The 115343-nt window shown below is 45.8% G+C and carries 101 protein-coding genes; 39 read left to right on the plus strand and 62 right to left on the minus strand.

The features are described 5' to 3' along the window. Positions 1 to 344: 344 nt before the first annotated feature. The gene (locus tag ABJF92_RS00835; RefSeq protein ID WP_446813956.1) at positions 345 to 1220 is read right to left on the minus strand and encodes an urea carboxylase-associated family protein; all 876 of its coding nucleotides are present in this window, start codon (positions 1218 to 1220) and stop codon (positions 345 to 347) included. A 109-nt stretch (positions 1221 to 1329) separates the two neighbouring features. Between ABJF92_RS00835 and ABJF92_RS00840 the strand changes: the two genes are divergently transcribed. Further along, positions 1330 to 2226 carry a LysR family transcriptional regulator gene (locus ABJF92_RS00840; protein ID WP_446813957.1) on the plus strand — a complete coding sequence of 299 codons (897 nt, stop codon included), beginning with the start codon at positions 1330 to 1332 and terminating at the stop codon, positions 2224 to 2226. A gap of 10 nt (positions 2227 to 2236) precedes the next feature. Here ABJF92_RS00840 and purL read toward each other — a convergent pair whose 3' ends face one another. The 6 genes from purL to ABJF92_RS00870 all read right to left on the minus strand — a co-directional run bounded on the left by purL (position 2237) and on the right by ABJF92_RS00870 (position 12122). After that, positions 2237 to 6136 (minus strand): phosphoribosylformylglycinamidine synthase, encoded by a 3900-nt coding sequence (gene purL / locus ABJF92_RS00845; RefSeq protein WP_446813958.1) that lies wholly within the window; start codon positions 6134 to 6136, stop codon positions 2237 to 2239. Positions 6137 to 6253: 117 nt separating this feature from the next. Further along, positions 6254 to 6772 carry a tRNA adenosine(34) deaminase TadA gene (gene tadA, locus ABJF92_RS00850; protein ID WP_446813959.1) on the minus strand — a complete coding sequence of 173 codons (519 nt, stop codon included), beginning with the start codon at positions 6770 to 6772 and terminating at the stop codon, positions 6254 to 6256. 49 nt (positions 6773 to 6821) lie between these two features. Beyond that, a complete protein-coding gene (locus ABJF92_RS00855) occupies positions 6822 to 7082 on the minus strand; it encodes a cold-shock protein (RefSeq protein WP_446813960.1) in 261 nt (86 codons plus the stop codon). Between the two features lie 96 nt (positions 7083 to 7178). Then, positions 7179 to 9962: a valine--tRNA ligase gene (locus ABJF92_RS00860; RefSeq protein ID WP_446813961.1), complete on the minus strand. Its 2784-nt coding sequence runs from the start codon at positions 9960 to 9962 to the stop codon at positions 7179 to 7181. Positions 9963 to 10097: 135 nt separating this feature from the next. Beyond that, positions 10098 to 10451, minus strand: coding sequence for a hypothetical protein (locus ABJF92_RS00865; RefSeq protein WP_446813962.1), 354 nt, complete (start codon positions 10449 to 10451; stop codon positions 10098 to 10100). Between the two features lie 207 nt (positions 10452 to 10658). Next, positions 10659 to 12122, minus strand: coding sequence for a leucyl aminopeptidase (locus ABJF92_RS00870; protein ID WP_446813963.1), 1464 nt, complete (start codon positions 12120 to 12122; stop codon positions 10659 to 10661). A 122-nt stretch (positions 12123 to 12244) separates the two neighbouring features. Here ABJF92_RS00870 and lptF point away from each other — a divergent pair, with 122 nt between their 5' ends. Together lptF and lptG are read left to right on the plus strand one after the other, a co-directional pair. Continuing rightward, on the plus strand, positions 12245 to 13363 hold the full coding sequence (gene lptF, locus ABJF92_RS00875; protein WP_446813964.1) for an LPS export ABC transporter permease LptF: 1119 nt from the start codon (positions 12245 to 12247) through the stop codon (positions 13361 to 13363). After that, positions 13363 to 14424: an LPS export ABC transporter permease LptG gene (lptG, locus tag ABJF92_RS00880; protein WP_446813965.1), complete on the plus strand. Its 1062-nt coding sequence runs from the start codon at positions 13363 to 13365 to the stop codon at positions 14422 to 14424. Before lptF ends, lptG begins: the two co-directional genes overlap by 1 nt. Here the strand turns inward: lptG and ABJF92_RS00885 are convergent. Further along, positions 14421 to 15602, minus strand: a complete 1182-nt coding sequence (locus tag ABJF92_RS00885) for an aminotransferase class I/II-fold pyridoxal phosphate-dependent enzyme (RefSeq protein WP_446813966.1) — start codon at positions 15600 to 15602, stop codon at positions 14421 to 14423. The genes lptG and ABJF92_RS00885 overlap by 4 nt on opposite strands. 159 nt (positions 15603 to 15761) lie before the next feature. Between ABJF92_RS00885 and dksA the strand changes: the two genes are divergently transcribed. The 12 genes from dksA to ABJF92_RS00945 all read left to right on the plus strand — a co-directional run bounded on the left by dksA (position 15762) and on the right by ABJF92_RS00945 (position 26690). Beyond that, on the plus strand, positions 15762 to 16196 hold the full coding sequence (dksA, locus tag ABJF92_RS00890) for an RNA polymerase-binding protein DksA (RefSeq protein WP_446813967.1): 435 nt from the start codon (positions 15762 to 15764) through the stop codon (positions 16194 to 16196). Positions 16197 to 16199: 3 nt separating this feature from the next. Further along, the gene (gluQRS, locus tag ABJF92_RS00895; RefSeq protein WP_446813968.1) at positions 16200 to 17078 is read left to right on the plus strand and encodes a tRNA glutamyl-Q(34) synthetase GluQRS; all 879 of its coding nucleotides are present in this window, start codon (positions 16200 to 16202) and stop codon (positions 17076 to 17078) included. Between the two features lie 87 nt (positions 17079 to 17165). Next, positions 17166 to 18545, plus strand: coding sequence for a sigma-54-dependent transcriptional regulator (locus ABJF92_RS00900; RefSeq protein ID WP_446813969.1), 1380 nt, complete (start codon positions 17166 to 17168; stop codon positions 18543 to 18545). A gap of 556 nt (positions 18546 to 19101) precedes the next feature. Next, positions 19102 to 20535, plus strand: coding sequence for a polynucleotide adenylyltransferase PcnB (pcnB, locus tag ABJF92_RS00905; RefSeq protein WP_446813970.1), 1434 nt, complete (start codon positions 19102 to 19104; stop codon positions 20533 to 20535). A gap of 10 nt (positions 20536 to 20545) precedes the next feature. Then, complete coding sequence (gene folK, locus ABJF92_RS00910) at positions 20546 to 21031, plus strand: 2-amino-4-hydroxy-6-hydroxymethyldihydropteridine diphosphokinase (protein WP_446813971.1); 486 nt, start codon at positions 20546 to 20548, stop codon at positions 21029 to 21031. 4 nt (positions 21032 to 21035) lie between these two features. Next, the gene (panB, locus tag ABJF92_RS00915; RefSeq protein ID WP_446813972.1) at positions 21036 to 21863 is read left to right on the plus strand and encodes a 3-methyl-2-oxobutanoate hydroxymethyltransferase; all 828 of its coding nucleotides are present in this window, start codon (positions 21036 to 21038) and stop codon (positions 21861 to 21863) included. Beyond that, positions 21860 to 22729, plus strand: a complete 870-nt coding sequence (gene panC, locus ABJF92_RS00920) for a pantoate--beta-alanine ligase (protein WP_446813973.1) — start codon at positions 21860 to 21862, stop codon at positions 22727 to 22729. The genes panB and panC overlap by 4 nt, the downstream gene beginning before the upstream one ends. A 10-nt stretch (positions 22730 to 22739) precedes the next feature. After that, complete coding sequence (gene pgi, locus ABJF92_RS00925) at positions 22740 to 24386, plus strand: glucose-6-phosphate isomerase (protein WP_446813974.1); 1647 nt, start codon at positions 22740 to 22742, stop codon at positions 24384 to 24386. 112 nt (positions 24387 to 24498) lie between these two features. Next, the gene (locus ABJF92_RS00930; protein WP_446813975.1) at positions 24499 to 24648 is read left to right on the plus strand and encodes a hypothetical protein; all 150 of its coding nucleotides are present in this window, start codon (positions 24499 to 24501) and stop codon (positions 24646 to 24648) included. Between the two features lie 236 nt (positions 24649 to 24884). Beyond that, positions 24885 to 25241, plus strand: coding sequence for a 6-carboxytetrahydropterin synthase QueD (gene queD / locus ABJF92_RS00935; RefSeq protein ID WP_445977519.1), 357 nt, complete (start codon positions 24885 to 24887; stop codon positions 25239 to 25241). Next, positions 25238 to 25933, plus strand: coding sequence for a 7-carboxy-7-deazaguanine synthase QueE (gene queE / locus ABJF92_RS00940; RefSeq protein ID WP_446813976.1), 696 nt, complete (start codon positions 25238 to 25240; stop codon positions 25931 to 25933). The genes queD and queE overlap by 4 nt, the downstream gene beginning before the upstream one ends. A 121-nt stretch (positions 25934 to 26054) precedes the next feature. Further along, positions 26055 to 26690, plus strand: coding sequence for a LysE family translocator (locus tag ABJF92_RS00945; protein ID WP_446813977.1), 636 nt, complete (start codon positions 26055 to 26057; stop codon positions 26688 to 26690). A gap of 37 nt (positions 26691 to 26727) precedes the next feature. Here the strand turns inward: ABJF92_RS00945 and ABJF92_RS00950 are convergent, their stop codons facing one another. Both ABJF92_RS00950 and ABJF92_RS00955 read right to left on the minus strand, forming a co-directional pair. Next, a complete protein-coding gene (locus tag ABJF92_RS00950; protein ID WP_446813978.1) occupies positions 26728 to 27066 on the minus strand; it encodes a zinc ribbon domain-containing protein YjdM in 339 nt (112 codons plus the stop codon). Positions 27067 to 27178: 112 nt separating this feature from the next. Further along, positions 27179 to 27835 carry a nitroreductase family protein gene (locus ABJF92_RS00955; protein ID WP_446813979.1) on the minus strand — a complete coding sequence of 219 codons (657 nt, stop codon included), beginning with the start codon at positions 27833 to 27835 and terminating at the stop codon, positions 27179 to 27181. 472 nt (positions 27836 to 28307) lie between these two features. Between ABJF92_RS00955 and ABJF92_RS00960 the strand changes: the two genes are divergently transcribed. Beyond that, entirely contained in the window at positions 28308 to 29870 is a 1563-nt protein-coding gene (locus ABJF92_RS00960; RefSeq protein WP_446813980.1) for an FMN-binding glutamate synthase family protein, read from the plus strand. Positions 29871 to 30003: 133 nt separating this feature from the next. Here ABJF92_RS00960 and greA read toward each other — a convergent pair whose 3' ends face one another. The 6 genes from greA to ABJF92_RS00990 all read right to left on the minus strand — a co-directional run bounded on the left by greA (position 30004) and on the right by ABJF92_RS00990 (position 36986). After that, positions 30004 to 30480, minus strand: a complete 477-nt coding sequence (gene greA, locus ABJF92_RS00965) for a transcription elongation factor GreA (protein ID WP_446813981.1) — start codon at positions 30478 to 30480, stop codon at positions 30004 to 30006. Beyond that, positions 30480 to 33695, minus strand: a complete 3216-nt coding sequence (gene carB / locus ABJF92_RS00970) for a carbamoyl-phosphate synthase large subunit (protein ID WP_446813982.1) — start codon at positions 33693 to 33695, stop codon at positions 30480 to 30482. The genes greA and carB overlap by 1 nt, the downstream gene beginning before the upstream one ends. Before the next feature lie 23 nt (positions 33696 to 33718). Next, positions 33719 to 34849 (minus strand): glutamine-hydrolyzing carbamoyl-phosphate synthase small subunit, encoded by a 1131-nt coding sequence (carA, locus tag ABJF92_RS00975; protein ID WP_446813983.1) that lies wholly within the window; start codon positions 34847 to 34849, stop codon positions 33719 to 33721. 260 nt (positions 34850 to 35109) lie between these two features. Continuing rightward, positions 35110 to 35661, minus strand: a complete 552-nt coding sequence (locus ABJF92_RS00980; RefSeq protein WP_446813984.1) for a DJ-1 family glyoxalase III — start codon at positions 35659 to 35661, stop codon at positions 35110 to 35112. A gap of 2 nt (positions 35662 to 35663) precedes the next feature. Next, the gene (locus tag ABJF92_RS00985; protein WP_446813985.1) at positions 35664 to 36125 is read right to left on the minus strand and encodes a GNAT family N-acetyltransferase; all 462 of its coding nucleotides are present in this window, start codon (positions 36123 to 36125) and stop codon (positions 35664 to 35666) included. 27 nt (positions 36126 to 36152) lie between these two features. Then, positions 36153 to 36986, minus strand: a complete 834-nt coding sequence (locus tag ABJF92_RS00990) for a hypothetical protein (protein WP_446813986.1) — start codon at positions 36984 to 36986, stop codon at positions 36153 to 36155. Positions 36987 to 37182: 196 nt separating this feature from the next. Between ABJF92_RS00990 and ABJF92_RS00995 the strand changes: the two genes are divergently transcribed. Together ABJF92_RS00995 and ABJF92_RS01000 are read left to right on the plus strand one after the other, a co-directional pair. Next, on the plus strand, positions 37183 to 37971 hold the full coding sequence (locus ABJF92_RS00995) for a transporter substrate-binding domain-containing protein (protein ID WP_446813987.1): 789 nt from the start codon (positions 37183 to 37185) through the stop codon (positions 37969 to 37971). 71 nt (positions 37972 to 38042) lie between these two features. Continuing rightward, positions 38043 to 38852, plus strand: coding sequence for an amino acid ABC transporter permease (locus ABJF92_RS01000; protein WP_446813988.1), 810 nt, complete (start codon positions 38043 to 38045; stop codon positions 38850 to 38852). 25 nt (positions 38853 to 38877) lie between these two features. Here ABJF92_RS01000 and ABJF92_RS01005 read toward each other — a convergent pair whose 3' ends face one another. The 3 genes from ABJF92_RS01005 to ABJF92_RS01015 form a co-directional block, all read right to left on the minus strand. Continuing rightward, positions 38878 to 39975, minus strand: coding sequence for an alpha-hydroxy acid oxidase (locus tag ABJF92_RS01005; protein ID WP_446813989.1), 1098 nt, complete (start codon positions 39973 to 39975; stop codon positions 38878 to 38880). Position 39976: 1 nt separating this feature from the next. Further along, a complete protein-coding gene (locus ABJF92_RS01010) occupies positions 39977 to 40660 on the minus strand; it encodes a Fe2+-dependent dioxygenase (RefSeq protein ID WP_446813990.1) in 684 nt (227 codons plus the stop codon). A gap of 84 nt (positions 40661 to 40744) precedes the next feature. After that, positions 40745 to 42973: a TonB-dependent receptor gene (locus ABJF92_RS01015; RefSeq protein ID WP_446813991.1), complete on the minus strand. Its 2229-nt coding sequence runs from the start codon at positions 42971 to 42973 to the stop codon at positions 40745 to 40747. 297 nt (positions 42974 to 43270) lie between these two features. Between ABJF92_RS01015 and ABJF92_RS01020 the strand changes: the two genes are divergently transcribed. Next, entirely contained in the window at positions 43271 to 44311 is a 1041-nt protein-coding gene (locus ABJF92_RS01020; protein WP_446813992.1) for a Fe(3+) ABC transporter substrate-binding protein, read from the plus strand. 71 nt (positions 44312 to 44382) lie between these two features. On the opposite strand, the gene ABJF92_RS01025 is transcribed toward ABJF92_RS01020, so the two are convergent. From ABJF92_RS01025 to nrdR, 5 genes are all read right to left on the minus strand, one after another. Further along, a complete protein-coding gene (locus ABJF92_RS01025; protein WP_446813993.1) occupies positions 44383 to 44862 on the minus strand; it encodes a phosphatidylglycerophosphatase A family protein in 480 nt (159 codons plus the stop codon). Positions 44863 to 44937: 75 nt separating this feature from the next. After that, on the minus strand, positions 44938 to 45888 hold the full coding sequence (gene thiL, locus ABJF92_RS01030; RefSeq protein ID WP_446813994.1) for a thiamine-phosphate kinase: 951 nt from the start codon (positions 45886 to 45888) through the stop codon (positions 44938 to 44940). 149 nt (positions 45889 to 46037) lie between these two features. After that, positions 46038 to 46541 carry a transcription antitermination factor NusB gene (nusB, locus tag ABJF92_RS01035; protein WP_446813995.1) on the minus strand — a complete coding sequence of 168 codons (504 nt, stop codon included), beginning with the start codon at positions 46539 to 46541 and terminating at the stop codon, positions 46038 to 46040. Between the two features lie 227 nt (positions 46542 to 46768). Beyond that, positions 46769 to 47929, minus strand: coding sequence for a bifunctional diaminohydroxyphosphoribosylaminopyrimidine deaminase/5-amino-6-(5-phosphoribosylamino)uracil reductase RibD (ribD, locus tag ABJF92_RS01040; protein ID WP_446813996.1), 1161 nt, complete (start codon positions 47927 to 47929; stop codon positions 46769 to 46771). Continuing rightward, positions 47919 to 48425 carry a transcriptional regulator NrdR gene (nrdR, locus tag ABJF92_RS01045; RefSeq protein WP_446813997.1) on the minus strand — a complete coding sequence of 169 codons (507 nt, stop codon included), beginning with the start codon at positions 48423 to 48425 and terminating at the stop codon, positions 47919 to 47921. Before nrdR ends, ribD begins: the two co-directional genes overlap by 11 nt. 146 nt (positions 48426 to 48571) lie before the next feature. On the opposite strand from nrdR, the gene ABJF92_RS01050 reads away from it, so the two are divergent. Next, entirely contained in the window at positions 48572 to 49477 is a 906-nt protein-coding gene (locus ABJF92_RS01050) for a DMT family transporter (RefSeq protein ID WP_446813998.1), read from the plus strand. A 106-nt stretch (positions 49478 to 49583) separates the two neighbouring features. Further along, positions 49584 to 51245, plus strand: coding sequence for an energy-dependent translational throttle protein EttA (gene ettA / locus ABJF92_RS01055; protein ID WP_446813999.1), 1662 nt, complete (start codon positions 49584 to 49586; stop codon positions 51243 to 51245). Positions 51246 to 51333: 88 nt separating this feature from the next. Here ettA and ABJF92_RS01060 read toward each other — a convergent pair whose 3' ends face one another. The 3 genes from ABJF92_RS01060 to ABJF92_RS01070 form a co-directional block, all read right to left on the minus strand. Beyond that, entirely contained in the window at positions 51334 to 52947 is a 1614-nt protein-coding gene (locus tag ABJF92_RS01060; RefSeq protein ID WP_446814000.1) for a methyl-accepting chemotaxis protein, read from the minus strand. Positions 52948 to 53108: 161 nt separating this feature from the next. Then, positions 53109 to 54293, minus strand: a complete 1185-nt coding sequence (locus tag ABJF92_RS01065; RefSeq protein ID WP_446814001.1) for an amino acid aminotransferase — start codon at positions 54291 to 54293, stop codon at positions 53109 to 53111. Between the two features lie 27 nt (positions 54294 to 54320). Next, entirely contained in the window at positions 54321 to 55274 is a 954-nt protein-coding gene (locus ABJF92_RS01070; RefSeq protein WP_446814002.1) for a DMT family transporter, read from the minus strand. Between the two features lie 143 nt (positions 55275 to 55417). Here ABJF92_RS01070 and ABJF92_RS01075 point away from each other — a divergent pair, with 143 nt between their 5' ends. The 3 genes from ABJF92_RS01075 to ABJF92_RS01085 all read left to right on the plus strand — a co-directional run bounded on the left by ABJF92_RS01075 (position 55418) and on the right by ABJF92_RS01085 (position 58639). Then, positions 55418 to 55876, plus strand: coding sequence for an Lrp/AsnC family transcriptional regulator (locus ABJF92_RS01075; protein ID WP_446814003.1), 459 nt, complete (start codon positions 55418 to 55420; stop codon positions 55874 to 55876). 85 nt (positions 55877 to 55961) lie between these two features. Continuing rightward, entirely contained in the window at positions 55962 to 57278 is a 1317-nt protein-coding gene (locus tag ABJF92_RS01080) for a DUF2868 domain-containing protein (RefSeq protein ID WP_446814004.1), read from the plus strand. Next, complete coding sequence (locus ABJF92_RS01085; protein WP_446814005.1) at positions 57275 to 58639, plus strand: GTPase/DUF3482 domain-containing protein; 1365 nt, start codon at positions 57275 to 57277, stop codon at positions 58637 to 58639. Before ABJF92_RS01080 ends, ABJF92_RS01085 begins: the two co-directional genes overlap by 4 nt. A 14-nt stretch (positions 58640 to 58653) precedes the next feature. Here the strand turns inward: ABJF92_RS01085 and ABJF92_RS01090 are convergent, their stop codons facing one another. The 12 genes from ABJF92_RS01090 to ABJF92_RS01145 form a co-directional block, all read right to left on the minus strand. Further along, a complete protein-coding gene (locus ABJF92_RS01090) occupies positions 58654 to 59379 on the minus strand; it encodes a 1-acylglycerol-3-phosphate O-acyltransferase (protein ID WP_446814006.1) in 726 nt (241 codons plus the stop codon). A 38-nt stretch (positions 59380 to 59417) separates the two neighbouring features. Then, positions 59418 to 60398, minus strand: a complete 981-nt coding sequence (gene rlmF, locus ABJF92_RS01095) for a 23S rRNA (adenine(1618)-N(6))-methyltransferase RlmF (RefSeq protein WP_446814007.1) — start codon at positions 60396 to 60398, stop codon at positions 59418 to 59420. A gap of 130 nt (positions 60399 to 60528) precedes the next feature. Beyond that, a complete protein-coding gene (locus ABJF92_RS01100) occupies positions 60529 to 60879 on the minus strand; it encodes a DUF6164 family protein (protein WP_446814008.1) in 351 nt (116 codons plus the stop codon). A gap of 83 nt (positions 60880 to 60962) precedes the next feature. Continuing rightward, a complete protein-coding gene (locus ABJF92_RS01105; RefSeq protein WP_446814009.1) occupies positions 60963 to 62540 on the minus strand; it encodes an EAL domain-containing protein in 1578 nt (525 codons plus the stop codon). 217 nt (positions 62541 to 62757) lie between these two features. Beyond that, positions 62758 to 63288 (minus strand): DUF3833 domain-containing protein, encoded by a 531-nt coding sequence (locus tag ABJF92_RS01110; protein WP_446814010.1) that lies wholly within the window; start codon positions 63286 to 63288, stop codon positions 62758 to 62760. 18 nt (positions 63289 to 63306) lie between these two features. Beyond that, positions 63307 to 64020, minus strand: a complete 714-nt coding sequence (locus ABJF92_RS01115; RefSeq protein ID WP_446814011.1) for a hypothetical protein — start codon at positions 64018 to 64020, stop codon at positions 63307 to 63309. Next, on the minus strand, positions 64017 to 64541 hold the full coding sequence (locus tag ABJF92_RS01120; RefSeq protein ID WP_446814012.1) for a DUF2878 domain-containing protein: 525 nt from the start codon (positions 64539 to 64541) through the stop codon (positions 64017 to 64019). The genes ABJF92_RS01115 and ABJF92_RS01120 overlap by 4 nt, the downstream gene beginning before the upstream one ends. A gap of 8 nt (positions 64542 to 64549) precedes the next feature. Further along, a complete protein-coding gene (locus tag ABJF92_RS01125) occupies positions 64550 to 65812 on the minus strand; it encodes a class I SAM-dependent methyltransferase (RefSeq protein ID WP_446814013.1) in 1263 nt (420 codons plus the stop codon). A 29-nt stretch (positions 65813 to 65841) separates the two neighbouring features. Beyond that, complete coding sequence (locus tag ABJF92_RS01130) at positions 65842 to 66639, minus strand: DUF1365 domain-containing protein (RefSeq protein WP_446814014.1); 798 nt, start codon at positions 66637 to 66639, stop codon at positions 65842 to 65844. Beyond that, on the minus strand, positions 66633 to 67883 hold the full coding sequence (locus ABJF92_RS01135; protein WP_446814015.1) for an NAD(P)/FAD-dependent oxidoreductase: 1251 nt from the start codon (positions 67881 to 67883) through the stop codon (positions 66633 to 66635). Before ABJF92_RS01135 ends, ABJF92_RS01130 begins: the two co-directional genes overlap by 7 nt. A 53-nt stretch (positions 67884 to 67936) precedes the next feature. Continuing rightward, positions 67937 to 68701 carry an SDR family NAD(P)-dependent oxidoreductase gene (locus ABJF92_RS01140; protein ID WP_446814016.1) on the minus strand — a complete coding sequence of 255 codons (765 nt, stop codon included), beginning with the start codon at positions 68699 to 68701 and terminating at the stop codon, positions 67937 to 67939. An 11-nt stretch (positions 68702 to 68712) separates the two neighbouring features. Next, complete coding sequence (locus ABJF92_RS01145; protein WP_446814017.1) at positions 68713 to 69159, minus strand: nuclear transport factor 2 family protein; 447 nt, start codon at positions 69157 to 69159, stop codon at positions 68713 to 68715. A gap of 176 nt (positions 69160 to 69335) precedes the next feature. Between ABJF92_RS01145 and ABJF92_RS01150 the strand changes: the two genes are divergently transcribed. From ABJF92_RS01150 to ABJF92_RS01160, 3 genes are all read left to right on the plus strand, one after another. Continuing rightward, positions 69336 to 69911 (plus strand): sigma-70 family RNA polymerase sigma factor, encoded by a 576-nt coding sequence (locus ABJF92_RS01150; protein ID WP_446814018.1) that lies wholly within the window; start codon positions 69336 to 69338, stop codon positions 69909 to 69911. Between the two features lie 5 nt (positions 69912 to 69916). Further along, positions 69917 to 70624 carry a ChrR family anti-sigma-E factor gene (locus ABJF92_RS01155; RefSeq protein ID WP_446814019.1) on the plus strand — a complete coding sequence of 236 codons (708 nt, stop codon included), beginning with the start codon at positions 69917 to 69919 and terminating at the stop codon, positions 70622 to 70624. A gap of 137 nt (positions 70625 to 70761) precedes the next feature. Then, positions 70762 to 70944 (plus strand): hypothetical protein, encoded by a 183-nt coding sequence (locus ABJF92_RS01160; RefSeq protein WP_445977566.1) that lies wholly within the window; start codon positions 70762 to 70764, stop codon positions 70942 to 70944. A 46-nt stretch (positions 70945 to 70990) separates the two neighbouring features. Here ABJF92_RS01160 and ABJF92_RS01165 read toward each other — a convergent pair whose 3' ends face one another. Further along, positions 70991 to 71839, minus strand: a complete 849-nt coding sequence (locus tag ABJF92_RS01165; RefSeq protein WP_446814020.1) for a MurR/RpiR family transcriptional regulator — start codon at positions 71837 to 71839, stop codon at positions 70991 to 70993. 189 nt (positions 71840 to 72028) lie between these two features. Here ABJF92_RS01165 and ABJF92_RS01170 point away from each other — a divergent pair, with 189 nt between their 5' ends. From ABJF92_RS01170 to ABJF92_RS01180, 3 genes are all read left to right on the plus strand, one after another. Next, positions 72029 to 72229, plus strand: coding sequence for a hypothetical protein (locus tag ABJF92_RS01170; protein WP_446814021.1), 201 nt, complete (start codon positions 72029 to 72031; stop codon positions 72227 to 72229). A gap of 218 nt (positions 72230 to 72447) precedes the next feature. After that, positions 72448 to 74364, plus strand: coding sequence for a bifunctional 5-dehydro-2-deoxygluconokinase/5-dehydro-2-deoxyphosphogluconate aldolase (locus ABJF92_RS01175; RefSeq protein ID WP_446814022.1), 1917 nt, complete (start codon positions 72448 to 72450; stop codon positions 74362 to 74364). 50 nt (positions 74365 to 74414) lie between these two features. After that, entirely contained in the window at positions 74415 to 75917 is a 1503-nt protein-coding gene (locus ABJF92_RS01180) for a CoA-acylating methylmalonate-semialdehyde dehydrogenase (RefSeq protein WP_446814023.1), read from the plus strand. Positions 75918 to 76020: 103 nt separating this feature from the next. Here ABJF92_RS01180 and iolG read toward each other — a convergent pair whose 3' ends face one another. The 9 genes from iolG to ABJF92_RS01225 all read right to left on the minus strand — a co-directional run bounded on the left by iolG (position 76021) and on the right by ABJF92_RS01225 (position 86628). Continuing rightward, positions 76021 to 77022 (minus strand): inositol 2-dehydrogenase, encoded by a 1002-nt coding sequence (gene iolG / locus ABJF92_RS01185; protein ID WP_446814024.1) that lies wholly within the window; start codon positions 77020 to 77022, stop codon positions 76021 to 76023. A gap of 68 nt (positions 77023 to 77090) precedes the next feature. After that, the gene (locus ABJF92_RS01190; protein WP_446814025.1) at positions 77091 to 77921 is read right to left on the minus strand and encodes a class II fructose-bisphosphate aldolase; all 831 of its coding nucleotides are present in this window, start codon (positions 77919 to 77921) and stop codon (positions 77091 to 77093) included. A 12-nt stretch (positions 77922 to 77933) separates the two neighbouring features. Then, the gene (locus tag ABJF92_RS01195) at positions 77934 to 78779 is read right to left on the minus strand and encodes a 5-deoxy-glucuronate isomerase (protein ID WP_446814026.1); all 846 of its coding nucleotides are present in this window, start codon (positions 78777 to 78779) and stop codon (positions 77934 to 77936) included. An 85-nt stretch (positions 78780 to 78864) separates the two neighbouring features. Next, complete coding sequence (iolC, locus tag ABJF92_RS01200; protein WP_446814027.1) at positions 78865 to 79857, minus strand: 5-dehydro-2-deoxygluconokinase; 993 nt, start codon at positions 79855 to 79857, stop codon at positions 78865 to 78867. Further along, on the minus strand, positions 79850 to 81028 hold the full coding sequence (locus ABJF92_RS01205; protein WP_446814028.1) for a Gfo/Idh/MocA family protein: 1179 nt from the start codon (positions 81026 to 81028) through the stop codon (positions 79850 to 79852). The genes iolC and ABJF92_RS01205 overlap by 8 nt, the downstream gene beginning before the upstream one ends. A gap of 11 nt (positions 81029 to 81039) precedes the next feature. Further along, positions 81040 to 82890, minus strand: coding sequence for a 3D-(3,5/4)-trihydroxycyclohexane-1,2-dione acylhydrolase (decyclizing) (iolD, locus tag ABJF92_RS01210; protein WP_446814029.1), 1851 nt, complete (start codon positions 82888 to 82890; stop codon positions 81040 to 81042). A 50-nt stretch (positions 82891 to 82940) separates the two neighbouring features. After that, the gene (locus ABJF92_RS01215; protein WP_446814030.1) at positions 82941 to 83915 is read right to left on the minus strand and encodes an ABC transporter permease; all 975 of its coding nucleotides are present in this window, start codon (positions 83913 to 83915) and stop codon (positions 82941 to 82943) included. Beyond that, positions 83915 to 85474 carry a sugar ABC transporter ATP-binding protein gene (locus ABJF92_RS01220; protein ID WP_446814031.1) on the minus strand — a complete coding sequence of 520 codons (1560 nt, stop codon included), beginning with the start codon at positions 85472 to 85474 and terminating at the stop codon, positions 83915 to 83917. The genes ABJF92_RS01215 and ABJF92_RS01220 overlap by 1 nt, the downstream gene beginning before the upstream one ends. Before the next feature lie 224 nt (positions 85475 to 85698). Further along, positions 85699 to 86628, minus strand: coding sequence for a sugar ABC transporter substrate-binding protein (locus tag ABJF92_RS01225; RefSeq protein WP_446814032.1), 930 nt, complete (start codon positions 86626 to 86628; stop codon positions 85699 to 85701). A 193-nt stretch (positions 86629 to 86821) separates the two neighbouring features. On the opposite strand from ABJF92_RS01225, the gene ABJF92_RS01230 reads away from it, so the two are divergent. Then, positions 86822 to 87721, plus strand: a complete 900-nt coding sequence (locus ABJF92_RS01230; protein WP_446814033.1) for a TIM barrel protein — start codon at positions 86822 to 86824, stop codon at positions 87719 to 87721. Between the two features lie 116 nt (positions 87722 to 87837). Continuing rightward, positions 87838 to 88854 carry a LacI family DNA-binding transcriptional regulator gene (locus ABJF92_RS01235; RefSeq protein WP_446814034.1) on the plus strand — a complete coding sequence of 339 codons (1017 nt, stop codon included), beginning with the start codon at positions 87838 to 87840 and terminating at the stop codon, positions 88852 to 88854. 33 nt (positions 88855 to 88887) lie between these two features. Here the strand turns inward: ABJF92_RS01235 and ABJF92_RS01240 are convergent, their stop codons facing one another. Beyond that, a complete protein-coding gene (locus ABJF92_RS01240; RefSeq protein ID WP_446814035.1) occupies positions 88888 to 90054 on the minus strand; it encodes a Gfo/Idh/MocA family protein in 1167 nt (388 codons plus the stop codon). Positions 90055 to 90180: 126 nt separating this feature from the next. Then, positions 90181 to 91074 (minus strand): TIM barrel protein, encoded by an 894-nt coding sequence (locus ABJF92_RS01245; protein ID WP_446814036.1) that lies wholly within the window; start codon positions 91072 to 91074, stop codon positions 90181 to 90183. Positions 91075 to 91322: 248 nt separating this feature from the next. Here ABJF92_RS01245 and ABJF92_RS01250 point away from each other — a divergent pair, with 248 nt between their 5' ends. After that, positions 91323 to 93035 carry a GNAT family N-acyltransferase gene (locus tag ABJF92_RS01250; RefSeq protein WP_446814037.1) on the plus strand — a complete coding sequence of 571 codons (1713 nt, stop codon included), beginning with the start codon at positions 91323 to 91325 and terminating at the stop codon, positions 93033 to 93035. Here ABJF92_RS01250 and ABJF92_RS01255 read toward each other — a convergent pair. After that, complete coding sequence (locus tag ABJF92_RS01255) at positions 93032 to 93178, minus strand: hypothetical protein (protein ID WP_446814038.1); 147 nt, start codon at positions 93176 to 93178, stop codon at positions 93032 to 93034. The two genes, ABJF92_RS01250 and ABJF92_RS01255, sit on opposite strands and share 4 nt — an antisense overlap. Before the next feature lie 310 nt (positions 93179 to 93488). On the opposite strand from ABJF92_RS01255, the gene ABJF92_RS01260 reads away from it, so the two are divergent. The 3 genes from ABJF92_RS01260 (at position 93489) to betA (ending at position 97153) form a co-directional block, all read left to right on the plus strand. Continuing rightward, positions 93489 to 93794 carry an isoamylase early set domain-containing protein gene (locus tag ABJF92_RS01260; RefSeq protein WP_446814039.1) on the plus strand — a complete coding sequence of 102 codons (306 nt, stop codon included), beginning with the start codon at positions 93489 to 93491 and terminating at the stop codon, positions 93792 to 93794. Between the two features lie 220 nt (positions 93795 to 94014). Then, on the plus strand, positions 94015 to 95472 hold the full coding sequence (gene betB / locus ABJF92_RS01265) for a betaine-aldehyde dehydrogenase (protein WP_446814040.1): 1458 nt from the start codon (positions 94015 to 94017) through the stop codon (positions 95470 to 95472). 13 nt (positions 95473 to 95485) lie between these two features. Next, positions 95486 to 97153, plus strand: coding sequence for a choline dehydrogenase (gene betA / locus ABJF92_RS01270; RefSeq protein WP_446814041.1), 1668 nt, complete (start codon positions 95486 to 95488; stop codon positions 97151 to 97153). Between the two features lie 77 nt (positions 97154 to 97230). Here betA and ABJF92_RS01275 read toward each other — a convergent pair whose 3' ends face one another. Together ABJF92_RS01275 and ABJF92_RS01280 are read right to left on the minus strand one after the other, a co-directional pair. Further along, the gene (locus tag ABJF92_RS01275) at positions 97231 to 99168 is read right to left on the minus strand and encodes a bifunctional 2',3'-cyclic-nucleotide 2'-phosphodiesterase/3'-nucleotidase (RefSeq protein WP_446814042.1); all 1938 of its coding nucleotides are present in this window, start codon (positions 99166 to 99168) and stop codon (positions 97231 to 97233) included. A 153-nt stretch (positions 99169 to 99321) separates the two neighbouring features. Next, positions 99322 to 99999 carry a zinc metallopeptidase gene (locus tag ABJF92_RS01280; protein ID WP_446814043.1) on the minus strand — a complete coding sequence of 226 codons (678 nt, stop codon included), beginning with the start codon at positions 99997 to 99999 and terminating at the stop codon, positions 99322 to 99324. Between the two features lie 94 nt (positions 100000 to 100093). On the opposite strand from ABJF92_RS01280, the gene ABJF92_RS01285 reads away from it, so the two are divergent. Then, entirely contained in the window at positions 100094 to 100672 is a 579-nt protein-coding gene (locus ABJF92_RS01285; protein ID WP_446814044.1) for a DNA-J related domain-containing protein, read from the plus strand. 95 nt (positions 100673 to 100767) lie between these two features. Continuing rightward, positions 100768 to 101925, plus strand: a complete 1158-nt coding sequence (gene mltA / locus ABJF92_RS01290) for a murein transglycosylase A (RefSeq protein WP_446814045.1) — start codon at positions 100768 to 100770, stop codon at positions 101923 to 101925. Between the two features lie 38 nt (positions 101926 to 101963). On the opposite strand, the gene ABJF92_RS01295 is transcribed toward mltA, so the two are convergent. From ABJF92_RS01295 to ABJF92_RS01320, 6 genes are all read right to left on the minus strand, one after another. Next, positions 101964 to 102878 (minus strand): energy transducer TonB, encoded by a 915-nt coding sequence (locus tag ABJF92_RS01295; protein ID WP_446814046.1) that lies wholly within the window; start codon positions 102876 to 102878, stop codon positions 101964 to 101966. Further along, positions 102875 to 103306, minus strand: a complete 432-nt coding sequence (locus tag ABJF92_RS01300; RefSeq protein ID WP_446814047.1) for an ExbD/TolR family protein — start codon at positions 103304 to 103306, stop codon at positions 102875 to 102877. The genes ABJF92_RS01295 and ABJF92_RS01300 overlap by 4 nt, the downstream gene beginning before the upstream one ends. Continuing rightward, positions 103303 to 103728 (minus strand): ExbD/TolR family protein, encoded by a 426-nt coding sequence (locus tag ABJF92_RS01305; RefSeq protein WP_446814048.1) that lies wholly within the window; start codon positions 103726 to 103728, stop codon positions 103303 to 103305. The genes ABJF92_RS01300 and ABJF92_RS01305 overlap by 4 nt, the downstream gene beginning before the upstream one ends. Next, positions 103718 to 104395, minus strand: coding sequence for a MotA/TolQ/ExbB proton channel family protein (locus ABJF92_RS01310; RefSeq protein ID WP_446814049.1), 678 nt, complete (start codon positions 104393 to 104395; stop codon positions 103718 to 103720). Before ABJF92_RS01310 ends, ABJF92_RS01305 begins: the two co-directional genes overlap by 11 nt. Positions 104396 to 104527: 132 nt before the next feature. After that, positions 104528 to 105862 carry an MATE family efflux transporter gene (locus tag ABJF92_RS01315; protein WP_446814050.1) on the minus strand — a complete coding sequence of 445 codons (1335 nt, stop codon included), beginning with the start codon at positions 105860 to 105862 and terminating at the stop codon, positions 104528 to 104530. An 86-nt stretch (positions 105863 to 105948) separates the two neighbouring features. Beyond that, positions 105949 to 107196 carry a multidrug effflux MFS transporter gene (locus ABJF92_RS01320; protein WP_446814051.1) on the minus strand — a complete coding sequence of 416 codons (1248 nt, stop codon included), beginning with the start codon at positions 107194 to 107196 and terminating at the stop codon, positions 105949 to 105951. A 184-nt stretch (positions 107197 to 107380) separates the two neighbouring features. On the opposite strand from ABJF92_RS01320, the gene ABJF92_RS01325 reads away from it, so the two are divergent. After that, complete coding sequence (locus ABJF92_RS01325) at positions 107381 to 108961, plus strand: cation:proton antiporter domain-containing protein (protein WP_446814052.1); 1581 nt, start codon at positions 107381 to 107383, stop codon at positions 108959 to 108961. A gap of 74 nt (positions 108962 to 109035) precedes the next feature. Here the strand turns inward: ABJF92_RS01325 and ABJF92_RS01330 are convergent, their stop codons facing one another. Continuing rightward, positions 109036 to 110457, minus strand: coding sequence for an FAD-dependent oxidoreductase (locus ABJF92_RS01330; protein ID WP_446814053.1), 1422 nt, complete (start codon positions 110455 to 110457; stop codon positions 109036 to 109038). A 105-nt stretch (positions 110458 to 110562) separates the two neighbouring features. After that, positions 110563 to 115014, minus strand: a complete 4452-nt coding sequence (gene gltB, locus ABJF92_RS01335; protein ID WP_446814054.1) for a glutamate synthase large subunit — start codon at positions 115012 to 115014, stop codon at positions 110563 to 110565. Between the last annotated feature and the right edge of the window lie 329 nt (positions 115015 to 115343).

The raw sequence follows: 115343 nt of genomic DNA on the forward strand, positions 1-115343 counted from the left end.
AAGCGAATTGACGTGTTTGACGTCTCGTAAGACTTCAATTTTTTTGATCAACCACCAACCAAAGTTAGTAAGTCGATCTTCTGAAGTCTCCAGCGAGCGCCCACACAAATTATCTGATTATCTATTTTAAAGAGCGTTGCCGTACCACTTAAGCCACTTCGTCTCTGTGTCAGAGTGAAGCCCTGTCCGTGTCAGCGAGGGCGTATATTAAGGATATACAGATTTAGTGCAACCCTTTTCTTTAAAAAAGACCAATTAATTTTGAATTAAGTGAGGTTAGTTTAAATAATCTGTTTATTTGTTCACTAAACCATCAGATCTCGCCTTTTTTGTACAGTTATCGATCAATCACAACGAATTAACTTGGCTTTCTCTTCCTCCCAATTCACCGCAGGTGAACTCAAACCATGATTGCCCGCGTAGGCCGCTCGCTTCGGCTGCTCCCATCCTTCTAATGCAGCTGACTCTAATTTATAAATTTCTACCTCTAGTGGATGACAAGTTGATAGTGGGTCTTGGGCGTTTGGCCCCCAAAGGTCCACAGATAAATCACCACCCGGGCAACAAGACATAGCACAGAGCAAATCTATTTCGGCAAAGAACTCTAAATAATCACCTTTTTTTGCAGGGCAAGCTTTCATGAAGTATTTATCTTCTTCATTTAAACCTGTGCATTGAAAAACATTCAATACGTCATGCACATCAAACTCTGTCAGTCCGTAGGGCAATACTGCTCGCACAAGGTTCGAATGACAATGAAAGTCAAAGTCTTCGCCTGTCAGTAAATTATTTACATAAGGATCACAACGGGTACCGAGTAAATCATGTACTCGACCACCTTCATTATCTATTCCATAATCCGCTAGACTGTCATCAACAATTGTCACCATAGGACGCAAAAACGGCAAGGTAGACCACAATCTATCATGGGTGCTGACATGAGCGCGCTGCAATTGACGACTACGGGAAGCCCACATTCTTTCTCTCGGATCATGTTTATTCCACATATTAAAGTCACCCACTTGAGGACCTTCTGACACACGGATACGAAAAATATGTCCTGCTGGAACCTCCCATGCTTTGCCCGAGCGCATGGGGACTTTCACGGTTTCCACTAAGGTACGTTTAGTCTTACCTTCTTTTAGAGCATTATAAAAACTTTCATTGATCTCTAGTTTTGATCCCGCCCCGGCACGATAGGCCGCTTCCACTTTACTCATCTACCTTCCCCTTTATATGTTTGAGACTTTGCTTAAGACTAATAAAGCTGGAAAACCAAATAAAATGACAATATCTTTTAATACATGACAATTTGTACAGAGATGAAGAATGAATCACCCCTACGCGGCATTACATACATTGCATCTTGTGGTGCGCTTTAAAAGCCTTAAACGCACAGCAGAATATCTACACTTAACTGAGTCAGCGGTCAGTCATCAGATTAAACGCCTAGAAGCGCAACTGGGTTACACCTTGTTTTATAAACAAGGTAGGCAGTTAAAGGTAACACCAGAAGGGAAAAAGCTGGCGGACGAACTTGCCGCGCCTTTCGATCACATCAATCAAGTACTTGCCGAGCCAACACATAGGCCTAATAACACCATTACTATTTACTGCTTACCCTCTTTAATCGAGCCATGGCTACTGCCTAGACTGCTTGCATTCAAAGAGTCATTCCCGCAATACAAGCTCATTATTAATTACCACTCATCCGCTCCAGACTATCTTGACGAAAACAGCCTGCTGATTGGTAGTTATGACAAAGAATCCAATCATGGACAGTTACAGTCGAAGATCCTATCCGGGGAAACACTACCTGTTTGTAGCCCGATTTATTTCGAGCGACTTAAACAGCCTGTATCCAATGAGGATTTACTCAGCGCAGACTTACTACATGACCATTCCATCACGGGTTGGCAAAACTGGTTTTCAGACCGAGGGCTGTCACTCGTGCAACCGTCACAAATAATTTATGAAGATTTCCATTTACTAAAGATGGCCACTCTTGCCGCACAAGGTATCGCCCTATGCCCTTTCGCCTTAATAGAAGAAGATCTTAACAATGGGCAACTCGTGGCTCTTTCTGAACATAAAGGTAACATTGGTCGTTACTATGCAATTGAACGCAACAAGTTCTCTCATACTAAAATCGCCACCTTGATTGAAAATTTAGTCGAAAAAAAACCTCCTAATCTTGCGACTAGAAGGTCTTTACTATCATCTTAAAATATAGCGATTAGCCCAACCATTTTCTGGCATTTTGGAACAAACGCAACCAAGGCGCTTGCTCTTGCCAATCTGCTGGATGCCAGCTGTGCTGAACCGTACGATAAACACGCTCAGGGTGTGGCATCATAATCGTGACACGACCATCAGCAGAGGTTAAACCCGTGACACCTTCAGCTGAACCATTCGGGTTGAATGGGTAACGCTGAGTGGCCTGACCGTAGTTATCAACATAACGCAAGGCAATTTGCGAAGCTGAAGCCAGTGCTGCCATATCTTGCTCGTCACGGTATTCAGTTTGACCTTCACCATGAGCAACCGCAATTGGTAGGCGTGAGCCTTCCATACCAGCTAACAAGATAGAGTTAGACTTCTGCACTTCCACTTGCACTAGACGTGCTTCAAATTGCGCAGACTGGTTACGAACAAATTTCGGCCAGTGCTCAGCACCCGGAATCAGTTCGTGCAAGTTAGACAGCATCTGACAACCGTTACACACACCTAGGGCGAATGTATCTTCACGGTGGAAAAAGGATTCGAATTGATCGCGAGCAATCGGGTTAAACAAAATGGATTTCGCCCAACCTTCACCAGCGCCCAATACGTCCCCGTAAGAGAAACCGCCACAAGCCACAAGACCATTAAATGCGTCCAGTGTCACACGACCCGATAAGATATCACTCATGTGAACATCAACTGGTGTAAAGCCAGCCTTATGGAAAGCCGCTGCCATTTCCACTTGACCATTAACACCCTGCTCACGCAGTACCGCAATTTTCGGTTTCACACCAGAGGCAATAAGATCTGCTACTGGGTCGGCATTTTGATCAAAGCTCACTTGAGCAGACAAACCTGGGTCGTTAGCATCTAATAGATTATCAAATTCTTGCTGAGCAGAATCCGGATTATCACGTAGCGCTTGAATACGGTAACTGGTTTGTGACCAAACACGTTGCCAGTTGATACGTGTTTCTTCTAGCAACACTTCGCCTTGGTAACGTACACGGATCGAATCATCACCAGACAAGGTAGCAACTTCTTTCACTTGTACACCGACTGCTTGATAAGCAGCAATGATTTCTGCGACATCGGCATCATTGACCTGAACAACGGCACCTAGCTCTTCATTGAACAATGCTGGAGCAACTTGAGCAGCGTCTGCTACCAGTGCATCCATATCAATGTTTAGACCTAAGTGACTCGCGAAAGACATTTCGGTCAGGGTGGCAAACGCACCACCATCTGATCTGTCATGGTACGCCAGCAACTTGCCTGCCGCATTCAAGGCTTGAGTCGTGTCGAAGAAACCAGCAAGTGCTGCGGCATCATCAACGTCTGGCGCCTGCTGACCAAGCTTGTTGTAAACCTGAGCAATGACAGAACCCCCTAGACGGTTTTGGCCAGCACCTAGATCGATCAATAACAAGCGAGTATCAGTTTTGTTTTGCAATTCTGGTGTCAAGGTTTTGCGCACATCCGCCACAGGAGCAAAGGCCGTAATCACCAAAGACAGAGGTGAAGTAACAGCTTTTTCTTCGCCGTCTTCCTTCCATACTGTCTTCATAGACATAGAGTCTTTACCTACTGGGATGGCAATATCTAAAGCAGGACACAACTCCATACCAACCGCTTTAACAGTTTGGTAAAGTTTTTCATCTTCTCCTTCATGGCCAGCCGCCGCCATCCAGTTAGCAGACAATTTAATGTGATTACGCTTAGTAATTTGTGATGCGGCTAAGTTGGTTAGCGCCTCACCGACCGCCATACGACCAGAAGCTGGCGCATCCAATAGTGCTACAGGTGTACGCTCACCCATGGTCATGGCTTCACCTGTGTAGCTGTCCAGTGACGAAGTTGTCACCGCAACGTCTGCTACCGGCACTTGCCAAGGACCAACCAATTGATCCCGTGCAACCATACCCGTAATGGAGCGGTCACCAATGGTGATCAAAAAGTTCTTGCTGGCCACCGTTGGTAGGTTAAGAACTCGTTCCGCCGCTTCAGCAAGATCAAGATTCAGTGCAGTAAAGTCATCGCCAGCAATCTCTGCTTTGTTGGCTTCACGATGCATTTTAGGTGGCTTACCAAACAACACAGACATTGGCAGATCGACAGGTTTATTAGCAAAGTGTTCATCTGCAACGTCAAGGTGCAATTCTTCTTTGGCATCACCAACGATTGCAAATGGGCAACGCTCACGCTCACAAATCGCCGTAAATTCGTCAACACGATCTGGAGAAACCGCCATCACATAACGCTCTTGAGACTCGTTACACCAGATTTCTAGTGGTGACATGCCAGGCTCGTCGTTTAAGACTTTGCGAAGATCGAAACTACCACCACGTTCACCATCTTTTACTAGCTCAGGCAAGGCGTTAGACAAACCACCAGCGCCCACATCATGGATAAAGCTGATTGGGTTTTTATCGCCAAGCTGCCAACAACGGTCGATTACTTCCTGACAACGACGCTCCATTTCTGGGTTACCACGTTGTACTGAAGCGAAATCAAGATCTTCGTTACCATCCGCAGAGGCCATAGAAGACGCAGCGCCACCACCAAGACCGATCAGCATAGCTGGCCCGCCTAGCACGATAAGCTTAGCGCCGACTTTAATTTCGTCTTTTTCAACGTGCTCACGGCGAATATTACCTAGACCACCCGCCAGCATGATTGGCTTATGGTAACCACGCACTTCCGGTTGAGAAGGTCCTTGAATACTTTGCTCGTAAGTACGGAAATAACCTAACAAATTAGGGCGACCAAATTCATTGTTAAATGCTGCGCCACCGATAGGACCTTCAATCATAATGTCGAGAGGCGTCACGATGCGTGAAGGCTTGCCGTACTGACTTTCCCAAGGCTGTACATAACCTGGAATTTTCAGATCCGATACGGTGTAACCACTTAGACCTGCTTTGGGTTTCGCACCAATACCTGTCGCACCTTCGTCACGAATCTCACCACCAGAACCTGTTGCCGCCCCTGAGAAAGGTGAAATCGCGGTTGGGTGGTTGTGCGTTTCTACCTTCATCAAGATATCAATATTCTCTTGACTAAAGTCGTATTCGCGGGAATCAGGTGATGGGAAGAAGCGACCTGCTTTGTGGCCTTCCATCACCGCAGCATTATCTTTATACGCCGATAAAGTACCGTCTGGATTATGCTCATGGGTATTCTTGATCATTTTGAACAAAGAGCGTTCTTGCTCTTCGCCATCGATCGTCCAAGAAGCATTAAAGATTTTATGACGACAATGCTCTGAGTTTGCTTGCGCAAACATCATAAGCTCGACATCAATTGGGTTGCGCCCCAACTCTACGAAGGAATCAACAAGGTAATCGATTTCGTCTTCTGCTAATGCCAGACCGAGTGTTTGGTTAGCTTGCACCAAAGCTTCACGACCACCACCTAACACGTCCACACAGGTCATGGGAGCAGGTTCAGCATGAGAGAACATTTGGCTGGCATCAGCCAAGGCTGGCAGCACACTTTCTGTCATTCTGTCGTGTAGCATTTCAGACAACAGATCAAGCTCTTCTAGACTAAGAGGGCTCTCACTGTGAATAAAGTATTCCACACCGCGTTCAACACGCGACACAGCACTTAGGCCACAGTTGTGAAGAATATCCGTTGCTTTGGAAGACCAAGGTGAAATCGTGCCCAAACGAGGAACGACTAATACACTTTGCTCTGATGAACTTACTTGGGAGGATTTAGGACCGTAGGCTAGCGCACGTTGAAGAACAGCCTCTTGTGCGGATGAAAGTGTTTGACCATCAACTAGCTCCACAAAGTGGAGAAATTCTGCGTCAATATCTGTGACAGTAGACACAGCATCTTGCATATTGGCCAATAACTTTGCCTTACGAAACGCCGATAGCGCTGCGGAACCATGCAGGGTTAGCATGTTGAGTTTTGCCTCACTTGGTAGTTTTGGGGGAAATAATGCGCGTATTTTAAAACAATGAGGCAAATAGAGGCTAGAAAAGTATGCAATTTAAACTAAAAATCTGCAAAAAAACTGCTATTCAGAGAGTTTTGACGCCCGTCTGAGTTTCTTTTTTTGTTCACGGCGGTATTGGAAGAATTTTGTTAGCTGAGCTGAGGCTTTATCGGCCATGACGCCGCCTTTTGTTTGGACCGAACGGTTAATATAATCCACCTCAAAAAACCGTGTTTGACTCTCCACCACACCACTTTTGGGTTCCGTTGCAGCGTACACCACCCGAGCAATTCGCGAATGCACAATAGCGCCAGCACACATGCTGCAAGGTTCGAGAGTGACATATAAAGTGGCATCAGAAAGACGGTAATTATTGGTATTTTGGCAGGCTGCCCGAATCGCTTGAATTTCCGCGTGCGCCGTCGGATCGCAAAGTGAAATAGGAGAATTATAACCTTCTCCAATAATTTCACCCTGACTTACAACAATAGCCCCAACCGGGATCTCATGATGTGAAGCCGCCAAATCAGCCAATTCAAGCGCCTTAGCCATCCATTTAGCGTCATCAGTCTCTTGATCCACTATTGGCTGATCTGCCATAACCTAATTCAACCTATTCATAGAGATATGAGGGTGACGATCAATGAGCCTAGCCACCCATGACCTGTAGAGCATCTTGCCCAGCAGCAACCTTTGATTCTTTCTCATTGGGCATCACATCAACGGCCTGTATCCCAAAGTCAGTTTCCGCTAATTGGAAACTGACTGACTGGCCTTTTCGTAAGGTTTTATGGCCCTCTAGGGCAATCGATTTATAGTGCACAAAAACATCACTGTCGTCGGCACGCTCAATAAATCCCACGCCTTTGGCGTCATTAAACCACTTAACCTTACCTGTTAATTTTTGCATAGATAGCGCCTCTTTTTTATTTTTATTAAAGTAAGCGAACGCCAGATATCATCACGATATCTGGCGTTAATTTGTTGTATTTTTTTAACGTTCTTCTTAAAGCGTTTCGATTGACTGCTTTTGTTCTTCCAATTTGCTTACCGCTAATTGCAAGTCGTCACACTTAGCTCTTTCTTTTGCCACCACGGCTTCTGGGGCTTTTGCAACAAAGCTTTCGTTAGAAAGCTTGCCCTGAATACGCTGTAGGTCTTTAGAAGCTTTGTCGATCTCTTTTTGCAAACGCGCCAGCTCTGCTTCTTTATCGATCAAGCCAGCCATTGGTACCAAGACTTCCATATCCCCAACCAGAGCCGTAGCAGACATTGGCGCTTCGTCACCGGCATTTAACCAAGTCACAGCCTCTAGCTTGGCAAGAGTTTGCAAAAAAGTCACATTGGCATTCAAGCGTACTTTGTCTTGCTCTGCGCCATTACGCATTAGCACCGTCAAAGGCTTAGAAGGCGCAATATTCATTTCACCGCGGATATTACGGATACCTTCAATCACACCCTTCAACCATTCAACATCGGCTTCTGCTGCTGCATCTTTTCTATCTTCTTCCGCTTGTGGGTACTCAGCAAGCATAATGGTCTCACCTGTTACACCCGCCAATGGAGCAATGCGCTGCCAAATTTCTTCCGTTAGGAAAGGCATCATTGGGTGTGCAAGACGCAAGAAGGCCTCCAATACACGAACCAAGGTACGGCGAGTACCCGTTAGTTGAGCTTGGGTAGCGCTTTCATCCCACAATACTGGCTTAGAAAGCTCTAAGTACCAATCACAGTACTCGTGCCACATGAATTCATACAGCGCCTGTGAAGCCAGATCAAAACGATGAGTATCGAAAGCACGATTCACTGCTTCCTCGGCATTTTGTAGGCGAGAAATAATCCACTTATCAGCAAGCGATAGCTCTACCTCGGCCCCTTGCTGACCACAGTCTTGATCTTCTGTGTTCATCAGCACATAGCGGGTAGCATTCCAAATTTTGTTACAGAAGTTACGATAGCCTTCTAGACGATTTAGGTCGAACTTAATGTCTCGTCCACCTGACGCTAGAGAGCACAAAGTAAAGCGCAACGCATCTGTTCCGTAGGCTTGAATACCTTCTGGGTAGGTTTCGCGAGTGTTTTTCTCAACTTTTTCGGCAAGGCGCGGCTGCATCATTCCGTAGGTACGTTTCGCCACGAGTGATTCAATATCGATACCATTGATCAAATCCAGAGGGTCGATAACGTTCCCCTTGGATTTAGACATCTTGTCACCACGTTCATCACGGATAAGCCCTGTGATGTACACAGTTTTGAAAGGTACTTTGTCAGTGAACTTCAAGGTCATCATGATCATTCTGGCAACCCAGAAGAAAATGATATCAAAGCCCGTTACCAACACATCGGATTCACTGAATTCAGCAAAATCCTGAGTTTCTTCTGGCCAACCTTGCGTTGCAAAGGTCCACAGAGCAGAAGAGAACCAGGTATCGAGTACATCTTCATCTTGGCTCAGCTCTACCTCTGCCGCCAAACTATATTTCGCTCGCACTTCAGCTTCGTCTTTACCTACATAGACTTTGCCGTCCGCATCGTACCAAGCAGGAATCTGGTGCCCCCACCAAAGCTGACGAGAAATACACCAGTCTTGTAAGTCACGCATCCAAGAAAAATAGGTGTTTTCCCATTGCTTAGGAACGAATTGGATATCACCATTTTCAACGGCTTCAATAGCAGGTTTCGCCAAGGACTCCACCGCCACATACCATTGCTGAGTCAAATATGGCTCGATAACGGTGTTGCCACGCTCACCGCGAGGCACTTTTAATTTGTGGTCTTGTACTTTCTCAAGTAAACCTAGCGCATCGAAATCTGCAACAACCGCTTTACGAGCGTCGAAACGATCCATACCACGGTATTTCTCTGGCGCCACATCATTGATCGCTGCATCGTCTGTCATGATGTTGATTAAAGGCATATCGTGGCGCTTGCCCACTTCGTAGTCATTAAAGTCATGGGCTGGAGTGATTTTCACACAACCGGTACCAAACTCTTTATCAACATATTCATCAGCAACGATAGGAATGCGACGACCAACCAACGGCAATTCTACTTTTTTACCGACTAAGTCTGTGAAACGCTCATCATCTGGCGCCACCGCAACAGCGGCATCACCAAACATGGTTTCAGGGCGGGTCGTTGCTACGACGATATAATCTTTGCCTTCTGCTGTTTTCACACCATCTGCTAATGGGTATCGGAAATACCACATGAAGCCATTTTCTTCTTCCGACAAGACTTCTAAGTCCGAAATCGCAGTGTGCAGCACAGGGTCCCAGTTCACCAGTCTTTGACCGCGGTAAATAATGCCTTCGTCAAACAAGCGCACAAATACTTCTTGTACGGCTGCAGACATGCCGGGGTCCATAGTGAAGCGCTCTTTATCCCACGCAACGGAATCCCCTAGGACACGCATCTGATCAGAAATAGTACCGCCAGACTCTTCTTTCCATTGCCAAACTTTATCAAGGAATTTTTCGCGACCCAGCTCGTGGCGAGTAACATTTTGCGCCGCCAACTGACGCTCGACGACCATTTGAGTGGCAATACCCGCATGGTCACAACCTGGCTGCCATAAGGTGCGGCTGCCTTTCATACGCTCGCGACGAATCATGGCATCCATAAGGGTATGCTGAAAAGCATGCCCCATGTGCAAACTGCCCGTAACATTTGGTGGCGGTATCATGATAGAAAAAGGCGAACCGTTGCCTTGAGGTGTGAAATAGTCACCCTCTTCCCAACGTTGATAAATAGGTTGTTCGATACTTTGAGGTTGGTAGGTCTTTTCCATTATGGTGTCTTATAAGCTCGTTATTTGGCGATAAATAAAATTTTCAGGGATTATAGCGTGTTGTGGCGAGATAAAAAAACACAGCGGCTTCTTTTCGCCGACAAAAAGCGACAAACTTAGATTCTTCTAGAGAGATTATTTAGCAGACTGGCTATTCAGTGCTTGCAACACTTCCGAAATCAACTCCGGCAAACGTTTTTGCAACACACTCTCCACTGCTTGTGAAATCTGCGCAGCTGTGGGTTCATTGCCTGTCGCAGCATTTTCAACGGCCTCAACTTTCGCAGCGCTGGCAGTCACCTCTAGTTCAGCAGGGTGATCACTAAGAGTATGCTGTAGATGATCTGCTTGACTTAGGTTGACGCTTAATTGTTCTGTCACCACATCCATTAAAATAGGAATATCATCTTGATTACGCAGAGCGCTAATCAAGGTTTCTTCGTCTGGCTCGAAACCACTTTGTTCAGCTTGTGTGGCTAAATCTGACATAAATAAAACCGTGTAAATTATGAAGTTCAATGAATCGATCAACAAACGCGGAACGTTACACTCGATATGGTTGTGCTCCACTTTCTCATTGACGACCGAAAAAGTCTAGCCAACGCCAACGTTCGCAAGGATAAAAAAGCGTAAATTTTGACCAAAAAAAAGCAGCACTCGCAAAACAAGCACTGCTTCTTATTGAACTATTGTTAATTAGTTAGCTTTGTCTAACAAGTAACGAGTCAGTAACGCGACAGGACGGCCACTAGCACCTTTCGCGGCACCGCCAGTCCATGCAGAACCCGCAATATCAAGATGCGCCCAAGGGTAAGACTGAGTAAAGCGAGACAAGAAACACGCCGCCGTTACAGAACCCGCTTCTGGTCCACCGATATTACCGATGTCCGCAAAGTTACTGTCTAGTTGCTGCTGGTATTCTTCATCCAGTGGCATTTGCCAGATTTTGTCTGCAGAGGTTTGGCTTGCAGCTTTTAGATCGGCGGCCAAATCATCATTGTTCGCATACATACCAGAGTTGACGCTCCCCAAAGCAACAACACAAGCACCTGTTAGCGTGGCAATGTCGACAACAGATTTAGGCTGAAAACGCTCAATATAGGTCAATGCGTCACACAACACTAGGCGACCTTCCGCATCGGTGTTAAGGACTTCAACCGTTTTACCCGACATAGTTTTAACGATATCACCAGGCTTGGTAGCACGACCACTTGGCATGTTTTCTGCTGCGGCTACGACTGCGGTAAAGTTCAGCTTCGGTTTTAGCTCACAAATAGTTTTCATTGTACCGAAAACACTGGCGGCACCACACATGTCATATTTCATCTCATCCATTTTGGCACCCGGCTTCAACGAGATACCACCGGTATCAAAGGTGATACCTTTACCTAGCAACACATGAGGAGCATCGCCTTCTTCACCACCACGGTAATGCATCACGATCAAGTAACTAGGCTGATCACTACCACGACCAACAGACAGTAGACAATGCATGCCTAGCTCATCCATTTTCGTCTCGTCGAGTAATTCCACGTCGATGCCATACTCTTCTTCGAAGTGTTGCGCTTTCGAAGCTAAGTAACTTGGCGTACACACATTGCCCGGCAAATTACCTAATTGACGAGCAAATGCTGAACCGCTCGCGGTTGCCGCACCAATTTTCAAGGCACTTTCTTCACTACCTTCAAGCAACAGTGTCGTAACCTTAGTCGCTTTCTCAGCATCATCTTGCTTAAAGCCCAAGAAATTATAGAAACCTTCATTTAACCACTGAGCCACCAAAGCTGTCACTTCACTAGCAGTGCGATTTTTCACTTGTAGGGCCGAGCTAGCCAGTGCCACGTCAGCAAATGGCAAACCTTTCACTGCAGCTGCAACGGCTGCAACGACTTTGCGCGCCTGCATATCGGACAACGCTTCACCTTTGCCAAGACCCACTAATAAAACAGGCTGTGAAAAATCTTGTGTAACACTTGGCAACAATAGTGTTTGGCCTAGGCCCGCTTTAAAAACACCCGACTCACGCAACTGTAAAAGCTGGCCATCAGCATTTCCATCAACCCAAGCAGTTGACTCAGGCAACACCCCTTCACTTGGGACAAAAACAACAAGCAGATCTGCTTGAACATTAGATACGCGATCAAATAACGCCGTATTCATGGGAGCTCCCTTATACATAATACTTTTAAAAAAAACTGGATAATGTCCTTCTTACCACGAGATAATGGGGACTTAATATATGTAATCAACTCTACGCGCATTTACAGCACAATTCATTAGAGGTGAATTTGAAATTATTCAAATACTTGGCAAAAGAAGTACTGGTGTCAACGGCTGGCGTGACACTCATTCTACTTCTTGTCATTTTAAGCGGCCGCTTTGTCAGTTACTTAGGTCGAGCCACCGAAGGTAAAATGACCTTTGAGTTCCTTTTTATCATTCTCGGCTTTCATATACCAAGTTTTATACAGACTATCCTACCCCTAGCGTTCTTCTTATCCTTGCTGTTGGCCTTTGGACGACTCTACATTGAAAATGAAATGTCGGTACTTTTCTCAAGTGGCGTAAGTAAGATAAAGTTAGCTGGCTACACCTTGGGCATTGCCGCCATTATCGGTTGCGTCAGTGCCGCCATTAATTTTTGGGTAGCACCTACAGCGGAGTATCGAGCGGCAGAAGCCGCCCAAGAACAAAACCAATTATCAACTTTTGATTTTTTGCTACCAGGCCGTTTCCAAGGCAGTGGACAGCGCACAACCTATATAGACAGTTTTACGCCAGAAGGCTGGATGAATCAGATATTTCTGACGGGGGTGACCAAACAGCAAGGTAAAAATGTACTGACTCAAACTTTCGCAGATTATGCCGAACAGATTCGTATGGACTCACAAAATGGCGAAAACTATCTAGTCTTTAAAAACGGTACTCAATACGAAGGCAATCCAGGCACCGCCAATTATCGCATCACTAAATTCGACACCTACGCTGTGCGCATGGAAGACAAGCTTCCGAGCCCGATTACTGACCCCTACACCCAAAGCACTTGGCACCTTATCAACAGCGATAAGTTATTAGAAGAAATCGAGCTGCAGTGGCGCATATCCTTGGTCATCATGATTCCTATTTTAGCCATCATCGGACTTTCTTTGAGTCAGGTAAACCCTCGACAAGGACGCTTCTTCAAAATGCTACCCGCCATTTTATTGATGATTTTCTACATTGCTTTACTCATCTGGGGACGCACCGCGTTGGAAAAAGAAAAGATCCCTCTCCAATTAGGTTTGTGGTGGATTCACGGCCTGTTTTCGCTGATTGCTGGCGCACTCTTTTTGCAATATAACCAAGTATTTGAACGACGTGGAGCGCGCTTACCCAAGCAAACCATGGAGGGTCAGGTCTGATGAAAAAAATAGACAGATACGTTGCCAGCAGCGTGCTATGGGCTTTCTTCATTGTGATCCTGGTATTGCTCGGTCTTGACTATGCCTTAACCTTCATTGAACAAATCAAGAAGGTAAATGACAACTATACCGTTCAATCTTTGTTGCAAGTATTACTGTACCGCATGCCGGGCAAGTTCTCCGAGTATATTCCCATTGCCTCACTGATTGGCACATTAATGGGACTAGGAACCTTAGCTTCCACCTCAGAATTAACCGTTATGCGAGCCGCAGGCATGCCGATCTGGCGCATTGGTATGGCGGCATGCCAACCCATCCTCATGGTTTCCTTGCTTGGCATGGGCATTTCAGAGTTCGTCGCACCCGCGGCAGAACAAAAAGCCAACCTGATTGAAAAGCTGCAAGATCAAAACAGTGGTACTTTCTCATTAACCGGCGGAGTGTGGCTAAAAGCTGATGAAAACTTCATCTATATTGATGCCGCTGACGATCAGGGAAAGATTTACGGCATAAAAATCTTCTCGCCTAATGAACAGACACTAAAAAGTGCCACCAGCGCCAAATATGCTCAACACCAAGACGGTACATCATGGTTGCTCCATGACGTCACCGAAACGCTATTCTTTGATGACCATACTGAGGCGACCAAACAAGCCACCAAACAATGGCAAATGAGCATCAAGCCTGAACACCTATTCTTAGCTTCACAAGAAGCTGAGTCGCTTTCTTTAAGCCAATTACTTAGCTACCAAATGTATCTTAGCGACCAAAAACTCGACAGTTCCCCATACGAGCTTGAGTTCTGGAGCAAGACGCTACGCCCAGCGGCTTCATTAGCATTGGTACTCGTCGCCTTGTCTAGCGTATTTGGTCCACTACGATCGTCGACCATGGGGGGAAGGATTTTCTCGGGGGTAATGATAGGTCTCGCCTTCCAAAACGGCTTAAACCTTTTTGGAAGGATGAGCATAGCGGCTGACTTCCCCCCTTTTATTGGTGTTATCATCCCTATCTTAATCTGCCTACTGGCTGGGTTTTTGTTGATGCGACGCAGGGGTTAGCCTGCGTACTGACGATTGTGTATAAAGTGTTGTATTCGCGCCACAGCTTCGGTCAGTCGCGCTTCATCACAGGTGTAAGCAAAGCGTACATATTTATCCGCATCTTTAACACCAAAGTCTGCTCCAGGCGTTAAGGCCACCTTTTGCTCTTCTAACAAGTCGAGGCACCATTGCATCGCGTCATTCGCCACACTTGAGACATCTACATACAGATAGAATGCCCCTTGAGCTGGCGCGACAACAGGCAAGCCTAAAGTTTGAATACCCGCTAACAAAACATCACGACGCTTAGCTAAAGTTTGACGTCGTGCCTCACACTCTAACAAGACTTCATCATCAAACGCCTTAAGAGCAGCATGTTGGGAAATACTTGGTGCAGAAATAAAGAGGTTTTGTGCCAGTTTTGTTGCCCCTTCAACCGCCCACTCAGGCACCACAAGCCAACCTAAGCGCCAGCCCGTCATAGCAAAATATTTAGAGAAGCTATTGATCACAAATACCTCATCACTAACACTAAGCGCGGTGAAGTCTTCTCCGTCATATACCAAGCCTTGGTAGATTTCATCCACCAATAAATGACCACCCAAGTTTTGAATTTTTTGCCATGCCTGCTTAATATACTGTTGGCTTAATACTGCTCCAGTAGGATTAGAAGGAGATGCTAACCACATACCAGAAGTCGCATCGTCCCAGTGCCGCTCCAAGCTGGATAATTCAATTTCAAACCCGTTCGTCGCCTGAGTTTCGATTAACTTAGCCTCTGCCCCTACCTGCACTAAGAAATGACGATTACAGGGGTAGCAAGGATCAGGCATTAAGACATTATCGCCGGACTCAACCATTAGCGAAGACATGAGCAATAATGCACCAGACGCCCCCGGTGTCACAATAATACGAGCAGGGTCGACCTCTACTTGATAGCGCTTGGCGTAATGCTGACTAATTTTTTGCTTTAAGTCCGGTAAACCTGTCGCTGAGGTATAGCCAGTTTTCCCTTGCTCGGTTGCTTCAACCCCTGCTTGCGCTATGGCGGCTGGTGCAACAAAATCCGGCTCCCCCACCTCCAGATGGATAACATCTTCTCCTTGGGCCTGAAGCGCCTTGGCACGCTCCAAAACTGCCATAACCTGAAACGGCGCCACTTTGCCGACGCGGGACGCAAGTTTTTTGTTTTCCATCGAGTACTCTCTAGTTAATTCAATTTTCTTGACAAAAAAATATTAAATATCTGGTCTACTTGGGTATTATCTGGTAAGTTTCCGCCCGAAAAATAAACCACCTAACATTATTAGTTTACAGGTTACCACAAGGAATACCTGCGAAGTGAGGCAATGCGTATGCCAAAAATGAACCCCGATTCATTAATGAAAGACTTCACCCCTTATCAAGCTAAGGACGGCGAAGAATACATGAACGAAGACCAGTTGGCGCACTTTAAAAGCATCCTGCTCAACTGGAAACAGAACCTAATGGAAGAGGTTGATCGTACCGTTCACCACCTTCAAGAAGAAGCGGTTAACTATGCGGATCCGAACGATCGCGCCAGCCAAGAAGAAGAGTTTAGCCTTGAGCTGCGTGCACGTGACCGTGAACGTAAACTAGTTAAAAAGATCACTCAGACAATCGAGCACATCGATGAAGATGACTATGGCTTCTGTGAAGAGTGTGGCATCGAAATCGGTATTCGCCGTTTAGAAGCTCGCCCAACAGCGACCATGTGCATTGACTGTAAAACGCTTGCTGAGATCAAAGAGAAACAAATCGGCGGCTAGTCCATGTCGATACCTTATCGAGGCCGATTTGCACCTTCGCCAACCGGCCCACTCCATTTTGGCTCGCTAGTCAGTGCATTAGCGAGCTATCTGGACGCAAGGCAACACGATGGACAATGGATCATTCGCATCGAGGATGTGGATGGCACTCGTTGCACTCCTGCATACAGCCAACAAATTCTCACCACCCTTAGCAGTTACCATTTAGAATCTGACGAAGCGATTCGCTACCAGAGTCAGCACAGTGACCTTTACGAGCACCATCTTGAGCAACTCAAACAACGCGATTTGGTTTTTCCCTGCAACTGCACCCGTAAAGACTTAACAGAACACCAAGGTCTACACCCCAACATCTGCCCAAGCAAAATCTCGCAAGCGCATTCTTGGCGTTTAAAAACCAGCAACACCCTTTATCAATATAGAGACAGAATTCAAGGCTTGTTGTGCTTCACAGAAGACTTAAAACACAACTGCCCCGTCCTGAAACGAAAAGATGACTTTTTCTCCTACCAACTAGCAGTTGTTGTTGATGACCACTTACAAGGTATTAGTCATCTCGTGCGAGGGGCAGACCTTATCGAGACCACAGCCCAACAACTTTACCTGTACGATATTTTCGGCTGGCCTACCCCTAGCATCGGTCACATCCCACTAGTGATGACTCCGCAAGGGAATAAAATTAGCAAGCAGAATCATGCCAAAGCCATCATAGATGGCGATTTGAAAACACTACTGCGCGCATTGAGCTATTTAGGCATTCAGCTCGATAACGCCCAAAACATTAAGCACACCTTAAGCCAAGCCATCTCCTTATGGTCTCCTGCGCGACTATCAAACATCACCCAGATGCCTCTTGCACCACAAGACCAGATCTTCATCTAACCCTTTTAATTCACACATTCTGCGCACACTTCCCCCACAGAGAATCATGTGTGTATAATCGTTACACTAGTTACAAGAGGTTACGTTATGCACCACATACTGATTATTTGCCCTGATAACTCAGAGCTCAGCAGTGCCGAGAAGTGGTTGTCCAAATATGGCTTCCAAGTAAACACCAGCCTTACCCTAAAACAAGCAGAAAAGTACTACGAACTAAGTGAATTCCATCTCGCTCTGGTAGATCTCGAATGCCTTAACGCCCCCTCAGAAGCGACAGCCACATTACCCAAGGATTTTCCGCCACACATTGCACTAGATGCTCGACCAAGCTTAAGCAGTGCAGTAAATGCCATGGCTCAAGGCGCAGTCTATTACCTACCTCTACCCTCTGAACCTGACACACTACTCAAGCATGTGATTGACGCACTTGATGGCCAAGTGAGTAACAACCAGACGCTATCGAATGACAGCACAACCTTGTTTGAAGCAACGCCACCAGAGCTACAGCTAGGAACCGCTCAGAGCGGCATCATAGGTCAATGCCCTCCTATGCAGGAACTATTCAGCGACATGACCAAAGTTGCTCACACGGACGTCACTGTACTTATTCGTGGTGAGTCAGGTACAGGTAAAGAGCTGGTCGCCAAAGCACTGCATAATTTAAGCAATAGAAGTAAGCACGACATTGTCAGCGTAAACTGCGCAGCCATACCAGAAAACCTAATAGAATCAGAGCTTTTCGGCCATGAAAAAGGCGCTTTTACCGGTGCGGTATCCGCCCGAGACGGTCTCATTTTCGCCGCCGATAAGGGCACACTCTTTTTGGATGAAATAGGTGAGCTCCCTCTCGAAGCACAGGCTCGCTTATTACGAGTATTACAGGAAGGCGAGATTAGGCGAGTGGGGGCAATACAGTCGACCAAGGTGGATATACGCCTAGTGACAGCAACCCACAGAGACCTAATGAAAATGGTCCAACAAGGGCTATTTCGTGAAGATTTATACTATCGTTTATATGTCATGGAACTGCTATTACCGCCCTTACGTCAGCGCGGGGACGATATTTCTATGATTGCCAAAATTCTACTGGAGAAAGCTTGCACAAAACACCATAGGCCTTCATGCGATTACAGTAAAACCTTTGACCAAGCGATACGCTCACACCATTGGCCAGGTAATGTCCGAGAGTTAGAAAATGCGCTTGAACGTGCCGTCATTCTTAGCCCACCGGGCAAAATTGACCCTGCCAATTTAAAACTTGCCAACATATCAAAGGTATCTGAACCCGCCAAACAGGCCACGAGCCTTCTTGAAGGAATGAATGGCACATCACTCAACGATTACTTTAAACACTTCGTCATTACGCACCAACAACACATGAGTGAAACCGAGCTTGCACACTCTCTGGGCATTTCCAGAAAAAGTTTGTGGGAGAGAAGACAAAAGCTAAACATTGCAAAAAAGTAACATCAAAAAAGTAACAAGTGATACCAATATACACAAAACAAACATCAAATATTGCAGGAAAAGTGCACAAATAAAACAAAAACCTTAACTAAATCAGCATATTAAGAAAACTGGCACAACAAATGCCTTATAGAGACCATAACGATAACAAGATTGACCATAATAAAAATAAGTTGATCGTCGTAATATGTTCTTAAAAATAAAAATAATAGATAAGAACACCGTGACCTCTTAAAATAAAAATAAGATCTGAGGTCATGGATGGAAAATCGCTTTGGATAATTGATTTTTTTAGATATACCAAGCCTTCGGGCAATGAAAACAATGCAATAATAAAAATAAAATTGAGTAGAACTGCTGAAGCAGCACCCACTTTGTTTTCGGAACTAGTATCTTCATGTATCCAAAGCGATTCCTTTTATTTTCAATCGCTTCATTCCCTTTCTAATCGCTCTAAACTTCCTATTTACCCTAACAATCCTATTACTTAGCCATGTAAATCTCTGTCTTTCATGTGTAGAATAGCCTTTTTGTTAACTTTAAAATTTGTCGTCTAATGCTTACAGGATTAAAATCTCTGGTACGTAAAGCCACCTTATTTCTCGCCCCAACTCAGGCGCAGAACTACCCCATTATCATTCCACGCAGCGAACATACTCTGTCACGCCAAAATTTAAGCCCTAATGCAGTAAAAGTACTGTACCGCTTAAACAAAGCTGGATTTGATGCCTATTTAGTTGGCGGTTGCATACGAGACCACCTTATCGACATCGAGCCAAAAGATTTTGATGTTGTTACCAACGCGACCCCTGAAGAAGTTCATGACCTGTTCTCGAACTCTCGACTCATTGGCCGTCGTTTTCGACTCGTTCATGTCACCTTTGGACGAGAGATCATTGAAGTCTCCACTTTCCGAGCTAATACAGCGCAAGAAAGCCGACCACACAACAGTCAGAAAGAATCCTTAAAAGGCAAAGATTCCGCAAAATCAAGCCACGGCATTATTTTACGAGACAATGTTTACGGCAATATTGAAGAAGACGCGGAACGCCGTGACTTTACGTTCAACGCGCTCTACTACAATGTGCAAGACTTCAGCATCCACGACTACTGTGGCGGCTTAGCAGACATTGAAAATAAACAAATACGCATCATTGGGGACGCAGTACAGCGCTATCAAGAAGACCCTGTACGCATGCTTAGAGCCATTCGCTTTGCTGGCAAACTTGGCTTTGAGCTTGAGGCACAAACTGCCGCACCAATTAAAGAGATGGCACACCTGCTAGACCATATTCCTCCTGCGCGTTTATTCGACGAAGTGCTTAAACTTCTGGGCAGCGGCAATGGGGTTGAGACCTTTCATCTACTGCGCGAATACGGTCTGTTTAAATATCTTTTCCCTGATACTGAAGCCATTTTACAAAGCGGCTGGAAACGTGACGACATTGACCCTGAAGCGTTCATCCTACAAGGCTTAAAGAATACGGATGACCGTATTCAAAGTGGTCAAAGCACAGCGCCATACTTCTTATACGCGATCCTATTGTGGCCAAGTGTGACGTTAAGACACGAAGAGTTTGAGGCTCAAGGCATGCCAACCACACCAGCGCTACATCAAGCCGCTAGCATGGTGCTGGATAACCAAGTGGCGGCTACGGCGATTCCACGTCGTTTCTCTACGCCGATGCGTGAAATTTGGGACATGCAGTTCCGTTTACCAAAGCGCTATGGCAAGCGTGCATTTATTTTGTTACAGCATGCTCGTTTCCGTGCCTCATTCGACTTTTTGTTGATTCGCGAGTTAAGCGGCACTCAATTAGACGGCTTAGGAGCTTGGTGGCAAGAGTTTCAATATGCCAATGAAGACACTCAGCGAGAGCTAATCAAAAATATTGATAACCGTGCCAGTGAAAAAGACGCGCCGAAAAAGCGTCGTCCACGTCGCCGTAAAAAGAGCAACGCACCGCGTAAAGAAACGCCACAAGATTAGAGGGTAACGGGTGATCAGTGTATATATTGGTATGGGGAGTAACCTAGATGGGCCAGTCGCTCAACTAGAACAAGCCATTCTTACTCTTACAAATCATACTGAACTGCATAACATTGCAGTATCACCCATTTATTCAAGCAAGCCGGTTGGCCCACAAGACCAACCTGATTATGCCAATGCTGTAATGCGCCTAGATACTAAACTTAGCGCCATTGCACTACTCGACTTATTACAAAGTGTTGAGCAAGAACAACGTCGTGTCCGTGACCGTCATTGGGGCCCTCGCACTTTAGATTTAGACATACTCTTGTATGGGGATGAATTGATCGCCACCCCAAGACTTAGTGTTCCACACCCTTACATGCTGGAACGAGGCTTTGTCATCCAACCCCTTAACGACCTATCCCCAGATCTAACGCTGGCCAATGGTCGTTGCGTGCAAGAGCATTTAAGTCAACTCGATACCAGTGATCTGGTTATCATAAAAGAAGTATAACCTTATGTATTCAGACAAGTCCCAACAGAAAATCAGCAAGCCAGTTACGCTTTCGACCTTGAAAAAAATGAAAGCCGAGGGTGAAAAAATCACCTGTATAACCAGCTATGACGCCTCTTTCACCCATGCGATGAACGCAGCTGGTGTCGACACTATTTTAGTGGGCGATTCTTTGGGCATGGTCATTCAAGGCCAAGACAGTACTTTACCGGTTACTATTGAAGATATGTGCTATCACACCGCCGCTGTGAAACGAGGCAACACTAACGCCTTTATCCTAGCGGACATGCCTTTCATGAGTTACAGCAAACCAGAACAAGCCCTCGATAATGCCGCTAAGCTGATGCAGGCTGGCGCGAGTATGGTCAAGCTCGAAGGCGGAAGCTGGTTAGCAGAAACGGTTCAACTGCTTAGCCAACGCGGCATTCCAGTGTGTGCTCATTTAGGCCTTACGCCTCAATCTGTGCATAAACTCGGTGGCTATAAAGTACAAGGCAAAGGCGATACGGCGGCCGACTTATTGCTGCAAGAGTCTTTAGACTTGGTGGCTGCAGGGGCGGACATTCTTTTGTACGAATGCATTCCGACAGCACTAGGGCAATTACTGACTGAAGCGGTCTCGGTTCCAACTATTGGGATTGGCGCAGGCCACCACACCGACGGCCAAGTGCTTGTTATGCACGATATGCTAGGCATTAATTTGGGGCACAGACCACGTTTTGTTAAAAACTACCTATCTGAAGGCCGCAATGTGCAACAAGCCTTTGAAGCCTATATTAACGAAGTAAAAGATGGTTCTTTCCCAGGCCCTGAACACGGATTCAAATCATGAAGACTTTTCACACTATTCAAGAACTCCGTGCTGCCTTAAAGATTGAGCGCCTACAAGATAAAAGCATTGTTTTTGTGCCAACTATGGGCAACCTGCATGATGGCCATATGTCGTTAATACGCCAAGCCACAACGGAAGGCGATGTGGTCGTATCGTCCATTTTCGTTAACCCTATGCAGTTCTCTGCCAATGAAGACCTAGAGCGTTACCCAAAAACACTGACGGAAGATCAGCGTTTACTTGAAGAAAATGGCTGTCATTATTTATTCGCCCCAGATGCCTTAGAGATGTATCCGGATGGCAAACGCAGCCAGACTCAAATTGAAGTCATGGGCATATCCGATATTTTGTGTGGTGCATCCCGCCCAGGACACTTTGTCGGTGTTGCGACAGTGGTGACAAAATTATTTAACATCGTTCAGCCAGATAGTGCGATATTTGGTAACAAAGATTATCAACAATTAAAAGTCATTGAAGACATGGTGCGAGACTTAAGCTCTAGCATTAAAATCATTGGCATTGATACCGCCCGCAATGACGATGGCCTAGCCATGAGTTCACGGAACGGCTACCTTACCAAGGAAGAGCGAGGCATTGCTCCAGCGATGTATCAAACCCTGTTGTGGGCAAAAGACATGCTTACAGCAAACCGTGCGAGTCACGAGGACATTCGCGAACAAGCTCAACAGAAGCTTGAAGCGGCTGGATTCCGTCGTGATTATTTTGAAATACGCGCACAAGATAGTTTACAAATACCATCAGAGGAAGAGAAACGCCTAGTCATTTTGGCTGCGGCACACCTTGGCAATGCACGATTGATAGACAACTTACGTATCGAATTGCCTGATTCACTTTCAACAAACTAGGGAGATTGTAATGCGCTCACCCACAGAATTGACGACTTGGCAAAAACTTGCAGACCATCAGCAAGAGATGGCGAATATCGACATGAAGTCATTGTTTGCAGCCGATCCGAAACGCGCTCAAAACTACCAAGCTAATGCCGCGGGCTGGACATTGGACTACACAAAAAACCGCGCCGATGAAACCACCATGTCATTGCTAACGCAACTTGTAAAAGAAGCGGGCATGGAAGAAGCCATTAAAGGCATGTTCAGCGGTGCACATATCAATAATACAGAAGACCGCTCAGTGTTACACATTGCCCTACGCGCTAGCCAAGCTCAAGAATCTCTCATGGTCGATGGCGTGAACGTACTAACAGAAGTACGTGACACTCTAAAACAAATGGAAGCCTTTGTTCAGCAACTACATTCTGGTGAATGGCGCGGTCATACAGGCAAAACCATTACCGATGTTGTCTCTATCGGTATCGGTGGTTCTTACCTAGGACCAAAAGTCGTAGCAGAAGCCCTAACACCTTATGCCCAAGAGCAAATCAAGGTGCATTTTGTTGCTAACATCGATGGTTCTGATATTACAGGTAAACTTAAGCAAGTTGACCCTGAAACAACAGTCTTTGTTATCTCATCTAAGACTTTTGGCACTCTTGAAACGCTTTCCAACGCCAACGCTGCCCGAGACTGGTTCTTGAGCAATGGCGGTACACAAGAAGGCATCAGCAAGCATTTCGCAGCAGTAAGCTCTAATGTGGCAAAAGCTGTCGACTTCGGTATGGCAGAAGAAAATATCTTCCCTATGTGGGACTGGGTTGGTGGCCGTTACTCTCTATGGTCAGCCATTGGTCTTCCTGTGGCGATCGCCGTAGGCATGGATAACTTCTACGCCCTACTTGATGGTGCTCACCAAATGGACGAGCATTTTCGTACCGCACCACTGGAAGAAAACTTACCGGTTATCATGGGCGCACTAGGCGTGTGGTACATCAACTTCCATAATGCACAAACTCATGCCTTGATTCCTTACGACCATTACCTGCGTGCTATGCCTGCGCACATTCAGCAGCTGGACATGGAAAGTAATGGTAAAGCGAATCTGCTAAACGGTGATGGCGTAGAAACAGACACTGGCCCTATCATTTGGGGTGGTGCAGGCACTAACGGCCAACACGCTTACCATCAGTTGTTGCACCAAGGCACTCGCCTAGTACCTGTGGACTTTATTGCACCACTGAGCAGCCACAACCCAATTGGCGAGCACCACACACAGCTATTTGCTAACTGCCTAAGCCAATCACAAGCCCTAATGGTGGGCAAAACTTTGGCTCAAGCTGAGCAAGAGCTGAAAGATGCGGGCGCCACACCTGAGCAAGTAGCCGCTATCGCTCCGCACAAGGTAATCAAGGGTAATCGTCCTAGCAACACCTTGCTAACCGACAAAATGACACCAGCAACCGTTGGTGCTTTGATCGCCCTTTATGAGCACCGTACGTTTGTACAAGGCACTATCTGGGGAATCAACTCCTTCGACCAATGGGGTGTTGAGCTGGGTAAAGTATTGGGCACAGACATCTACAACCGCCTTGTTAGCGACAGCGACAACAGCGCACTAGATGCCTCAACCCAGGCTTTGATCGAAGCCTTCAAGAAAGCTCAGCCTTAAACCACTCGCTTTCTTGCATTGAACTAAAAACACCAGCCTCGGCTGGTGTTTTTTTATGTCACATCAAATGAGACTTGGTCTACTCCCTAACGCCCTTCGTAGGTCGGCATTCATGCCGACAACCTCTCTCTTAACTCTTTCAGGCGACATCAGCCAAGGGGCATTTCTCTTCGAAACTGCCGCCTACCTCATCGAAGCGCCCCTTGGCTTTTACAACCCGAACCCCTGTGCTATAGAGCAACTTTTTATCCAGATTATTTAATTGAGCCGATTAAATAAATTATTCGGCTCACAACAACATGGTTTTCTGAGCCGAATAAAGCCTTTATTCGGCTCAGCTTCTAATCCCTAAAATCCCCCTCCCTGTTGATGAGCCGCAAGTAGGTGTATACTACGCGCGCCTTTTGGCCCTGTCGTAGCACCAGGTTAAAAACACATACCTAAAAATTCTTTAGGGGATTAGTGCTGCATTGTTATTAACCGTTAGGACAATGCACTATGTTTCGTATTCGCAAGTCATTTCAATTTTCTGCCTCGCATCAGTTGCTAGGCTTACCCGACTCACATCCTTGTAGCCGTCTTCATGGTCATAACTATGAGGTGATTATTGAGCTGTCATCCAGCACGTTGAACAGCACTGGTTTTGTTCGAGATTATCGTGAGCTCGCTGATTTTAAACACTATATTGACGATCACTTAGATCATCGCCACCTTAATGATGTGCTGGGTGCAGACAACACCACTGCCGAGCGCTTGGCCGAACACTTATACCAATGGAGCAAGAAGCTCTGGCCTGAAGTGAGTGCCGTCAGTGTTTCAGAAACCCCCAAAACTTGGGCGGAGTACCGTCCATGATTGCCATTTCAGAAATTTTTGGCCCGACCATTCAAGGGGAAGGCTCGCTGATTGGTACCCCTACTGTTTTTGTTCGAACCGGCGGCTGTGATTATCGTTGCAGCTGGTGTGACACAATGCATGCCGTCGATAAAAAATACAAAGATGAATGGTTAGCAATGTCTGCAAGCGAAGTGTTTCAGCAAGTTGAAACACTCAGTGGCGGCAAACCTATTCTAATCACACTATCGGGTGGTAACCCTGCGATTCAAGATTTATCAGAGTTAATTAGATTAGGAAAAGCCAAAGGCTATCGTTTTGCCATGGAAACTCAGGGCAGTGTTAGCGCTCCTTGGTTTGCGGAACTGGATTACCTCACCTTAAGCCCTAAGCCACCGTCGAGCAAAATGAGGTTTGATCAAATCCGCTTTGATACTACCCTTCACAATGCACAGGACATTAATGTCAGTTTGAAGATAGTTGTTGCGGATGATGCTGATTTAGAATGGGCTGCCGAGATCAAACAACAATACCCTCAACTGCCTTTGTATTTACAGCCTTGCAACCTAGAACTTGAAGGTAACCCCAGCCTAGACTCGCTGACCACTAAAACTTTAAATTTGGTGGAAGAAGTCATGCAAAGAGGTTGGTTTGATGCCACGGTTTTACCCCAGCTGCATGTCTATCTGTGGGGTAACGAGAAAGGCGTGTAAGTTAACAGGCAGACAGAGAAGTCATCCTCTCTTTAGCCCGTTGATTATTTAGCCTTTCAATAAAATATTACTCTCGCTAACATACAGTCATAATCGTTAGACTAGGCTGCGGAGACTCCCCATGATTGATGTTATATCTTTAGCAACAATAGGCTTTACCTTCTTTGTGATTGCAGCTTCTCCGGGGCCAGCCACACTTTCGAATGCGACCATCGCCATGAGCAAGGGCCGCAAAGCCAGCCTCATATATGGCACAGGTCTTTCCTGCGGTTTATTGGTATGGGGGCTAGTCGCCATTAGCGGCATGGGCGTCATGTTACAAAGCTCAGTGTATTTGCTGAGCGCACTGAAAGTATTAGGCGGGCTTTATCTTATTTGGTTGGCTTACCAATCGTATAAAACATCATTGCAATCGAAAACCTTCGCGGATCAACAAGAGATCCAACAATTGAGTGCTAAAAAGTGGTTTTTAAGAGGTTTGGTACTCAACACCTCCAACCCTAAGACGGTAATTGCTTGGATGGCCGCTCTGTCGGTTGGCATGGGAGAAAGCAGTGACTTCGGAGCTCTTATTGCTGGCTTGATGGTTTGCATGCTGGCAGGATTTACCGTCAACGCACTATATTCCCTGCTGTTTTCTATTCCCCACATCATGCAACTGTATCGTAAGGTCAGCCATTGGGTCGATAGAATCGCAGCGGGGCTATTTGCCTTAGCAGGCATTGGCCTTATTCGGTCAGCCTTTCAACGCGGCTAACCTTACCGCTCTTCCCTCCCTGCCAAGCCTGATATGCTCAGGCTTTTTTGACGAATTTCGCCGTCACCATCATGTCTCCCGCACCGTCCAGTTTGCAATCTAGCTGATGATCTTTTTTATCATGTATACGCTTAATCACGCCTTTGGTGCCGATTTTTAACACCATAGAACTGCCTTTAACTTTCAAGTCTTTGGCGAGCGTGAGCTTATCGCCAGCAAGCAACAGGGTGCCATTAGCATCCTTAACTTGTACTTCGTCCGTTTGCTCAGACTCTTCATTTGGATTCCATTCAAAGGCACATTCAGGACAGACCAAGTTAAGCTGGTCTTGATAAACATATTCCGACTGACATTTAGGGCATTCCGGTAAAGCCATATAGATTACTTCTTATTGCGAAATTAGGTGGTACATTTTACCAAGCTGAGCCCACAAAAAAAGGCGAAGTAAGCTAATTACTTCGCCTTTTTAATCAACACCCTGTGTCGGATTATACTGTCGTGATAATGTCTTCTAGAGCTAAGCGAGCTTTAGGCAGATCACGGTTCCAGTCTTCGCCCTCTTTATGGTAGCCCATAGCAACAGCGACTTCACAAACGTGACCATTTAGCTCTTTTTCAAACTTCTCGCCGATCAATTCAGGATCTACCCCTTCCATAGGTGTTGAAGCGATACCCATGCGAGCTAAAGTATGCAATAAGTTACCTAACGCCAAATATAGCTGAGCCTTAGTCCAAGTTGCGTTATTGCCTTGCTCATCTGTATTCATTTCAGCGAAGGCATAAGCGCCCATGAAGGCATCATAATTTTCTGCCGGCAAATGCCCTGAGCTTACTTCTGCATCCACGCGTTTGCTAAATTTTTCTTTCGTGAACTTCGGATCGTACGCTAACAATATTGTGTGGGAGGCTTCTTTAATATGATGCTGATTAAACTGGTGCTTGTTGACAAAAGTGTCATGCAAACGCTGCTTGCCTTCATCACTTTCAACCAAGATAAAGTGCCAAGGCTGAGAGTTAATAGAAGAAGCAGATAAACGTAGCGCCTCTTTGATCACAGCAATATCGTCTGCAGAGATACGTTTGCTGGCATCGTATTGTTTTGCTGTGTAGCGGCTGTTCAGGTCATTAATAATTGGGTGAGACATACTGTGTTCCATTACCTTGTCAATGTTTAATCGAATATGACACCATTATAGAGACAAACAATAATTTGATAATAGATCAAAAGGTGCAAACACTTTCAAAAAATAATTGATAATGTAAATTTCAAATCCTGCATAGATTGCGACGGAATACTTTCGATATTCGTGGGCTCATTATGATGCTAACAAACCACCTTAAGAATAACGCTCGCTGATCTGCAGGCGTGATGCGCAAGACACACTCTTCAACCGCTGGCTTAAAATAAAGGTCAGTAGAATCAGAAAACAAAATACAGCAGACCATCATTCATCCCTACTATAAAAAACCAACGATAATACAACCTATTAGAAATGGTTATCATTTGATGTAAATTTAGGCGGGTTTCCGAATTTAATCCCTGATTAAAGCCTTACCAATCCACTGAATTAGTAGTTTAATGTTTAAAGAAACTTTCTTTCACCATAAGGGCACGTTATGGATTATTTAACTTCTATCGCAATGAGTGTTATTCAATGGGGCGCGGTGATATTTACCTTATTATTATTCGTCTCTGTGATAGCGCTGGCCGTCATGTATTGGCTCGATAAAAATCAAACCGCACACACTATTCGTCGTAACTACCCAGTGATTGGCCGGTTTCGCTACTTGTTTGAGCACATGGGGGAGTTCTTTCGCCAGTATTTTTTTGCCATGGACAGAGAAGAGCACCCATTTAACCGCGCGGAGCGCTCATGGGCCTATCGAGCAGCAAAAAAGGTGGACTCAACACTCGCTTTTGGCTCAACCCGGCCTTTAGAGTCCCAAGGTGATATTTTCTTTTCTAATGGCGTATTTCCTGTACTAGAGGAAGACGCACTACCACCAAAAGAAGTGTGTATTGGAGAGCACACCGCCAAGATCCCCTTTCGCACTAATGCCATTATCAATATCTCAGGCATGAGTTATGGCGCTCTGTCGAAACCTGCAATCCGAGCACTGTCTCTGGGTGCCGCAAAAGCAGGTATTTGGATGAATACAGGTGAAGGCGGGCTTTCGTCGTACCACCTTGAAGGAGGCGGTGATATTGTTTTTCAAATTGGCACCGCGAAATATGGCGTACGCAACGCTGAAGGTCTATTAGATGATGAAAGGCTTATAAAAATCGCTCAGCACGAAAATGTTCGCATGTTTGAAATCAAGATGAGCCAAGGCGCTAAACCCGGTAAAGGTGGTATGTTACCGGGAGAAAAGGTCACGGAAGAAATTGCTGAAATACGTGGCATTACTGCCCACCAAAGCTCGAATAGCCCCAATGGTCACCCAGATATTAAATCCATTGACGACTTACTCAACATGATCCATAGAGTGCGTCGAGTCACATCAAAGCCCGTAGGCTTTAAAATGGTGGTGGGCGACCTAAGTTTCTTCTCCCAATTATGCAAGTTGGTTCATAAAAAAGGCATTGAGTACTGCCCAGATTTCATCACCATAGACAGCTCAGATGGCGGTACAGGTGCCGCACCCCAACCACTCATGGACTATGTGGGAATGCATTTACGTGAGAGTCTACCAGGGGTCGTGAATATAGTGACTTCCTACGGTTTACGAGAGCACATAAAAATCATTGCATCAGGAAAGCTGATCGTACCTGGCAAAGCCGCTTGGGCATTAAGTGCCGGTGCAGATTTTATTGTCTCGGCGCGAGGATTCTTATTTTCGTTGGGATGCATCCAAGCATTACAATGCAATAAAAATACTTGCCCTACGGGTATCACCACTCATAATCTAGATCTGCAACGCGGTTTAGTAACGCAAGAAAAATCTGTTAGAGTCGCTAATTACGCTCAAGAGTTGCTCCATGGTATCGAAATGATTGCTCATGCTTGCGGCGTAAAAGAGCCAAGAGAACTTAACCGCTCACACGTTCGTATTATTGAGAACCAAAGTAAATCTCAATCTTTTTCAGAAGCCTTTCCTCTGCCAGAAGTACAAACTGAATACATCAATATTCTGGCACCTAAGAATACCTCAGCCCCTCAAGAGGAACGTTTACAATAACGCGTCTATTCATGACGTCTAAAATAGATCAAAGACATCACTCGATGTGAACAGAAAACAGACGAGTCATTGATAGGCATAAAAAAACCACCGAGTGCAAAACACTCGGTGGTTTTCTGAAAAAGCGAAACGCTTAAATGTATTCCACTTTTTCTATTTCATAAGTAGCTTCGCCACTTGGAATCTTAACCAGAACTTCATCGCCTTCCATTTTACCGATAATCGCTTTAGCAATCGGTGAAGCATAGGAAATCTTCTTCGCTTTCACATCGGACTCATCATCCCCTACAATCTTGTAGGTAACAGTGTCTTCAGTGTCCACGTTATACAAGGTCACCGTTGTACCAAAGATGACTTTGCTAGACGCTGGCATAGATTTCACATCAATCACTTGTGAATCGGCAAGCTTACCTTCGATCTCTTTAATTCGACCTTCAGCAAAACCCTGCTCTTCACGGGCGGCATGATATTCTGCATTTTCTTTTAAGTCGCCGTGCTCGCGCGCTGTTGCTATATCAGCGATAACGCGAGGACGAACTACTGTTTTCAGGTGATTCAGCTCTTCACGGAGCGTCGCTTCACCTTCAACTGTCATTGGTACCTTTTTCATTATTTCCCCAGGTGCAAGTCTTGTAGTCTTCTAACTTTGGTTTCACCAGTTAAACTTATCGCCAAACTGGTCGCTTCTGCGCCGGCCAATGTTGTAGTGTAACAAACCTTACGCTGTAATGCTGTACGACGAATCACAGAAGAGTCCGCAATGGCCTGAGTGCCTGAAGTGGTATTAACTATGTAGTCAATTTCACCATTTTTCAACATATCTACAATATGTGGACGACCTTCATTTACCTTATTAACCCTACGAACGTCTACACCGTTTTCGGTAAGGAATTTAGCAGTACCTTCCGTACCAACCAAGTCGAAGCCAAGACCCGCCAAACGTTGAGCAACGGCTACGGCACCTTCTTTGTCCACATCACGAACACTGATAAATGCACGACCGGATGTCGGTAGCTCAGTACCACCACCCAATACCGCTTTACCGAAGGCTTCTGCGAAGGTATCACCTACGCCCATAACTTCGCCGGTAGATTTCATTTCAGGGCCAAGAATTGGATCAACACCTTGGAACTTGTTGAACGGGAAGACCGCTTCTTTCACGCTGTAGTAAGAAGGGATAATCTCTTCATTAAAGCCAAGTTCCTGTAGCGTCTTACCCGCCATAACCAATGCAGCAACCTGTGCTAGAGAGCGGCCGATACACTTAGAAACGAATGGTACGGTACGTGACGCACGAGGGTTCACCTCGATCACGTAGATTTCGCCATCTTGTACCGCAAGCTGCGTATTCATCAGGCCAATAACCCCTAATTCTAGGGCCATGTTCTTGATCATCTCACGAATTTGATCCTGTACATCCGCACCCAAAGAGTAAGGCGGCAAAGAACAGGCTGAATCACCAGAGTGAACACCCGCTTGCTCGATATGCTGCATGATGCCGCCAATCACAACTTGCTGGCCGTCACTGATACAATCAATATCAATCTCGATGGCAGCGTTTAGGAAGTGATCAAGTAGTACTGGGCTGTCATTAGACACTTTCACCGCAGTCGTCATATAACGATTCAGTTCTTTCTCGTTATATACGATCTCCATGGCACGACCACCCAATACATAAGATGGACGAACCACCAGAGGGTAACCGATTTCAGCCGCTTTCATCGCCGCTTGCTCAACACTACGCACTGTAGCGTTATGAGGCTGTTTGTAACCAAGACGCTGGATCATGCTTTGGAAACGTTCACGGTCTTCCGCACGGTCAATGGCTTCTGGCGTTGTACCGATAATTGGCACACCTTCGTTCTGTAGAGCACGAGCGATTTTCAGTGGTGTTTGACCACCGAACTGCACAATAACGCCTTTTGGTTTTTCTTTACGGACGATTTCTAATACGTCTTCAAGAGTTACCGGCTCAAAGTACAAACGATCCGATGTGTCATAGTCTGTAGAAACGGTTTCTGGGTTACAGTTCACCATGATGGTTTCATAACCGTCTTCACGTAGGCCTAGGGCTGCGTGTACACAACAGTAATCAAACTCGATACCCTGACCAATACGGTTCGGGCCACCACCAAGGATGATCACTTTATCTTTATCCGTTGGCGCTGCTTCACACTCATCTTCGTAAGTGGAATACATGTAAGCCGTGTTCGTCGCAAACTCAGCCGCACACGTATCAACACGCTTGTAAACTGGGTGTACGTCCATCAAGTAACGACGCTCACGCAAAGATTTTTCCGTAACATCTAGCAAGTTTGCCAAACGCGCATCAGAGAAACCTTTACGTTTTAGACGACGAAGAACATCGTAGTCCATATCCACTAGGCCTTTGTCGGCCAACGCAATTTCTTCTTTGATCAAGTCTTCAATCTGCACTAGGAACCAGTGATCAACCCCTGTCACCGCGTAGATTTCATCAACAGACATACCTGCACGGAAAGCATCGCCAATGTACCAAATACGATCAGCACCCGGAGACTGTAGCTCGTAAGCAAGTTTCTCTTTGCTGTTCTCTTCCGCGAAGTCTAGCTGTGGGTTAAAGCCGTCTGAACCTACTTCTAGGCCACGTAGGGCTTTCTGTAAAGATTCTTGGAAAGTACGGCCAATCGCCATGACTTCACCCACAGACTTCATTTGCGTCGTTAAACGATCATTCGCTGTTGGGAATTTTTCAAATGTGAAGCGTGGAATCTTAGTAACCACATAGTCGATTGCAGGCTCAAAGCTCGCTGGTGTCTGGCCACCTGTGATGTCGTTTTGCAACTCATCTAGGGTGTAACCTATGGCCAATTTCGCAGCAATTTTAGCGATTGGGAAACCTGTCGCTTTAGACGCCAAAGCAGAAGAACGCGATACACGTGGGTTCATCTCGATAACAACAAGGCGACCAGTTTTCGGGTCCATACCAAACTGTACGTTAGAACCACCTGTTTCCACACCGATCTCACGCAATACCGCAAGGGAAGCGTTACGCATGATTTGGTATTCTTTATCCGTTAGCGTCTGAGCTGGGGCAACGGTGATCGAGTCACCCGTGTGCACACCCATGGCATCGAAGTTTTCGATCGCACAAACGATGATACAGTTGTCTTTTTTGTCACGGACAACTTCCATCTCGTATTCTTTCCAACCGATAAGAGATTCATCGATCAGTAATTCGTTGGTTGGCGACAAGTCCAAACCACGGTTACAGATTTCGTCAAACTCTTCCATGTTGTAAGCGATACCACCACCCGTACCACCCATGGTGAATGACGGACGAATGATACAAGGGAAGCCAACTTCAGCCTGAACTTTAAGAGCTTCTTCCATGTTGTGAGCGATACCCGCACGCGGACACTCAAGACCAATGGCTTTCATCGCTTGGTCGAAACGATTACGGTCTTCAGCTTTATCAATCGCGTCCGCTGTCGCACCAATCATTTCAACATTGTATTTCTCTAGAACGCCGTGGCGCTCAAGATCCAGCGCACAGTTCAATGCGGTTTGGCCACCCATGGTTGGCAATACGGCATCTGGACGCTCTTTCTCAATGATCTTTTCAACTGTTTTCCACTCGATCGGCTCGATGTAAGTCGCATCAGCCATCACAGGGTCAGTCATGATGGTAGCAGGGTTCGAGTTCACCAGAATAACGCGGAAACCTTCTTCACGAAGGGCCTTACACGCTTGTGCACCAGAGTAATCAAATTCACAAGCCTGACCGATAACGATCGGGCCGGCACCTAAAATTAAGACGCTTTTTATGTCAGTACGTTTTGGCATAATCTTTTCGTTCGCTCCCTTATTTAGGCTTTGGCGGCTTTAATGTTGTCAATAAACTGATCGAACAAAGGTGCAACATCATGTGGACCTGGGCTCGCTTCCGGATGACCTTGGAAGCTGAATGCACTCTTATCTGTGCGGGCAATCCCTTGTAGAGATTGGTCGAACAAAGACTTATGAGTCATCACAAGGTTACTCGGTAAGGTATCTTCATCAACAGCAAAGCCATGGTTTTGGCTGGTGATCATGACGGTGCCTTTCTCGATGGCTTGAACCGGGTGGTTGGCACCGTGATGACCAAATTTCATTTTCTTAGTTTTGGCACCAGACGCTAACGCGAGTAGCTGATGGCCAAGACAAATACCAAAAACCGGTATGTCTGTTTCCAAAATTTCTTTGATGGCGGCAATCGCATAATCACAAGGCTCTGGGTCACCAGGGCCATTGGAAAGGAAGACACCATCAGGATTCAAAGCTAGCACATCGCTCGCTGGTGTTTGCGCCGGCACAACAGTCAAACGGCAACCACGTTCAACCAGCATGCGTAGAATATTGCGTTTTACACCGAAGTCATAAGCCACTACGTGGAACTCAGAGCTGTCTGGCGTCGTATGACCTTTGACAAGATCCCAAGTAGATTCTGTCCACTGGTAAGACTCTTTGACAGTCACTTCTTTGGCAAGGTCCATGCCTTTTAGGCCTGGGAAAGCTTTTGCGGCTGCAACGGCAGCAGCTTCGTCTAGGTTATCGCCAGCCATGATGCAGCCAGCTTGAGCACCTTTTTCACGCAAGATACGCGTTAGTTTACGTGTATCAATGTCAGCAATGCCCACAACACCTTTGCGTTTTAGGTAAGCATCTAATGCTTCTTCACTACGCCAGCTACTGGCAACAAGTGGTAGGTCGCGAATAATTAGGCCTTCACACCAAACTTGATTAGACTCTTCGTCTTCAGAGTTAACGCCGGTATTCCCGATATGAGGGTAAGTCAAAGTGACCATTTGTCGTGCATAGGAAGGATCTGTAAGAATTTCTTGATAGCCAGTCATTGAAGTGTTGAATACTACTTCCGCTGTTGAAGTGCCATCTGCTCCGATTGACACGCCTTTAAATATCGTGCCATCTTCCAAAGCTAGAATCGCTGTTGTCGCCAAAGGAACCTCCCATTTAGAGCTAGTTAGGTTGCAAAAAAGCGAGACAAACCGGTGGCTTATCTCGCTTTTTAAAAATTGCGCTTGTGCCGCGTATTTATCGATTCACCACCAATAAATCTTGCGTTTAAAAATCTGAACAATTCTACTATTTTGCACCCTTAGCGTCCACCGAGAATAGCAAGTAAATCCATAAAAATACCTGCTTTACGGTGGTTTTTTGCTAACCAAATAGTCAGCATTAAATCAAACCTTCTATTGTTCTAGCACAGTAAGTCCGACGCGACTTTTTGAGCCGCCTCATAGCCTTTAAGATTTGCCAAAACAGCTAATGAAAACGCCATCGCCACAGCAGGGCCCTGAGCAGTAATAATATTACCGTCCATCACTACCGGTTGATCTGCCATATATTCAGCCCCTTGCAAGTGTGATTCGAACCCTGGGTAACAAGTCGCTTGTTTATCCACGACAAAGCCATGGGTACCAAACACTAAAGCTGGAGCCGCACAAATAGCGGCCAACAGCGCGTCTTGTATGTCATGTTTTTCAAGGATGCTCACTAACAGCTCGCAGTCTTTTAGGTGCTCCGCCCCCGGCATACCTCCGGGTAAAACCACCGCGTCATACAGGCTTTCTACCATGTCACTCAGCAACACATCCGCTTCAAACCGACAACCATGGGCCAAGGTTACTTGACGGGAATCATGCACGCTGGCGACACAGACGTCTAAGCCGCCGCGACGCAACACATCAATAATGGTGAGCGCTTCAATTTCTTCGCTACCATTGGCAATGGGCACGAGTACTTTGGACATTTTTAGTCTCCTTGGGGAATTTCATTCAAAGATAGGGTATACAGACAGGCAGCTTCTCGACCTTTAGGTGTTTTGTAATAGTTTTTACGATGCCCGACTTGAGTAAAACCGAGGCTTTCATATAAGCCCATGGCACCCGTATTAGTCTCACGCACTTCTAACAAACACTCAGCAATCTGCTGGGCCTGCAGTGCCTGTAGCCAAGCATCCATCAATTGTCGAGCAACGCCTTGTCGTCGGACTGATTGAGCGACCAATATCAATTCCAGTTCGGCCTGATCGTAGAGTTGGGATGCACACAACCAAGCGACAAGCTCACCGGAGTCAGGAGCCTGAACCACCCAACCTTGTCGACTTTCGAAAGCGTTCATGATCAATTTCTCACCCCATGGATAAGGGTTTTCTTGACGATCAAGAACCACCACAGCAGGGGCGTCATCGGCCCTAGCTAGACGTATTAACATAATGAAATCAACATCTTGAAATATAACTTAAGCGTCGGAAGCAGGAGCAGAAAAGAGTCCCTTCTGCATCGTCGACCACGCCTCTTTACGTAACTCTGGAATACGATACAACTCTGGCAAACTGGAAATTCTGGCTACTGTACAGGAAGATAGCATGACATCAATCCCATCGACGCTGAGTAATTCGGCAATGTTGGAGCCTGCCAGCACCACCTTTGGTGTTCCCGACATCAACTTAAGCAGCTGCTCAACAAAACCCTCAACCGCACCCAACAACCAATCCTGACGGACGATAAAATGCGGGTTAGTGAGTGCTCCCGGCCAAGTTAATCGACGAGATTGCCATTCCTGGGCTGGTTGCTGCAACAATGCTCGGCCCATTTTTAACGCCAGTTTTTCGATTTCATCGTCGTCCTGAAAGGCTCTGGGCACATCCGTAATGATCAACAACTGGTCGGTCAACAGGTACGCTCGTATATCCAATGAGGCTGGACCATTTTCATAGACTCGCTCAGGCTCAGGTTCAACCTCAATGTTTACCGCTAACTCTTCAATTGGCTGCAGGTCTTCTACAACAATTTCAGGGCCGGCATTAAGCTGCTCTCTAAGGCTGGCAACGGTTTGGTCTTTCTCTTCTGGCGCAAGCTTTTGTATCGGGGGCTGAGGCTCTGCTTGACTAAAACCCAATACAGCGGCCGCTGGAGTAACAGAGACATCCTTACCATTCACCATAGGCCAAGGCAGAGGGTCAAAGAAAGCGGTCCCAGAGACACCTTGTGACGCATCGAGCCAAACACCCACTCCCATTTGGGTCAGGCATTGAACTTGAAACGCTTGTTGTGAGCTCAATTCTCGAGACATGAAGGACCTATCCTGGTGCAGCAAGCAAACACTTATACCGCATTAATTCATTAATACGCTAAATATACCCGCTTCACTCGCGACATACTACTTGGCAGGCGCAAAATCACATAGTCTCGCCGAATGCAAAAGTGTATAATTACGGACTTTATTTGCCCTGATCCAACTTGCGCTTCCCACATACAAAGGAACTACCATGCTGACTCTTTTATCACGCTTAGCTGGCATTACGGCTATGCTATTTTGCTCTGCCAGTTTCGCCAACACTTTACCGGACCTGCAAGGCCGCACTATTGTTGCTGTAACGGAAAATGCCTACACACCTCTAAACTTCGCCGATCCAGATACAGGTAAAGGTATCGGTTGGGAATACGACGCCATGAACGAAATTGGCAAACGCCTAAACGCCAAGATTGATTGGCAATTAAGCAGCTGGGACACCATGATCCAAGGGGTAAAACAAGGCCTTTATGATATTGGTATGGATGGCATCACTATAAACGCCGAACGAGCGAAACAAATCGACTTCTCCATTCCTTACTTAACCTCTCAGCAATTCATGTTAGTCAGAGCCGATGAGACGCGCTTCAATGACGCAATATCTTTCGCCGCTAATGACGATCTCTACTTCGCAGCCCAGCCTGGTACAACTAACTTTTATGTTGCGGTTTACAACGTACTGGATGGTGACGAAAACAATTCACGTATCACGCTGCTAGAAACCTTTGGCGCTTCTGTTCAGGCGTTAAAATCTGGCGATGTAGACAGCGTATTAATGGATGCCACCTCGGCACGAGGCTATATTGGCGCCAACCCAGGGGCGTTTAAAATTGTCGGCGGACCGTTAGGCGCAGAAGATTTTGGCTTTATCCTAACACCTGGCTCCGACTTATTGGCACCTGTGAATGCGGCCATTGAAAGCATGAAAGCTGATGGTACATTGGATGCGTTAAACCAAAAATGGTTTTTTGACTACAACCAATAAGCTCACACGCCCAGTTTGGGTATTTAATAACGACTCTAGGCCATCATACTGATGGCCTTATTATTGAACCGATGAAGCCTTTGAAAAACACTGTCGATAAAACTCCTTGGTGGCTGATCGCTGTAATCATCATTGCTCTTGTTCTGCTTTGGAACATGGTGGCAGATGAAGACTATCAGCGCATTGCCAGCACCTTAAGTAAAGGCTTACTAACCACTCTAGGCGTGACTTTCTCAGCATTCATACTTGCCAGTTTCATTGGTTTACTGATCGCTTTAGCAGGCTTTTCTCGTTATCGAGTATTAAGGGAGTTCTCACGTTTTTATGTGGAAATCTTTCGTGGCATCCCAGTGCTGGTGCTGCTTTTCTACATCGCCTTTGTTGGCGCACCAGAAATGGTTAAGCTCTATAACTGGCTACTGCAATGGCCAATCGAAGCGGGCTGGTTAGACACCGCTCGTACTCGCGACTTTACGCTGTTATGGAGAGCGATATTGGCGCTTTCCATTAGCTACAGTGCGTTCATTGCGGAAGTGTTTCGTGCCGGTATTCAGGAAGTGGGAAAAGGGCAAATTGAGGCGGCTCAAGTACTCGGATTATCGAGTTGGCAACGCTTTCGCTTAATCATACTGCCGCAAGCCATGCGTAAGATCCTACCGCCTCTTGGCAACGATTTAGTCGCCATGATTAAAGACTCCGCCCTAGTGTCAGTATTGGGGGTACAAGACATCACACAGCTGGGCAAAGTCTTCAGCGCCTCATCGTTTCAGTTTTTTGAAACCTACAATGTGGTGGCCTTTATGTACTTGGTACTCACCTTGAGTTTGTCTCTATTAATACGGGCTTTCGAAGCTCACTTGAGACGTAACGACCACCATTGACTAGCGTTACGTCTCAGCGCTTTAATCAAGCACGGTCAAACAAACACTCACTGTTAATGTCTGCAATACATGGCGTTCCCGCCAACGCCATAGTGACTTCCAGCTCTTCACGCAAAATCCGCAACATATGCGCGACCGCCGGTGCGCCACCAACCGCAAGAGCATAAAACTGTGGTCGACCGAGCAATACAGCATTTGCTCCTAATGCCAGTGCTTTAAAGACATCCGTGCCGCGCTGAATGCCACCATCCAGCAGCAGGGTATAGTCTTCGCCAACCAATTTACGAATCGCCGGAATGACATCCATCGCACTGGGCACTGTATCTAATGTTCGCCCTCCGTGGTTAGAAACCACTATGCCTTGGGCGCCAATACGCTGCGCTCTTAAAGCATCTGCTGGGTGCAAAATACCTTTAATGATGACGGGTAAGAGACTTTCTTTGATCAACCACTCGATATCTTCCCAAATGGGTGCCTCGCTCATCATACCTTGAAACACAATACTCTGATCTGGCGTAAATGCTTTACTTGGAAGTGGCGGACGCTCCGACAAATTTACGGCTTCAATACCTTCAGGCAATTCAAACTTAGCCCGCTGGGCACGATTACGAATGCCGTGTATGGCCGAATCTACCGTCACCACAATCGCTTGGTAGCCCGCTTTTTGGGCACGACGAATTAAGGCTAGATTAAAGTCGCGATCAAGCTGCCAGTACAGTTGAAACCATTTAGGGGTGCTTAATTGCTCACTCACCTCTTCCATACTTTGGCTGCTTAAGGTACTGACCATCATGCCAACCTCTAAAGCGTTGGCCGCTCGCGCCGTGGCAACTTCGCCGTCTGCATGGGCCATTTTTTGGAAAGCCACAGGCGCCAGCATAATGGGAGTACGCCAGGCTTGGCCAAGCACCGTGGTCGCCGTGGTCCCCTGGGTGACATCATTCAAAACTCGCGGCCAGATACTAAGGTTATCGAAAGCACTACGGTTCTGCTGCAGGGTAATCTCGTCAGCGCCCCCGCCATATACATATTCATAAATTGAGTGAGGTAACGCCTCTTTGGCCAGACGCTGATAGTCCGCTAAATTTAGAGCACTTTGAAACGCTTCGTTTTGCTGAGTCATATTAGGTATCTACGTGTAGTCGAATTAATCTGTGGTAAAGCGCACTTAAAGTCATCACTTCAGGATAATCTAAACCATGCTCCGCCCCTAATGTTTGTACGCTTTGGTCAAGATCAAATAAAATCTCTCGCGTTTCATGATCCCGCACCATGCTTTCAACCCAAAAAAAGCTCGCCAAACGTTTACCGGACGTAACAGGCGTTACCTGATGCAGACTCGTTGATGGGTAAAGCACCATATCACCCGCCTTTAGTTTAACCTGATGCTCCCCATAGGCGTCTTGAATGCACAGCTCGCCCCCTTCATAGTCCTCTGGATCGTTCAGAAATAAGGTGGCTGACAGGTCTGTGCGCAAACGTACTGGTGTGCCAGGCACTACTCGCACAGCGTTATCGACATGCCAACCATAATGGCCACCCTGTTGATAACAGTTAAACATGGGAGGGTAGATTTTTCGGGGTAAAGCCGCGGAAACAAATTTAGTGGAGGCAGACAAGGCCTGCAAGATATGATCGCCAAGCTGCTGAGCAAGCTGGCTTTCAGGGTCTAACTGGCTATTTTGCTTCACCTTAGAAGCCTGTGTCCCAGCGCTCTGCTCGCCGTTCTGCCATTCAATGTTGGCGAGGTGTTGACGGTATTGTTTCAGCTCATGCTCGGATAAGACATTGGCAATGGTGATCAGCATAGGGCTCCTTTTCAAACAAAAGCAAACGCAACCAGAAGGGGATCTGATTGCGTTTGATACAAGAACTAACTTTATAAGATTAAATTAGAACTTATATTTTGCTGTAACACTAGCAGAACGACCAGCACCTAGGTAAGCAATTGCGCCACCACGGTAAATCGCTGTGTAGTATTCTTTATCCGTGATGTTCTGAACATTCGCTTGCAGATCGAAGTCTTTGTTGACTTGGTAGGTCGCGAATACATCGTATACAGAGTAAGAAGGTGTTTTGTTATCACTATCCGTACCTTCATCAGGCTGACCGCCAATCATACCGCTAGAGTAAGTCGCCACGGCACCAAGGGCAAAAGCCGGTGTAAATTGGTATTTCGCTTGAATGTTCGCACTTCTGTCCGCAAAGTTAGCTTTTGGTAAGCCCACTAGCTCCGGGTCATAAGACTCTAGAGTTTTCGATTTCATTAGGGCCAAACCAGCTTGTACGCTTACTTTATCCGTCAAGTTACCAGACATGCCAAACTCAACACCGTGCACTCGGTTCTTACCCGTATTCAAAGAACCACCAGATGCATATGAATCATTGTCACCTTCAATTACATCATCTTTAGTAATTTGGAAGGCAGCAGCCGTTAACAGCAGCTTGTGATCCATAACATTCCATTTAGTCCCTAACTCTAGGTTTGTAGACTGTTCTGGTTCAGCATTAGCATAATTACCATCTGAATCGACACATACACCACCGTAACCACAACTAGAAACAGCATCCACTTCACCACCATTAATATTTGAGGAAGTAGACCAAGTTGCATAAACATTACCATGCTCCCAAGGGGAGAATACCGCGCCTAGGTGACCATTAAAGAAACCATCACTGAAGCTGTAATTTTTCTCTTCTACAGGAACACCTCGGCTCGTTGTAGCAGCAACAAAGCCATCGTAATCAAAGTAATCGTAGCGAATACCACCATGCACTTCCCAGTCATCAGACAAGGTTACGGTATCCATCAAGTAAGCAGACAAAGTATTTAACTCAACTGCCTTAGTAACGTCACTGCGAGTAACTGAGCCTTCCCAAAGATTGTTTTGTGCATTGTACGGATCTATGGTGAAAACATTGCTGTGATCAAAATCATAGCTCCCAATATCCGTTGTCTCATTAGCATATTCCACACCGGTGACAATGGAGTGTTTTTTACCAAATAAATTAGCATCAAAAATGAAGTTGGTTTGGTTTCCTATATATTGATTCTCTTGCCAACCGGCGAATTGGCGTAGATCGTTAGTAAATCTAGTATCGTAGGTACTAACGGTGTAATCATTTAGCGTTTCACCAAAACGGGTTTTGTTTTCTACGCGTAGGTCATCTGTTAAGTAGGCTTCAATTTTTACCGTAGCAATATCAGCTTCACTCTTCTGGAAGTCTAAGCCGTCTTGACCAACATAATCATATTTGTCGAAGGTTCCTGTATCACTATCATAAGAATGACCTGGATCTTTCTTATCATTCGCACGGAAGTAGTAGTAATCTGCACTGATCGTCACATCAGAATTTGGCTCATAAACACCAGAAATTAAGAAGCCTTCTTGATCTACCGCATCATCAACACGGTCTGTGTCCGACTGAGAAGTCAAAGCATTAAAACGCACAGCAAACTCGTCACTAACGGCCTTGTTCGCATCTAGCGTTAAGCGTGTTTTGTTATCGGTTCCTAGGGTCGCACCAACCGTCGCGAAATCTTCATCATAAGAAGCTTTTTTCGTAACCGAGTTAACCGCGCCACCTGTTGTACCGCGACCACCAAAGGTCGAGCTAGGGCCTTTAGAAATCTCTACTTGCTCAAGAGCGAAAGTTTCACGAGTAATCAAACCCGGTTCACGCAAACCATCTGTATAGACATCACTACGTGCTTCATAACCACGGATAATGTAACGGTCACCGAATGAGTTACCACCTTCACCAGTACCCAAGGTAATACCTGGCTGAGCACTCAAGATGCTTTCAAGATCCGTCTTACCAGACTCTTCAATGGAATCTTTTGTTAACACCGTAATCGTTTTTGGTGTTTCAGCGATGTCACGAGTGTATTTTGAATCGGACATTTTTTTCGCTTTGTAAGAAGCACCTGGCTCAGAGTATGGGTTAGCATCACTGGCCAACTCTGCACCATCAACCACTAGGGTATCTAGTTCTGTTTCGGCGGCATAAACCTGACCAGATAGCGCTGCAGAAACAGCAAAGGCAATGGCCGTTAGCTTAATGTTTGGTGTTGAGTTGTTTAGCGATTGGGCTTTCAGAGAAGTGTATTGCGTTTCCACGAGCTTTATCCTTTGTGTATGTAATGCTTATCTAAATGATAAGCGTTATTATTTACACAATCATATCGATAGTCAATATAATGTAATCAAAAATGTATTAAAACTTACATTAACAAAGAAGGAATGGATCTCTATTCGAGGCAAAGTCTAAAAATGATAGGCACTTAGTAAAGATTCCATGGCAAGTAGAAATTTTCAATTTAGCATTTTTAATAAAAATGAATATCATTTATAATTTTGCTAACGGCTTCTTTTTAGCCAAATAGAACGATTTACACTTTAAAGGTACTTCACACTATGAAAAAACTGTCCCCAATTTCACTATTGAGCTTAGGCGCAACCATCCTGCCAATTCTGGCCAGTTCAGCAACCTTTGCTCAGGGCGAATTGAATGTATACTCGGCTCGAAAAGAAGCACTTATCGCCCCCGCCCTTGATGCTTACTCAAAAGAATATCGCGTTACCGTAAATTTAGTGACAGGTAATGCCGACACTCTATTAAACCGCTTAAAAATTGAAGGTGACGCCAGCCCTGCCGATGTTTTCATCACAGTGGATGCAGGTCGTTTATACCGAGCGAAAGCCGCTGGCGTACTCCAGCCATTTGAGACAGATACTCTAGATGAAGTGGTGCCTTCTCATTTACGCGACCGCGAACACTACTGGTATGGATTATCACAACGTGCCCGCGTTATCTTCTACAACCCTAAAAAGGTTAACAAAGCGGACCTATCCACATACGAAGCTCTAGCAGATCCAAAATGGAAAGGGCAAATTTGCGTACGCTCTTCCTCCAACATTTATAATCAATCTTTAGTGGCTTCAATGATCGAAGCCAACGGTGAAGAAGCGACTCTTAGCTGGCTACAAGGCTTTGTGAAGAACTTCTCACGCCCACCATTTGGTGGCGATACTGATCTGCTTAAAGCGGTTGGCGCTGGTGTTTGCAACGTGACCTTAGCGAACACATATTACTATGGGCGCCTAGGTCAAAGTGATAACCCTGCCGATCGTGAAGTATACGATCAAGTTTCCCTGTTCTGGCCTAACCAACAAGAAGGTGAACGTGGTGCCCATGTGAACGTTAGTGGTATTGGCATGACAGCTTCTGCGACGAACAAGCGCAACGCACGACGCTTGGTTGAGTTCTTAACTAACCACGAAAGCCAGCAGTGGTATGCTGACGTAAACAACGAATACCCTGTTGTGGAAGGTATTGAACCACCAAAAAGTTTACAACCTTTCGGTGAGTTCAAAGCAGATACTCTCTCTTTGAGCGCCCTTGGGGACAACAATCGCCTAGCCGTGGAACTTATGGACAAAGCAGGCTGGAAGTAACACCGGTCTAAACGAAAAGGCCCCATGGTGTCACTTCACACCATGGGGCCTTTTTAATGAGTAAAGTTCTTTTAGAAAACGAAATGCAACAGAGCCTGTAAAACCACGAAAGACATCAGTCCTGCCAAAATATCATCCAACATAATACCAAAGCCACCATGTACGTGCTTATCCACCCATGAAATTGGCCAAGGTTTTAAAATATCGAACAAACGAAATAGCACGAAGCCCAACACTATGTATTGCCAGCCCGTTGGCGCGAGCCACATGGTGATCCAAAAGCCAACAAACTCATCCCAAACAATCCCCGCGTGATCATGCACACCCAGATCCTTAGATGTCTTGCCGCACAGATAAATACCTATTAAAGATGTCACTATCAGCACCATTAAGTACTGATTGGCACTGAGGTTCTGCATCAGTAGAAAAAAGGGCACTGCGGCCAAAGTCCCAAAAGTGCCGGGCGCTTTAGGTGCTGCACCAGAGCCTAAACCGAAGGCTAGAAAATGAATAGGATTGCGCCATACAGACGCTGGAGCAGAATTTGCCATAATACCCTTACCTTAATATTTATTCGCTTGCCACTTTAAACAGCCAAGCTCTTTCTTTGAAATAGCGCTAATGGGTTAAAAGTGCTGCCAACCTTTAATTTCACCATCATACCCTTGAATACTAAAGCCTGCCGACGATATTTTACCAATACGCGTACAAGGCAAGTGCAAAGTCTGCATAATCAACTGAATTTCTTCCGCCTGCTCGGGAGAAGCAGTAAAGCATAATTCATAATCATCCCCACCTGTCAGCGCCAGAGCCGTCGCCGCTTCAGGCTGCCAAGCTTTGAGTTGCTGAGAAATAGGCAACAGATGCGCATTTAATTCCGCGCCCACATTAGAAGCGTTCAAAATATGCTGGAGATCTTGTGCCACCCCATCAGAGATATCCAGCATAGCGTGCACGACTCGCCTCAGAGCCATTCCTGCGATTAGGCGTGGAACCGGACGCCAATAACGCTCATAAAAATAATCAAAGCGTTCACTAGCGACCTGTAACTCACCGGTGACAATCGGCACTGCAGCGGCGGCATCTCCCAAGGTACCAGTGACATAAACATCATCACCAACCTGAGCATGAGAGCGGAGCGGAGCCGGTTTCTTATCAACATAGCCGTGTACTTGCAGGGTCAAGGTTAAAGGGCCTTTTGTTGTATCGCCCCCTAACAAAATCAGCCCAATCGGCTCAGCAAGCTCAGCCATGCCTTGCGCAAGTCCTGCCAGCCATTGCGGGTCGGATTCTGGGATGGTTAGGGCTAGGGTAAAGAAAGCGGGCTTGGCGCCCATTGCAGCTAAGTCACTGACACAACTGGCCACCGCTCGATAACCGATATCTACAGGGTCTGCATCGAATGGAAAGTGGCGCCCCTCAACCAAGGTGTCCATAGAAAAGACAAGGCTTTGTCCCTCTGGCACATTGATCTGAGCACAATCATCTCCTATCCCCAGAAGGATATCCTCACGGCCTTGGGTATTCGCCATGACCGAAGCCTGAAAAATATTCTGTATTAGCTCAAATTCTTTCAATCCATTCTCCCCTACCCCAAAGGTTGCTTGCCTCTATAGGATTTTCACCTCTAAAGGCTTGTTAACTCTAAAGAAAAGGCCCTGTTATTAAAACTTAATAACAGGGCCTTTTAGGCTCTTATAACCTTTGAACTCAAATCGTGAAACGATTACTGAGCAGCTCGACGGGCTGCAATTTCTTCACGACGTACACGCTGAGCTAGCTTATCAAGAATACCATTAATATATTTGTGGCTCTCGGATGCGCCAAAACCTTTAGCAAGTTCAACACTCTCGTTGATCGCCACACGGTAAGGCACATCTAGGCGAGCAGACAGTTCAAAAGCGCCAATACGCAAAACCGCCAATTCGATAGGATCCAGCTCTGCCAAAGAGCGATCCAGAAGCTCGGCAAATAAATCGTCTAAAGATTTAGCACGAGAAGTAACCCCTTGCAGGATCTCTCTAAAATACACTTTATCGCAAGCACTCATGTCTTGATCTAAAGTGAATTGGGTTTCAATTTCACTCACTGCAGACTGGTTCATCTGCCATTGATAAACCGCCTGTAATGCCAAACGACGAGAAGCACTGCGTAGCTGAGAACGTGAAGGCTTTTTCGCTTTACGTTTTGGTGCTGGAGTTTGATCGTTTGTTGTTTCCACTTCGCTCATTTTTTGCCTCAATTATCCAGACTCGATTCATAGCTGAACCCGATCGTCTGTTTGATTGTTCCCTCGAATAGGAGAAAACAAATATGTCTGTCATTTTGACCGGCGATTATATCAAGATTCGTTCAGCGTTTCTCTGCAAACTTCGCGCTATTTTTAGCAGATAAATCACTTTCTGCGTTTTTTCTCTGAGTTTCCCTGCCAACCGACCCTGCCGGTTGGCGAAATCACTATTCCTCGTCAAATTCGTCGTCTTGTTCCTCCAAATACACAGGACGATAAATCAGACGAATATCTTGCCCTACTTGGCGGACAGACATGAGCTCAAGCTCGACAGCCTCGCTCATCATCTCAAGTGGTAACTGGAAAAGGGGTCGAGCACTAGAGCCTAACAATTTCGGCGCCATATAAACGACAATTTCATCCACTAAGCCCGCTTGCAAAAAACCACCAGCAAGCTCAGAACCAGTTTCCAATAGCACCTCATTAATTCCCGTATCCGCCAGTTGTTCCATGGCATCGATAAGGTCCAAACGACCATCTTCGCCACGAGGTGAAAAACGCACGGTCGCACCTTTTTCTTGCAGCACATCCAAGTGCTCCGACTCCACCTCTTCTTCCACCGCAAAAACGCACGCTTGAGACGTTGGATACAAGATTTTCGCTTCTGGCAGAATAGACAACGCCGTGTCCATCACTACTCGCATCGGCTGTCTGACAGTTTTTGGTTCCGCTTCTTGCCCATGGTTATCAATACGTACTGTCATGCTAGGGTTATCGGCTAACACAGAGCCAATACCCGTTACTACGGCATCACTCTGGGCGCGCAGCTTCTGGACATCCAAGCGAGCTTCAGGGCCGGTAATCCATTGGCTTTCACCGGAGGCCATGGCAGTACGACCATCTAGGCTCATGGCTAATTTTACGCGAACAAAAGGCAAGCCTTCTTGCATACGTTTAATAAAGCCTGGATTTAGGGCGACGCACTGGGCTTCTAAAATCGGCCCAATCACTTCAATTCCAGCGGCCTTGATCGCCGCTAAACCATTGCCGGCCACTTGTGGATTGGGGTCTTGCATACCGAAGACAACTTTCCCCACACCCGCCTCGATCAAGGCTTTTGCGCAAGGAGGCGTTTTGCCCTGATGAGAGCAAGGCTCTAGAGTGACATAAGCCGTCGCACCTGCAACCTCGATTCCAGCTTGTTTTGCCGCAGCCAGAGCGTTTACTTCAGCATGCCCTTCTCCGGCGCGAACATGAAAGCCTTCGCCAATTAGAGTTTGATCTTTCACAATAACACACCCAACGCGAGGATTAGGATGGGTGGTAAACAAGCCTTTTTGAGCCAGCTGGATCGCTTTCGCCATCCAATATTCATGGTTATAAGTCATCTTTTGTCTTCTTAGTTGTCGTCATGGTGTTGCCGTCTTCTTCACTACGGCTTTCTAGGCGATCAATTTCTTCACGAAATTCATTAATGTCTTTAAAGCTACGATAAACCGAGGCAAAGCGTACATAAGCCACTTGGTCAAGGCGCTGTAATTCTTCCATTACCGCCTCTCCGGTCCAGCGAGAAGGCAATTCACGCTCGCCAGTTCCCTGCATTTTTTCTTTGATGCGGGTAATCGCCGTTTCTACTGCCTCAATACTGACAGGACGCTTCTCAATGGCTTTTAAAATACCACTGCGCAATTTTTCCTCATCAAAAGGGACACGGCTGCCATCACTTTTGATCAGTTTCGGCATTTGTAACTCAGCGACTTCAAACGTCGTGAACCTTTCTTGGCATTCGTTACAAGTACGGCGGCGGCGTACTTGAGCACCTTCCGAGACTAGGCGGGAATCAAGAACTTTAGTATCGTGAGTTCCGCAAAACGGACATCGCATAGGGCTTCCCATAAGTTAATTAATTAAGAAAAAGGCCTTGCTCGGCACTCTATAATAAAAGAATAATAACAACCCAACTAATAGATAGCTACCAAGCCATTAGACCTTTCTAAGTTAGAATAACAACCGGATTTATAAGGAAATTTATGCCCTTTGCTGAACTGTCAGGACTTGTCGCTGCATTTTGCTGGACGCTATCCAGCCTGATGGCCCCAGGCCTAATCGCCCGCTTTGGCATCATGCGTTTCAACACCCTGCGGATTACCATTGCCGGCAGCTTATTATTAGTCATTTGCTTATTCGGTCAACGCTTCACAGATGCCCTTTGGGAACACTCTTTCGCCGTTATGCTATCCGGGATACTAGGTATTTTTCTTGGCGACACCTTACTATTTTCTGCGGTACATCGCCTCGGGCCGAGACGGACCGGCGTGCTCTTTGCCACCAATGCGCCTATGTCGATCTTGCTTGGGTGGCTATTCCTTAATGAAACCTTAACCCTCAGCCAGTTATTCGCCTGCGCCCTTGTTTTGATAGGGGTGGTTATTGCGATTTTGTTTGGTAAACGTCAAAGCAGTCACGCCTGGGAAGAGACCAAAGGGAAACTCAGTGTTGGCGTTATGATGGCGTTAGGCGGAGCACTCGGACAAGCCAGTGGCGCATTATTGAGCAAACCTGCGTTACTAGATGGTGCTGACCCGCTAGGAGTATCTGCCCTGCGAGTAGGCACTGGCGCTGTGGCTTTAATATTGGCCTATAGCCTTTACTACCGGCACAAACAAAGTGCCGATAGCCTGACGTTAAGCCAGCTTAAACTCGTAGATTATCTGGGCGTTTGCGCCCTTGCTACCATCGGCATGGTGATAGGTATGAGTGTATTAGTTTGGGGCATTGGCAATGCCAACGTCGGCATAGTCACCACCTTATCGGCGATTGTGCCAGTGCTTATTTTACCTGGTTTGTGGATAACGACTCGTCAAAGACCTGCGTTAGGGGCTTGGGTTGGCGCCTTTTTAGTCGTCATTGGCGCCGCGCTAATTATTCTGCATTAGCTGTGCATGTGCTATCCTTAGGCCACTTTTTTCTGCTGATCTCTGTCTGGCTCTTAACCGCCGCACAGGCCAGCGTTATTTACTCATAGGATAAGTTGATTCAGTTATGGCTCAGTTTGTATATAGCATGAATCGCGTGGGCAAAGTGGTACCGCCCAAACGCGAAATTCTTAAAGATATTTCTCTTTCATTTTTCCCTGGCGCAAAAATCGGTGTCCTTGGCCTAAACGGCTCAGGTAAATCGACTCTATTACGCATTATGGCCGGAGTGGACACCGAATATAACGGTGAAGCACGTCCAATGCCGGGCATTAAAATCGGTTATCTAGAGCAAGAACCTCACCTAGACCCAAGCAAAAATGTCCGTGGTATTGTAGAGGAAGCATTTTCCGATGTGATTGACGCGATGGCACGCTTAGATGCCGTTTACGCTGAATACGCCGAGCCAGATGCAGATTTCGACGCACTAGCGAAAGAGCAAGGCCAGCTAGAAGCGCTTATCGAAGCCAAAGAAGGCCATAACCTTGAGCGAGCCCTCGAAGTCGCGGCCGACGCGCTTCGCCTGCCACCATGGGAAGCCAAAGTTGAGCATCTTTCTGGTGGTGAACGTCGTCGTGTAGCCCTTTGTCGTCTATTGCTCGATAAACCAGACATGATTCTATTGGACGAACCGACGAACCACTTGGATGCTGAATCTGTCGCTTGGTTGGAACGTTTCCTGAAAGATTACCCTGGTACCGTTGTGGCCATTACCCATGACCGTTATTTCCTTGATAACGCAGCGGGATGGATTCTGGAACTTGACCGTGGTCATGGTATCCCGTACGAAGGCAATTACTCTTCCTGGCTGGAGCAAAAAGATGCTCGCCTAGAGCAAGAAGCCAAGCAGCAAGTATCACATAAGAAAGCCATAAAATCCGAGCTTGAATGGGTACGCCAAAACGCTAAAGGTCGTCAGTCCAAATCTAAAGCGCGTTTAGCCCGCTTTGAAGAAATGAACTCTCAAGAATTCCAAGACCGTAACGAAACGAATGAATTGTACATTCCACCAGGACCTCGCCTAGGCTCAAAAGTTATTGAAATTGAAGGGGTTAGCAAAAGTTTTGAGCATAAAATGTTGCTAGAAGACTTCAATATGGTGGTACCACAAGGTGCGATCGTGGGTGTCGTAGGTGGTAACGGTGCCGGTAAGTCGACGCTATTTAAAATGATTGCTGGTACAGAACAACCAGACACTGGATCGGTTACGCTAGGTGAGACGGTACAACTCGCCTACGTTGATCAAATGCGTGAACTGGACGGCGAGAAAACCGTTTGGGAAGAGATTTCCGATGGTCAGGACATGATCACAGTACACAACTATAAAGTACCTTCTCGTGCTTACATTGGTCGCTTTAACTTTAAAGGTTCTGACCAACAGAAATTCGTTAAGCACTTGTCTGGTGGTGAGCGTAACCGTTTACACCTTGCAAAGTTGCTTAAAGAAGGTGGCAACGTATTGCTTCTCGATGAGCCGACCAACGACCTTGATGTCGAAACGTTACGTTCTCTGGAAGATGCTTTGCTTGCTTTCCCAGGGGCTGCGATTGTTATTTCCCACGACCGTTGGTTCCTTGATCGTATCGCGACGCACATTTTAGCTTACGAAGGTGATTCTAAAGCGGTCTTCTTCGAAGGTAACTACGCCGAGTACGAAGCGGATTACAAACAGCGTACTGGTAACGATGCGACACCTACTCGTATTAAATACAAGCGTATCGACGCCTAAGACATTTAGCCCTTAGGCTTTAGAGTTGACGAAAAAAAGCCGCTTTATCAAGCTGATAAAGCGGCTTTTCTATGGGGAGCTAATAGCCTTAAACTTTAAAGCTACCCACTTGGCTGTCTAATTCAGCGTATAAAGTCGTAATGTTTTGCGACTGTTGCTGAATCGCTTCTGAAACAGATTTCACCGAATCCGACTGATCACGTAATGACACCATATTGCGGTTTATATCATTGGCGACAAGAGATTGCTCTTGAGTGGCTTGGGCCGTTTGGGCGGCCATTTCTTGTACCTTACCGAAAGAGACTTTCAGCGCTTCGAATACTTGTGTCACTTGCTCAAAGTTACTCACCGTTGAGTCCGCGTTATCACGGCTATTCTTAATCGCTTTTGAAGACTCACCAACATTAAGTTTAAGCTGATCAATCATAGACTCAATTTCATTAGTACTGTCTTGAGTTCGTGTCGCCAGAGTGCGCACCTCATCGGCCACCACGGCAAAACCCCGACCATATTCCCCAGCACGAGCCGCCTCAATGGCTGCATTAAGCGCTAATAGGTTGGTTTGTTCCGCAATGTTACGAATAACTTCTAACACCGAGGCAATACTTTCTGAACTTTTCTGTAACTCGCCTGAACGACCTAACGCGTTTTCAATATCTTTCACCAGCTCAGCCACTGCTTTCTCGGACTTGCTGACCGCTGCCAAACCTTCTTTGGTAAGATCATTAGAAGTGTTTGCTTCTTGTGCCGTATCACTAGCAACTTGCGCCATTTGCTGATTCGACATATCCATTTCATGACCCGCACTCACAATAGAATCCGAAGCACTTACCAATGCCCCCGTCACCGAAGCTGTTTGGTTTGAGGCACTATTAAGCTGCCCTGTCATTTCACCTAAAGCACTGGATTGCTTACGGATGTTTCCAATAATGTCTCTTAAACGTGCTACAAAGCCATTAAATTCATTAGCCAGATCGCCTAGCTCATCTTTGGTATCGAACTCAATGCGCTGAGTTAGATCTCCGTCACCTTCAGAGATTTCACGAATACGTTGCGCAAGGTAATTAACCTGCTGAGAGAGTATTTTAGGGGTACGGTAACTGAACCAGATGGCAATAATTAAGCCGATCGCAATCACGCTGGAAGCTATGTTAATTTCTTGGGATATGGTGGCATCCACTTCGCTTTTTGAGGTTTCAGAGCGAACCAATACAGCTTCACCTGCTTTGTCCAGAATATCACGCAAGGCATCGAACTTAGCATTGGTATCCGCAAGTAGACTCTGATGATTGCCATTACTCGACGGGCTGCTGACAATCAGATTAGAGGATTCTAGCCATTGATCAAAAGCACTCTCAAAGCCTGAAAAAGAAGCGATTACTTCAGGTTCTTCCTTGAAATAATTCAAAAATAGAGCAAATCTGTCTTTAACTTGCTGAGCATTTTCCAAACGGCTTTCTTCGTTGGCGGCAACGTCACCTTCCCCATCACGTATATGCTGTTCTGCTAACTTGGCTTGATAAAGGTCTCTATCTGCATTCAAAATGGCGGAGGCGGCGTGAAAATATCGACCGGATTGAGCATTTAAGGCCGCATTACTTTGATAAATAATCGTTCCTAAAGAGAGCAAAGCAATGGCGAAAGTAATCGCCATTACTATCACGGGTAGTGAGCTTTTAGAACGAATGGAATTCAAACGCATGGGGATCTCCTAAGATGGTTATATACTGCTATCACCTAAACGGCATCATGCAGTTTAGGGTCAGTAGTTAATCTCTTAAGAATATCTCTCGCCTTACACTAACTCAAAAGTTTTCCACATAATATTACAAATCAATACATAAACTTTTGGAATATTATGATTTAGATCATAATATTCCCGAGGCTCTGAGCAAAATACTCAACGTCCTGAATTTGCATACCCGCCACATTCATACGACCACCATCCACCAAGTAAATTGCGAACTCTGTTCTCAATCGCTCCACTTGGGCAGGGTCTATTCCTAATACCGAAAACATCCCCTTATGATCCGCAATAAAATCGAAATGATGGCTATTAGTACTGATTTGTAATGACTGCACCAAGGCTTTACGAACACCTTGAATGCGCCCGCGCATTTGACTCACCTCAGCTAACCACTGGGCCTTTAGTTCGGCATCTTCCAAAATAGTACGCACAATGGCGGCCCCATGATCGGGTGGCATCGTATAGGTGCTGCGAGCACACTCTAAAATTCGACTCTTCACGCATTCACTTTGAGACAAAGTTGGCGCAGCAATCACCGCCAATCCGGTTCTTTCTCGATACAAGCCAAAGTTTTTAGAGCAGGAGCTGGCCATCAAATAAGATGGCACTCGCTCAGCTAAATAACGTAATCCAGCGGCATCTTGATCCATGCCCTCGCCAAAGCCTTGGTAAGCAATATCAATAAAGGGTAAGAAGCCTTGCTGTATAGCCATCTCCGTCACCGCCTGCCAAGCTTCCATACTCATATCTGCGCCTGTGGGGTTATGACAACAAGCGTGCAGTAACACCACATCATTTTTTCCGCGTTGGCTCAACGTCGCCAGCATAGCCGACTCATTCACGGCCTTGCTGTCATGGTCAAAGTAAGGGAAATAGGCAACGGACAAGCCCGCGGTTTTCATGATGGGCGCATGATTTGCGTAACTTAAATCACTCAACCAGACAGTGGCGTCTGGATTGGCTAACTTGATCACGTCGGCCAATAAACGTAGCGCACCACTGGCGCCTGGGGTTTGCACCGCAACCGTACGGGACTTGCTACTGTTATCAGCCAGTAAAAAATCCGTCATGGCATGATTGAAGCGCTCACAGCCCGCCAACCCGACATAAGCTTTAGAATCTTGAGCCGCTAACAAACGCTGTTCGGCTATTTTCACGGTCGTCAAAACAGGGGTTACACCATGGTCATTACGGTATACACCAATGCCCAAGTCGAGCTTATGGGCGCGCTTATCTTGTTGGCAAGCCAACGTTTGGGACAAAATTGGGTCTTTGGCGGCAGGAAGTAGCTGCTCAAACATAATAGGAATCCTTGAAAAAAATAAAAATCATCGCCACGAACGAATCATACCACTGGCTAAAACCACACCGGTACCTACAAATAGCAAACCACACATTGCCCCCATGCTAATACTTTCTTGCAGTAGAGGAATAGCAATCAATGAAGCGAGTACCGGCGTTAAAGCCCCCATGGCAGCCGTCCGCTCCGCACCAAGCGAGTTAATCGCATAACCATAACTGAACCCTGTCAACAGCCCGACAAGCATTGCCTGCACGAAAAATTGCCAAGCTAACTCACTACCACTTACGAGGCTCATGCCAGACGAAACCAAACCAAGTGATAACATAAGCAATAGTAGCAATGTAGACACCAAGCCAAGCAGGCCTGTTGCCGCTAATGGGCGCAAGCCCGCAACCCTTAAACAAATCGTGTACACAGCCCAAAAGAAGCTTGCTCCAATAAAGAGTAAATCCCCTTTCCAAACATCTCCAGATAGGGACCACAGGGAAACCACTAATAGCGTCACCACGCCCAGCAAGATGGCGAAAAGGCCGAATAATCGAATGGGGCTTATGGGCTCTTTAAACACTAACACAGCAATAGCAGTGACAAATAAAGGAAAAGTGCCTGGGATCAGCAGCCCCGCATGGGAGACCGGAGCGTATTGCATGCCGGCCGAACTTAAAAAGAAGAACGGCACCCCTGCTCCTGCGACAATGCCCAGTAAAGTCCACTTAGGCACGGCAAACAAAGCCTGTCGAGATTGATACACGAAGGGTAGCAACGCCATGCCGGGGATTGCGTAACGCATAATCGCTAAGTCAAACGTTGTTAAGGCGGATTGGGTTCCCAACTTAACGCTTACCAACCAAGTTGCCCAAATACATACTGTAATAAATGCGGCCCCTAAACCTAAATATAAAGCCGGCCCAGAGGCAATTAAACGATAAGCAGGTATCTCAGTATGGTCCATGACATCACTCGTGCTTGCCCGAGACATAAGGTCTCTCCTATCAAAATGGCGAAACGCTATTATGAGCAAAATGTTCCGAGCATGTCCTTGCTAATTACCCATGATATAGGCTAACTTTTAGCAACAAAACACTAATAATTGACGCCAAACTTAGCAAGGATGCCAATATCATGCCTGAAAAAACGGACCACCAAATTCTTCAGCTACTACAGAGTAATGGCCGCTTAAGTAATGTGGAACTTGCGGAGCACATACACCTCTCAGCTTCCCCTTGCTTGCGACGGGTGAAACAGCTGGAAGCTCAAGGCTATATAAAGGGATACCGAGCAACCCTTGATCGCAAAAAAGTAGGCTTGTCGATGACGGTTTTCATTGAAGTAAGGCTCAATAGTCACACCAGAGATGCCAGCGAAGCCTTTGAAACCAGCGTGGTTAATTTGCCAAATGTGATCAGCGCGTACCTGGTCTCCGGCTATGCGGACTATCGCTTAGAAGTGGTCAGCCAAGATCTGGCAGACTATGAAGAAATTTTAAAGTCGGTGCAAAACCTACCCTTCGTCAAAGACATTCACAGTAACTTTGCTATTCGTGCTATTAAGAGTGACGCCCCTTTACCGATTGAAAAGTAGAGTTCACTCAGGTCACCCTATATGTATGATACGCCACGAATAGCTTATAGTATGAACACACTTTTTAACTAGCGTAAGGCAATTAATGGCTTTTCCTTCCCTGCGTGGCAAATTGGCATTGGCGGCATATTTAGAACAGCACAGTGATTTTCGCTTGGCCACTGGCGGCTCTTCCTTGTCTCAAGCCCTTAAACAATTAGACAGTCCGCCGCATCAATACGAACAAGAGTTTGTCCGAGCCCACAAGCTGTTTCAGCGGTGTGTTGTGGGGCTATTTTTGCTGTGCGCTCTGCTTGGTGCCATGGCCGTACCCTCTGCTTTATTGGGTCCTCAAAATCAGCAAGTGAATATTTTCTGGCTGCTGCTCATTTTACTGGGCATGCATGGTCTCAATTTACTCTTGTGGTGTGTTTCTTTACTCATAAGTCCATTCCGCAATACTCCACCGAACAGCTTTCTCCTCAGTATTTTGGTCTTTGTGAATAATAAATTGGCCCCCTTGTTAAAGCTTAGCCCTCATGTGTCTGCAGCCTACTTACAATGGCAATGTCACCCTTACAGCAACAAATGGCTGCTAGGTGTTTTGTCTCATTCTGGTTGGGGGCTCTATCTGCTCGCTGGGTGGCTTATGTCTGTTTTGCTTTTACTTACCAACCAAGTCACCTTTGTTTGGGAAACGACCCTATTAGATGAGCAAGCGTTTCTGACAATAACCGAGCTAATCAGTTGGCTTCCCGAACAATTAGGCATAGCAGTTCCAAACCAGCTCGACATATTAGCCAGTCCTGTAGAGGTTAGTTATCAGACCGAACAAACTCGCCAACATTGGGCCAATTTGTTACTCGCAAGCTTGCTGCTTTATGGGGTATTACCCAGAGTATTGGGCGCGGTGATTAGCCTGATGATGCTGCGCATTAAGCGCTATTACCTGCCGCTTAGCAGCCATGAGCAGGCCTTACAAAAACGCTTCCAGTCCACACAATACACCAGTGATATTGTCGATGCCGATCATTCAACAGCAGACGATTATAAAGCAGAACCTGCAACCACCAGCCCGTTACCCAAGCAAGCGTTACTTGGCTGCTGGGGTTTATATGAATGGATGGATACCCAACCCAAGGCACTGGCGTCAGCACAATCCGTAACCATTTTAAACGATAGGCAAGCCCAACAAAGGTTTTTGGCACAGCAGGACCTTGCTACGGTATATCTATTAGTTAATCCCCAGACTAGCCCAGATCGAGGCACTCAAAGGTTCATCACCCAAATTAAGCAAGCCTGCCCTGACCTTGCGTTGGTCATTTACCATGAAGCGCCCCAAGACTATCGTCAAGATTGGCAGCAACTGGCAACACAAGCAGGCATTCGTCTTTATTTGATGACCACGGAGGGGACAATATGAGCTTATCCTTATTGGTAGTTGGCCATGCCAACACAGGCAAAACCTCATTAATTCGAACCCTATTGCGTCGTCACGATTTTGGTACGGTCAGCCCTAAAGCAGGGGCCACACGTCATATTGAAAGAGTACAGATTGAAATATCTGCGGGGCAATTTCTCACTTTAACCGACACCCCAGGTTTTGAAGACTCCATGGCCTTATGGGAGATACGCCAGAGTGAAGAGTTTCAATCCTTGCAAGGCGCCCAATGGCTCACGGCATTTTGTGACAGCCCCTATGCTCAACAGGCGTTTGAACAAGAAGCCAAAGCCCTCAAGCAGCTAGTGTCCTGCGATATTATTCTGTATGTGATAGATGTGCGCCAAGCCCCTTTAGGCAAATATTTGGACGAGCTATCAATCTTAGCCACTGCCAGTAAGCCCATCATTCCCATCTTAAATTTCAGTGCCCATAGCAGCCCACACTATGATAGTTGGAAGCAGATTCTGGCTCAGCGCCATTTACATGCGTTTGTAAAATATGACTCGGTGGCGTTCTATTTTGAAGATGAAAAACGCTTATATCAAAGCTTACAAAGTCTAGTGCCAGATCAATACGACACCATTGAAAAACTCATCAAACATAGAGAAGAAGCGGCACAACAACGCTTGCAGCTCGCTCTAGGTCAGCTCACGGAAAGCCTCATCAAACTGGCTAGCTGGCGTCTTGAGTGCAATGCTTATCCGCCTAAAGCTGAAGATGCCAAGCAATTTGAAACCACTGTTCGAGCGATGGAAAGCCAGTTACTCAACAACCTGCTGGCCTTATATGAGTTTCGCCATGAAGATTTACAAACAACCCCCATGCCGATTCAAAACGGCCATTGGCAACAAGATATTTTTGCTAAAGAAACACTAAAAGAATGGGGCATTGAAGCGGGCACAAGTGCGATGACGGGAGCTGCCATTGGCGCGAGCATAGATGTACTTTCAGCCGGACTTTCTCTTGGCACAGCCACAACATTAGGCGCGATTATTGGAGCCGGCTGGAAAACGGGACAACACTATAAAGACACCCTAAAAAGCAAGCTCACCAATCAGCACTTTTTAACCGCTGACACGGCCACTCTCACCTTGTTTACCCTAAGAGCACTCACACTCACGAGTCATCTGGATCAACGGGGACACGCCACCCAACAAGCCTTTATTCTAAACAATAAAGAGAGCGAAAACTCACATAAAAAACTCACCAAAGACCTGAGTCCATTATGGAAACAAGCCCAGCAACACCCCGCTTGGTTCCATCAAGTGCTACCAGAAACACACCCACTAAAAGAAGCCATTAATGCCCTCTTGAAGCATCATCTTAAAGAGTTAACTTGAGGGTTCTAAATTGTCTAGGAAGGAGTCTGTTTCAGTTCTTTATCAAGACGCGCTTTGGCTTGATGCATTTGGGTTTGGCACTCTTCAAGCAGTGCTTGAACGTCCCCTTCTGTGAACTTGGTGGTATCAATGGGAGCGAGGATCTCAACAATCACCTTACCGTTTGACCAACGATTCAAGTGGACTTGCTTGTGGGTGTTACTGCACACCACAGGTATCACTGGAACGCCCGCTTGGATGGCCGCATGAAAAGCTCCACGTTTAAAAGGCAACCAGCCGCGTCCTCGGCTACGGGTACCTTCTGGAAACATCCAAATAGATAAACCTGTCTTCTTCATTCCAGCCACTACTTGATCAATGGTAGCAATGGCCTTCACTCGGTTGTTACGGTTTATCAGAATGTTACCGCTGGCCCAATACAGCTGACCAAAAAAAGGTATCCATTTAAGACTGCTCTTACCAACTGTGACCACACCTTGAGGCACCACGGCGGCTAAAGTGAAGAGATCGAAATTATTTTGATGGTTGGCCACATACACAGCTTGCGGCACAGTTTTGGCAATGTCGTTCGCCCGGCCTTCAACCGACAAGCCAAACAAACGGCTGACTTGATGGAAAACCTTACCAATATAATAAACGCGATTTTTAGAACCCAATATGCAAAGGCATAAAAGGATGCCCAGAAGGGTCACAAAAATAATAAGAACAAGCAGGGCCAGCGCTCTGAGTAGTACAAGCATAACAACCATTCACCCTTGTATTTCAATTCATCTAGATTTTAGTTTGACCAGTAAGTATCTTGCCAATAATCAACTTGGTCCGGCGCCAAAAAGCTCCAAGCCACGAATCGACTTACTTTATGGCCTTGCGCCATCTCAATCGTTCGTACTTGTTTGGCTCCAACTGCCGATAGTTGTTTGTAAATCAGCTCTAAGTTCTCTTGTCTTGCCACCAAAGAGGTAAACCAGAAACAGCGCTCACCAAACGCGACACTTTCTTTCACCATGCGGCCAATAAAGCCTGCTTCGCCGCCTTCACACCATAACTCCGACTGAGTACCGCCGAAATTGAGTTTGTTAGCAGAGGCATTAGGTTTGTCTTTCAAACCACGCCATTTACGCTGATTTTCACCTTTCATAACCGCTTCACTGGTATGGAAAGGCGGGTTACAAAGGGTTAGGTCAAAACGTTCACTGTCCTGCCAAACACCTTTAAACACTTGATTTTGCTCAACTTGCAAGCGAACGTTCACGTTCCCTTTTAGGCAAGAATTGGACTTTATAATGGCTTCACTGGTGGCAATAGCGATAGGATTGATATCGGCTCCGACAAATTGCCAACCATATTCTTGATGACCAATAATAGGGTAAACACAGTTGGCTCCGACCCCTACATCTAAGACACGAACACCTTTGCCTCTCGGAATAACCCCTTGATTGCTTGCTGCCAAAAGGTCGGCCAGATAATGAATATAATCTGCTCGTCCTGGTATAGGTGGGCACAAATAGCCCGCAGGGATATCCCAAAAAGACACCCCATAGAAATGATTCAGCAAGGCTCTATTAAGAACTTTAACGGCATCTGGATTAGAGAAATCCACCGACTCATTACCGTATTTATTGAGTTCTATGTAGTCAGAAAGTTCCGGGCAAGAGTCCGCTAACAAAGCAAAGTTATAACGCGCACGATGAGGGTTACGATCGTGTAGCTCTAGCTTATTATTACGCTTACCTTTAGGGTGTTTAGTTTTCGATACCACGACTTTGCCATCAGTAATTCTAAAGCTTGAGTATACCTGATTTCCGACTTACTTGGAGTGTCAGCATAAGAGAGTAAGAGCACGATAAAAAAGATGGTTTGGGATCCAGCCTAGTCACGGTATCTTGGGGTTATAGCCAAGCAAAAAACGGATAGATTGAAAGGCCTAAAATCAACACGATAGCCAACAGAGTAAAACAAGACTCCGCTGGGTTTTCCCGTGCATGCTGCACATAGCCTATTAGCCACTGCCCTAGGGTTGGGGCTTGCATATGCTTAGCACGCTGTTGCTGATCTTCATGAATCAGCGCCCGAGCTTGTCTCGCCTGCTCTTTGTCTTTTACCCAAATACCCGCTAATGACACTTGCCAACGGCCAGCACTGGTTTCATAAAAAGCAATATCATGGTCACTTAATAACTGACGAATGTCATCTGCTTCATCATCTGGCACATATTTTAATCGAAAGACGAGAGTCGCCATAGAATGACCTTAATTTACAACAGGAAAGAAAATACATTAGTTAATGGGGCGTAGGATAAAAGATGGTCTAATGAAACTCAATATTAAGATGAAAGTACAAACTCCACAGTACCCGCTTCATATCCTTCTATCCAAGCTAGGATTCTCTGCTCATCCAATGGCCGTGAGAAGTAATAACCCTGAACTTTTCCCACACCTAAAGAAGCAATGACTGCTAGTTGATCTTCCCGCTCAACCCCTTCAGCGACCAATCCCATATTGAGGTCTTTCGCCGTTTGAATAACAGAGACCAATATTTGTTGGGCATACTGATCATCACCCAAACTGGCGATAAATACTTGGTCTAGCTTTAAAGTGTCATAAGGGAAACGGCTGAAAAAATCCAACCCTGAATAGCTCGTCCCAATATCATCAACTGACAGATGAATGCCTAATGCTTTGATGGCACCTAAACGCTCTACCATAGTGTTCATTTCGTTATCAGATATAATACTGTTTTCAGTAACCTCAAGACCTAACTTACCTATAAGTTCTGGGTATTCCTTAAGTATATGTTCTAATTCGAATAAGAAATTTTCATGTAGTAAAGTATGACGATCCACATTAACGGACGTCCGAATATTCTGTAAAGAGGTAGAATGCTGTCGGTACAATTCACCTACTTTACGAACCACAATCCAGGTCAATTGATCCATCAAGCCTAATCGCTCACTTAGTTCAATAATTTTCAATGCAGGCACAGAGCCATGATAAGGAGAGTCCCACCGAATGAGAGCCTCCATTTCATAAACCTCATGTGAATTCAGAGTAATAATAGGCTGATAGTGCACCGCTAATTGACCGTTTTTAATCGCTTTCTTTAAGCTAAAGGCCAAAGAACAGCGGTACTGCTCAACCAGTAAATGCCCCCCCCGTAACAGAAGGGTTAAAGCGAGCCAAGAGCCTAAAATCCAGCCAAACAGACCATACATGTATTTCCAATAAGTCGTTTTTGGCAACACAATATCGAGGGTCAAAGACCAATCTACAAAATCTATCTGTTTATTAGCTAGGACGTTTAGTTGGCTAAAATCTTTATGTGAAGAACTGAGTTTTTCCCCCACCTTTAATTGATAGGGAAAATCTTCAGTCAGCCACCAAGCGACTTCTTCCGTTAGATCCTCTGGTGACACCAAGGCATTTGCTCCAATACCTTTGTCGCCCACATAAAAAGCAAAAACTGTTGGCTCGCCTAAATTTTTGGAACGCACAAGCGATACGGTTATATTTTTAGGGTTGGCTTCAATTTCTTCGATGATAGAGTTGAAAATGTAAAAGTCCGTTGGACCATCCGATGTACAGTAAACCTTATAATTTTCATCAAACAGACCATAGCCCTTTATCAGTGAGGAGTAGAAAGTTGCCCGTTGTAAATGCTTTATATGAGCATCACTACAAACTACATTGGCTTCGTCTACCACGTTTTTCAACTCGCTAAAAATAGTCTGCATTTTTTTCTGCAAAGCTGTGCTAGCGTAGGAACTTCTTTCTTCGAATTCGGACGTTAAGTGAAGATGAAGGGCAGTGGGAAATATCAGTAAACATACAAGCAACGCTATACTGGCATAAATCGACAGCCATTTCCCATTAATAGGTGTCCAGGCAAAAACGTTTTTCAACATACCCTTCTCCTTGTATTGGTTGATAACTGATATCATGCGACAGCGCTTGTAACGAAGTGCTATGTTTTAACTAGCATACTTACATATAACGACAATAACACCAATATTTTTTTCTCTATTTTGTTTTAATAAACTAACTAGTACTAATTAAATTATCATTCAAAAACATATACTTATATTAATTTATCTGATTTTATGACGGTTAAAACATTAGTACTTATTCTTTTGTAATCACAATTGTTAAATACCCCACTTCAAAGCCAAATTTTGTCATCACAGACTCATTTATTACCGTTTTTTCATTCACAAGATACATGCGGTCATCCACGTTTATCTGCACCACATCGCCGTCATAGGGCACCAATAGTTCATAATTCATGAATAACGCATTACCTGACATACTCACTTCTCCTGCACCGACCACATCATTTGCCTTAGCGATATAGCCTCCCGCTCCAGTTGGTGTGAGTGTCCAAACTCTCTCTTGTTCTTCACCATCATCAAATAAAAAGGTTTCTTCAAGTCGGCCAACGCCTGATTGCCAATGACCAAGTAAGTCGGCATTAAAATAACGAATTACCTCCCCTTGGCGATTTTTCAAAATGCCGTGGGCGGTTAACTTACCCGAAAAGAAATTCTCTAACAAAAATTTAGGCTGATTCTTCTCATACACAGATATGTCTGGACTCGAACAGCCAAGTAAACTGGCTACGAATATGATCATCAAAATAAAGCGACTTTTCTTCATTTTATTTTCCTGTCCGATTTATAAGTATTGATAATGGATATCGGCGGTGTGGTACTTACCACTCTCATCACAGATGTTAGAACGGCCGGTAAAACGAATAAGTTGTTGTTCCGAGTTATAGGCCACGATAATAGGCGACACTGCTAATTTCACCAGCCAAGAACGAGGCGATAAGCTAAAACAAGTGGCGCCAAGGGCTGTGTCTTCGAGACAGTCTGTTTGCTTAAAACGAAACCTAAATGTGCGCAGTTCAGTTGGTGCTAAAAAGTCCACATCAACCGCTTCTCCAAGAGTAAGTGCTTGCCAGCGCTGTTTAATCACGCCGTCAAAGCCAGCATCAATCACCATGGCAGAATTGGCTCCTAGTTGCTTTTGCTGCTGAGGGGATTTTCGATCTTGTTGATAAGTTACTTCAAAGCCAACTTCTAAGGGTTGTACTGAGATTTTCTCTCCAAGACGATCGTTTGTTTGCTGAAAACTCGGTGTAATACTGGACTCAGAGAAATCTATGGTTTTCGTTGCAAATACTTGTCCCTTGGGGTCCTTATAGACAATGCCATAGTTATGTGATGTTTTAGCTTGATGATGCTCCGTGTAGAGCAATGCTTTGGTTTTGACATCGTAGGCAGAGCCAATCACTTGCTCAGCGCTTGTCGCATTGGATAACTCTGTGTCGGCCATGACGAGTAATGAAGCCAACGTCATGCTAACAGCGGTTACAAACTTCATCATTTTATAGACACCTTATTATCAAACAGGGCTAATTTTTCACAGGCAAATATTCCTGCAGGAATTAACAGCATCCAAATGCATGCGATAATTAAGCCTGTTTGCCAAACAGAACCTGATACATTTATTTCGCTCATCTGAGCCCCAAGCAGATAACTCCACACCGGCCCAACAAACCCCATAATGGCCGCCCAAAAGTACTTACCTCGCAACCAACTGAGACTATGAGAAAACAAACTGGCGACTCCCGCCCACAGGCACAACAACCACAAAGGGGGGAAAACAAGCACATCTAACTCAGCCCCTTCCTGCTGTAATATTCCTAGGCTCAGTAAACCGCCATCGATTAAGATGCCCGATAATACAAAGATAATAATCAGCCCCCACTCCTGAGCTTGGCGTAAAAACAACCAGCGATGCAGGAGAAAGTAACCAAAGGAGGCCGTCAAAGCCGCTGTATTCCCTCCTAATACACAGACAAACCAAAGTATTTGAAATAAGCCTGCATTAAGAAATACCTTCATTTCGGCGATTAACTCAAAGACAAGCGGTGCTGAGGTTTGGCAAAGACAAATTGACCCGTACTGATGGCTCGCTCTTTGAAGCCCCCTTCGCAGTAAGCTAAATAGAAATCCCACATACGACAAAAGATCTCATCAAAGCCCATATCATTAACCTCTCGACGAGCCGCATGAAAACGACTACGCCAATCCGCTAAGGTTTTTGCGTAATGCTCTGTGATGTCCTCTAGAGCAATGATCTGCATATCGGTTTTATGAGCAATTTTGTCGGCGATGACTTGATTGGAAGGCAAGCAGCCGCCGGGGAAAATATAACGCTGAATGAAGTCCACCGAGCGGCGGGCATAATCGTATCTTTGATCCGCAATGGTAATGGCTTGAATCACCATGACACCATGAGGTTTTAGGAGCGCGCTACATTGGGAGAAGTAGCTATCGTAAAACTCATGGCCCACCGCTTCGATCATTTCAATGGACACTAATTTATCGTACTGACCCTTTAGGTCACGGTAGTCCTCCAGTAGCAGGGTGATTTTGTCCGACAAGCCTTCTCGTTCGACCTGTTGTTTGGCGTAGTCATATTGCTCTTGAGAGATGGTGGTGGTGGTCACTTTACAGCCATAATGTTTGGCCGCATGGATAGCCATCCCCCCCCACCCGGTGCCGATTTCCAACAAATGATCCTGCTCGGTAAGCTGTAATTTACGACAAATTTGCTCCAGTTTATTCACCGAAGCTTGCTCTAGACTAGCCTCTTGATTTGGGTACATGGCCGCTGAATACATCATGGTTGGATCAAGAAATAGTGAAAAGAAATCATTACCTAGATCATAGTGGGCCGCGATATTGTCTTTTGAGCCTTGTTTACTATTGGCATTCATTTTGTGCAGCAGTTTCGTCCCTAGTCTTTGCCAAATAGGACGCTTGGCATCCATTTTATTGATCAAATCTAGATTAGCCACCATTAAACGAATAACGGCCACAATATCAGGAGACGTCCAGCCGCCTTTCATATAGGACTCTCCGGCTCCTATACTGCTATTAAGAAAAATATCCTTATAGGTACTGGTGTGGGAAATCTGTATGTGTGCCACATAACGTGCAGTACTCAGACTCTCGCCGAATTGATAAGTTTGACCATTTTCTTCCAGTGTCAAATGCCCTACTTGCAACTTTTTTAACATCGCTAACACGGCTTTTTTTGCCAGCCGATCAAACCAAGACCCCGAAGTCTCCAAACGCATTTTACTTTTATTCATACTGATAGAATTCATAATGGTTATGCTCCTTAATGGTCTAAAAGTTAAGACTTAGTCGCCTTAGATGAATGGACCGGATGTGAGTAAAAAGGGACTTTCTTCAGCCAAAGTTTTAAGGCTTGCCAATAAATACCGACCAACACCTGCAAGGTCATTAGTGGGTAACTAAACAAAACTTTGGCCATAGATTTAGACGTAATGGCTTCATGCCGTAGCGACAAAGTGGCATCAAATACGGTTTTGGTCGGTTCATTTATCACTTTATTTTGCATATGTACGGCGATTTTTTTCCCTGGGACATTGCTGCGCCAGTCATAAAAATGGTCCATAGGATGGAAGGGAGAGACGTGCATGGTTTTGTCAAAGCGAATACGTTGGGTGCGGTATTGTTCATCACACTTCAATACATAAGCGACTTTTTCCCGCCATGGGGTATTCGTCACTTCCAGTAACATGGCTTGTAAGGTTTGATCTTCATCGAAACAGTAATAAATCGTGATGGGGTTAATAATGAAGCCAAAATAACGACAGTTGGTAAGCATTCTTACAGGGCCAGTTAGCTCACTGCCTAGTTGCGTATTCACTTCGGCCAATACAGCTTGCTTGAGATTCACTTTGTTATCACCAAAATAATCTTCACGGCGAAAGCGTGCCAATGACCAAGGGTTTAGAGACCACCAAGGGCTCATTCCCATGATTTGATCAAGCTCGTCTAGGTCTAGGTACATCATAAAAACACGATAACGAAAGCCATGACGACGAGGTGTAAAGCGGCGATGACGAACGTAACCCGAATAAATACCACTGTGTAGCGAAGCACTCATATCTTTAGGCACTACCATGTCACTCCCAAGCCCTCAGCGACTCGAGCACCACTCCAGCAGCCATCTTCATGGAAACCATTGCGCCAATAAGCACCACAGAACCAGGTGTTATTCACACCATTAATTTCTGCCCAACGTTCTTGGGCGTTACTGCCAGCCAAGGTAAATGTCGGGTGGCTATAGTTGAAACGTGCCAGCACTTTTGTTGGGTCAATTAACTCACTTTTATTCAGCGTTACCACATAAGTGATATCGGTTTCTAAATGCTGCAAGATATTCATGTTATAGCTGAGGGTAGCGGGCACATTTTGATCGTGCCCTAGATGATAATTCCAGCTCGACCAAGCCAGTTTTGCCTTGGGCAGTAAGCCTGTATCCGTGTGCAAAACCACTTCATTGTTACGATAGGGAATAGCAGACAGTATTTGCTGTTCAGTTGGGCTCGCATCATCGAGTAGAGCTAACGCCTGATCGCTATGGCAGGCAAAGATCACTTGGTCAAAATCAATTACATCGCCATCCGCAAAGAAAACGCTCACTTTAGTATCATGGCGTTGTACTTTTTCAATGCGGGTATTCAATTGAATTTTGTCGGCAAAAGAGGCCGTAAGGGGTTTTAAATAGGCGGAAGAACCGCCGTCAATCACTCGCCACTGAGGGCGATCATTGACGCTTAATAAACCATGATTTTTAAAGAAACGTACAAAGAACACGAGGGGGAACTTCAGCATTTCATCTAAGGTTGAAGACCAGATGGCACTGCCCATAGGAATCAAATAATGCCGTGCAAACTTTTCCCCATAGCCTTTTTGATCAAGATACTCCCCAAGCGTTAGTGACTCATCTAATCCGCCACTTTCAAGATCCACAACAGACTCTTTATTAAAGCGCATAATGTCTTTCAGCATGGACCAAAAAGAAAAGCTTAAAAGGTTACTACGCTGGGCAAACAAAGTATTAAGATTATTCCCTCCGTACTCCAAGCCAGTATTTTCGCAGCTGACACTGAAACTCATTTCTGTGGCGGAGGACGTAACCCCTATTTCATTCATTAGGCGAATAAAGGTTGGGTAGGTCCAATCATTAAAGACAATAAAACCCGTATCAATGGCACGCTGCCCATCGCCTTCAGGAACATTAACGGTAGCAGTATGACCACCAATGCGGTCGGCCGACTCAAATACACTGATGTCATGATGAGGGTTCAATAAATACGCAGAGGTTAGTCCTGAAATCCCTGTGCCAATAATCGCAATCTTCATACTTTTCTTCCTAGCGTCTCTTCTACTTTGAGAGCTTTAAACGGTCTAAATGATTAATGTGTTGGATGTGCCTGAGGTGACAGTATACGCAGCCACAACTTAGGGAAATGCCTACCACACCAAAGTAAAACCGATAAACGTTTCGGGAAAGCATACTCATACTTCCTGTTTCGTATACCTCTCATTATTCGTGAAGCTGCCTTCTCTGATGACTCAATAAATGGCATAGGAAAAGTGTTTTTCTGTGTCAGCGGGGTATCAACAAAACCAGGCAGAATGCAGGTCACATCGATGTTGAATGGTTTTAAATCAATGCGTAATGAGGATAGGAAATAACGCATGGCGGCTTTGCTGGCGCCATAGGCTTGTGCTTGTGGAAACGCAGCTTGGACAGATTGCGAGCTGATACCCACTAAATGAGGAGCTGTTGCTTTTTTTAATAAAGGTAAGCTCACTTGCACACTGTTAATCATACCAATGAAGTTGACCGCCATGACCCGTTCCATCATTTGCCAATCAGGCTGTTGACTGGACACTTCAAAATATTCACATGTGCCCGCATTAAGAATCACACAATCCAGGTGATCCGTCAGTTCATATAATCTCTCTCTAACCGTGCCTATCTGTTCTTGGTTGGACACGTCAAACTCAACAAAACTCAACTGTTCATGTGTTTTTAACAATGGCGTAAGCTCACCTTGATGACGGGCACTGGCAATGACTTTATGCCCCAGCGATAGATAATTTTTTGTTAGTGCCAAGCCAATGCCTGAACTTGCTCCGGTAATCCAAATCACTTGCGCTGTGGTGTGTGTCATTGAGTCATCCATTAGCTAGTCGCCATACGTTTTTTCAGTATTTTGGTCATATGCCCTAAAAATGGCACATGTTCGTAAAGCATTTGTCCCAGATCATAAACATCTTCATGGAAGTAAATACGCTCATGGAACTGCACCTGTGTCATACCTCGAACACTGATAGCTTTTGACCCCAATTTAGGATGCGTGAAATGCATGTTCCATTTTATGTAAGCACTGTCTTCACTCACCAGCTGATCCAAAAACTCGAAGCGACCGCTTTCTACGTTAACGCACATGTCACTTAAATAAGCATGTAACTTATCGGTACCACGAATTTCATGTACAGGGTCTTTGAATAAAGCATTATCAGCATAGATTTCATTAATACGATGCAGAGGAGGGTTTTTCACATCCTGATAAAATGCTTTGAAAGCTTCTATTAATAAATGCTGCGGTGTTTCTTCTTGGCCAGTCATGGTGATGCTTCCTGTTTGAACATTAGGTGCCATAATTTATTAAACGTAACAAACCGCGCTATGGATCACCGGAATAATATTTTTCTGAGATTTTTTATTTTGATTGAGTGATCTAAGTTGCGACACCAGCCGTATACTAGGTAATACTTGAGATAAATATTCTGAGGACATCCTTCATGGAGCAAGCGACAAAGGTCACCAGCGAGCACAGTCTTTTGCAAGACATGTCTGCGGTTGCTCAACATCAAAGTCAGGAAGCGCTCGGACGTTTGTTTGACCATTATGCCCCAAAGATACGGCTGTTCTGTCTTGCAGCTCAACCCGGAGCAAACTTAATGGCTGACGACATCGCCCAAGAAGTAATGATACGTGTTTGGCAAAAAGCACATTTATTCAAACCCGAAGCCGCTTCCTTGAATACTTGGATATTCACCTTGGCGAGGAATGCCAGAATTGATTACTTGAGAAAAAACAGCCGTCATCAGTCCGATATTGATCCAGAGTATTTATGGCGTAATGTCATCGACGATAAAGCAGATCCGTTTAAAGACGCCCAACATCACCGGAATAAGACTCAAATTGAACAAGGTTTAGAGCAACTACCCAGTGAACAAAGACAGGTGTTATACAAGGTCTATTTAGAGGGTAAAACCCACAAAGAAGCCGCAGAGGATTTAGCACTGCCCTTGGGGACGATTAAGTCTCGAGTGCGCCTCGCCTTAAACAAACTCTCTATTTATATTAAGAGGTAGCCCAGATGCTTACTCATCACCCTTCAATAGAAATGCTGACGGACTACGCCGCAGGTTCACTCACACTGCCTCATGCTATGTGTATTGCTACGCATGTTGAGCTTTGCCCAGATTGCCAACAACAGGTAAACAAGCTTGAATTACTCGGTGGGCAGCTTCTAACAGATGAAAAGCAAGAGCAGCGTAGCCTAGAAGGCTTAAAGAATGCCTTGTTTGCGCGCTTGCAAGAAGTACCTGAGAAGGCTCCAATGACTGTAGGAAAAAACATCCAGACAACCTCTCAGCAAGCTCAACATACGAATAACTTAGGCTATAGAGTTCCCCGTAGCTTGAAGCAGTTTGTCACCCAAGCCTATGATGATTTAACTTGGATGCGCTTATCTCCATCCTTTAAAATTGCCACGCTTCACAATGAAAAAGGTGGACCACAAATTTCTCTGACACGAGTGAAAGCGGGCGCACACATGCCCACCCATACTCACACGGGTGATGAGATAACGTTAGTCTTAGAGGGTGCCTTCTCGGATGAGTCTGGTATGTATCGAAAAGGCGATTTTGTCTGTCGTGATGCCAGCCATAAGCACAAGCCTATTGTGACTAAGGACGCGGAATGCATTTGTCTCACCGTCCTAGATGCGCCGATAGAATTTACTGGCTGGTTTACTCGCTTGCTGAACCCTTTGATCCGACGCCATCACCCCTTGTCTTCTTAAGGTAAGAGAGCTGTTGTCAGAATTTCAAGATGGGCGCACGATTGCAGACGTTCCCTTATAACAAGCATAGTTTGTCTAATTATGGTATAGTCCTTGCTCAATCAACTCATTGAGTATAACAACAAGGACTTTTTACCATGGCCACTAAGAAGAAACAGCCTGCCGCTTCGGAAACCTCGGAATCCATCGAAAAACAAATGCAAGAGTTCCTTGCTCGCGGTGGCCAAATCGACAAAATTGATACAGGTGTTAGCGGCCAATCTCAACTGACAGGGTCTCGTCATATCTCTCTTGGTAATAGCAAAACCAAAAGTCAGTAGTTACTGTGTATGAAATAGTCACAAGAATGCCAGTGTAGATAACTCGTTATCCATTGGCATTTTCTTTTTCTAGGGCATGAGCCAAGCCAATAATAATAGCTTGAGCCAAGCACATAGATGACGATAAGCCCCGGAAAGATTGTACCTGCGCGTCTCTTACCACAAAATTGACCTTCGCCATTGAGGCTAAAGGGTTACTATGGCTGTCACTCAACACAATCAAAGGCACGCCTTTCTGTGCCGCTAGATTAGCGACGTTTAAGGTTTCTTCTCCGTAGGGCGCAAAGCTCACGACGATTAACACATCATTCTTATCAAGTGCGGCAGCCTGTTCTTCAAACATCCCGGCGATACCATCGATTAAATACGCTTTTCGCTCAATGTGGCGCAATCCATAAGCAAAATAACTGGCCACTGAGAAAGCACGCCTTACGCCGACAATATGTACCGAAAGCGCTTGCTGCAATAGAGTGATACTTGTCGTTAGGTCATCTTTGGAAATATTTTCGGCAAGCTGCTCTAAGCTACGGGCATTCTCTTCACAAAACTGGCTTAATATCTGGTGAGCAGAGTCCTCAACATCACCAGAAGGCCATTCATTACGAACTAACCTTACACGCTCTTGATAATTCGACGTTTGTGACAACAAATTTTGCTGAAACAACCCCTGCATTTCGCTAAAACCACTAAAACCAAAAGCATTAGCAAAACGTACCCAAGTTGATGGATGCACTTGAGCCGCTTTCGATAAGGTCGCCACTGTACCAAACGCCACTTCCCTCGGGGCTTCTAAGACATAATCTGCGACCTGCCGTAAACGTTTACTAAGGGTAGGACTCGCTTGTTTAATCTTATTGTTGAGATCATCAAGGGTTTCAGGAAGTTGCGGTATCATTTATCCATCCGAAATTAGGCAAGCTACACGCTCTGATAAGGTTAAATGCATTAGAAATTGCATTTTTAGAATAAAAATTCTAACTTAGAGTCTTAGCTGATGTCTAGGGAGCGCTTCCTTAAGTGCCATTCAAGCCAATGTATTTTGTGCCCCTAGCCAAAACCCCTCTTAGATATTCAGGATTTTCCTATGACACAAACCGACCATGACTTTTTTCAACCCAAATGGCGACGCATCACCGCCACCCTCTTTTGCTTTGCTTGGGCTGCCCTTGAATGGTGGTCAGGTCAAGCATTCTGGGGCGTTATTGCATTAGGAGTTAGCGCTTATTGTGTGTGGAATTTCTTTTATAAATTTGAACAAAAACAGGCTGACAAAGGTTCTGAATAGTTTTTATGCACGTTAGCCGCCCGTTAAGCTAGCCCTTCAATACCAGCCCTTACCTACTCGCGCCTTCAGCGACTCCTATTCCCGACAAGAGTACTCAGCTATAAATGCTTCGTACTCTTTTTGCGTGCGTTTTAAGAATATATTTTTCAAATATTGTTTTTTTAGAACAAATATTCTATTCTGTAAAAATACACAATAACAAGAAGAAGGAAGGAGCCATGCAAACAGAAAAAAATCTAGACTTAATTTGCCTTGGACGCGCTGCTGTAGACATGTACTCAGAACAAGTGGGTAGTCGCCTAGAGGATGTCACCAGCTTCGCAAAATACCTTGGCGGATCCTCTGGCAACATTGCCTTTGGGGCGGCACGCTTGGGCTTAAAAAGCGCCATGCTCACCCGTGTCGGTGACGAGCACATGGGGCGTTTTGTACGAGAAGAATTAGCACGCGCAGGTGTCGATACCAGCCATGTAGTCACAGACCCAGAACGACTCACCGCTTTAGTCGTACTCGGCATTAAAGACCAGGATACCTTTCCGCTTATTTTTTACCGTAACGACTGTGCAGATATGGCGGTCTGCAAAGATGACTTTAATTACGATTTTATCGCTTCAGCAAAAGCCTTACTGATTACCGGTACCCATTTTTCTACAGCCAAAACCTTTGAAGCCAGTAAGCAGGCGCTAAGTTTTGCAAAAGCGGCACATACTAAGCGAGTTTTAGACATAGACTATCGCCCAGTACTATGGGGGCTAACCTCCCCTGGAGATGGCGAAACGCGTTTTATTTCCAATGACAAGGTCACTGCCCACCTGCAAACAATTCTGGCAGATTTTGATCTAATTGTTGGTACAGAGGAAGAAATTCATATCGCAGGTGGCAGCACAGATACCATTAGTGCCTTACAAAACATTCGCAAGCTGAGTGCTGCGACAATTGTTTTAAAGTTAGGGTCACAAGGTTGTACGGTATTAGAAGGTGCGATACCAAAGCATATGACAGATTTTATACTGCATACCGGAGTACAAGTTGATGTGATGAATGTTTTAGGCGCTGGCGACGCCTTTATGAGTGGTTTCTTACGCGGTTGGATCGCGGGAGAATCCCCACAACAATGTTGTGCCTATGCTAATGCGTGCGGCGCCTTAGTCGTTTCTCGACATGGTTGTGCTCCCGCCATACCTAGTGCGGAAGAGCTTGATAACTACCTTGCCCGTGCTCATGAAATACCCCGTCCTGACTTAGACCCTGAACTCAACCACCTTCATCGAGTGACCACAGAACGTTTGCCCTATGACTGGCAAGATCTGTGTATTCTGGCTTTCGACCATCGCATGCAATTGTTCGATATGGCTCAACAAGCCGGTGCAGACCCTGCCCGTATTAGCCAACTGAAACAACTCATGGTCGCGGCTCTCGAATCGGCTAAAGATAGTGTCGGCAGCAGTCAACAAGGGGTCCTAATTGATGACACCTATGGGCAAGCCGCGCTAAACGATGTAACAGGCCGAGGCTTATGGATAGGCCGTCCCGTGGAGCTACCTGGTTCTCGTCCACTCGAATTAGAAGGCGGACGCAGCATAGGCTCCCGTCTCAAACACTGGCCTAAAGAACATATTGTGAAATGCTTGGTGTTTTATCACCCGCAGGATGAAATTGCCCTTCGTGACACCCAAGAAAGGCAGATAGTTGAGCTCTATAACGCCTGCTGCCAGTCGGGCCATGAGTTACTTTTAGAGATTATTCCACCCAAGGATAAAACGGTATCCGAAGCATTGTTCGCGCAAAGTTTAGAACGTTTTTATCAACTGAGCGTACGCCCTGACTGGTGGAAACTCCCCCCCCAAACCACTCAAAGCTGGCAACAGATTAGCGACATCATTAGTCATTATGATGCCCATTGTCGAGGTGTTGTGATGTTGGGGTTAGATGCCCCGATGGCGGAATTAAAAGCCGGTTTTTCAGCCAGTGCAAACTTCCCAATCTGTAAAGGTTTTGCCGTAGGCCGCTCTATTTTTAGTACCCCAAGCAAGCAGTGGTTAGCCAACCAAATCTCTGATCAGCAGTTTATCGAGGCCATTCGCAACAACTACCTTGAGCTGGTGAATTACTGGCAAGCACGAAACGGCTCGTAATAGTGCCACGCCAATGAACGTTATTAATCACGAATCGAATAGGAAAGAACATGCGTAGATTAGGAAATTACATCAATGGACAAACCGTCCCGTCAAACAGTGGTCGTTATGGTTCCGTTTTTAACCCAGCAACGGGCCATGAAAGTTGCCAAGTATCCCTTTCAAACCAAGCAGAAACCCGTGAGGCAATCGCCTCTGCACAGGCCGCTTTTTCTCAATGGAGTCAGGTCACGCCTCTCAACCGTGCCAGAGTGATGTTTAAATTTAAGGCACTACTTGAGCAACATGCCGATGAAATCGCCACATTGATCAGCCAAGAACATGGCAAAGTATTTTCAGATGCTCGTGGTGAACTTACCAGAGGCTTAGAAGTTGTAGAGTTCGCCTGTGGTATCCCACACCTACAAAAAGGAGAACACAGCCTTAATGTTGGTCGTGGCGTTGATAGCTTCTCACTCATGCAGCCATTGGGTGTTTGTGCTGGCATCTCACCCTTTAACTTCCCTGCGATGGTTCCCATGTGGATGTTTCCTGTCGCCATTGCCTGTGGCAATACCTTTGTCATGAAGCCCTCCGAGAAAGACCCATCTGTACCACTTAGGTTAGCGGAGCTTCTCACGGAAGCAGGCCTGCCTGATGGTGTCTTTAATATAGTTAATGGTGATAAAGAGGCCGTTGATGTGTTGTTAACCGATGAGCGCGTTCAAGCCGTTAGTTTTGTTGGTTCCACACCAATTGCCGAGTACATTTATGCCACCGCCTCCGCGCATGGTAAACGTGTACAAGCTTTAGGCGGTGCCAAAAATCACATGTTGGTGATGCCAGACGCAGACCCTGATCAAGTTGTTGCATCCTTAATGGGCGCCGCATACGGTTCTGCAGGAGAGCGTTGCATGGCGATATCAGTGGCTGTGTGTGTTGGCGATGAGGTCGCTGATCGCCTCGTCGGCCAGTTAGCAGATGAAATCGACCGTCTACGGGTTGGGCCCGGTTTAGGTTTACCAGAAGAAGCTCACATGGGGCCGGTTATCTCTGAACAACATTGCGCAAAAATCAAAGACTACATCACGCTAGGAGAGCAGGAAGGTGCCAGCCTCATCCGAGATGGGCGAAATTTTGTTTACCCAGGTCACGAACGCGGCTACTTTGTTGGTGCAAGTTTATTCGATCATGTCACACCCGGCATGCGTATTTACCAAGAGGAAATCTTTGGCCCCGTGTTATGCGTTGTACGTGCTGAGTCTTATCAGCAAGCGCTCACCATGATTAATGAACATGAATACGGGAACGGTACGGCAATCTTTACCCGTGATGGCGATACGGCTCGACAATTTTGTGAAAACGTTCAGGTGGGTATGGTGGGGGTCAATGTGCCAATACCTGTTCCCATGGCCTTTCACAGTTTTGGGGGGTGGAAACGCTCTTTGTTTGGCCCATTGCACATGCATGGCCCAGATGGCGTACGTTTTTATACTCGTATGAAAACCGTCACAGCACGCTGGCCAACTGGACTAAGAGCTGGCGCTGAATTTTCTATGCCGACCATGAAATAGCTTTAAACCATCATTTACTTGCACGTTAGAGTGGATGATGGTTTCTCTTTTCCAGTAATGAAAAAAAAGTGGCCCGCAGGCCACTTTTTTTGTTTTGCTTTCGTTATTCTGCCGTGAGATTCAAAGACTGTACCTCGCCCGTTTGCAAAGATTTCACCGCCGCATCGGCCATTAGTAACGCCTTACGCCCATCATCACCGCTTGGATAATTTACCTCGCCTGATACAATCCCTTGAATAAAGGCATCTAATTCATGACGATAAGCTGCAGCATAGCGCTCGAGGAAGAAAGCCATAGGCTTTTGTGAGCTCATGCCCTGTTGATTGGCGATCGATAATGTACTTTCAGGAACATTATTAATACTTAACATACCACCGCTAGCATGCACTTCCACACGTTGATCATAGCCATAAGTCGCTCGACGACTATTGGTAATCACAGCCATCTTACCACTCTTACAGGTCAGGGTGATGATGGCGGTATCCACATCACCACAGTCTTTTACATAGTCTTCTGTTAAGGCTGAAGCGCTGGCATAAAGCGAAATAGGCTCCTCTCCTAACAACCATCTGGCGACATCAAAGTCATGTATGGTCATATCACGAAACAGTCCACCAGAGCTTTTAATGTAGCTGGCTGGCGGAGCTGAAGGATCACGTGAAGAGATCGTCAACATCTCAATATTTCCAACTTCACCAGAATCGAGCACATTTTTCAAATGCGCAAAATTAGGATCAAAACGGCGATTAAACGCCATCATAAGTGGGACTTGATGCTCTTTTACTAACGCTAAACACGCATTCACTCTATCAATAGAAAGATCTACAGGCTTTTCACAGAAAATGGCTTTACCGGCAACAGCTGCTCGTTCAATCAAATCGGCATGGGTTTCAGTAATACTGCAAATCAGTACTGCATCAACTGTTTCATCAGCAAAGACTGTATCAAGAGTTGCAACCTTGGCCCCGTATTTATCTGCTGTTTGTTGAGCCACTTCCGCATTCATATCTACGACATAGCGCAAATTACAGTTTGCATTTAACGCCACATTCGCCGCATGTATTTGGCCAATACGGCCCGCGCCAAACAGTGCCAAATTTACCATTTTGAACTCCTTTTATTATTGTTATCAATTGAAAAAAATGCCCCTTAAAAGGGGCTAATAGGGACGAACTATCTTAATAATTGAATTATTCGCTCAGCCTCCGCCTGCACATATGGCATGGCTTTTTGCATAAAATACATTTTGTCGAACTTATCTGGCTCTTCATTCATCAAACGGCGTAAGTTAGATCCCATGGCCATTCGCAAAGACGTGCCGATATTAAACTTTGCTACCCGCGTCTGTTTAAGCTGTTTAATGTCTACTTCTTTAATCCCTGTGGTGCCATGAATGACTAAAGGCAGATTGGTTACTCGACTTTTAATAGCATCCAACAACTCATAGTCAATCACTGAATCTGGTGTGGTTAAGCGATGAACATTACCAATGGCAATCGCCATAGCATCCAGTCCACTCTCGGTCGCGTATCGATAAGCGTCGTCTGGAGACGTCTTAATTGACTTTATATGATCCCGCCCCTCTTTATAGGCAACAGAACCAATTTCACCTTCCACACTAACTCCCATGGCATGAGCTACCTGTGCCACCTGTTTGGTACGGGCAATATTTTCTTCCAATGGCAATTGAGAACCATCAAACATGACCGATGAAAAACCATGATGTATGGCGCGATAAACAATTGCTTCATCATAAGTATGATCTAAGTGTACGCAGACTTGAGTCGAGCTTTGCTGAGCTAAGGACAGTAGCATATTTGCCACGGCCTCAACGCCCATAAAGTCCACCATATCTTTATTAGCTGCCAAAATAATTGGGCTTTTCAACGCTTCCGCCGCGGCCACAATGGCACGACCTTCCTCATAACCAAACACATTACAACAAGGTATCGCATAATCGGAGTTAGCGGCATCAGGCAGAATGTCATTTAAGGAAACTAGCATGGTCACACTCCGTTATTTGAATTTATTGATCATGTCCTTAATGCCAGGAATGGTATGCACCTGATATTCATGATGAGGATCAAAGTGTTGAATCAGTGACTTAGAATGCGCTCCAACGATGATAGTGAAGTAATACATTTCATAGCCAGGCGCTGCCACACAAGGGTGGTAGCCCTTATCGATGGCAATCACACTACGGTTTTTAATATGGTAAACCGGACCAATATCATCTTCGTGCTCGTATAAAAATTGCGCCCCAAAACCTTGATCTGGATTAAAGCGGAATTGATAAACTTCTTCATAGCGTGTTTCGTTTGAACCGCGCTCCGTGTCATGTTTGTGAGCAGGGAAACCAGACCAACCACCCGCACCCACAGTGAAAAGTTCACTGACTAATAAGCGGCCTCTTTGAGGCGCGTTTTTCTGCCCAAGAATGTGCTTAATTTTACGGTGCGTCTTAGTGTCGTCACTGCCATATTGCACTTTATCTGCCTCTTCAGGTTTTACTTCAAATGGCTGCAAGGTCTCTTCATAACGACCACCAGCAATCATTACATCAGCATTCTCAGAGGTACATGTTACTTTTACCACAGCATTCACTGGCGCATATACGGCGGCTGGATCACCGTCCCAAACGTGTTTTCTGACACCGATGTTAGGGAACTCTTTGCCGTCCACTGTCACAGTACAAGTACCACCAGCAAGAACCACTGCGCTCTCATATTCAGCCAACTGATACTGATGACTTTCACCTTTTTGCAAAAATACCTGGTTAAAATAAATCAGTGGTGTCGTGTCATCATTGATATTGATAATGGCTTCGTTCTTGTTGTCGTATGCTGGAATATGTTTACCCATAATCTTTCCCCATCCTTTTTATTTAATGGTATTAAATAGTTTGCTGATAGCGCCAAAGCACTAAGAGCTATCATTGTTATGTGACTTAAGCGTCATAAGCCTTCAGAAAAGTAAAAAGCTCTTGCTTAGTGGCCATGGCTTCAGTGCAACTTTTGCGTGACACATTGATGGCTGCCGAGGCAGAACCCATCTTGACGCTTTCTTGCAAACTGGCCCCTTGCAAAAGAAAATACATCAACGCGCCGGCGAAGGAGTCACCCGCCCCAAAGGGCTTTTTGACTTGCACTGGGAAGATTCCCTGCGCGAAGTGCTCCCCGTCTCTGGTGTAAACTTTTGACCCCAACTCACCCGCTTTGATAATGACCACTTGCGTCGCATCTTTAAGGCAGCGCTGTGCTGTTGCATCATCGTTCTGAGGAGCATCGCTTTTGTCGATCAACTCCAATACATCGAACTCTTCACGGTTACCGATCACCACATCCGACAAACTGGCCGCTAGTTGGTAATACAGCGATGAGTCTTCAGGGCAGCGCCATGAATAGGCACGATAATCAATGTCTAAAATCACTTTGGTATGACTTTCTCTGGCATAACGCATCGCCGCTATCGCCGCTTCTCTAGAAGGGCTGGTCGATAAAGCGGTACCAGAAATCAGTAATATTTTGGCTTGACTGATATAGTCCTTATCGATCTGGTCAATGGATAAAGTAAGATCCGCCGCATGATTACGATAAATCACTACCTGGCAGTCTTGTGCTTTCATTTCGGTCACGGCAAGGCTAGTTCTTGAACCAGATTGGTCTATGGCCATGCCTTGAAGGTCTACGCCTGAGTCACGTAAATAATCACAAACATAGTGACCAAGGCTATCATCGGACACACAGCTAATGAGCCCAGCTTTAGCTCCTAGTCGCGTGAGCGCTACCGCGATATTCGCCGGTGAACCACCAACAAATTTATCGAAACCAGACACGTCACTCATATCGATATTTTCTTCGCGGGCGTATAAGTCCACACCAGCACGCCCCAAACAAACAACATCCAATGAACGGTCAGTTGGGAAATGTAAACTAGTCATGATATGCCACCCATTTCGCGTCGTTATCAGCAGACTCAACACAACGCTCCAGTAATCGAACGCCTTCGATGCCCGCATCGATGTCAGGGAACCACGTCTTATCAATAGTTGGCTGATCTTGACGATCGGCCGCTCTCATCACGGTTGCATAGCGACTATAGAGGTTTGCCCAAGACTCAAAGAAACCTTCCGCATGGCCACCGCCAATTCGATTACAGGCCACGCCCTCAACATCGTTATGCAGGTAGCCCATACCACGCTCAAGCACTTGTGCCGGCTGACCTTGCACCTCGTAGCTCAACTGATTAGGACGCTCATCCCACCATTCCAAGCTGGCTTTTTCGCCGACGATGCGAATTTTTTGTTGGTGCATAGAGCCAGCGTTAACACCACTGGCCCACAAAGTACCTACGGCACCATTGGCGAATTGCATCATCACATGGGCATTATCTTCCAGAGGCGTACGGGACTTAACAAAGCTTTGACGCGTACAGCAAAGCTTCTCGACATCAAGACCTGTCATCAGTTGTGCTAAGTAAAAGGCATGAGTACCTATGTCTCCCAGCACATAAGTGGGTCCAGAGACTTCTGGGTTCATTCGCCATTTAGCGCCAGGATCATTCTTCTCAACTTCTTGCGAATGGAAGCCATGGGCAAACTGCATATTAATGACTCGCACATCACCGATTTCGCCGCGCTGAATCATTTCCCGCGCTTGATGAATCATCGGAAAGCCTGTGTAGCCATACATGACACCAAAGATACGGCCTTTTTGCTGAGCAATGCGTTTTAGGTCTTCTGCTTCAGCCACCGTGAAGGTCACAGGCTTTTCGCAGACCACATGCAAACCAGACTCTAACGCCGCCTTCGAAATTGCATAGTGAGTGCCATTAGGTGTGGCGATGGAAACCGCTTGGATGCCATCTTCACGCTTTGCCTCGGCATTAAACATAGTTTGGTAATCTGGATAGCAACGGTCTTCTGCTAATCCTAAGTTCACCCCGAAGTCCTTACAGCGCTGAGCATCGATATCAAACGCCCCCGCGACGAGATTAAAATGTCCGTCACGAGTGGCACTGGCACGGTGAGCATAACCAATCTGACTACCACGACCACCACCTACCATGGCCCAACGAATTGCGGCTTGAGAACGCGTTTCTTCAGTAAACATTGTTAGACTCCTTATATGCCGCGGCGCTGATGAGCTCGGCCTTGATTAAAGTTTTGTACAGCTTTTTCAACTTTTTCGTTACGAGTAATCTCTGGGAGACCCACCTCCCACCAACAGTCACAGCTGGACCATTTCGTCGGATCAATATCCACCACAATCACCGAGGTTTTATCCGCCGCCTTGGCTCTCGCAAACGCTTGGGCAAACTCTTGCATATTGGCTACCTTCTCACTATTGGCGCCTTGCGCTCGCGCATGCATGGCAAAATCCACTCGTGCCAATTCACCATCAGGACGACGGCAGTCCGCTAACAAATTATTAAAAGAATCATTGCCTGTGTTATTTTGCAGTTTGTTAATCACCGCGAAGCCCGCATTGTCACAAACGATAATGATCATTTTATGGCCGGTCAGAACGGAGCTATAGATATCTGAGTTAAGGATCATGTAAGAGCCGTCGCCGACTAATACCACGACATCATTATCTGGGTTGGCGATCTTAGCGCCCCAGCCACCTGCTATCTCATAGCCCATACAGGAAAAGCCAAACTCAATATCAAATTTACCCACCTGCTTACTCTGCCAATTCATGTTCAATTCAGCGGGTAGACCACCGGCCGCCGTTAATACTGAATCACCCGGCTCAATTAAACCGTTCACAGCACCGATAACTTGGGCGTAAGAGGCCATTTCATCCCCTTCTACATGAGCACGTTGCGCACACAAATCTTTCCATTTTTGTGCCTGTTGTTGAGCTTGTTGAGCCCATTCTTGATCGGCTTGCCAATCACCAAGCAAGGTATTTAGCTGTACCAGACTGTCCTTCGCATCGGCGACCACAGGCATTGCAAGGTGTTTAATGGCATCACTACGCCCCACATTAATACTGATGATTTTTAAATCAGGGTTTCTAAAGATTGACCAAGAGCCAGTGGTGAAATCTTGCAAACGTGTGCCAATGGCCAACACTACATCCGCTTGGGCTGCAAGATAGTTAGCTGAGTCTGACCCCGTCGCGCCCACAGGCCCACCATTTAAAGGGTGGCTTTGCAGTAACGTCGCACGACCCGCTATGGTTTCTATGGTCGGAATTTGATGGCGCTCAATGAAGTCTGCCAACTCAGCGTTCGCACCTGAGTAATGCACACCACCACCACTGATAATCAAAGGTCGTTTGGCGCTACGGAGCAGTTTAGCAACCGCTTCTATATCTTGTGTTTCTGGTTGTGGGCGACGGATGCGATGCACTTTTTCTTCAAAGAAGCGGGTTGGGTAGTCATACGCCATACCCTGCACATCTTGTGGTAAGCCAAGGAAGACGGGGCCACAGTCTGCTGGGTCCAACATAGTGTCCAAGGCTTGAGGTAAGGTTTGCATTAGCTGCGCGGGGTGAACAATTCTATCCCAGTAACGAGTAACCGCTTTGAAAGTATCGTTGGCCGTAATGGAAGGAGAATGAAAGTGCTCTGTTTGCTGCAATACTGGATCAGGCAAGCGACTGGTGTAAGCATCACCCGAAATCATTAACAATGGCAAACGGTTAGTGTGGGCAATACCCGCAGCCGTCACCATATTCGTGGCACCAGGACCAATTGAGGTCGTTGCAATGCCAATACGCTGGCGATTATTTGCTTTCGCGTAGGCAACGGCAGCCATGGCCATAGACTGTTCATTCTGACCGCGCCAAGTGGGCAGCTGGTCTTCAACATTTTTGAGTTGCTGACCAAGGCAAGTAACATTGCCGTGACCGAAGATAGCAAAGGAACAACCGAATAGCGGCTCAACTTGGCCTTTAATTTCAATTTTTTGAGCCACTAAATATTTTACCAAGGCTTCTGCTACAGTAAGGCGAACTGTTTTCATAATACGTCTCTTCTTATTCTTAAATTAACTGGGTGATGGAAAACAATGAGTTAAGCTTTTTTGCGCTTTTGTGCATCAAGCAGTACAGCACCAATGATGATCATGCCCTTAATGATTTGCTGCCAGTAAGGATCAACCCCCATCATGTTCAAGCCTTTGTTCATCACCCCGATGATTAGGGCGCCAACGATACACATGGGAACTGAGCCCACACCACCAGCTAGAGATGTGCCACCAATAACCGCGGCGGCAATGGCATCCAACTCCCACATGTTGCCAAACGTAGGGTTACCTGCATAAGCTCGTGATGTCAGCATAGCCCCTGCTAGGCCTGCTAAAGCACCTGCTAAGATGTAGACTTTAAGAAGGGTAATTTCGACGTTTACACCACAAATTTTTGCCGTATTGACGTTACCGCCAATCGCAAATACATGACGTCCAAAACTCATACGGCTCATCATGATGTGACAAATAAAGGCGACGCCAATATAAATAATCACTAAGCCTGGTACACCAAAGACAGAGCCATCGCCAATAGAAGTAAAAGCATCAGAACTGGCATCCACTGGACGGCCATTACTGACTAGCTGCGCCACACCACGAGCCATGGTCATCATGCCCAAAGTGGCAATGAAGGGTGGTATACGACCATACGCGGTGATAGAGCCATTGATTAAGCCACAGATACTGCCCACGAACATGGCGGCACCAAAAGCAAATATGGTCATGCCATAACCTTCCGTACCCGTCACAATAGAAGCCCCGACGACAGAAGCTAGAGCGACCACAGCACCAGAAGATAGATCAATACCACCTGTTACAATGGCAAAGGTAACGCCTATCGCAATGATGCCAAACATGGACACCTGCTCTAGAATGCTGAAGATATTTCTTAATGAGGCAAAGCCATCAATTTTTAACGATAAGGCTGAAAATAATAAAATCAGAATGAGTAACATGCCGTACTTATTCAAAATTTCTGTGTAGTGTATTTTGCGTGCATTCGCACTAACTTCCTTAACCATTACGCAACCCCTTGAGTCTTAAGTTCAGACACCATGTCAGTTTCTTCTTGTTGTTGTGATGGCACATCACCACCGGCCGCCATTTCCAAAATCCGTTCTTGTGTCGCTTCAGCTCTGTCGACAATGCCAACTTCATGACCTTCCGACATCACCATGATGCGGTCACTTAGTGACAGCAGCTCTAGCATTTCGGAAGACACAATGATGATGGCTTTACCTAAACGAGCTAACTCCACGATTAATTTATAAATTTCTGCTTTAGCACCTATGTCGATGCCTTTGGTTGGTTCATCCAGAATCAAAATTTCAGGCTCTAGCAATAACCATCGGGCAATCAAAACTTTTTGTTGGTTGCCGCCTGATAAATTGCCAATAATAGTTTCTACCGTTGGGGTTTTGATCCGCAGCTGATCTTTCATTTTGATAGCGACGTCACGGGCTAATTCTTCGGAGATAAGGTGGTGCTTTTCATAGGGTAAAAGCTCCGGCATGATCATATTGTCGGTCACACTCATATTCAGCATAAGCCCCGTCAACTTTCGATCTTCCGTCACAAATCCAATTCGATGCTTAATTGCATCCGCAGGTTTATGAATATCAATTTTTTCGCCATGCAAACGAATTTCACCACTTTGTGCCGTTTTATAACCAAAAATGGCCTCTACCACTTCACTGCGCCCAGCGCCGACTAATCCTGCAATACCAAAGATTTCACCTTTGCGAACAGTAAAATTAATATCTTCGAATTTCCCCGGTAAACTTAGATTACGAACATCAAGTAACGTTTCGCCGATGGCCACATTTTCACGCTGGAACATTTCATCCATTTCGCGGCCAACCATCATATTGATGAGCTCTTCTTTACTAATATCTGTGGTTTTTTTCGTGCCTATGTATTGGCCATCACGAATCACCGAGACTTCATCAGATAGTTCAAATACCTCTCCTAGTTTGTGAGAGATATAGATAATGGCGATGCCCCGCTGTTGGACTTTTTTGACGATACGGTAAAGCTGGTGAACCTCTGATTCGGTCAAGGCTGTGGTTGGCTCATCCATGATGATCAGCTGAGCGTCGTAAGATACTGCCGTCGCGATGGCAAGTAATTGGGCCTTGGCAACCGAAACATCCTGCATGAGTGTCTCGACACTCATAGGAATCCCCAGCTCTTGAAGAATTGTGTTGGTTTGTTTGTTCATGGCCTCTTGATCCATCAACAAACCTTTTTTGATTTCGCGACCGAGATAAAAGTTCGCGGCAACGGATAAATTGGCAGATGGACTGATCTCTTGAGGAACCATGGCCAGTCCAGAGTGAATAGCATCGATTGGCGCTTTGGGTAAAAATGGCTTGCCGTCAAAGAAGATTTCTCCTCCAGCATCAGGTGTATATAAGCCATATAGGATTTTCATTAACGTTGACTTACCCGCACCATTTTCTCCCATGAGTGCGTGTATGCTGCCCTTTTTGATTGATAAGTTAACCTGATCCAAAGCCTTCACACCTGGAAAGGTTTTACTTACATTGACCATTTCTAATATGCAATCTGAGTTAGTCATAAGCGTTGTTGTTTTTATTAGTGGTTTAAATTTTGAGAAAATTGACTCACACCAGCGTAATACTGGAGCTTGAGTACTTCTCTCAGCGTCCTTTTTAGTCTGGCTTCAACTAAGTGTTGCACTAAATTATGCTTAGTTACTTTGTGCCAATACGCCTTTTTAGACTCGTTGCTCAGTAGTGCGCTTCCACATATACGCACTACTGAACACACATTAGTCCTGCTTTAATATTTAGAGAGGTACTCGGCTTTCTGGTCTTCTTTAACTAGCTCAAAGTCAATCCAGTTCATTTTTTCAACCTTTTCACCTTTGGCTAGTTTGTAAGCGATTTCAGCGCCTCCATAGCCTTGGCCTTTAGCACTTTGGAAAACGGTTGAATCCAAGCCAGCACCTAGGTATTCCAATGCATCTGGGGTTGCATCAACACCAGAAATGATAAGATCAGCGTCTGTTAGTCCTGCTTTTTTAGCGGCCAACAAGGCTCCAATCGCCATTTCATCGTTGTTGGCAACAATAACGTTGATTTCTGGGTGGGCTTGCAACCAATCTTCGGTGATTTGCAAGGCTTTGGCTCTATCCCAGCGCCCTTCTTGCTCTGCAATGATTTTGATATTTGGGTGTTGTGAGAATACTTGCTTATTACCTTCTGTACGGTTGATTTGAGCTTCATGCCCCAATACGCCCATCAGAATGGCCACATTGCCAGGCTTGCCATCTAGCATGCCAACAATACTTTGTGCTTGAATTATGCCTGCTTGAATGGACTCAGAACCCACATAAGCATCTACATTTTTCATCGTGTTTTCATTAGGAAGGCGGTTGACGATCACCAGTGGGATACCGGCGCGATTGGCTTTCTTGGCGATGGGTTTAACAATGGCAACATCGGTAGGAACAACTAACAGCGCGGACACCTCAGCATCAATAAAGTTGTCTACGTCGTTAAGCATCTTGCTTGGGTCTTCATTAGCATCCGTTAGCTTTATATCTACATCTGCATGATTTACATCAAACTCGCTAATGCCTTCAAACAAATAGCTTAGCCATTTGTCTGCAAAAGATGGCATTGGAGCGCCAATCACCATGTTATCGGCTAATGCAAAGTTTGAAGCGGAGCACAGAATTGACGCCGCAAGTAGCGTTTTTTTAATCATTTTCATCTCACCCTTTTATTGTTTTTAGTTGAGTAATAAGAATCAGTAAGTGACCGCCATAACGTCTGTCTGATGATCACTTACTAAGCAGACTAGCAACAAGATTATTTTATTGCAAGCGCTTGCAATAAAATAATCTTAACTTATTATCAGGAACAAATAGCGTATCAACCAAAAATAAAAAGAGACGAATATGCAGTTAAAACTAGGTAATGCTCCCTGCTCTTGGGGCGTAGAAATGCCCAACGAAGCCACCAATCCTCAGTGGGAAAAAGTCTTAGACGAATGTCATTTAGCAGGTTACAAAGGCATAGAACTCGGTCCTGTGGGCTACTTCCCAGAGAATCCTGATATCCTTGGAGAAGCCCTTTCTAAAAGAGATTTAACCCTAACGGCAGGCGTTGTATTTCGCCCGTTTCACGATAAAAGCGCCTGGGATAATGTGCTAGATGGTGCCCATAGAACTTTCTCTGCGCTATCCGCACACGGCGCAAAAACAGGCGTTTTAATTGACTCTATTGCATCAGAAAGAGCGCTAACGGCTGGCCGCCCCAATGAGGCAAGGAGATTGGATAAAAGCGATTGGCAAAGCATGGTAAGTCGTGTGGAAACCATCGCTAAGATTGGCCAAGAAGAGTATGGGTTAGATATTGCTCTTCATGGCCATGCTGCAGGATTTATTGAGTACCAAGACGAAATTGAAAGCGTCTTAGAAATGATCGATGAGAAATATTTATCCTTATGCATTGATACTGGACACTGTCTATATGCGGGCTTTGACCCCATAGATTTCTATCAAAAATACCAAGATAGAACCCATTACCTCCACTTTAAAGATATCGACCCTAAGGTTAAAGACTACGTAATTGCTAATAGAGTTAATTTCTATGACGCGATCAGCCAGGGCTTATTTTGCAATCTTGGTACTGGTTTGTGCCGATTTGACGCACTCTTTGAAACCTTGCAAGCAACTGAATTTAAAGGTTGGTCAACCATAGAACAAGAGTGTGATCCACTCTCTGGTCGCACCTTGTTAGACGCTAAGCTAAATCATCAGTACTTAAACGATGTCATTAGAGGGATGAAAATATAGGTGAAATTGCCGAATAAATAGCCAAAACCAAATAAGAAACGTATTATTAATACCCTATGACAATTTAAACAAGGACACAGATTTTTAGGCTATAAAAAGCCGACATAAGGTGAAAAATGAATAATAGCCGCTATAAACACATAACCCAAAAAGAAGTGGCTGACAAAGCTGGTGTTTCTCTCTCTGCGGTTTCGCGAGCTTTTACACCGGGTGCTAGTGTCTCCGCGAAAACTCGAGCGAAAATAGAAACCGCAGCCAATGCACTTGGCTATAAAACCAATATTCTCGCCCAGTCTCTGATGACCAATAGAACGCGCCTAATCGGTGTTATTTCCAGCAACTTCGAAAACCCCATGTTTATAGAAGTATTGGATCTAATAACCAAGGAGCTTCAGTCTCGCAATTATCGCTCTTTGGTTGAGAATCTGGCAACTGAGTCCAAACCCGAAGATGTACTCGATCGCTTATTACAGTATCGTGTTGATGGTGTGCTCTTCTTATCTTCTGTATTACCTTCAATTTTCGCAGAGGTTTGTGCGAAAGCGAAACTTCCAGCCGCCATTATGTTTGGTCGTGAGAATATTGAAGGCCCTATCAATATCGTGACGGCAGACAACTATCGTGGTGGTGAGATGGGCGTGCAATTATTACTCGACCATGGCTATCGTAAAATCGCCTTTTTAGGCGGTCCTATCAATGCGACCACCACGATAGATCGTAAACAGAGTATTGTGGAAACACTTAAGCAGCACGATTTGGAACTTACTGCTGTCGAACATTGTGATGTCTACTCTTACGAATCAGCTCGTAAACAGTCGCTAAAGCTGTTGCAGGAGAACCCTGAAATAGAGGCTGTTTTTTGCGGTGATGACATTCTGGCGATTGCCACGCTTGACACGGCTCGTGAACTTGGCAAAAAGTGTCCTGATGATATTGGCATACTTGGTTTTAATGATATGTCGATGGCGTCTTGGGGCGCATATAATCTCACCACCATACAACAACCCATTAAGGCAATGGTCGACGTTGCTGTGGATATTATTATAAACCGCATTGAGCAACCTCAGCTCGATACAGAAAAGCGCCTATTGCCTTGCCAAGTGGTACTACGTGGTACATTAAAACAGCAATAAGCACTTTCGCTTACTGCTGTTTTAATGCAATGGCTAATCTAGTTTCATCCATTGACCATTGGCTTGATGAGAGGCCACAGCAACCTGAACAAACTTCACGCCTCGTGCCCCCTCCTCGATACTCGGGAAGTAACGCGCCAATGGATTGGCTTCAATTTGAGTATGCTGAGCAATAATAACCTCTGCTAGGTCGGTATAGAGGTTAGCAAATGCTTCTCGATAACCTTCCGGATGACCCAGCGCAATTCGTGACACTCTGTTTGCCGCTTCATGGAGGCCTAAACCTCCTTTTTGCAGTATTTTTGTCGGCTGATCAAGGCTTCTGACCATTAATTGGTTCGGCTGCTCCTGATGCCACTCTAAACCACCTTTGCTACCGTATATCCTGAGATATAAACCATGATCTGCTCCCGCGGCGGCTTGAGTAATAAAGAACGAACCCCGAGCATTGTTATCATAACGGCTTAAAATCCCGGTGTAATCATCTGCCTCCCGACCGGGCACAACCGTCGCAAGATCCGCACTGATTTCATTAGGCTCCATACCTGTAACAAATGCCGCCAGATGGTAACAATGCGTCCCTATGTCTCCTAGGATCAAAGACGGGCCCGCTATCTCTGGGTCCATATGCCAATTCTTACCAAGGCGCTCGCTCTCAGTCAATTCCGCTAGGTGGCCTTGCACATAATCACATTGCACCATGCGAATTTCGCCCAGTTCACCAGCGGCAATTATAGCCTTTGCCTCCCTAACCATAGGAAAACCTGAATAGGCATAAGCAACACAGCATTCCAAACCGCTAGACTGAACTTTTTCAACCAAATCCATCGCCTCGTCTAAATGATTAGTCAGAGGCTTTTCGCACATTATATGAAAACCATGTTTTATTGCTAAACACGCAATTTCATAATGACTGTTGTTAGGGGTCATAATGGCGATGACATCGACCCTATCTTCACGAGCCGCTTCTGCTAAAATCATTTCTTCTGGAGTGGCGTAACCTCTGGCTATACCAAGCTGCTGTGCACTTTTTAATGACGTTTCAGGCTTGGAAGAAAAAACCCCAGCCACGACTTCATAATACTCTTCTAAACAGGCTGCACCTCGATGCACAATGCCGATAAAGGAGCCAGGCCCTCCTCCAATGACACCCAAGCGTAGCTTTCTTCCTAATGCATCAATTACTGGATTTGCAATCATAGTATCCCCCTAAACCATACCACTTGATTGGTTGTGGTATGAAATACAAAAGAAAAGCGCTATCCATCACTTAACAAGAGGCAGAAGGCGCTTTAACTCATTAATTCAACAAATTATGTTGGCAACTTATTGCAAGAACTTGTTCTCAATAAACTGCAAACTCAACTGAGCATTTTCTAATGAGCTGTTATCTTTGGCCGCAGGGTCAACGTCTTGCTCAACGGTAATCCAGCCTTCGTATTGGATTCTTTCTAAGGTTGAACGCACAGCATTAAAATCAACACAACCTTGGCCTAATGGACAAAAGACTCCATTACCAATGGCTTTATAAAAGTCCACATTATTCGCTACGGTATGTTCCAGTACGGCTTCATTGATGTCTTTAAAGTGAATATACTCGACACGGTCTTGATAGGTTTCAATTAGCTCAGCAGGGTCAATACTGGCGTATCGGCAATGACCCGTATCAATACAAAGCTTAACTAAATCGCTGTCTAGATCTTGCATAGCGCGGTCAATTTCATCACGGTATTCGATGAAGCTCCCTGCATGTGGATGAATAACAGGCGTGATATTGTATTCTTGACAAATCAGGGATAGCTCAGTAATGGTGATCATCATTTCTTGCCATTGCTCATCGGGTAAACGATACGCTGTCTCAACCTGACCCGCTTGGTCTGTACGTGGAGAGGAGACATGATCGATCACAACCATATATTTTGCATTCTGAGCCTGTAAAAGTTTACAGGTATCATGGGTATATTGAAGGATGGCATCTCGTTGCTCTGCTTTATGCAGATGCTTAAAGATAGTTCCAGCAATCAACCCTAGACCATTCTCTTCTAATTTTGCAGCCAAAACTTGGCTATCGGTGGGCAGATAGCCTAAAGGCCCCAGCTCTGTTGCTTTATACCCTGCCTGAGATATTTCATTTAGCACGGTTTGCCAAGGCGGATTATCAGGGTTATCGGCAAATTCTATTCCCCAGGAACAAGGCGCATTTGAGAGTTGAAGTTTCATTATTTTTATTCTTCCTTTAGTTGATTTAACGACATCAACACATTAATGCAAGCGCTTGCAAAATGTCAATATATCCACAAAACAATCCTTAAATTTTCTTTATAAGCGAAGAATTCAATCTATGAGGTGTCATAAATTAGCTCTTTAGTCGTCATCAATCGGACACATGGCTGTCATTTTAATGTCATGGAGACACTCTAACCTGAGGTCATAAAGAACAAGTCTATGACCCTTAGCGGAGCCCTATTGTGATACAAGTTGAACAATTGATTACCAGTAAATCACCGCAGTTTTTCGACAAAAGCCCCATGATAACTCGCCCTACCTTGAGCGTTTTAAAACGCTTGTTTCATGAAAGCGAGGTGAATGAGTTTTTAGAACAAAACAGCGACTGCATTGGCTTTGAATTCATTGATCGAGTTCTTGATCACTTCAACTTTAGTTATCAGGTCAGTCAGATAGACAGACGTAATATTCCCGCCAGTGGTCGCGTGATGATCATTGCTAATCACCCTTTAGGAGCCCTGGATGGCCTAGCTTTATTACGTTTGGTTGGCGAGATACGTCCAGATGTCAAAATTGTCGGCAACGATTTATTGATGGGCTTCGACAGCTTAAATAACCTTGTTCTCCCTGTAGATAACATCGGTGGCAAAACGGGTCGCCAGCAGCTTAAAGCCATTATGAACTGCCTTCACAATGAAGAAGCGGTGATCATTTTCCCTGCGGGGGAAGTCTCTCGCTTATCCCCAAGTGGGGTGAAAGATCAGCGTTGGAATCATAACTATCTCAAGTTGGCGCAAAAAACCAACAGCCCTTTATTACCGGTGCATATTGGCGGTCGTAACTCCATGCTGTTTTACACCAGCTCCTTGGTGTATCGACCTTTATCGACCCTACAGTTAGCCAATGAAATGTTCCGCCAGAAGAATCGCAAGATTCCAATGCAGGTGGGTCAAGCCATTCCTATTCAAGAACTGGCTAAGCTACCACTCAGTGATAAAGAAAAGAACAAACTGGTTAAGCGCCACCTTTACCGCATTGCCAAGGGTAAAAAGCCTTTACTAAAAACCGAAAAGACGGTCGATCATCCACAGAATCGACAGTTAATTAAAAACGAATTGAAGCAGTCTGAGCACCTAGGCAGCACCAAGGACAACAAGCAGATTTATCTATTCGATTACAACCCAAGCTCCGTCACCATGAAGGAAATTGGCCGACTACGTGAGATAGCCTTTCGACAAGTAGGAGAAGGCACTGGAGAACGTACCGATTTAGATAAATTTGATCAGTACTACCGCCATCTTATTTTGTGGGATGAAGAAGAGTTAGAAATTGTTGGTGCGTACCGTATAGGGGAAGTCGCCCGTTACATGAGAGATAAAAGCAGTAACAAAATCTACAGTGCCGAGCTGTTCCGCTACTCTTGCGACATGGAACCTTATTTTGAACAGGGCATCGAACTGGGGCGTAGTTTTGTGCAGCCAAAATATTGGGGCAAACGCAGTCTAGATTACTTATGGTATGGCATTGGCGCCTATCTAAACCGCCACCCAGATATTCGCTATATGTTTGGTCCAGTAAGTTTAAGCAACAGTTACCCGCAAATTGCAAAAGATCTTATTGTGGCCTTTTACAAAAAATATTATGCCGACAATGAACATTTAGCCCGTTCTTATACGCCCTACCAAATTAACCCAGATCACAATGAACTGATCGCTGGGTTATTTACAGGTGAAAGCTACGAAGAAGATTTTAGAGCATTAAAAGAGCAACTGGGTCATGTGGGAGCTAGCGTGCCAACCTTATTTAAGCAGTACAGTGAGTTGTGTGAAGCGGGAGGGGTACGCTTCTTAGACTTTGGCGTCGACGCCGACTTTGGCTATTGCGTTGACGGCTTAGTCCTAGTGGACTTAGAAAAAGTCAAAGAAGCGAAACATAAGCGTTACCGTGGTGCTTAGAAAGGCCCATGGTGACTATGGCCGCTGTGATGATCTTCAAGTTGGTATGGCTTTTTGTGAGCTTTTTTCACCACCATTAAGTAAACAACCTTAATTAACAGCATGACACTTAGCACAAGAAGAACGATCAGTTGTAAGTCCATAACAACACCTCATTTTTGGCTGAATGTTATTTCAGTCTAGTACAGATATAAAAAATGTGGCGGTTTTTACCTGCACCAAGAGATAACAAAACAGATACCTTTTGCGAATGAAACGGTGCAAATTGACTCCAGTAAGCCGTTTTTTCGCTTTGGGTGCTACTAACTGATTCAAAATTTCAGAGATTTTTATTAGCAGATTAATCACTTATCGCCTTTGGCTTAGGATTTGCTTTTCTTTAAGCGTAGACCCCATCTGAGCGTAGAAGGATTTACCATTAGAACCGTCACATAAATGACCGAGGAGCAGGAAATGATTGAAAAGAAATTTCTCAAGACAAAACCGGAATGCAAGATTAAATTTTCTTTGCCTGCTGACGTAATTGGCGACGCCAAAAGCATTTCAGTAGTGGGTGATTTCAATGATTGGGATCCAGTCAGCCACCCAATGCGAAAGCAAAAAAATGGGCTTTTTAGCTGCACGGTTAATCTAGCTGTGGCCTCAGCCTACCAATTTCGTTACTTACTCGACTCAAACCAATGGCTGAATGACGACCAAGCTGACAGCTATGCCACCAGCCCAATTAGCCACGAAGAAAACGGCGTCCTCAGCCTATAAACCACTTTAATTAAGCAGGCCTTGTTTGACAAAAATGTAGGTCTGCCTTCTCCCTCTTTATTTGCCAATCAACGACACCTCTATGCTCTATAAGAGTTTTTAGCCAGTTGCAGGCTGGGTTTCACCTGTCAAAAAGTGTACAATGTTTTTATTAAATGCGCGTTTAATAAAACCGTTTTTCATCAATGACAAACTATCGCAACACACAAAGAGGGTTATCATGGCACATCACCAACAGTACATTCATGGCCAATATCATGGGTCCACGAGTGAGGAAACTTTTGACAGCCTCAATCCTGCTACTGGCGAAGTAATCGCTACCATAGAGCAAGCGGGTCAAGCTGAGCTCGATGCTGCGGTAGCTTCTGCTATCCAAGGTCAAAAAGTCTGGGCTGCCATGAGCCCTGTAGAACGCGGTCGTATTCTTAAAAAAGCCGCAGATTTATTACGAGAACACAACGAAGAACTCGCTCGTCTAGAAGTGCTTGATACGGGTAAGCCACTGCAAGAAGCCATCTGTGTAGACATTGAAACGGGTGCCGATGTTATTGAATATTACGCAGGCTTAACCGATAAAATCCAAGGGGAATACCAAGATTTAGGCAATGGCAATTTCTTTTATACCCGTCGTGAGCCACTTGGTGTTTGTGCCGGTATTGGCGCCTGGAATTATCCAATTCAAATCGCTTGCTGGAAATCTGGACCAGCTCTCGCCGCTGGTAACGCCATGATCTTTAAACCATCGGAAGAAACCCCTCTAACCGCGCTAAAACTTGCTGAAATATACACTCAGGCAGGCTTACCAGACGGTGTTTTCAATGTGGTTCAAGGGGATGCTCGAACGGGGCAAATGATTACCAGCCACCCACAAATCGATAAGGTTTCCTTTACCGGAGAAGTCGGTACGGGCAAAAAAGTCATGGCGGCTTCGGCTCAGTCTTTAAAGCAGGTCACGATGGAACTTGGTGGCAAATCGCCGATGATCATTTTTCCAGATATGCCAATAGACCAAGCCGTTTCTGCCGCGATGTTGGCCAACTTCTACACCCAAGGAGAAGTCTGCACCAACGGTACTCGTGTGTTTGTTCACCAAGACATCATGGATGCCTTTACTGCAGAGCTAAAAACTCGCACCCAAGCTATGGTCGTTGGTGACCCAATGGACATGGAAACACAAGTAGGCGCATTAATTTCTAAAGATCATATGCACAAGGTATTAGGCTTTATTGAAGCCGCCAAAGCCGCAGGCGCTAAGCTACTGTGTGGAGGTTATCAGGTGACTGAAAATGGTTTAGAGAAAGGTGCTTTCGTGGCTCCGACTGTCTTTACCGAATGTACAGATGACATGCCACAGGTGAAAGATGAAATCTTTGGCCCTGTTATGTCTGTGTTGAGTTTTAGTGAGGAAGACGAAGTTATCGCCCGCGCTAATGACACCAAATATGGTTTGGCGGCAGGTGTATTCACTAAAGACTTCGCTCGTGCCCATCGCGTGATCAATCAAATGCAAGCAGGTATTTGTTGGATCAATGCGTGGGGAGCTTCGCCTGCAGAAATGCCAGTAGGTGGTTACAAAGAGTCAGGTATTGGTCGTGAGAACGGTATTGACACCCTCTACCACTACACACAAAACAAAAGTGTATTTGTAGACTTAAACGACATCCAAAACCCTTATTAAGCGGGAGCAGTAAATGACCACTCAGAACTATGATTATGTCATCGTCGGAGCAGGCTCTGCCGGTTGTGTGCTGGCCGACCGCTTAACCGAAAGCGGTGAACACTCTGTGTTACTGCTGGAAATGGGCGGCTCAGATAAAAGCGTATTTATTCAAATGCCTACCGCTTTGTCTTACCCAATGAACACGGAAAAGTACGCATGGCAATTTCACACTGAAAAAGAGCCGGGGCTAGACAACCGTGAAATGCATTGCCCTAGAGGCAAGGTACTCGGCGGTTCATCTTCCATTAACGGCATGGTATATGTTCGTGGTAATGCTTGCGATTTCGACCAATGGCAAGAGAATGGTGCTCAAGGTTGGGACTACCAAAGCTGCCTACCCTATTTTAAAAAAGCAGAAAGTTGGAAAGGCGGGGCTGACACTTACCGTGGTGGTGATGGCCCGTTGTCTACTAATAACGGTAATGACATGAGCTATAACCCACTGTATCAGGCTTTTATCGATGCAGGTGAAGAAGCTGGGTATCGTAAAACTGATGATTACAACGGTTATTGTCAGGAAGGTTTTGGCCCCATGCATATGACGGTAAAAAACGGTGTGAGAGCGTCAACGTCCAATGTGTATTTACGCCGTGCTTTGAAACGTGGCAATTTAACCTTAAAAACAGGGGTACTGACGCATAAAGTCCTACTAGAAGGCACTAAGGCCATCGGTATTGAGTTCAGTAAAAATACCCAAATAGACCAAGTCTTTGCAAACAAAGAAGTCATTCTAAGTGCCGGATCAGTGGGCTCACCACAGCTGCTACAGCTTTCTGGCATAGGACCAAAAGCCGTGCTAGAAAAAGCTGGTGTGCCTTTAGTGGTGGACGCACCTGGGGTGGGTGAAAATCTACAAGATCATCTAGAAGTCTATTTCCAGTATTTTTGTAAAAAGCCCGTGACCCTAAACAGTAAGCTTGGTTTGGTTAGTAAAGGCTTAATTGGTGCCCGTTGGATGCTCTTTAAAGATGGCTTGGGAGCGACCAACCACTTCGAGTCTTGTGGCTTTATTCGTTCCCGTGCGGGCTTAAAGTGGCCAAATATTCAGTACCATTTCTTGCCTGCCGCCATGCGCTACGATGGTCAAGCCGCGGTGGATGGTCATGGTTTTCAGGTCCATGTAGGCCCTAATAAGCCGGAGAGCCGTGGTAAGTTATGGATCGAATCGGCGGATCCTGCAGCGAAACCACGCATCTTGTTTAACTACATTAGTACAGAGCAAGATAAGCAAGACTGGCGAGACACTATTCGATTAACTAGAGAAGTGTTGCAGCAGTCTGCGCTGACTGACTATCGTGGTGACGAAATTCAACCCGGCTTACAAATACAGACGGATGAGCAGATTGATCAATGGGTAAAAGACAATGTAGAAAGTGCTTATCACCCTTCTTGTACCTGTAAGATGGGTGCTGATAACGATCCAATGGCTGTCTTAAACAGTGCTTGCCAAGTGAGAGGCGTAGAGCAACTCAGAGTTGTCGACTCGTCGATTTTCCCCACCATCACTAATGGTAACTTAAATGCGCCAACCATTATGGTGGCGGAAAAAGCCGCGGATATTATTTTGGGCAAACCAGCGTTAGCGAGCGAGAACGCTCCGGTGTGGATTCATCCTGAATTCGCCACCCAACAACGTTAACGGCAATCTCAAAAGCACCTCATAAAAAAAGCGCCATGATAAAAATCATGGCGCTTTTTTGTGTACATTACTAAGTATTAATGTAACTCAAATATCGCAAAACCTTTATCATCTAACGCTTTGTAAGTCATATTACTAGGCGCTAGCTCTTTGGCATTAGGTGAGGAAGTAAATTGCACTTTGGCTTTACCAAAGCTTGCGAACTTCCAATTGCCATCGGCTTCAGGGTTAATGGTTTTCTGGCTCAGTAGATAGTTCGCCACCACGTCACGGTTTTTGTCTGGTGCATCAATAACAATGGTATCACCGGACAAGTTCGGGAAATGACCGCCACCGGTTGCACGATAGTTATTGGTAGCGACTAGGAATTCAGCCTCCTTATCCAAAGGCTTACCGGCAAAAGTTACTTTTTCAATACGATGAGAGCCTTCATTCACCAAGTTACCCTCTAGATCATAACGAGCAGGATTGGTAACATTAATTTGATAGTCGATACCATCAATCACATCAAAGTTATAGGTTGGGAAGGATGTATTCACTAAATCCTGTACTTGGCTAGAATTACCATCAATCTGATTAAACTGCCCTGCAGCCACTTCCAGCCATTCAACAACTTGCGCCCCGGTCAGCTTCACAACTTTTAAATCGTTCGGATAAATATACAAATCACTCACATTTTTCAGTGCAATATCCCCTTTAGGGACATTGGTGTAATACTCAGGACCACCACGGCCACCCGCTTTGAAAGGTGCACCAGCGGATAAAATAGGCATACCTTCGTAAGAAGTACCACGAACAATATTTTGTACATACCAAGTTTGTGCATTGTTCACGATCTGGATAGAAGGATCATCCTGAACCAGTGCAAAGAAGCTATTAATGTCTGCGGTGGACTCACCCACTTTACGACGCATGTATTGCAAGGTGCCTTCATGCTCGGTTTCTACGGCATCATTGATGGCGGCATCTGCCTCCACCAGCGCAATGGTTTTACGCCCTTCACGCTTGGCAATAGCACGAACAGATGCTTTACCGTCGGCGACTTGCCAACCTCCTTGTGGGCTTTCTTCTAGCACTAGATCAATCACCCCTAAGTGAGAACCCCAAAAACCCGGCATGGTTGCAAATTTACCGAACACTGTGCCTTTTTCGTTATCCACTCCCGCTAGTCCATTTAGGGATTTATCCCCAGGGAAAACGCGATGCGAGTGGCCGAACAAAATGGCATCAATGCCCTCTACTTTGGCAAGGTGATAAGTCGCGTTTTCTTCACCCTTCATATAAGGAGAGTTTTGCATACCACTATGGGGAATGGCGATGATCACATCGGCCCCTTGGGCTTTCATTTCTGGCACATAGCGTTCAGCCGTTTCAATAATGTCTTTTGCCACCACTTTGCCCGTTAGGTTATCTTTATCCCAGGTCATGATTTGCGGTGGAACAAAACCGATATAACCAATTTTTACGGTTTGCGTAATGCCATCGGAATCGACGAAACGCTTGTCTTTAATCAGGTAAGGCTGGAAATAAGGTTGATCGTTCGAAGGGTCTTTATCGCCATCATCCAAATACACATTGGCGTTCACATACGGGAAGTTCGCCCCACTTAGGCTTTTCATCAAAAAGTCTAAGCCGTAGTTAAATTCATGATTACCAATATTACCCACATCATAATCTAATAGGTTCATAGCTTTGAAAGCAGGGTGTGTTTCGCCATAGCGTAGCACTCGGCCTTTGGCGACGTAATCCCCTAATGGCGTACCTTGTAGCAAATCGCCGTTGTCCACTAACACCGAATTACTAACTTCTGCGCGAGCCGCCTTTATCAGTGTCGCGACTCGAGAAAGCCCCACCGCATCACTTTGCTTATCGCCGTAGTAGTCATAATCCACTAGGTTCATGTGAATATCTGTGGTTTCCATTACTCGTAAGTCAATGGTTGCGGCTTGAGCTAAACTACTCAAGGCCAAAGAAGAAGCTAAAACAGCGGCACCTCTTAGAATAGAACGGGTCATCACGTCTCTCCATACACTATGATTTATACGGTCAATATTAATACTAACCAAAAGGTTAATATTCCATCATAAAACGAAAATGTTACAGTTTCATAGGCGTTTTGTAACAAATTCGTCATTTGGATGAATCTAAGTCGCGAATAGGCAAGCCGCTTAGCGTTTCAGCCAACGCCAGAAGAAGAGTAATCTAACCAAAGCAGCCGCCACATAGGTCAAAGCACAGGCGGTTAAAATGCGCTTTATTTTCGGCAAGTCCTGCTTAGGTACATATTCGCCTTGGGCGACAATCGGTAACGCTTTATTGAAGCTGGCGTCCCACTCCTCAGGCAAGATAATAAGTTGTACCAGCACCGCCAAAAAGCCAGACAAGCCCACTACCAAAGCATGTAATGCCACCGCATAAGGTAAATGCAGCAGCATGGAAATCAATGGCCAACCAATCAATAATGCCCCCGTAAGCTTAGCGATGATTATCAATAAAGGTCGATAACGGCGACTCAACTTAGCGATACCCTCATTCCGCTCATGAGCCAAAGCATGGCCGACTTCGTGGCTTGCCACCGCCACGGCAGTGAGAGAGTGTCCATTAAATACACTTGGGCTTAGACGCACCATGTGGGCCTGAAAGTCAAAGTGGTCACGCCCTTCTTGGGTGGTTTCCACACTCACTTGATCTAATTCGAAGCGCTTGATCAAATGCTGCGCCAACTCCCCGCCTGTACCCGGTAAATCGTCCCTGTGGCCAGCATAGCGCTTCAGGGTATATTTCACCCATAACGTCGGCGCGACAATCAGCAGTACCAACACTATGATGAGGACTATCCACAACATATCTCTTCCTCTCACTAAAATCAGCGACCATGGATTTGGTGATCAAAATCCAAATCGCTTACACTGGTTTAAATATTCGCATTTAAGGCACCAAATGAGAAACCCTTTAGTCGCATCAATACTCACACTACTGAAAGCACATCCTGATGGCATCAGTGAGTTTGATATTCTCAAAGCCTTAAAGCAGCAGCACCCCATCTTTACTGAACTGGCCGACGATGCCAATCTGCAGCTCTTTCGCCAACATTTCTTGATCATGAACGCTTTATATCAGCTACAAGGGCGCTTATGGCGCGAAGATAACCTAGTCCTTGAAATCAGTTCTTTAAAAATTAAGCTGACTAGTAAAAGCGTGATACCCAAGGCGCAGCAGCAAGAATTAGACAGCAGTGGAGATGTAAAGCTTGCTGCTTATTATCTGGACTGGCAGGAGTATCAAAAAACCGATGAGGCAGACGTATCACGATTATTGGAAAGCTTCTATCTTGGCACTTGCTATCAAACCGGCCGGCAAGAGGCCCTTAAAACCCTCGCCATCGAGCACGAGAATCCCAGCAAAATTGAAATAAAACAACACTATCGAAAACTGGTACAAAAGCATCACCCAGACTTAGGAGGTGACCCTGAAACCTTCATTGCCTTACGCCAAGCCTACGAGCAATTGATGCTGTAAAGTCGCTTGATTTAGGGGGTATTAATCGGCAAGCTGACGACTCACTTTTTTATTTTTTGTTGTTTCTTATCGATTTTTAAACTGGGTTTGTTGTTATGACACACAGATTTTCACCTTCTTTTTCTTTACTCAACAGCCGACCTTGGCTACATGGTTTAAGCCTAGCGGCTTTATTAGTACTAAGCGCCTGCAGTCAGCGTGAAATTGACGCCTCGAATGATTTTGAGAATAACGGCCGTGATACCCAAGCCCTTAAACGTGACACCTTGTATTTGAAAGAAAGCCTGCCGCCAGGCTTACCAGTTCCAGATGAGGTGTTTAAAGATGGTCTCGCCCAGCAAGTAAAGTATTTAAATAAGCTCAGCGAGCGAGAGTACCAGTTGGGTAATCTTACTGTGAGTCTAGAGGACTTACTGGCCAGCACCCAAGCATTGCAAGATTGGCTAGATAACCCAGCAACACAACCCAACCTCACGGCTTATCAACTGGCTGGACAAGACCAACGCGGCAACGTGCAGATAACTGGCTACTATGTGCCTGTGCTTTCAGTACGCCACCAAGCAGATGAAACATTCAAATACCCACTGTACCGAAAGCCCAGTCAGCGCAAGCCTGATGGTACCTTCCCAAGCCGTGAAGAGATTGATTTTGAAGGGGCGTTAGATGGTCAAGAATTAGAGATTGCCTATACCGCAGATTTGGTCGATAACTTCTTTTTGCACGTGCAAGGTTCTGGGGTAGTGGAATACGAAAACGGCGAACAGCAGTTACTGTCTTGGGGGGGCGTTAATGGTCATGCCTATCGCAGTCTGGGCAAAGAGTTGATTGAACGGGGCGAAATTGCTCGTGAAGACATTTCGGCGCAAAGCATCCGCCAATGGTTAGCAGACCACCCGGAGCGTAACAGAGAGATCCTCTCAACTAATCCAAGTTATTTGTTTTTCAGTGAAGGACTGACACGTCCTGTAGGCGCAGCCAACGTGCCGTTAACCCCTTTGTATTCGGCGGCGGTGGACCCAAGTGTCATTCCGCTTGGCTCTGTTTTGCTGGCGCAAGTGCCTAAGTTGGACCTGCAAGGACAGCTTATCGGACACAGCTTTCAGCTATTACTGGCTCAAGATAAAGGCGGTGCCATTAAAGGAGCAGGTCATATTGATTGGTATCAAGGGGTGGGAGCAGATGCCCACTTTCACGCTGGCCAATTGAAACACTTTGGTAAAGTCTGGCTATTGCTGCCTAGGGAGACCCCTTAACAGCGGCCATGACTTTGCTAGGCGTGCGGTTTTGCCGATTAGTTAAGCTTAAAACTGATCGGCAAAACAATGCTTAGATCGGCCATGTCCATATCTGGCGGGAACTTAGGCAAGGGAGTCGCACGCTTGATCATGTCCAATACGGCATTATCAAGTCGTTTGTAACCCGAGCTCTCGCGTATTTCCACATCCGATACTTGTCCGTCACGGTTCACCACAAACGCCAGTGTTACCACACCTTCTTCATTACGACGACGCGACGCGCGCGGATAACGTTTATTTTGCGCTAGCACCGCCGCAAGCTTGGTAAAGTAATCCGTTTTGGCGCCTTCATTACCACCACTGGTGCTGGCATTGGAGGTTCCTGTGGAGGCTTTCTGGGTCGCTTTCGCAGCTTCTTGGGGCTTCTCTTGCACAGGTGACTGAACTGGTGTCTCGACTTTTTCAACCGGCTCAGGGGCAGGCTCTTGGACGACTACTGGTTCTGGTGGTTCTGGTTCTGGTTCTGGTTCTGGTTCTGGCGGAATGATGACCTCAGGCTTTTCAATCACTACCGGAGACTCTTGTTTCACCTCAACAGGTTCAGGCTCAACGACTGGTTCCGCTTCTATGATCGGCTCTGGTTCTACAATTGGTTCAGGCTCAACGACTGGTTCCGCTTCTATGATCGGCTCAGGTTCTACAATTGGTTCAGGCTCAACGATTGGTTCAGGCTCTACGATTGGTTCAGGCTCTTCCACCTCAACGGGCTCATCAACCACTACCTCCTCTTGCGCGGCGCTAGTTTCTGCCTCGCTTCCCATATCACCTAGCATACCAAGATCAAACTCAATACCCTGTTGACCTGCCGCTTGTCCACCTTCGGCTTCTTCATTGAAGACCAAGTAAAAAGCCACCCCATGTACCGATACTGCCAGTGCAGATGCCAACAACCAATGATGTGTTTTTATCATGGTTGCTCTCTCTCCAACTGAGTGGCCAAGCTCACTTTAACCAATCCTGCCAAGCGTATTTGATTAAAGATCGGTCTAAGCTGATCAATGGCGATGCCACCATCCGCCTTAACCTGCACCCAATAATCGGCTTGGCTTTCCGCAGCGTTAAATGAGGTTTCTAGCAAACGCTGAATGTCTTCAATGACGACTGGCTGATCATCCAAATACAATTCATCATTGCTCACCACAATCACCGCATTTGGCTCACTGTTAGCACGTGTATCATTAATAGACGTAGGAGGAATAACGGCCACCGGATCGGCTTTCTTGATTTGACCGGCCACCATAAAGAAGACCAACATCAAAAATACCACGTTGATCAGTGGCACCATGTTATCGTCATTGTCACTGGCGTTACGTGAAGCAAATTTTGCCGCTAATTTCATGGGGACTCCGGCATATCAAAAGCGTCTGCAATCGAAACGGTCTCAGCACCATGTAGTTTTAGGGTATCGGCAAGCTTCAATAAACTCTGCAAAGTCACTCCCGACTCTGCTTTCACCACAAACACTGCATCACTACTTTCACTTACCAAGGTTTCAAATGCCTGACGATCTGACAATCTAATGGCGATGTCATCCTGCCAAACCTGACCATCATTTTGTTGTAGGGTCAGGGTGATGATTTCTTGCTCTTCTTGATCTTGCTCTTGTGGTGGCGTGTGCACCGCCAAGGGTGTATCTAGGATACGCCAAGGCACAAAGCTGGACGTTAGCATGAAAAATAACAGGAGAATAAAAACCACATCAATCAAAGGTGTTAAGCTAATCGCTTGCTTACGCTTTGGTTGTTCCAGGTTAAGCGGCATGCAAGACCTCTTTTTGAGCCTCATCCTTAAGCGAGCCAGCTGATTGCGCCGTAAAAACCTGAGTCACTGCGTCATTCATATTATGAGCAATACGCTCAACTTTACGTTCTAGCCAGCTGTGTAAGCTCACAACAGGAATAGCGACCGCCAAGCCTACCGCGGTGGTCAACAGAGCCTGCCAAATACCACCAGACAATACCGATGGGTCAACTTGACTGCCCGCACCTTCCATTTGCTGGAATGCGGTAATCATGCCCAAAACGGTACCAAGCAAACCTAGTAATGGACTGAGTGTCGCAATAATTTCAAGAGGTCGAAGGTAAGCACGCAGCTGTCCAAGTAAGTTCATAGCGCGGCGCTCAACTTCTTCGCGGATCAGATCAACATGAAGACGGTTAGCCGTCATACTTTCCATGCTAAATGCGACCAAAGCATCGATAGGACGCTTTTGCTGCAAAGTCTCTAGCGCCTTTTCTTTATCACCAGAGCGCCATAGCGCCAAGGCTTGATTCGACGTTTTCAAACTTTCTGCTCGTAGGGAAGAAAACTGCCAAAGTTTTAATAGCACAATGGTTAACGCGACAACGGAAAAGACCATCAGTATCCATACGACAGGACCACCAACTTGCAAGAAGTCAATAATCTGTTGTTTTACTAAGTCGTCCACAAGAGTCTCCACACAAGGCTAATATCAATTAATGATATTCATTATCACCTGTATTTTCAACTCTTGTCGCGTCTAGACATCAATAATTCATAGTTTCTTAATGCTTTTAGTCGTCTAGGCAACATTCTCAGCTTAATTTGCTTGAGCGTCGGCCTCAACACGCCGTAATGCTTTTTGACAGACCACCCAAGCACACAAACCTGCAAGCAAATTTCCCACCAAAACACCCACAAAAACGCCCTGTAATCCGCCAATTTCTGACCCTAGCCAGATACAGGGTAAAAAGAAGGCAAACAGACGCAGTGCCGAAATAGTTAAGGCAGTATAGGAACGCCCCATTGCATTAGAAACGGACACCATCACCATACACAATCCCAGTGCCCCTAAGCTGACCGGCACTAGCATAAGATGCCAGCTCAGAATATTTGCCACGCTTTCTTCCCCAGACAATAACTGAGCAAGAGATGACGCTCCCACAAAAGCCAGCACCGCAATCACCAATTGAGAAATGATCACGAAGCGGCTGGCAATGCTAATTAACTGGCGCACCTCTGCTAAATTTTTCGCCCCCAACAAGCGACCAATCATGGGAGGCATAGACATGGTTAACGCCAACACCGGCACAATAACAAAGAATTCAAAACGCGAACCCAATGCCCACGCCGCCACGGCAGCTGTACCGAAACCAGCAATTAACTTAGTCGCTAACATAGAAGAAATGGGCGGTAACAGCTGGCTGATCATCGCAGGTCCCATTATATGAGCAATCTCTGACACGCTCCGGTAAACATTGAGATTACTCCAATCTAAACTCAGCCAATGGTTTTTCATCACTTTAGGCATAACTGCTAACAAACCTATAGCAAAAGCCACAATGGTTGCCATGGCGGCGCCTTCCAACCCTAGACCAAAGGTAAAAATAAACAAAGGGTCTAGCAACATATTGAGCACACTAGTAAAAATCATCATCAACCCTGGCAACATGGTGTTGCCATTGGCACGACACAAGCTGTAATAGAAATACAATACCGCCCCGACCCAAGCACTGATAAGCCAGTAGGGCCAATAAGCATCAATGGTGGCATAAACATCATCTGGGGCGCTTAACAAGGCTAACAATAGGTTTCGACAAAGCCATAGCAGCAGACAAATAATGGCAATACCCACACTGCCTATAATGACAACCAAGCCTCCTAATTGCTTGGCGTAGCGAACTCTTTCAGCGCCTAACGCGCGAGCAATAATGGCCGTCGTCGCTATGCCTAAGCCAACTTGGATACCAATAATGATCATTTGGATAGGCAGTGTAAAACCTTGCGCGGCAAGAGGTAGAACCCCTAGCTGACCAATGAAAGCACTGTCCACCAACTGGAAGCTCATCATAGATAAGATGCCAAAGAGCATAGGCCAGGTCATGTCAAAAAGTTGTTTGCCTAACGATGGGGAAGCAGATGTTTGAGTTGGCATATCATTCTCGGATGCGTATAAAAATTGGGCGCTATTCTACCGCACTTTTACCATTATCTGATGACAGTCATGATTTTATCTTTGCATCATTGGGTATCGCTCGCCGTTTGCTCCTCATGTTGATAATGACTTGCATAACGCAATAATAAATAACTTAGACCAGAGAAAATCAAAAAACCGAACGCTAAAGGCGTCACTGTGAAATGGTAAAATTGCCCCATCAGGGTCGCAGCAACAATGGCCACTAAGCTCGAAGCAGACGAAATCATCGCGGCGGCTAAGCCGGCCACCTTACCAAGTGGCTCCATGGCTAAAGCATTAATATTGCCAAACACCATACCCAAACACGCAAACATACCAATCCCCAGCACAATAAACAGCCAAAATGGCGGCACACCTGAATACAAGATGGACAATCCACTCAGCAGCCCAGCCATGCTAAACATGAGTATGAGCGCCAAAGCCACACAGAACCTCATCCCTACTCTTAACACTATTCGAGCATTCAGTAGGTTTGCTAGACCAGAGCCAGAGGCCATCATGGCAAAATACAGTGGGAAATTATCACCTAGCTGATAAACATCCTGAAAGATGGATTGCGCGATGCTCAAATACAACATCAAACCACCGAAAATAAGCCCAGCAATGCCTGTGTAAGCAACCACATCTTTCCGAGAGAGAATAAACTTGGCGCTTTTTAGCAACCGTGACGCTTCTAAGGGTAAGCGCCTATCTTTGGGCAGCGTTTCTTCTTGGCGACAGATCAACCAAAGCGAAGCGATTAACGCTTGTATCATCAACGCGGCGAAGATCCAACGCCAGTGGCCAAGTTGCATAATAAGTTGCCCAAAAGCAGGGGCTAGCATTGGCACGAGGATAAAAATCACCATCACATAAGACATGATGCGTGCCATGGGTGCACCTTGATATAAGTCTCGGATTAACGCCCGTGAAGCAATTTTTGGCCCAGCCACACCAAAACCTTGCACGACACGCCCAGCAAGAAGCATCCACAAGGAATCAGCACACAGAGCCATAACGGTACCAATTAGATAAATAGCCACGCCAAGCAAGATACTACTTTTACGCCCTATCGCATCCGATAAGGGCCCAAAAATAATTTCTCCAAACATCATGCCGAAGATAAGTGCAGAAATAATCCATTGAGTATGTTGGTAATCTTGGATATTCAGATCGCGGCTGATATTGGGAAAAGCGGGTAACATGGCATCAATACTGAGGGCAGTCAATGAGGTTAAAATGGCAAAAAGTACAATAAATTCCTTTTCTGGAAGCTGTTTTTTAACCGCAAAAAACTTTCCTAATCTAGCCATTCCATCATCCTTACTGCTGGTCTCAATCAACCTGCTACCTTACTATAAAAAGCCCTTGTGCCGTTACTTTCAGCACAGATAAATTAATACCTGATATAAATCATCTTTAAACTACTGCGTTTTTGGCATGAATTTCGTACCATTGAAAAAACGTCATTTCCCTACCCATTATTAGAAGGTCTTCATGGAATTTATTTGGCTCTTGTTTGCTTTTGTCTGCGGCTTAGCTGTCAAAATGATCAATTTGCCTCCTTTGATCGGTTTCCTGTTAGCCGGTTTTCTTCTCAATTTTCTTGGTTTCGAAGCCAGTAGCACCTTAGATTCACTTGCTAATATTGGTATCACTCTGATGCTGTTTAGTATTGGCTTAAAACTGCACGTACAAGATTTGCTGAAACGGGAAGTCTGGGCATCTACGCTTTCCCATATGGGGGTCTGGAGCATCACCTTTGCGGGTATTGCCATGCTGCTTACCATCTTGAGTCTGCCCTACTTTGGCGTGTTAGAGTTCAGCACCGCAGCCCTTATAGGTTTTGCCCTAAGCTTCTCCAGCACCGTTTGTGTGATGAAGCTACTGGAAGAAACTGGTGAGCTAAAGACACGTCATGGCCAGCTCTCTCTTGGGGTTTTGGTCATGCAAGACATAGTGGCCGTAATCTTCTTGGTTGCTGCGACGGGTAACATCCCTTCCATTTGGGCGATTGGTTTATTTGGCTTACTCTTGTTACGCCCCATCATTAACCGCATCGTTGACCAAGCGGGTCACGGTGAAATGCTCCCTCTAACCGGCTTATTCTTAGCACTAGGGGGCTATGAGCTTTTCTACTTGGTTGGGGTAAAAGGTGATTTAGGGGCACTCATTTTCGGTATTTTGCTGGCCTCTCATCCGAAAGCGACGGAAATGAATAAGTCGTTGATGAATTTTAAAGATTTGTTCTTAATTGGCTTCTTCTTATCCATCGGCTTTACGGCGCTACCAAGCCTCGACATGATACTGATGAGTTTGCTCATCACGCTAGTCATGCTGATCAAATTCGTACTCTTCTTCGTATTGTTTTCCAAGCTTCAATTGCGTAGTCGTACCTCATTCTTGTCATCATTGATTTTGTCCAATTACAGTGAGTTTGGCTTAATTGTCGTGGCGTTAAGTGTTGCCAATGGCTGGCTTAATAAAGAATGGTTGGTGATTCTGGCTCTCGCCGTATCCTTCTCTTTTGTGATTACCAGCTTGGTATATCGCAATGCTCACCGCTTGTATCGTAAAAACAAAGAAACCTTGCGCCGCTTTGAAACGCCTGAATGTCTAGCAGAAGATGTCTTTGTTCAGCCACCCAATGCAGAAATTCTTGTAGTCGGCCTAGGTCGAGTTGGTCGCGGTGCATTTGAGTCCCTAAACTGCCTTGCAGAAGGTACCGTGGCGGGTATGGATGCGGATAAGAATCGTATTCATACTATGAAAGAAGCGCAGCAAAATGTCTTTTATGGTGACGGTGAAGATGCCGATTTATGGGAGCGACTGGATACCAGTGGTATGCGCCTTATTTTATTAGCGCTACCTATTGCAGAAGACAGTACCAACATTGCCATACAACTTCGTAAAGCGAACTACCAAGGACACATTGCCGCTATTGCTCGTTACCAAGATGAGCGTGAGGAACTGCTTGCTTCCGGCATAGATAATGTCTTTAACTTCTACACTGAGGCGGGTATGGGCTTCGCGGAAGAAAGCTTGTCCTTGATTCACCCAACCGCTAAAACCGAATAGGTTAATTAGCGCCACAAAAAGCGGGTATCAGATGATTCTGATACCCGCTTTTTGTGGCGCATACTCGACGAAGTTTATACGTCGAGGAAGTCCATAATGCCTTCGGCTGCTTTACGGCCTTCATCAATGGCTGTTACCACCAAATCAGAACCACGTACCATATCACCACCAGCAAAGATTTTTTCATTGGTGGTTTGGAACATAAACTCCCCTTTGCTAGGGGCAATCACACGGCCGCGAGCATCGGTTTCGATACCAAATTTCTCAAACCAAGGCGCTGGGCTGGCTTGGAAACCAAAGGCAACCAAGATAGCATCCGCAGGAATCACTTGTTCACTGCCTTCGACGATCTCAGCACTACGGCGGCCATTTTCGTCTGGCTCACCCATTTGTGTTTCAACCACTTTAATGCCTTCAACTTTGCCATCACCAATAATTTCTACAGGCTGACGATTGAATAGGAATTGCACGCCTTCTTCGCGAGCATTTTTGACTTCCTTACGCGAACCCGGCATGTTTTCTTGGTCACGGCGGTAAGCACAAGAGACGCTTTTCGCACCCTGACGGATGGCGGTACGGTTACAGTCCATGGCGGTATCACCACCACCAAGTACCACTACTTTTTTGCCTTTAAGGTTGATGTAGTCGGCTTCGTCTTCTTCGAAGTCTAGGCAGTGATTCACATTCGAAATCAAGTAATCCAAAGCATCGTGCACCCCTGGTAAATCTTCACCTGGGAAACCGCCCTTCATGTACTTGTATGTGCCCATGCCAAGGAAAACAGCATCGTACTCTTCCAGAACATGCTCAAAAGGAACGTCCTCACCGACAGAAGTACCCAACACGAACTCAACACCCATTTCTTCAAAGATTTCACGACGACGAGTCATGACGCTCTTTTCAAGTTTGAATTCTGGAATACCGAAGGTTAGCAAGCCACCAATCTCTGGGTATTTATCAAATACCACAGGCTTAACACCGTTGCGCACAAGAATATCAGCACAAGCTAAACCCGCAGGTCCTGCTCCCACAATGGCAACGGTTTTGTTCGCCGGCACAACGTTGCTCATATCTGGGCGCCAGCCTAAAGCAAAGGCTGTATCCGTAATGTATTTTTCAACAGAACCGATCGTCACGGCACCAAAGCCACCTTCACCAAGGGTACAAGCCCCTTCACAAAGACGGTCTTGTGGACAAACACGGCCACAGACTTCTGGTAGTGAGTTGGTTTGGTGGCTTAGCTCAGCGGCTTCTAAGATGCTGCCTTCGCTGACCAGTTTCAACCAGTTTGGGATGTAGTTGTGCACTGGGCACTTCCACTCACAATAAGGGTTACCACACTCTAAACAACGGTGTGATTGGTCTTTCGCCCCTTCTTCTTCAAAGGGCTTATAAATTTCGACGAACTGCGCCTTACGAGTAATTAAAGGCTTCTTTTTCGGGTCTTTACGATCCACTTCGACGAACTGAAATGCATTGTTCAAGCGCTCAGACATAAGCTGCTATCTCCTGTGGCCTCTCTCAACGAGCGGCACTCTCTCTCAAATGGGTCAAACTGTTTTGTTCACAATGCCTGTCTTCAGGCATTGTGATCGCGTGTTTTATTCTGGACGTTGACGAGTGCTTGCTAATAGCGCGCCAAGACTCGCGGCTTTCGGTTTCACCAGCCAGAATTTACCAATGTAGTCATAGAAATTTTCTAGGATTTCATGGCCCCATGCGCTGTCAGTTTCACGAACATATTCTTCGATCACGGAACGAAGATGTGAACGATACTCTTCGGTTAGCTCGGTACCGATACGGTGAATTTCGACCAATTCGTGATTGTATTTATCCACAAAAGTACGATCCAAATCCAGTACGTAGGCGAAACCACCTGTCATACCCGCACCAAAGTTATAACCTGTATTACCCAGTACCGTTACCATACCGCCTGTCATATATTCACAACAGTGGTCACCAGCCCCTTCGATGACGGTGTGTGTACCTGAGTTACGTACGGCAAAACGCTCGCCGGCGGTACCCGCGGCAAACAATTTACCGCCTGTCGCACCGTACAAACAGGTGTTACCAATAATCGCTGAGTCTTGAGACTCAAACACAGACCCCTGTGGTGGACGCACTACAAGCTTACCGCCTGTCATGCCTTTACCTACATAATCGTTGGCATCACCTTCTAGATACATGTGCAAGCCGCCGGCATTCCATACACCGAAACTCTGGCCTGCTGTACCCTTTAGACGAAGGGTTAAAGGTGCATCTGTCATGCCTTGGTTGCCGTAACGTTTGGCGATTTCACCGGACAGGCGAGCACCGATCGAACGGTCACAGTTGGTCACATTGAAGGCAAACTCGCCGCCTTCTTTTTCTTCTATCACGTCTTTCACCGTATCCCACATTTTCAGTGCCAATAGGCCTTTATCGTGTGGTGGGTTGAATGGCGCTTCACAATATTGAGGCTTGTCCGCAGGGATCAAATCATTGTTCAAAATTGGTGATAGATCCAAGTTCTTCTGCTTCTCAGTTTCCCCAGGTAGTAATGCTAATAAATCCGTACGGCCAATCAGGTCACGTAGGCTAGCGACACCCAGTTTCGCCAACCATAGGCGCGTGTCTTCAGCCATAAAGCGGAAGAAGTTTTTGATCATTTCTACCGTACCAATGAAGTGCTCATCACGTAGATGTTGATCTTGAGTTGCCACCCCTGTCGCACAGTTGTTCAAGTGACAGATACGTAGGAATTTACAACCCATAGCAACCATTGGTGTAGTACCAAAACCGAAGCTTTCTGCCCCTAGGATAGCCGCTTTCACGACGTCTAGACCGGTTTTCAAACCGCCGTCTGTTTGCAAACGTATCTTACCGCGCAAATCGTTAGAACGGAGTGCTTGTTGAGCTTCCGCTAAGCCTAGTTCCCATGGAGAACCCGCATGGCGAATAGACGTTAGTGGAGATGCCGCAGTACCACCGTCGTAACCGGAAATTGTGATCAAGTCAGCATAGGCTTTCGCAACACCCGCGGCGATCGTACCAACGCCTGGCTCAGATACCAGTTTCACCGATACTAAGGCTTCAGGGTTCACTTGCTTCAAGTCAAAGATCAACTGCGCCAAATCCTCGATAGAGTAAATATCGTGGTGTGGCGGAGGTGATATCAAGGTTACGCCAGGCACTGCGTAACGCAAGCGCGCAATCAAACCGTTTACTTTACCACCTGGAAGCTGTCCACCTTCACCCGGTTTCGCGCCTTGTGCGACTTTGATCTGTAGTACTTCAGCATTCACTAGGTATTCAGGTGTTACCCCGAAACGACCCGAGGCGATCTGCTTAATCTTAGAGCGACGCTCTGTACCATGACGAGCTGGGTCTTCACCACCTTCACCAGAGTTAGAACGACAGCCCAATTCATTCATCGCTTGCGCTAAGGCTTCGTGGGCTTCTGGAGACAAGGCACCCAATGACATACCCGCAGAGTCAAAGCGTGGCAAGATCGCGTCGATGCTTTCAACGTCTTCTAGCGGAATCGCTTTCGCTTTGTCAGACAAGGTAAACAAGTCACGTAACATAGACGCAGGACGGTTATTGACCAGTTCGGTGTACTTCGTGAAGTCTTCAAAACGACCACTGCCCACCGCTGTTTGTAGATTACGCACTACATCGGGGTTGAAGGCATGATATTCCGCGTCATGGACATATTTTAGGTAGCCACCCTGCTGGATTGGCTTACGCAATTTCCAAGCGTTGTTGGCAATAGAAGCTTGCTCACGCTGGAAGTCCATGAAGGTTGTCCCTTCAATACGGCTAGATACGCCTTTAAAGCACAGGTCAATAACGCTACTAGACAGACCAACGGCTTCAAATAACTGCGCACCACGGTAAGACGCCATGGTAGAAATACCCATTTTCGACAGTATCTTCATCAAGCCTTTGTTAATACCTTTACGGTATTTCACGTGACAAGAGATTGGGTCGCCCAGCACTTCGCCTTTCTCAATCATATCGTTGATTAGGCGGTAAGATAGGTAGGGGTAAACCGCTGTCGCACCAAAGCCTAGCAATACGGCAAATTGATGAGGGTCACGAGCAAAACCTGTGTCTGCAACAATGTTAGAGTCACAACGCAAGCCTACTTTCGTTAAGTGGTGATGCACCGCACCTACCGCCATTGGCGCAGGAATTGGCAAGCTGCCCTTAACAAGGTCACGGTCGGTCAACACAAGAATAACCGCTCCATTACGTACTTCTTGCTCTGCTTTGACTTGTAGATCACGTACCGCTTGCTCTAGAGAAGTTTGCGCAGGATCGTAGTTAGTGTCCAAACGAACCAGACGGAACCTGTGGTCGTCCATCGCCAGCATTCGGCTGAACTTACGTGGCGACAGTAAAGGCGACGACAAGATAATACGGTTAGCGTGTTTTGGCGTTTCTTCGAACAGGTTACGTTCTACACCAATACAGGTTTCCAACGACATCACGATGGACTCACGCAGTGGATCTATCGGTGGGTTGGTTACTTGAGCAAATTTTTGACGGAAGTAATCACTGACCGGACGAGTCTGGCTCGACATGACGGCCATAGGCGTGTCATCACCCATAGAGCCTACGCCTTCATGACCGCTTTCTGCCAATGGGCGGAAAATCTGATCACGCTCTTCAAAAGAAACTTGGAACATCTTTTGGTACGTCAGCATTTCTTCTTTGCTGAAGTGATCGAACTCTTGAGACGACTCTGTCAGCATAGTTTCGACGCGAATCGCTTCTTGCTTCAACCATTTTTTATAAGGGTGCAAAGATTTCAGATGATTGTCGATATCATCCGTGTGTAAGATTTTGCCGTTTTGAGTATCAACCACTAGCATTTGGCCCGGTCCTACACGACCTTTCGCGACGACATCAGAGTCTTTGTAGCCGTATGTACCGATTTCAGACGCTAGCGTGATAAAACCATTTTTGGTAACGACCCAACGAGATGGACGCAAGCCGTTACGGTCAAGCATACAAATCGCATGACGACCATCGGTCATTACAAGACCGGCTGGACCATCCCATGGCTCCATGTGCATAGAGTTATATTCGTAGAACGCACGCAACTCTGGGTCCATGTTTTCAACGTTTTGCCACGCTGGTGGAATAATCAAGCGTGCCGCACGGAAAATATCCATACCACCCGTTACCAAGACTTCCAACATGTTATCCATAGAAGAAGAGTCGGAACCGGTTAGGTTAACCAAAGGCTGAAGGTCTTGTAGCTCAGGGATCAATGGTGAGCGCAGCTTGTTCGCGCGTGCCAATGCCCAGTTACGGTTACCTTCGATAGTGTTGATCTCACCGTTGTGGGCCAACATGCGGAAAGGCTGAGCCAATGGCCATCTTGGTAGCGTGTTGGTTGAAAAGCGTTGGTGGAAAACACAAATCGCGGTTTTCAGTTTGTCATTGCCAAGGTCTTTGTAAAAAGAAGGCAAATCCACTGGCATCATTAGGCCTTTATAAGACAATACTTTGTCAGATAAAGAACAGACGTAGAAGTTTTCATATTGAGCTAAGGCCAACTCTGTTTGACGGCGAGCCACAAACAGGCGAGTGGCAAAGGTACGAGCGTCCATACGATTACTGTCGATAAACACTTGCTCAATGCGCGGCAAACACTCTTCAGCAATACGCCCCAAGCAAGAAGCATCCGTTGGCACTTCACGCCAACCGACGACATTCACCTCTTGATCTTCAAGTTGCTTCGTCAAGGTAGCTCTTTGTTCAGCCGCCAAGTCTTCATCTTGATCCAAGAAGATCATGCCAATGCCGTATAAATCCGACAAAGTATGATTAAACAAGGACATTGCTTCAGCACGTAAAAATGCATCTGGTTTTTGGATTAGAAGACCACAACCATCGCCAGTTTTACCGTCAGCTGCGATGCCGCCACGGTGTGTCATACATGTCAAAGATTCAATAGCGGTTTTCAGTAGCTCGTGACTGGCACTACCTTCCATATGGGCGATTAAGCCGAAACCACAGTTGTCTTTGAATTCGCCAGGGCGATAAAGGCCTGCATTCATACACCAACTCCCACAGTTAGTTAAAACATAAAAAATAGAAAAATTAGAATTTTGTTATTTGAAGGCGTGTGCTTAAAAAATTGGCATTGTTTGATAATGATTACTAAATAGCAAAAAACAGCCATCAAATCGGATCGACATACTACCCCGCGGTTGCGTGCTACTCAAACGAGCCCACCCTAGTTTTCTGTTATTTAGGGGTGTTTTATCGGGGTTTTAGTGGCTCAAAGGCTTAAGGGAGAGAATTATCTATGGCTGGAGTTTTTCCCCACAGAAAATTCCACTGTTCCTGCATGATTTTCAGAGAAATATGGTTTTTTTTACTAAAT

This window comes from Marinomonas sp. (assembly GCF_039940335.1).
In the GTDB taxonomy this organism is placed as follows: Bacteria; Pseudomonadota; Gammaproteobacteria; order Pseudomonadales; family Marinomonadaceae; genus Marinomonas.

Coding starts and splice junctions, on each gene's coding strand:
- ABJF92_RS01280 (WP_446814043.1), bottom strand. CDS start 99,999: ATGTTGTGGATAGTCCTCATCATAGTGTTGGTACTGCTGATTGTCGCG.
- ABJF92_RS01235 (WP_446814034.1), top strand. CDS start 87,838: ATGAATAATAGCCGCTATAAACACATAACCCAAAAAGAAGTGGCTGAC.
- ABJF92_RS00980 (WP_446813984.1), bottom strand. CDS start 35,661: ATGTCCAAAGTACTCGTGCCCATTGCCAATGGTAGCGAAGAAATTGAA.
- ABJF92_RS00945 (WP_446813977.1), top strand. CDS start 26,055: ATGATTGATGTTATATCTTTAGCAACAATAGGCTTTACCTTCTTTGTG.
- ABJF92_RS01205 (WP_446814028.1), bottom strand. CDS start 81,028: ATGTTTACTGAAGAAACGCGTTCTCAAGCCGCAATTCGTTGGGCCATG.
- ABJF92_RS01060 (WP_446814000.1), bottom strand. CDS start 52,947: ATGCGTTTGAATTCCATTCGTTCTAAAAGCTCACTACCCGTGATAGTA.
- ABJF92_RS01110 (WP_446814010.1), bottom strand. CDS start 63,288: ATGAAGAAAAGTCGCTTTATTTTGATGATCATATTCGTAGCCAGTTTA.
- nusB (WP_446813995.1), bottom strand. CDS start 46,541: ATGAGCGAAGTGGAAACAACAAACGATCAAACTCCAGCACCAAAACGT.
- ABJF92_RS00860 (WP_446813961.1), bottom strand. CDS start 9,962: ATGGAAAAGACCTACCAACCTCAAAGTATCGAACAACCTATTTATCAA.
- greA (WP_446813981.1), bottom strand. CDS start 30,480: ATGAAAAAGGTACCAATGACAGTTGAAGGTGAAGCGACGCTCCGTGAA.
- ABJF92_RS01090 (WP_446814006.1), bottom strand. CDS start 59,379: ATGCTTGTACTACTCAGAGCGCTGGCCCTGCTTGTTCTTATTATTTTT.
- queE (WP_446813976.1), top strand. CDS start 25,238: ATGATTGCCATTTCAGAAATTTTTGGCCCGACCATTCAAGGGGAAGGC.
- ABJF92_RS00995 (WP_446813987.1), top strand. CDS start 37,183: ATGCTGACTCTTTTATCACGCTTAGCTGGCATTACGGCTATGCTATTT.
- ABJF92_RS01315 (WP_446814050.1), bottom strand. CDS start 105,862: ATGCCAACTCAAACATCTGCTTCCCCATCGTTAGGCAAACAACTTTTT.
- pgi (WP_446813974.1), top strand. CDS start 22,740: ATGCGCTCACCCACAGAATTGACGACTTGGCAAAAACTTGCAGACCAT.
- ABJF92_RS00855 (WP_446813960.1), bottom strand. CDS start 7,082: ATGCAAAAATTAACAGGTAAGGTTAAGTGGTTTAATGACGCCAAAGGC.
- ABJF92_RS01065 (WP_446814001.1), bottom strand. CDS start 54,293: ATGTTTGAGCAGCTACTTCCTGCCGCCAAAGACCCAATTTTGTCCCAA.
- ABJF92_RS01115 (WP_446814011.1), bottom strand. CDS start 64,020: ATGATGAAGTTTGTAACCGCTGTTAGCATGACGTTGGCTTCATTACTC.
- pcnB (WP_446813970.1), top strand. CDS start 19,102: ATGCTTACAGGATTAAAATCTCTGGTACGTAAAGCCACCTTATTTCTC.
- ABJF92_RS01330 (WP_446814053.1), bottom strand. CDS start 110,457: ATGTCTGAGCGCTTGAACAATGCATTTCAGTTCGTCGAAGTGGATCGT.
- ABJF92_RS01165 (WP_446814020.1), bottom strand. CDS start 71,839: ATGATACCGCAACTTCCTGAAACCCTTGATGATCTCAACAATAAGATT.
- ABJF92_RS01020 (WP_446813992.1), top strand. CDS start 43,271: ATGAAAAAACTGTCCCCAATTTCACTATTGAGCTTAGGCGCAACCATC.
- ABJF92_RS01120 (WP_446814012.1), bottom strand. CDS start 64,541: ATGAAGGTATTTCTTAATGCAGGCTTATTTCAAATACTTTGGTTTGTC.
- ABJF92_RS01285 (WP_446814044.1), top strand. CDS start 100,094: ATGAGAAACCCTTTAGTCGCATCAATACTCACACTACTGAAAGCACAT.
- ABJF92_RS01195 (WP_446814026.1), bottom strand. CDS start 78,779: ATGGGTAAACATATTCCAGCATACGACAACAAGAACGAAGCCATTATC.
- ABJF92_RS01125 (WP_446814013.1), bottom strand. CDS start 65,812: ATGAATTCTATCAGTATGAATAAAAGTAAAATGCGTTTGGAGACTTCG.
- purL (WP_446813958.1), bottom strand. CDS start 6,136: ATGCTAACCCTGCATGGTTCCGCAGCGCTATCGGCGTTTCGTAAGGCA.
- ABJF92_RS01305 (WP_446814048.1), bottom strand. CDS start 103,728: ATGCCGCTTAACCTGGAACAACCAAAGCGTAAGCAAGCGATTAGCTTA.
- gltB (WP_446814054.1), bottom strand. CDS start 115,014: ATGAATGCAGGCCTTTATCGCCCTGGCGAATTCAAAGACAACTGTGGT.
- ABJF92_RS01245 (WP_446814036.1), bottom strand. CDS start 91,074: ATGAAACTTCAACTCTCAAATGCGCCTTGTTCCTGGGGAATAGAATTT.
- ettA (WP_446813999.1), top strand. CDS start 49,584: ATGGCTCAGTTTGTATATAGCATGAATCGCGTGGGCAAAGTGGTACCG.
- dksA (WP_446813967.1), top strand. CDS start 15,762: ATGCCAAAAATGAACCCCGATTCATTAATGAAAGACTTCACCCCTTAT.
- ABJF92_RS01150 (WP_446814018.1), top strand. CDS start 69,336: ATGGAGCAAGCGACAAAGGTCACCAGCGAGCACAGTCTTTTGCAAGAC.
- iolC (WP_446814027.1), bottom strand. CDS start 79,857: ATGACTAGTTTACATTTCCCAACTGACCGTTCATTGGATGTTGTTTGT.
- ABJF92_RS01260 (WP_446814039.1), top strand. CDS start 93,489: ATGATTGAAAAGAAATTTCTCAAGACAAAACCGGAATGCAAGATTAAA.
- panB (WP_446813972.1), top strand. CDS start 21,036: ATGTATTCAGACAAGTCCCAACAGAAAATCAGCAAGCCAGTTACGCTT.
- queD (WP_445977519.1), top strand. CDS start 24,885: ATGTTTCGTATTCGCAAGTCATTTCAATTTTCTGCCTCGCATCAGTTG.
- ABJF92_RS00985 (WP_446813985.1), bottom strand. CDS start 36,125: ATGTTAATACGTCTAGCTAGGGCCGATGACGCCCCTGCTGTGGTGGTT.
- ABJF92_RS01005 (WP_446813989.1), bottom strand. CDS start 39,975: ATGACTCAGCAAAACGAAGCGTTTCAAAGTGCTCTAAATTTAGCGGAC.
- carB (WP_446813982.1), bottom strand. CDS start 33,695: ATGCCAAAACGTACTGACATAAAAAGCGTCTTAATTTTAGGTGCCGGC.
- panC (WP_446813973.1), top strand. CDS start 21,860: ATGAAGACTTTTCACACTATTCAAGAACTCCGTGCTGCCTTAAAGATT.
- ABJF92_RS01300 (WP_446814047.1), bottom strand. CDS start 103,306: ATGAAATTAGCGGCAAAATTTGCTTCACGTAACGCCAGTGACAATGAC.
- tadA (WP_446813959.1), bottom strand. CDS start 6,772: ATGGCAGATCAGCCAATAGTGGATCAAGAGACTGATGACGCTAAATGG.
- ABJF92_RS01295 (WP_446814046.1), bottom strand. CDS start 102,878: ATGATAAAAACACATCATTGGTTGTTGGCATCTGCACTGGCAGTATCG.
- ABJF92_RS00990 (WP_446813986.1), bottom strand. CDS start 36,986: ATGTCTCGAGAATTGAGCTCACAACAAGCGTTTCAAGTTCAATGCCTG.
- ABJF92_RS01320 (WP_446814051.1), bottom strand. CDS start 107,196: ATGGCTAGATTAGGAAAGTTTTTTGCGGTTAAAAAACAGCTTCCAGAA.
- betB (WP_446814040.1), top strand. CDS start 94,015: ATGGCACATCACCAACAGTACATTCATGGCCAATATCATGGGTCCACG.
- ABJF92_RS00870 (WP_446813963.1), bottom strand. CDS start 12,122: ATGAATACGGCGTTATTTGATCGCGTATCTAATGTTCAAGCAGATCTG.
- betA (WP_446814041.1), top strand. CDS start 95,486: ATGACCACTCAGAACTATGATTATGTCATCGTCGGAGCAGGCTCTGCC.
- ABJF92_RS01215 (WP_446814030.1), bottom strand. CDS start 83,915: ATGGTTAAGGAAGTTAGTGCGAATGCACGCAAAATACACTACACAGAA.
- ABJF92_RS01255 (WP_446814038.1), bottom strand. CDS start 93,178: ATGGACTTACAACTGATCGTTCTTCTTGTGCTAAGTGTCATGCTGTTA.
- ABJF92_RS00865 (WP_446813962.1), bottom strand. CDS start 10,451: ATGTCAGATTTAGCCACACAAGCTGAACAAAGTGGTTTCGAGCCAGAC.
- ABJF92_RS00835 (WP_446813956.1), bottom strand. CDS start 1,220: ATGAGTAAAGTGGAAGCGGCCTATCGTGCCGGGGCGGGATCAAAACTA.
- ABJF92_RS01145 (WP_446814017.1), bottom strand. CDS start 69,159: ATGACTGGCCAAGAAGAAACACCGCAGCATTTATTAATAGAAGCTTTC.
- ABJF92_RS00900 (WP_446813969.1), top strand. CDS start 17,166: ATGCACCACATACTGATTATTTGCCCTGATAACTCAGAGCTCAGCAGT.
- ABJF92_RS01225 (WP_446814032.1), bottom strand. CDS start 86,628: ATGATTAAAAAAACGCTACTTGCGGCGTCAATTCTGTGCTCCGCTTCA.
- ABJF92_RS01105 (WP_446814009.1), bottom strand. CDS start 62,540: ATGTTGAAAAACGTTTTTGCCTGGACACCTATTAATGGGAAATGGCTG.
- ABJF92_RS01160 (WP_445977566.1), top strand. CDS start 70,762: ATGGCCACTAAGAAGAAACAGCCTGCCGCTTCGGAAACCTCGGAATCC.
- ABJF92_RS01025 (WP_446813993.1), bottom strand. CDS start 44,862: ATGGCAAATTCTGCTCCAGCGTCTGTATGGCGCAATCCTATTCATTTT.
- ABJF92_RS01100 (WP_446814008.1), bottom strand. CDS start 60,879: ATGGCGACTCTCGTCTTTCGATTAAAATATGTGCCAGATGATGAAGCA.
- ABJF92_RS01080 (WP_446814004.1), top strand. CDS start 55,962: ATGGCTTTTCCTTCCCTGCGTGGCAAATTGGCATTGGCGGCATATTTA.
- ABJF92_RS01240 (WP_446814035.1), bottom strand. CDS start 90,054: ATGATTGCAAATCCAGTAATTGATGCATTAGGAAGAAAGCTACGCTTG.
- mltA (WP_446814045.1), top strand. CDS start 100,768: ATGACACACAGATTTTCACCTTCTTTTTCTTTACTCAACAGCCGACCT.
- ABJF92_RS01175 (WP_446814022.1), top strand. CDS start 72,448: ATGCAAACAGAAAAAAATCTAGACTTAATTTGCCTTGGACGCGCTGCT.
- lptG (WP_446813965.1), top strand. CDS start 13,363: ATGAAAAAAATAGACAGATACGTTGCCAGCAGCGTGCTATGGGCTTTC.
- ABJF92_RS01000 (WP_446813988.1), top strand. CDS start 38,043: ATGAAGCCTTTGAAAAACACTGTCGATAAAACTCCTTGGTGGCTGATC.
- nrdR (WP_446813997.1), bottom strand. CDS start 48,425: ATGCGATGTCCGTTTTGCGGAACTCACGATACTAAAGTTCTTGATTCC.
- ABJF92_RS01070 (WP_446814002.1), bottom strand. CDS start 55,274: ATGTCTCGGGCAAGCACGAGTGATGTCATGGACCATACTGAGATACCT.
- ABJF92_RS00885 (WP_446813966.1), bottom strand. CDS start 15,602: ATGGAAAACAAAAAACTTGCGTCCCGCGTCGGCAAAGTGGCGCCGTTT.
- ABJF92_RS01220 (WP_446814031.1), bottom strand. CDS start 85,474: ATGACTAACTCAGATTGCATATTAGAAATGGTCAATGTAAGTAAAACC.
- ABJF92_RS00955 (WP_446813979.1), bottom strand. CDS start 27,835: ATGTCTCACCCAATTATTAATGACCTGAACAGCCGCTACACAGCAAAA.
- ribD (WP_446813996.1), bottom strand. CDS start 47,929: ATGACTTATAACCATGAATATTGGATGGCGAAAGCGATCCAGCTGGCT.
- ABJF92_RS01140 (WP_446814016.1), bottom strand. CDS start 68,701: ATGACACACACCACAGCGCAAGTGATTTGGATTACCGGAGCAAGTTCA.
- ABJF92_RS01190 (WP_446814025.1), bottom strand. CDS start 77,921: ATGCTAGTTTCCTTAAATGACATTCTGCCTGATGCCGCTAACTCCGAT.
- ABJF92_RS00930 (WP_446813975.1), top strand. CDS start 24,499: ATGCCGACAACCTCTCTCTTAACTCTTTCAGGCGACATCAGCCAAGGG.
- iolG (WP_446814024.1), bottom strand. CDS start 77,022: ATGGTAAATTTGGCACTGTTTGGCGCGGGCCGTATTGGCCAAATACAT.
- ABJF92_RS01130 (WP_446814014.1), bottom strand. CDS start 66,639: ATGGTAGTGCCTAAAGATATGAGTGCTTCGCTACACAGTGGTATTTAT.
- ABJF92_RS00950 (WP_446813978.1), bottom strand. CDS start 27,066: ATGGCTTTACCGGAATGCCCTAAATGTCAGTCGGAATATGTTTATCAA.
- ABJF92_RS01325 (WP_446814052.1), top strand. CDS start 107,381: ATGGAATTTATTTGGCTCTTGTTTGCTTTTGTCTGCGGCTTAGCTGTC.
- ABJF92_RS01010 (WP_446813990.1), bottom strand. CDS start 40,660: ATGCTGATCACCATTGCCAATGTCTTATCCGAGCATGAGCTGAAACAA.
- ABJF92_RS01075 (WP_446814003.1), top strand. CDS start 55,418: ATGCCTGAAAAAACGGACCACCAAATTCTTCAGCTACTACAGAGTAAT.
- ABJF92_RS01230 (WP_446814033.1), top strand. CDS start 86,822: ATGCAGTTAAAACTAGGTAATGCTCCCTGCTCTTGGGGCGTAGAAATG.
- ABJF92_RS00840 (WP_446813957.1), top strand. CDS start 1,330: ATGAATCACCCCTACGCGGCATTACATACATTGCATCTTGTGGTGCGC.
- iolD (WP_446814029.1), bottom strand. CDS start 82,890: ATGAAAACAGTTCGCCTTACTGTAGCAGAAGCCTTGGTAAAATATTTA.
- ABJF92_RS01085 (WP_446814005.1), top strand. CDS start 57,275: ATGAGCTTATCCTTATTGGTAGTTGGCCATGCCAACACAGGCAAAACC.
- ABJF92_RS01275 (WP_446814042.1), bottom strand. CDS start 99,168: ATGACCCGTTCTATTCTAAGAGGTGCCGCTGTTTTAGCTTCTTCTTTG.
- ABJF92_RS01155 (WP_446814019.1), top strand. CDS start 69,917: ATGCTTACTCATCACCCTTCAATAGAAATGCTGACGGACTACGCCGCA.
- gluQRS (WP_446813968.1), top strand. CDS start 16,200: ATGTCGATACCTTATCGAGGCCGATTTGCACCTTCGCCAACCGGCCCA.
- ABJF92_RS00960 (WP_446813980.1), top strand. CDS start 28,308: ATGGATTATTTAACTTCTATCGCAATGAGTGTTATTCAATGGGGCGCG.
- ABJF92_RS01170 (WP_446814021.1), top strand. CDS start 72,029: ATGACACAAACCGACCATGACTTTTTTCAACCCAAATGGCGACGCATC.
- ABJF92_RS01135 (WP_446814015.1), bottom strand. CDS start 67,883: ATGAAGATTGCGATTATTGGCACAGGGATTTCAGGACTAACCTCTGCG.
- ABJF92_RS01180 (WP_446814023.1), top strand. CDS start 74,415: ATGCGTAGATTAGGAAATTACATCAATGGACAAACCGTCCCGTCAAAC.
- ABJF92_RS01050 (WP_446813998.1), top strand. CDS start 48,572: ATGCCCTTTGCTGAACTGTCAGGACTTGTCGCTGCATTTTGCTGGACG.